At 73.2% G+C, this 86,907-nt stretch carries 81 protein-coding genes, 6 tRNA genes and 5 pseudogenes (1 of these 92 cut by a window edge); 47 read left to right on the top strand and 45 right to left on the bottom strand.

Going from position 1 to position 86,907, the window contains the following annotated elements; translation table 11 throughout:
• Together AB0C04_RS14570 and AB0C04_RS14575 are read left to right on the top strand one after the other, a co-directional pair.
• A protein-coding gene (locus AB0C04_RS14570) for a beta-glucosidase (RefSeq protein WP_357053461.1) crosses the window boundary here: on the top strand, positions 1-940 show its 3' portion. Its footprint begins 524 nt before the window's first position; only the last 940 of its 1,464 coding nucleotides appear in the window; its start codon lies beyond the left edge, outside the window; its stop codon occupies positions 938-940.
• Positions 941-1,026: 86 nt separating this feature from the next.
• Positions 1,027-2,073, top strand: a complete 1,047-nt coding sequence (locus tag AB0C04_RS14575) for a LacI family DNA-binding transcriptional regulator (protein ID WP_357053464.1) — start codon at positions 1,027-1,029, stop codon at positions 2,071-2,073.
• A 214-nt stretch (positions 2,074-2,287) separates the two neighbouring features.
• On the opposite strand, the gene AB0C04_RS14580 is transcribed toward AB0C04_RS14575, so the two are convergent.
• Complete coding sequence (locus tag AB0C04_RS14580; protein ID WP_357053467.1) at positions 2,288-3,511, bottom strand: acyl-CoA dehydrogenase family protein; 1,224 nt, start codon at positions 3,509-3,511, stop codon at positions 2,288-2,290.
• Positions 3,511-4,656 carry a phosphotransferase family protein gene (locus AB0C04_RS14585; protein WP_357053470.1) on the bottom strand — a complete coding sequence of 382 codons (1,146 nt, stop codon included), beginning with the start codon at positions 4,654-4,656 and terminating at the stop codon, positions 3,511-3,513. The genes AB0C04_RS14580 and AB0C04_RS14585 overlap by 1 nt, the downstream gene beginning before the upstream one ends.
• A gap of 149 nt (positions 4,657-4,805) precedes the next feature.
• Between AB0C04_RS14585 and AB0C04_RS14590 the strand changes: the two genes are divergently transcribed.
• Both AB0C04_RS14590 and AB0C04_RS14595 read left to right on the top strand, forming a co-directional pair.
• Positions 4,806-5,507 (top strand): amino acid-binding protein, encoded by a 702-nt coding sequence (locus tag AB0C04_RS14590; protein WP_357053472.1) that lies wholly within the window; start codon positions 4,806-4,808, stop codon positions 5,505-5,507.
• A 111-nt stretch (positions 5,508-5,618) separates the two neighbouring features.
• A complete protein-coding gene (locus AB0C04_RS14595; protein WP_357053475.1) occupies positions 5,619-6,668 on the top strand; it encodes a GNAT family N-acetyltransferase in 1,050 nt (349 codons plus the stop codon).
• 45 nt (positions 6,669-6,713) lie between these two features.
• Here AB0C04_RS14595 and AB0C04_RS14600 read toward each other — a convergent pair whose 3' ends face one another.
• The 5 genes from AB0C04_RS14600 to bioB all read right to left on the bottom strand — a co-directional run bounded on the left by AB0C04_RS14600 (position 6,714) and on the right by bioB (position 11,362).
• Complete coding sequence (locus tag AB0C04_RS14600) at positions 6,714-8,279, bottom strand: aldehyde dehydrogenase family protein (protein WP_357053478.1); 1,566 nt, start codon at positions 8,277-8,279, stop codon at positions 6,714-6,716.
• A 338-nt stretch (positions 8,280-8,617) separates the two neighbouring features.
• Positions 8,618-9,361 carry an LPXTG cell wall anchor domain-containing protein gene (locus AB0C04_RS14605; protein WP_357053481.1) on the bottom strand — a complete coding sequence of 248 codons (744 nt, stop codon included), beginning with the start codon at positions 9,359-9,361 and terminating at the stop codon, positions 8,618-8,620.
• Between the two features lie 254 nt (positions 9,362-9,615).
• Complete coding sequence (locus AB0C04_RS14610) at positions 9,616-10,128, bottom strand: GNAT family protein (protein ID WP_357053484.1); 513 nt, start codon at positions 10,126-10,128, stop codon at positions 9,616-9,618.
• 5 nt (positions 10,129-10,133) lie between these two features.
• Positions 10,134-10,355, bottom strand: coding sequence for a hypothetical protein (locus AB0C04_RS14615; RefSeq protein ID WP_357053487.1), 222 nt, complete (start codon positions 10,353-10,355; stop codon positions 10,134-10,136).
• Positions 10,356-10,366: 11 nt separating this feature from the next.
• Positions 10,367-11,362, bottom strand: a complete 996-nt coding sequence (bioB, locus tag AB0C04_RS14620; RefSeq protein WP_357053490.1) for a biotin synthase BioB — start codon at positions 11,360-11,362, stop codon at positions 10,367-10,369.
• A gap of 258 nt (positions 11,363-11,620) precedes the next feature.
• Between bioB and AB0C04_RS14625 the strand changes: the two genes are divergently transcribed.
• From AB0C04_RS14625 to AB0C04_RS14640, 4 genes are read left to right on the top strand one after another with little or no spacing between them, the layout of a single operon-like run.
• Positions 11,621-12,757, top strand: a complete 1,137-nt coding sequence (locus AB0C04_RS14625) for an 8-amino-7-oxononanoate synthase (protein WP_357053493.1) — start codon at positions 11,621-11,623, stop codon at positions 12,755-12,757.
• Positions 12,754-13,488, top strand: a complete 735-nt coding sequence (gene bioD, locus AB0C04_RS14630; RefSeq protein WP_357053496.1) for a dethiobiotin synthase — start codon at positions 12,754-12,756, stop codon at positions 13,486-13,488. Before AB0C04_RS14625 ends, bioD begins: the two co-directional genes overlap by 4 nt.
• A gap of 54 nt (positions 13,489-13,542) precedes the next feature.
• Positions 13,543-15,102, top strand: a complete 1,560-nt coding sequence (locus AB0C04_RS14635; protein WP_357053499.1) for a histidine kinase — start codon at positions 13,543-13,545, stop codon at positions 15,100-15,102.
• Positions 15,099-15,776, top strand: coding sequence for a response regulator transcription factor (locus tag AB0C04_RS14640; protein WP_357053502.1), 678 nt, complete (start codon positions 15,099-15,101; stop codon positions 15,774-15,776). Before AB0C04_RS14635 ends, AB0C04_RS14640 begins: the two co-directional genes overlap by 4 nt.
• A 10-nt stretch (positions 15,777-15,786) precedes the next feature.
• Here the strand turns inward: AB0C04_RS14640 and AB0C04_RS14645 are convergent, their stop codons facing one another.
• The 5 genes from AB0C04_RS14645 to AB0C04_RS14665 all read right to left on the bottom strand — a co-directional run bounded on the left by AB0C04_RS14645 (position 15,787) and on the right by AB0C04_RS14665 (position 20,427).
• Entirely contained in the window at positions 15,787-16,617 is an 831-nt protein-coding gene (locus AB0C04_RS14645) for a polysaccharide deacetylase family protein (RefSeq protein WP_357053505.1), read from the bottom strand.
• Positions 16,618-16,711: 94 nt separating this feature from the next.
• A complete protein-coding gene (locus AB0C04_RS14650) occupies positions 16,712-17,533 on the bottom strand; it encodes an ABC transporter permease subunit (protein ID WP_357053508.1) in 822 nt (273 codons plus the stop codon).
• Positions 17,530-18,465, bottom strand: coding sequence for an ATP-binding cassette domain-containing protein (locus AB0C04_RS14655; RefSeq protein WP_357053511.1), 936 nt, complete (start codon positions 18,463-18,465; stop codon positions 17,530-17,532). Before AB0C04_RS14655 ends, AB0C04_RS14650 begins: the two co-directional genes overlap by 4 nt.
• Positions 18,466-18,534: 69 nt before the next feature.
• Positions 18,535-19,749: a cytochrome P450 gene (locus AB0C04_RS14660; protein ID WP_357053514.1), complete on the bottom strand. Its 1,215-nt coding sequence runs from the start codon at positions 19,747-19,749 to the stop codon at positions 18,535-18,537.
• Positions 19,750-19,758: 9 nt separating this feature from the next.
• Entirely contained in the window at positions 19,759-20,427 is a 669-nt protein-coding gene (locus AB0C04_RS14665; protein WP_357053516.1) for a 50S ribosomal protein L11 methyltransferase, read from the bottom strand.
• Between the two features lie 172 nt (positions 20,428-20,599).
• Here AB0C04_RS14665 and AB0C04_RS14670 point away from each other — a divergent pair, with 172 nt between their 5' ends.
• Entirely contained in the window at positions 20,600-21,436 is an 837-nt protein-coding gene (locus AB0C04_RS14670; RefSeq protein WP_357053519.1) for a hypothetical protein, read from the top strand.
• 82 nt (positions 21,437-21,518) lie between these two features.
• Here the strand turns inward: AB0C04_RS14670 and AB0C04_RS14675 are convergent, their stop codons facing one another.
• The 3 genes from AB0C04_RS14675 to AB0C04_RS14685 all read right to left on the bottom strand — a co-directional run bounded on the left by AB0C04_RS14675 (position 21,519) and on the right by AB0C04_RS14685 (position 25,935).
• The gene (locus tag AB0C04_RS14675) at positions 21,519-24,419 is read right to left on the bottom strand and encodes a M36 family metallopeptidase (RefSeq protein ID WP_357053522.1); all 2,901 of its coding nucleotides are present in this window, start codon (positions 24,417-24,419) and stop codon (positions 21,519-21,521) included.
• Between the two features lie 192 nt (positions 24,420-24,611).
• Positions 24,612-25,193: a TIGR03086 family metal-binding protein gene (locus AB0C04_RS14680; RefSeq protein WP_357053525.1), complete on the bottom strand. Its 582-nt coding sequence runs from the start codon at positions 25,191-25,193 to the stop codon at positions 24,612-24,614.
• Between the two features lie 139 nt (positions 25,194-25,332).
• On the bottom strand, positions 25,333-25,935 hold the full coding sequence (locus AB0C04_RS14685; RefSeq protein ID WP_357053530.1) for a TetR/AcrR family transcriptional regulator: 603 nt from the start codon (positions 25,933-25,935) through the stop codon (positions 25,333-25,335).
• A gap of 301 nt (positions 25,936-26,236) precedes the next feature.
• On the opposite strand from AB0C04_RS14685, the gene AB0C04_RS14690 reads away from it, so the two are divergent.
• The 4 genes from AB0C04_RS14690 to AB0C04_RS14705 all read left to right on the top strand — a co-directional run bounded on the left by AB0C04_RS14690 (position 26,237) and on the right by AB0C04_RS14705 (position 27,699).
• A tRNA-Gly gene (locus AB0C04_RS14690) sits at positions 26,237-26,309 on the top strand.
• A 34-nt stretch (positions 26,310-26,343) separates the two neighbouring features.
• A tRNA-Cys gene (locus AB0C04_RS14695) sits at positions 26,344-26,414 on the top strand.
• A 19-nt stretch (positions 26,415-26,433) separates the two neighbouring features.
• A tRNA-Val gene (locus tag AB0C04_RS14700) sits at positions 26,434-26,508 on the top strand.
• Between the two features lie 519 nt (positions 26,509-27,027).
• A complete protein-coding gene (locus tag AB0C04_RS14705; protein ID WP_357053762.1) occupies positions 27,028-27,699 on the top strand; it encodes a YceI family protein in 672 nt (223 codons plus the stop codon).
• A 13-nt stretch (positions 27,700-27,712) separates the two neighbouring features.
• Here the strand turns inward: AB0C04_RS14705 and AB0C04_RS14710 are convergent, their stop codons facing one another.
• A complete protein-coding gene (locus AB0C04_RS14710; RefSeq protein ID WP_357053533.1) occupies positions 27,713-28,447 on the bottom strand; it encodes a GNAT family N-acetyltransferase in 735 nt (244 codons plus the stop codon).
• An 87-nt stretch (positions 28,448-28,534) separates the two neighbouring features.
• Complete coding sequence (locus AB0C04_RS14715) at positions 28,535-29,515, bottom strand: helix-turn-helix domain-containing protein (protein WP_357053536.1); 981 nt, start codon at positions 29,513-29,515, stop codon at positions 28,535-28,537.
• A gap of 70 nt (positions 29,516-29,585) precedes the next feature.
• On the opposite strand from AB0C04_RS14715, the gene AB0C04_RS14720 reads away from it, so the two are divergent.
• Positions 29,586-30,401 carry an isocitrate lyase/phosphoenolpyruvate mutase family protein gene (locus AB0C04_RS14720; RefSeq protein WP_357053539.1) on the top strand — a complete coding sequence of 272 codons (816 nt, stop codon included), beginning with the start codon at positions 29,586-29,588 and terminating at the stop codon, positions 30,399-30,401.
• A gap of 134 nt (positions 30,402-30,535) precedes the next feature.
• On the opposite strand, the gene AB0C04_RS14725 is transcribed toward AB0C04_RS14720, so the two are convergent.
• Positions 30,536-30,892 (bottom strand): DUF6458 family protein, encoded by a 357-nt coding sequence (locus AB0C04_RS14725; RefSeq protein WP_357053542.1) that lies wholly within the window; start codon positions 30,890-30,892, stop codon positions 30,536-30,538.
• 41 nt (positions 30,893-30,933) lie between these two features.
• On the opposite strand from AB0C04_RS14725, the gene AB0C04_RS14730 reads away from it, so the two are divergent.
• The 3 genes from AB0C04_RS14730 to AB0C04_RS14740 all read left to right on the top strand — a co-directional run bounded on the left by AB0C04_RS14730 (position 30,934) and on the right by AB0C04_RS14740 (position 32,314).
• Positions 30,934-31,006: transfer RNA gene (locus AB0C04_RS14730), tRNA-Gly, on the top strand.
• Positions 31,007-31,057: 51 nt separating this feature from the next.
• Positions 31,058-31,132: transfer RNA gene (locus AB0C04_RS14735), tRNA-Val, on the top strand.
• 177 nt (positions 31,133-31,309) lie between these two features.
• Positions 31,310-32,314 carry an NAD-dependent epimerase/dehydratase family protein gene (locus AB0C04_RS14740; RefSeq protein WP_357053544.1) on the top strand — a complete coding sequence of 335 codons (1,005 nt, stop codon included), beginning with the start codon at positions 31,310-31,312 and terminating at the stop codon, positions 32,312-32,314.
• Between the two features lie 23 nt (positions 32,315-32,337).
• Here AB0C04_RS14740 and AB0C04_RS14745 read toward each other — a convergent pair.
• From AB0C04_RS14745 to AB0C04_RS14765, 5 genes and pseudogenes are all read right to left on the bottom strand, one after another.
• Positions 32,338-32,631 (bottom strand): annotated as a pseudogene (locus AB0C04_RS14745) (ATPase); the annotation flags it as partial.
• A gap of 27 nt (positions 32,632-32,658) precedes the next feature.
• Positions 32,659-33,666: a nitroreductase family protein gene (locus AB0C04_RS14750; RefSeq protein ID WP_357053547.1), complete on the bottom strand. Its 1,008-nt coding sequence runs from the start codon at positions 33,664-33,666 to the stop codon at positions 32,659-32,661.
• A 137-nt stretch (positions 33,667-33,803) separates the two neighbouring features.
• Positions 33,804-34,742: a universal stress protein gene (locus tag AB0C04_RS14755; RefSeq protein ID WP_357053550.1), complete on the bottom strand. Its 939-nt coding sequence runs from the start codon at positions 34,740-34,742 to the stop codon at positions 33,804-33,806.
• On the bottom strand, positions 34,694-37,096 hold the full coding sequence (locus tag AB0C04_RS14760; protein WP_357053553.1) for a phosphoketolase family protein: 2,403 nt from the start codon (positions 37,094-37,096) through the stop codon (positions 34,694-34,696). The genes AB0C04_RS14755 and AB0C04_RS14760 overlap by 49 nt, the downstream gene beginning before the upstream one ends.
• 71 nt (positions 37,097-37,167) lie before the next feature.
• Entirely contained in the window at positions 37,168-38,028 is an 861-nt protein-coding gene (locus AB0C04_RS14765) for a universal stress protein (protein WP_357053556.1), read from the bottom strand.
• Positions 38,029-38,193: 165 nt separating this feature from the next.
• Between AB0C04_RS14765 and AB0C04_RS14770 the strand changes: the two genes are divergently transcribed.
• The 10 genes and pseudogenes from AB0C04_RS14770 to AB0C04_RS14815 all read left to right on the top strand — a co-directional run bounded on the left by AB0C04_RS14770 (position 38,194) and on the right by AB0C04_RS14815 (position 46,135).
• Positions 38,194-38,430: an HTH domain-containing protein gene (locus tag AB0C04_RS14770; RefSeq protein ID WP_357053559.1), complete on the top strand. Its 237-nt coding sequence runs from the start codon at positions 38,194-38,196 to the stop codon at positions 38,428-38,430.
• Positions 38,430-38,612: pseudogene (locus tag AB0C04_RS14775) on the top strand (Clp protease N-terminal domain-containing protein); the annotation flags it as partial. The gene AB0C04_RS14770 and the pseudogene AB0C04_RS14775, both read left to right, overlap by 1 nt.
• Positions 38,613-38,780: 168 nt before the next feature.
• A pseudogene (locus AB0C04_RS14780) lies at positions 38,781-38,984 on the top strand (Clp protease N-terminal domain-containing protein); the annotation flags it as partial.
• Between the two features lie 182 nt (positions 38,985-39,166).
• Positions 39,167-40,171, top strand: a complete 1,005-nt coding sequence (locus AB0C04_RS14785) for a diacylglycerol kinase family protein (RefSeq protein WP_357053562.1) — start codon at positions 39,167-39,169, stop codon at positions 40,169-40,171.
• Positions 40,164-41,165: a YihY/virulence factor BrkB family protein gene (locus AB0C04_RS14790; protein ID WP_357053565.1), complete on the top strand. Its 1,002-nt coding sequence runs from the start codon at positions 40,164-40,166 to the stop codon at positions 41,163-41,165. Before AB0C04_RS14785 ends, AB0C04_RS14790 begins: the two co-directional genes overlap by 8 nt.
• Before the next feature lie 81 nt (positions 41,166-41,246).
• Complete coding sequence (locus tag AB0C04_RS14795) at positions 41,247-42,737, top strand: phosphatase PAP2 family protein (RefSeq protein ID WP_357053568.1); 1,491 nt, start codon at positions 41,247-41,249, stop codon at positions 42,735-42,737.
• Between the two features lie 7 nt (positions 42,738-42,744).
• Entirely contained in the window at positions 42,745-43,548 is an 804-nt protein-coding gene (locus tag AB0C04_RS14800; RefSeq protein WP_357053571.1) for an endonuclease/exonuclease/phosphatase family protein, read from the top strand.
• 87 nt (positions 43,549-43,635) lie between these two features.
• Positions 43,636-44,160: a SigE family RNA polymerase sigma factor gene (locus AB0C04_RS14805; RefSeq protein ID WP_350875345.1), complete on the top strand. Its 525-nt coding sequence runs from the start codon at positions 43,636-43,638 to the stop codon at positions 44,158-44,160.
• Positions 44,157-45,308: a hypothetical protein gene (locus AB0C04_RS14810; RefSeq protein ID WP_357053575.1), complete on the top strand. Its 1,152-nt coding sequence runs from the start codon at positions 44,157-44,159 to the stop codon at positions 45,306-45,308. Before AB0C04_RS14805 ends, AB0C04_RS14810 begins: the two co-directional genes overlap by 4 nt.
• 68 nt (positions 45,309-45,376) lie before the next feature.
• Complete coding sequence (locus AB0C04_RS14815) at positions 45,377-46,135, top strand: hypothetical protein (protein WP_357053578.1); 759 nt, start codon at positions 45,377-45,379, stop codon at positions 46,133-46,135.
• 4 nt (positions 46,136-46,139) lie between these two features.
• On the opposite strand, the gene AB0C04_RS14820 is transcribed toward AB0C04_RS14815, so the two are convergent.
• Together AB0C04_RS14820 and AB0C04_RS14825 are read right to left on the bottom strand one after the other, a co-directional pair.
• Positions 46,140-47,252 (bottom strand): alpha/beta hydrolase, encoded by a 1,113-nt coding sequence (locus tag AB0C04_RS14820; RefSeq protein ID WP_357053581.1) that lies wholly within the window; start codon positions 47,250-47,252, stop codon positions 46,140-46,142.
• Positions 47,249-48,211 carry a TIGR03557 family F420-dependent LLM class oxidoreductase gene (locus tag AB0C04_RS14825; protein ID WP_357053765.1) on the bottom strand — a complete coding sequence of 321 codons (963 nt, stop codon included), beginning with the start codon at positions 48,209-48,211 and terminating at the stop codon, positions 47,249-47,251. Before AB0C04_RS14825 ends, AB0C04_RS14820 begins: the two co-directional genes overlap by 4 nt.
• Before the next feature lie 206 nt (positions 48,212-48,417).
• Between AB0C04_RS14825 and AB0C04_RS14830 the strand changes: the two are divergent.
• Positions 48,418-49,744: pseudogene (locus tag AB0C04_RS14830) on the top strand (cellulase family glycosylhydrolase).
• A 57-nt stretch (positions 49,745-49,801) separates the two neighbouring features.
• Here the strand turns inward: AB0C04_RS14830 and AB0C04_RS14835 are convergent.
• The 4 genes from AB0C04_RS14835 to AB0C04_RS14850 all read right to left on the bottom strand — a co-directional run bounded on the left by AB0C04_RS14835 (position 49,802) and on the right by AB0C04_RS14850 (position 54,056).
• Complete coding sequence (locus tag AB0C04_RS14835; protein WP_357053584.1) at positions 49,802-50,122, bottom strand: multidrug efflux SMR transporter; 321 nt, start codon at positions 50,120-50,122, stop codon at positions 49,802-49,804.
• A gap of 11 nt (positions 50,123-50,133) precedes the next feature.
• Positions 50,134-51,405 carry a sigma-70 family RNA polymerase sigma factor gene (locus tag AB0C04_RS14840; RefSeq protein ID WP_357053768.1) on the bottom strand — a complete coding sequence of 424 codons (1,272 nt, stop codon included), beginning with the start codon at positions 51,403-51,405 and terminating at the stop codon, positions 50,134-50,136.
• Between the two features lie 3 nt (positions 51,406-51,408).
• A complete protein-coding gene (locus tag AB0C04_RS14845; protein WP_357053770.1) occupies positions 51,409-51,801 on the bottom strand; it encodes a YciI family protein in 393 nt (130 codons plus the stop codon).
• 125 nt (positions 51,802-51,926) lie between these two features.
• Positions 51,927-54,056, bottom strand: coding sequence for an alpha-galactosidase (locus tag AB0C04_RS14850; protein WP_357053587.1), 2,130 nt, complete (start codon positions 54,054-54,056; stop codon positions 51,927-51,929).
• A 125-nt stretch (positions 54,057-54,181) separates the two neighbouring features.
• Here AB0C04_RS14850 and AB0C04_RS14855 point away from each other — a divergent pair, with 125 nt between their 5' ends.
• Positions 54,182-55,285 (top strand): RNA-guided endonuclease TnpB family protein, encoded by a 1,104-nt coding sequence (locus AB0C04_RS14855; RefSeq protein WP_357053773.1) that lies wholly within the window; start codon positions 54,182-54,184, stop codon positions 55,283-55,285.
• A 118-nt stretch (positions 55,286-55,403) separates the two neighbouring features.
• On the opposite strand, the gene AB0C04_RS14860 is transcribed toward AB0C04_RS14855, so the two are convergent.
• The 3 genes from AB0C04_RS14860 to AB0C04_RS14870 are packed head-to-tail and all read right to left on the bottom strand — an operon-like array spanning position 55,404 to position 58,609.
• Positions 55,404-56,315, bottom strand: a complete 912-nt coding sequence (locus tag AB0C04_RS14860; RefSeq protein ID WP_357053590.1) for a carbohydrate ABC transporter permease — start codon at positions 56,313-56,315, stop codon at positions 55,404-55,406.
• The gene (locus AB0C04_RS14865) at positions 56,312-57,262 is read right to left on the bottom strand and encodes a sugar ABC transporter permease (protein ID WP_357053593.1); all 951 of its coding nucleotides are present in this window, start codon (positions 57,260-57,262) and stop codon (positions 56,312-56,314) included. The genes AB0C04_RS14860 and AB0C04_RS14865 overlap by 4 nt, the downstream gene beginning before the upstream one ends.
• A gap of 21 nt (positions 57,263-57,283) precedes the next feature.
• On the bottom strand, positions 57,284-58,609 hold the full coding sequence (locus AB0C04_RS14870; RefSeq protein ID WP_357053596.1) for an ABC transporter substrate-binding protein: 1,326 nt from the start codon (positions 58,607-58,609) through the stop codon (positions 57,284-57,286).
• 276 nt (positions 58,610-58,885) lie between these two features.
• Between AB0C04_RS14870 and AB0C04_RS14875 the strand changes: the two genes are divergently transcribed.
• The 5 genes and pseudogenes from AB0C04_RS14875 to AB0C04_RS14895 form a co-directional block, all read left to right on the top strand.
• The gene (locus AB0C04_RS14875; RefSeq protein ID WP_357053599.1) at positions 58,886-60,898 is read left to right on the top strand and encodes a beta-galactosidase; all 2,013 of its coding nucleotides are present in this window, start codon (positions 58,886-58,888) and stop codon (positions 60,896-60,898) included.
• Between the two features lie 26 nt (positions 60,899-60,924).
• The gene (locus tag AB0C04_RS14880; RefSeq protein ID WP_357053602.1) at positions 60,925-61,701 is read left to right on the top strand and encodes a DeoR/GlpR family DNA-binding transcription regulator; all 777 of its coding nucleotides are present in this window, start codon (positions 60,925-60,927) and stop codon (positions 61,699-61,701) included.
• Positions 61,702-61,975: 274 nt separating this feature from the next.
• Positions 61,976-62,818 (top strand): MBL fold metallo-hydrolase, encoded by an 843-nt coding sequence (locus tag AB0C04_RS14885; protein WP_357053605.1) that lies wholly within the window; start codon positions 61,976-61,978, stop codon positions 62,816-62,818.
• Between the two features lie 64 nt (positions 62,819-62,882).
• Positions 62,883-63,797, top strand: coding sequence for an aldo/keto reductase (locus tag AB0C04_RS14890; protein WP_357053608.1), 915 nt, complete (start codon positions 62,883-62,885; stop codon positions 63,795-63,797).
• A 192-nt stretch (positions 63,798-63,989) separates the two neighbouring features.
• A pseudogene (locus tag AB0C04_RS14895) lies at positions 63,990-64,733 on the top strand (sporulation protein); the annotation flags it as partial.
• Between the two features lie 51 nt (positions 64,734-64,784).
• Here AB0C04_RS14895 and AB0C04_RS14900 read toward each other — a convergent pair.
• Both AB0C04_RS14900 and AB0C04_RS14905 read right to left on the bottom strand, forming a co-directional pair.
• Complete coding sequence (locus AB0C04_RS14900) at positions 64,785-65,165, bottom strand: hypothetical protein (RefSeq protein WP_357053611.1); 381 nt, start codon at positions 65,163-65,165, stop codon at positions 64,785-64,787.
• Between the two features lie 208 nt (positions 65,166-65,373).
• Positions 65,374-67,416 (bottom strand): glycerophosphodiester phosphodiesterase family protein, encoded by a 2,043-nt coding sequence (locus AB0C04_RS14905; protein WP_357053614.1) that lies wholly within the window; start codon positions 67,414-67,416, stop codon positions 65,374-65,376.
• A 199-nt stretch (positions 67,417-67,615) separates the two neighbouring features.
• Between AB0C04_RS14905 and AB0C04_RS14910 the strand changes: the two genes are divergently transcribed.
• Positions 67,616-68,023: a hypothetical protein gene (locus tag AB0C04_RS14910; RefSeq protein WP_357053617.1), complete on the top strand. Its 408-nt coding sequence runs from the start codon at positions 67,616-67,618 to the stop codon at positions 68,021-68,023.
• A gap of 119 nt (positions 68,024-68,142) precedes the next feature.
• Here AB0C04_RS14910 and AB0C04_RS14915 read toward each other — a convergent pair whose 3' ends face one another.
• A complete protein-coding gene (locus AB0C04_RS14915; protein WP_357053776.1) occupies positions 68,143-70,362 on the bottom strand; it encodes an ATP-binding domain-containing protein in 2,220 nt (739 codons plus the stop codon).
• 221 nt (positions 70,363-70,583) lie between these two features.
• On the opposite strand from AB0C04_RS14915, the gene AB0C04_RS14920 reads away from it, so the two are divergent.
• Complete coding sequence (locus AB0C04_RS14920) at positions 70,584-71,267, top strand: SGNH/GDSL hydrolase family protein (RefSeq protein ID WP_357053620.1); 684 nt, start codon at positions 70,584-70,586, stop codon at positions 71,265-71,267.
• 71 nt (positions 71,268-71,338) lie between these two features.
• Here the strand turns inward: AB0C04_RS14920 and AB0C04_RS14925 are convergent, their stop codons facing one another.
• Positions 71,339-72,220, bottom strand: a complete 882-nt coding sequence (locus AB0C04_RS14925; protein WP_357053623.1) for an EamA family transporter — start codon at positions 72,218-72,220, stop codon at positions 71,339-71,341.
• A gap of 84 nt (positions 72,221-72,304) precedes the next feature.
• Here AB0C04_RS14925 and AB0C04_RS14930 point away from each other — a divergent pair, with 84 nt between their 5' ends.
• Positions 72,305-73,198 (top strand): LysR substrate-binding domain-containing protein, encoded by an 894-nt coding sequence (locus AB0C04_RS14930; RefSeq protein ID WP_357053626.1) that lies wholly within the window; start codon positions 72,305-72,307, stop codon positions 73,196-73,198.
• Between the two features lie 99 nt (positions 73,199-73,297).
• Here AB0C04_RS14930 and AB0C04_RS14935 read toward each other — a convergent pair whose 3' ends face one another.
• Positions 73,298-74,404, bottom strand: coding sequence for a sigma-E factor regulatory protein RseB domain-containing protein (locus tag AB0C04_RS14935; protein WP_357053629.1), 1,107 nt, complete (start codon positions 74,402-74,404; stop codon positions 73,298-73,300).
• Between the two features lie 93 nt (positions 74,405-74,497).
• On the opposite strand from AB0C04_RS14935, the gene AB0C04_RS14940 reads away from it, so the two are divergent.
• Together AB0C04_RS14940 and AB0C04_RS14945 are read left to right on the top strand one after the other, a co-directional pair.
• On the top strand, positions 74,498-75,154 hold the full coding sequence (locus tag AB0C04_RS14940) for a response regulator transcription factor (RefSeq protein ID WP_357053632.1): 657 nt from the start codon (positions 74,498-74,500) through the stop codon (positions 75,152-75,154).
• Between the two features lie 50 nt (positions 75,155-75,204).
• Positions 75,205-76,554 carry a HAMP domain-containing sensor histidine kinase gene (locus AB0C04_RS14945; RefSeq protein WP_357053779.1) on the top strand — a complete coding sequence of 450 codons (1,350 nt, stop codon included), beginning with the start codon at positions 75,205-75,207 and terminating at the stop codon, positions 76,552-76,554.
• Between the two features lie 5 nt (positions 76,555-76,559).
• Here AB0C04_RS14945 and AB0C04_RS14950 read toward each other — a convergent pair whose 3' ends face one another.
• Positions 76,560-78,104: a tetratricopeptide repeat protein gene (locus tag AB0C04_RS14950; protein WP_357053634.1), complete on the bottom strand. Its 1,545-nt coding sequence runs from the start codon at positions 78,102-78,104 to the stop codon at positions 76,560-76,562.
• Positions 78,105-78,161: 57 nt separating this feature from the next.
• On the bottom strand, positions 78,162-78,623 hold the full coding sequence (locus AB0C04_RS14955) for a MarR family transcriptional regulator (RefSeq protein ID WP_357053637.1): 462 nt from the start codon (positions 78,621-78,623) through the stop codon (positions 78,162-78,164).
• A gap of 50 nt (positions 78,624-78,673) precedes the next feature.
• On the opposite strand from AB0C04_RS14955, the gene AB0C04_RS14960 reads away from it, so the two are divergent.
• On the top strand, positions 78,674-79,195 hold the full coding sequence (locus tag AB0C04_RS14960) for a VOC family protein (RefSeq protein WP_357053640.1): 522 nt from the start codon (positions 78,674-78,676) through the stop codon (positions 79,193-79,195).
• Between the two features lie 24 nt (positions 79,196-79,219).
• Positions 79,220-80,152: a hypothetical protein gene (locus tag AB0C04_RS14965; RefSeq protein WP_357053643.1), complete on the top strand. Its 933-nt coding sequence runs from the start codon at positions 79,220-79,222 to the stop codon at positions 80,150-80,152.
• Positions 80,153-80,208: 56 nt separating this feature from the next.
• Here the strand turns inward: AB0C04_RS14965 and AB0C04_RS14970 are convergent, their stop codons facing one another.
• The gene (locus AB0C04_RS14970; RefSeq protein WP_281575888.1) at positions 80,209-80,388 is read right to left on the bottom strand and encodes a DUF4236 domain-containing protein; all 180 of its coding nucleotides are present in this window, start codon (positions 80,386-80,388) and stop codon (positions 80,209-80,211) included.
• Between the two features lie 306 nt (positions 80,389-80,694).
• On the opposite strand from AB0C04_RS14970, the gene AB0C04_RS14975 reads away from it, so the two are divergent.
• The gene (locus AB0C04_RS14975; RefSeq protein ID WP_357053646.1) at positions 80,695-81,285 is read left to right on the top strand and encodes a flavin reductase family protein; all 591 of its coding nucleotides are present in this window, start codon (positions 80,695-80,697) and stop codon (positions 81,283-81,285) included.
• Between the two features lie 79 nt (positions 81,286-81,364).
• Here AB0C04_RS14975 and AB0C04_RS14980 read toward each other — a convergent pair whose 3' ends face one another.
• Positions 81,365-81,820, bottom strand: coding sequence for an Rrf2 family transcriptional regulator (locus tag AB0C04_RS14980; RefSeq protein ID WP_357053649.1), 456 nt, complete (start codon positions 81,818-81,820; stop codon positions 81,365-81,367).
• A gap of 45 nt (positions 81,821-81,865) precedes the next feature.
• A complete protein-coding gene (locus tag AB0C04_RS14985) occupies positions 81,866-82,771 on the bottom strand; it encodes an AraC family transcriptional regulator (RefSeq protein ID WP_357053652.1) in 906 nt (301 codons plus the stop codon).
• A 242-nt stretch (positions 82,772-83,013) separates the two neighbouring features.
• On the opposite strand from AB0C04_RS14985, the gene AB0C04_RS14990 reads away from it, so the two are divergent.
• Positions 83,014-83,790, top strand: coding sequence for a glucose 1-dehydrogenase (locus AB0C04_RS14990; protein ID WP_350875408.1), 777 nt, complete (start codon positions 83,014-83,016; stop codon positions 83,788-83,790).
• Between the two features lie 133 nt (positions 83,791-83,923).
• Here the strand turns inward: AB0C04_RS14990 and AB0C04_RS14995 are convergent, their stop codons facing one another.
• The gene (locus AB0C04_RS14995) at positions 83,924-84,355 is read right to left on the bottom strand and encodes an SsgA family sporulation/cell division regulator (RefSeq protein WP_007457244.1); all 432 of its coding nucleotides are present in this window, start codon (positions 84,353-84,355) and stop codon (positions 83,924-83,926) included.
• Between the two features lie 303 nt (positions 84,356-84,658).
• Between AB0C04_RS14995 and AB0C04_RS15000 the strand changes: the two genes are divergently transcribed.
• Both AB0C04_RS15000 and AB0C04_RS15005 read left to right on the top strand, forming a co-directional pair.
• A complete protein-coding gene (locus AB0C04_RS15000) occupies positions 84,659-85,213 on the top strand; it encodes a TIGR02611 family protein (protein ID WP_357053782.1) in 555 nt (184 codons plus the stop codon).
• A 50-nt stretch (positions 85,214-85,263) separates the two neighbouring features.
• Positions 85,264-85,335: transfer RNA gene (locus AB0C04_RS15005), tRNA-Val, on the top strand.
• 71 nt (positions 85,336-85,406) lie between these two features.
• Here AB0C04_RS15005 and AB0C04_RS15010 read toward each other — a convergent pair.
• Positions 85,407-85,946, bottom strand: a complete 540-nt coding sequence (locus tag AB0C04_RS15010) for a hypothetical protein (protein ID WP_357053656.1) — start codon at positions 85,944-85,946, stop codon at positions 85,407-85,409.
• Between the two features lie 110 nt (positions 85,947-86,056).
• Positions 86,057-86,269, bottom strand: a complete 213-nt coding sequence (locus tag AB0C04_RS15015; RefSeq protein ID WP_357053659.1) for a winged helix-turn-helix domain-containing protein — start codon at positions 86,267-86,269, stop codon at positions 86,057-86,059.
• 162 nt (positions 86,270-86,431) lie between these two features.
• Between AB0C04_RS15015 and AB0C04_RS15020 the strand changes: the two genes are divergently transcribed.
• Together AB0C04_RS15020 and AB0C04_RS15025 are read left to right on the top strand one after the other, a co-directional pair.
• Positions 86,432-86,593 carry a hypothetical protein gene (locus AB0C04_RS15020; RefSeq protein ID WP_357053662.1) on the top strand — a complete coding sequence of 54 codons (162 nt, stop codon included), beginning with the start codon at positions 86,432-86,434 and terminating at the stop codon, positions 86,591-86,593.
• Positions 86,590-86,748: a hypothetical protein gene (locus AB0C04_RS15025; RefSeq protein ID WP_357053665.1), complete on the top strand. Its 159-nt coding sequence runs from the start codon at positions 86,590-86,592 to the stop codon at positions 86,746-86,748. Before AB0C04_RS15020 ends, AB0C04_RS15025 begins: the two co-directional genes overlap by 4 nt.
• The last annotated feature ends 159 nt before the right edge of the window (positions 86,749-86,907 follow it).

Here is an 86,907-nt window from a genome sequence, read left to right on the forward strand (position 1 = left end):
CTGGACCACCCTCAACGAGCCGTGGTGCTCGGCGTTCCTCGGCTACGGCTCCGGGGTGCACGCGCCGGGCCGCACCGACGGCGCCGAGGCGGTCCGGGCCGGGCACCACCTGATGCTCGGCCACGGCTTGGCCGTGCAGGCGCTGCGCGCGGCCCGGCCACAGGCCGAGGTCGGCGTGACGGTCAACCTCTACCCGGTCACGCCGGCGAGCGACGCGCCCGCCGACCGGGACGCGGCGCGGCGGATCGACGCGCTGGCGAACCAGTTCTTCCTCGACCCGCTGCTGCGCGGGGCGTACCCGGCGGACCTGCTGGCCGACCTGCGCGAGGTGACCGACTTCGGCCACGTGCGCGACGGTGACCTGGCCACCATCGCCAGCCCGCTCGACCTGGTCGGCATCAACTACTACAGCCGGCACGTGGTGGCCGCGCCGGCTTCGCCTGCCGAGCAGGGCGGGCCGGCCGAGCAGGGCGCGGCGGCTGCGCAGGGCGTGCTCGCGGCGTCCTGCTGGCCGGGGAGCGAGGACGTCCGGTTCGTCCACCGGGGCGTGCCGGTCACCGACATGAACTGGGAGATCGACGCCCCCGGCCTGGTGGAGACCCTGCGCCGGGTGCACGAGGAGTACACCGACCTGCCGCTCTACGTGACCGAGAACGGCTCGGCCTTCGTCGACGAGGTGGTGGACGGGCGGGTCGACGACATCGACCGTCTGGCGTACTTCGACGCCCATCTGCGTGCCGCGCACGCCGCGATCGGCGCCGGCGTGCCCCTGGCCGGCTACTTCGCCTGGTCATTGATGGATAATTTCGAGTGGGCCTGGGGATACACCAAGCGGTTCGGCATGATCTACGTCGACTACGACAGCCAGACCCGCATCCCCAAGTCCAGCGCCAGGTGGTACGCCGAGGTGATCCGACGCAACGGTCTGGCCGCACAATAGGCGAGGGCCAGCCACCAACGGGCGGCCCCGACGTCCGCCCCCACGCGGGTGGACGTCGGGACGACCCGACGTCGGAGGAGCAGACGATGACAACGCAGCGCACCCGGTCGCTCGGGCGCCCGACCCTCGACGCGGTCGCTGCCCGTGCCGGTGTGGGGCGCGGAACGGTCTCCCGCGTGGTCAACGGCTCCCCGCAGGTGAGCCCGGAGGCCCGGGCCGCGGTGCAGCAGGCCATCGCCGAGCTGGGGTACGTGCCGAACCGGGCGGCCCGGGCGCTGGTCACCCAGCGGACCGACTCCGTCGCGCTGGTCGTCTCGGAGTCCGGCGAACGGATCTTCACCGAGCCGTTCTTCGCGGCGATCGTGCGCGGCATCAGCTCCGCCCTGCTGGAGACGCCGATGCAGCTCTGGCTGGCGATGGCCCAGTCGCCGGTGGAGCGGGAGCGGGTCGAGCACCACCTGACCAACCAGCACGTCGACGGCGTACTTCTGCTCTCCCTGCACGACTCCGACCCGCTGCCCACCCTGCTCGAGGAGCGGGGCCTGCCCGCGGTGCTCGGCGGCCGGCCGGCGCGGATGCTGCAACCCGAGGCGCAGCCGGCCTGGTTCGTCGACGTCGACAACGTCGGCGGCGCCCGGCACGCGGTCGAATACCTGGCCGGCCGCGGCCGGCGGCGGATCGCCACCATCGCCGGCCCGCAGGACATGGGCGCCGGCCTGGCCCGCCTGACCGGCTACACCGAGGCCGTCCGGGCCGCCGTGGGCACCGTCAACCCGGACCTCATCACGTACGGCGACTTCAGCGAGGAGAGCGGCGCGGCCTGCATGAGCCGGCTGCTGGAGATCTGTCCGGAGCTGGACGCCGTTTTCGTCGCCTCCGACCTGATGGCCTTCGGCGCGCTGCGTACCCTGCGCGAGGCCGGTCGACGGGTGCCGGAGGACGTCGCGGTGGTCGGCTTCGACGACGCGCCGATCGCCCGGCAGGCCGACCCGCCGCTGACCACGGTCTTCCAGCCGGTGGAGGAGATGGGTCGGCAGATGGCCCGGCTGCTGGTCGCCCGGATCCGCGGCGACGAACTTCCCGCCCCCCACATCCTGCTCGACACCCAACTGATCGAACGCGCCTCCGCCTAACCCCCGCCCCCGCGGTCTGCCCCCGGCCCCGGCCGTTGATCATGAGGTTGCCGGCGAGGAATCGGGCATACCGCGCCGCAAACCTCATGATCGCCGGGTGCCTGGCCCAGGATCGCGCTCGATCCTGGATGTAGTGGGGTGCTGCGCGGGTCGAGGCCATTACAACCGGGATGCAGCACGATCTTCCGGGACGGGGCGGTGTGGACGTTCGGGGTCAGGCGGGGGTGGGGGACCAGCGGCGGAGTTCGCGGCGGGCCAGGGAGGCGCGGTGGACCTCGTCGGGACCGTCGGCCAGGCGGAGGGTGCGGGTCTGCGCCCAGAGGGCGGCGAGCGGAGTGTCCTGACTGACCCCGGCGCCGCCGTACCCCTGGATGGCCTTGTCGATCACCCACTCGGCCATCGCCGGCGTGGCGATCTTGATGGCCTGGATCTCGGTGTGCGCGCCCTTGTTGCCGACGGTGTCCATCAACCAGGCGGTCTTGAGCACCAGCAGCCGGGCCTGCTCGATGCGCACCCGGGACTCGGCGATCCACTCGCGGACCACACCCTGCTCGGCGAGGGGCCGACCGAACGCGATGCGCTCGGTGGCTCGCCGGCAGAGCAGCTCCAGCGCCCGCTCGGCCATCCCGATCAGGCGCATGCAGTGGTGGATCCGGCCCGGGCCGAGCCGGGCCTGGGCGATGGCGAAGCCGCCACCCTCGGCGCCGACCAGGTTCTCCACCGGCACCCGTACGTCGGTGAAGTCGATCTCGGCGTGCCCGCCGTGCGACGCGTCGGAGTAGCCGAAGACCGTCATGCCCCGCCGCACCGTGACGCCCGGGGTGTCCCGGGGGACCAGCACCATGCTCTGCTGGCGGTGCCGCTCGGCGTCCGGGTCGGTCTTGCCCATCACGATGAAGATCTCGCAGCGCGGGTCCATCGCCCCGGACGACCACCACTTCCGCCCGTTGATCACGTAGTGGTCACCGTCGCGGGTGATCCGGGTGGCGATGTTGGTGGCGTCCGAGGAGGCGACGTCCGGCTCGGTCATGCAGAACGCCGAGCGGATCTCCCCCTCCAGCAGGGGCAGCAGCCAGCGCTCCCGCTGCTGCGCGGAGCCGAACTCGGCGAGCAGCTCCATGTTGCCGGTGTCTGGCGCCGCGCAGTTGAGCGCCTCGGGCGCCAGGTGCGGGCTGCGCCCGGTCAGCTCGGCGAGCGGGGCGTACTGGAGGTTGGTCAGCCCGGCACCGAAGCGCCGGTCGGGGAGGAAGAGGTTCCACAGCCCGCGCTTGCGCGCCTCGACCTTCAGCTCGGCGAGCACCGGCGACCGTGCCCACGGGTCACCGGCCGCGGCGACCTGCTCGGCATGCACCGGCTCGGCCGGGTAGACGTGCTCGGTGAGGAAGGCGGCCAGCTCGGCCCGCAGCTCCTCGGTGCGGCTGTCGTACGCGAAGTCCATCAGCGCTCCCCGGCGGCGGTCAGCCCGTACGCGACCAGCGGTGCCACCATCTCGCCGATCCGGTCGAATCCCTCGCCGAGCGTCTGCCCGAGCGTGTGTCGATAGTGGATCCCCTCGCAGATCACCGCGAGCTTGAAGCAACCGAGCGCGATGTGCCAGTGCAGCGGGCCGACGTCGACGTCGCTGCGCCCGGCGTAGCGCTCGATCAGCTCGGCGCCGGTGGGGAAGCCGGCTCGCGGGCCGAGCCCGTCGGCGACCGGGTTGCCGGCGGCCGACTCGCTGCCGCCGAGCACGTCCCAGTAGGTCAGCAGCAGGCCCAGGTCGGCCAACGGGTCGCCGAGAGTGGCCATCTCCCAGTCGAGCACCGCGCGGACCGCCACCGGGTCGACGGTGGCGAGGAGGTTGTCGAGCCGGTAGTCGCCGTGCACGATCCGGCCCGCGTTGGCGCCCTCGGGCACGGTCGCCGCCAGCCGGTCACGCAGCTCGTCTATGCCGGGCAGCGGCCGACTGCGGGAGCGGTCCAGCTGCCCCGCCCACCGGCGCACCTGGCGCGCCAGGTAGCCCTCCGGGCGGCCGAAGTCGCCGAGCCCGACCGACGCCGGCTCCACCCGGTGTAGCGCGGCGAGGGTGTCCATCATCGACATCGCCAGCTCCCGACGCCGCTCGTCGCCGAGCGGGTCGGTCTGTGCCCGGGTGCGCAGGACCTCGCCGGCCACCCGCTCCATCAGGTAGAACGGCGCGCCGATCACCTCCGGGTCGGCGCAGAGCAGCAGCGCCCCGGGCACCGGCACCTCGGTCGGCGCCAGCGCGGAGATCACCCGGAACTCCCGGCCCATGTCGTGGGCGGTGGCCAGCACGTGCCCGAGCGGCGGGCGGCGCAGCACCACCTCCCGCTCGCCGACGCGCAGCAGGTAGGTGAGATTGGACTTGCCGCCGGCGATCAACTGGGCCCGCAGCGGCCCGCCGGCCAGGTCGGGCCGGTGGGCGGCGAGGTAGCGGGCGAGCCGGTCGAGATCCAGCCCGGCCGGCGTCGCGGCCTCGCTGCTGTCGCCCGGATCGGCGGCGGCCGATCGGGAGGGGTCGGCACCGGTGGGGGTGGCGGGGGTGGCCCCCGGCCGGAGCGCGTCGACGGCCGGATCGCTCATCCGAATAGTTGATGGCAGCTCCGCCATGTTGTCAAGGTCGGATTTTGCTCCCGGGACATGCCGCGGCAACAGGGACGAAATGGGCAACGGCCAGGCTGGTGCCCAGCCTGCCGGCCACCACCGCCGGCCCGCCGAGCGGAGGGACAACCATGCTGCTGCGTCTTCGGGTCACCCTGCCGGACCGTCCCGGCACGCTCGGTCAGGTGGCCCGCACCCTGGGCGTCTCCGGTGCGGACATCGTCCAGGTGGTGGTGCTGGAACGGCTCGGCGGGCGGGCGGTCGACGATTTCACCGTGGTCTGGCCCGGCGCCGCCCGGGTGGAGCGGATGCTGGCCGGTCTCGCGGCGATACCCGGCGTCCGGGTGGACGGGGTGTGGCGGGCGATCGGCGCGCCCACCACCACCGGCCAGGACGCCGAGCTGCTGGCCCAGGTCGCGGCGAACCCGGCCGACGGGCTGGCCACCCTGGTCGACGCGGTACCCGGGCTGCTCGCCGCCGACTGGGCGGTCGCCGCGGTGGTCCCGGTGGACTGGGCGTCCCGGGCCGGTGGCGGAGAGGCGACCGTCGGGCACGCCAGCTGGCGGGCCCCCGTACCGCCGCCGCTGCCGGAGGTGACGCCGCTGCGCGCCCGGTCGATGACCGCGCCCGACGGCACCCACTACGCGGTCGCGCCGTTCGGGCGGGCCGGCCTGGTCCTGGTGGTGGCCCGCGAGCACACCGACCCGCTCACCGCCGCCGCGTTCCACTCCACCGAGGTCGACCGGCTGGCCCAGCTGGTGCGGGCCAGCGCCGTCATCCTCGGCGACCGGCTCGACCTGGTCGGTGCGCCGTCGGTGGCCGCCGGCTCCTGAGCCGGCCCGCGCCCGTGGCGTGAGCTGTGCCACGGGTCGCCAGCCGTCACCCCGGAGCAATCGGCCGGCAACAGCCGGCGGCCATGGTGGTACCGGGGAAGGGAGCCAACCATGACGTTGTGGCGGATCCGAGCGACCGTGGACGACCGACCGGGCTATCTGTCGGTGCTCACGGCGAGCCTGGCCCTGCGCGGGGTCAACATCCTCGCCGTGCAGGTGCACACCACCGAGCGGGGCGCGGTGGACGACTTCCTCGTCGACGCGCCGGACGCGCTCGGCGAGGCCGAGCTGGTGGCCGCGGTCGAGCGTGGCCGGGGGCGGGACTGCTGGGTGGCGCGCAGCGAGGCGCGCGGGCTGGCCGACCAGCCCACCCGGGTGCTCGGCCTGGCCAACCGGCTGGTCCGCGACCCGGACGCGACCGGCGAGGTGCTGCGCGCGCTGCTCGGCGCGGACACGGTCACCTGGCGGCCGGACGAGGCGGCCCCCACAGCCGGGATCACCGACACCACGATGCGGCTGCCCGACCCGGGCGGCGGCACGTTCACCCTCCGCCGGGCGGCACCGGAGTTCACCCCCGCCGAGTACGCCCGCGCCCAGGCGCTGGTCGAGCTGGCGGCGAGCGTGGTGCGCCGGGCCGCCGAGCAGGTCACCGTGGTCCTGCCCGACGGCGCCGAACTGGCCGTACGGCCGGCGGTAGCCGACGACCTGCCGGGCGTGCTCGACCTGCACGACGGCTGCTCGGCGCGCAGCCGGCAGCGCCGTTACCTGGGCGGCGCCACGGTGCCCGCGCCGGCCCGGCTGCGCCGGCTGCTGGAGCCGGCCCGCGGGCTGACCCTGCTCGCCACGACCACCGGCTCCGACCGGGCGGCGGAGTCGGTGGTCGCCATGGGCAACCTGCTCGGCGAGGGGGACGAGGCCGAGGCGGCGCTGCTGGTGCGCGACGACTGGCAGCGCCGCGGGCTCGGCTCGGCGCTGCTGCGCCGGCTGGTCCGGCACGCCGACCAGTCCGGGTACGCCGCGCTGGTGCTGCACGCGCAGGCGGAGAACGGGCCGATGCTGCGGACCGTACGCCGGCTGGACCGGCCGACCGCGACCGACCGGGACGGCTCGGTGGTCACCCTCACCGTTGCGCTGGCCGCGCCGGCCCCCGCCCGCCGTTGACCCCGCTCGGCCCGGGGCGCGCGCCCCGGGCCGCCTCGTGGGGTGTCAGGTGGTGGGGTAGCTGCTGTAGTCGGGGAAGTTGCCGTAGAGGCGTCCGGCCCCGCCCTGGGTGACCGCGTGCACCAGCAGGTCGCCGCCGACGAACGCGCCCTTCCAGGAGGCGCCCCGGCCGCCGAAGGGCTCGTCCCGGTCACCCCGGGAGCGGGGCTTGTTGATCCCCACCTTGAACGCCTGGAGGTCCACCGCCAGCTTCGCCGCCTCGTCGGTGTCGTCGCAGGCGAGGCTGGCCACCAGCGCGCCGTTGGAGGCGTTCATCGCCGCCAGCAGCTCGTCGGTGGTGTCCACCACGACGATCGTGTCGACCGGGCCGAACGGCTCGGCGTGCATCAGCCGGGACCGCCCGGGCGGGGCGAGCAGCACCGACGGCGCCACGTACGCCGAGGTGTCCTGCCCGTCCAGGAACGGTGCGCCGGCGAGCTTGCCCCGGTGCAGCGGCACCGCGCCACCGCGGACCGCCTCGTCCACCTTGCGGCGCAGCTCGTCGCCCTTGGCGGCGCTGATCAGCGGCCCGAAGTCCAGCTCGGGCAGCGGGTCGCCGGCCGACCAGTCGTCGCCGACCGCGAGGGGATGTCCGAACCGCACCGAGCGCACGACCGGCAGGTACATGTCGAGGAACTCGTCGACCAGATCGCGCTGGACCACGAACCGGGGGTACGCGGTGCAGCGCTGCTTGCCGTACTCGAAGCCCTTCTTCAGGTGCCCGGCGAGCAGGTCCCACTGGGAGAAGTTCCAGATCCCCCAGGCGTTGAGCCCTTCCTGCTCGATGAAGTGCCGCTTGTCGGAGTCGAGCAGCGCGGCGGCCACCTTGCCGCCGTTGGACCGGCCGCCGACGAAGGCCACCGCGCCGATCTCCGGTGCCCGGACCAGCACCTCGGAGAGCTCCTCGCCGCCGCCGGAGACCAGCGTCGCGGGCAGCCCGGCCCGGCGCATCAGCGCGTGCGCGACGGTCAGGCAGACGGCGCCGCCCTGCGACGGGGTCTTGGCGATGACCGCGTTGCCGGCCAGCAGCTGCACCAGCTCCGCGTGCACCAGGACGCTCATCGGGTAGTTCCACGAGGCGATGTTGCTGACCGGGCCGGGCAGCGGCTCCCGTCCGTCGGCGAGCATCCGGTCGATCTCGCCGACATACCAGCGGACGCCGTCCAGCGCCCGGTCCACGTCCGCGCAGGCGAGCCGCCACGGCTTGCCGATCTCCCAGACCAGCAGCAGGGCGAGCAGGTCACGGTGGGCGGTGAGCGCGTCCAGGGCGTCGGTGACGCGGGCCTTGCGCTCGGCGAGTGGGGTTTCGGCCCAGTCGCGGTGCGCGGCGGCCGCGTGCGCGACCGCGGCGCGGGCGGTGTCCGCGTCGAGCCGGGCCAGGTTGATCAGGACGGTGTTGTCCACCGGGGTACGGGCCGGCGTCGGTACGCCGACCGCCCGCCACTCGCCCTCGATGAGATTGTGCAGGGTGCTGACGCCGTCGACGGGGGCGCCGAACGCCTCCGGGGTGGCGGCCACCGCGCGGGCGAGGGTGTCGGACCAGGCGGTGCCTTCGGCGAGTCGTAGGGCCATCGCGTTCTCCTCAGGGTTGACCGGGGAGCGGCGGCGTCGATGGCACCGCTGGTGTCGGGTACTGTCCCGCGTTGCGTGACGGCCCAGCAACCGTACGTTCGTACGGCGGGACGCCTCGCGCTGCCGCCTGTGCGGCTCCCGGCCCAGCTCGGTCCGTGCTGACCTGGGCGGAACGCGGTGAACCTATTTATACCCGTCGATTATGTGAGCTTCCCCCGGGCATCGTCGGCTAGTTACCCGTCAGTACGGATCCCCGGTCGCGGCGGATCAACCCGGTCCGGAAACGGCAACCGGCCGCCGGACTGATGTCCGACGGCCGGGGCCAGGTTGGCGTCCGCTCAACTGGTGAAGGTGATCCGGTCGCGCCGACGGCGCAGCCAGGTCAGCGCGAAGCCGCCGCCGATCAGGGCGAGACCGCTCAGCGCGATGCTGGTCGCCGCCACTCCGGTGATCGGCAGGCTGCCGCCGCCACCCCCGCCGTTGCCGTCACCACCGTCGCCGCCACCGCCGCCTCCGGGCGTGGTGGGCGGCGGCGTTCCGGGCGTGGTCGGGGGTGGGGTGTCCGGCGTCTCGCACGGCTGGAGCCAGAACACCTTGTGCTTCGCGTCGGACGACCTGCCGTCCACCAGGTCCACGTCGAGCTTGAGGTGGTAACCCTGCTTGGGGTGGGCGGTGAGGCCGCCGAGCGCCAGGTCGGTGGCGGAGAGACGGATCACCTCGTCGTGGTCGTTCTCCGCGCCGCCGGCGGCGTCCGTGCTGATGACACGGTTGCGGACCGACCAGACCACGATGTCCTTCCCGGACGGCGGCTGGGCGGTCAGCGTGATGTCGGCAGCCTGGTTGGCGTCGAAGTTGAAGAACTCCAGTTCGAAGTCACACGTCACGTGCGGCTGGTTGTCGACCTTGTCGCTGAACGGAGCGCCGTCGATCTTCACCGTGCCGTTGTCGCCCGGGGGATTGTGGCCGCCCGGCGCCTGGGACAGGGCCGCGGCGTTGGCCCACCCCGGAGCGGCGACGGCGAGGCAGGCAGTAGCGGCGGCCGCGGTGAGGGCAGCGCGCGCCACATGCCGACGTTGAGGCATGAGGAATCCTCCGAGATCGGTAGAGGGGACGGCACATGATCCCATGAGCGGGATCGACAGGCGACATCGGACGATCGGTCTGAGCTGGGACAACGCGCAGCCTCGACGGCAAAATAAGGCCGAACTTTCCGCCGATCCTGGGTGTGTCGGTGTAACGCGTACGAGCCGTCAGACGCTGCCGTTTCCGGCCGACGAGTCGAGATCTTGGACAGTTGCCGTTCGCCGCGAACGGCAACTGTCCAAGATTCAGGGATTCAGTCGACGAGTTCGTCGGCGAGCAGGTCCATCAGCAGGCCGTCCTGCCAACGTCCGTCCGCACCGCGCTCATAGCGGCGCAGCACCCCGACCGGGCGGAAGCCGACCTTGGCGTAGCTGCGGATCGCCGGGGTGTTCGCCGCCGCCGGGTCGATGGTGAACCGGTGGTGGCCGTACGCCTCGATCAAATGCCGGACCAGGGTGCGGATCGCGTCCGGGCCGAGGCCGCGGCCCTGCGCCGCCGGGTCGAGGAAGACGTCCAGGCTGGCATGCCGGTAGTCCGGGTCCTCCTCGGCGTACCACTGGATGGCGCCGACCACCTGGCCGTCGTACCCGATGGTGTAGACCGTCAGCGACTCGTCGGTGAGGTCGGCGCGCACCGCGGCGGCCAGGTCGTCGTCGCCGCGCCACCAGCGGCGGACCGTCGGGGCGGCCCGGATCGCCGCGAGGGCCGGCACGTCGGCCGCGGTGGCCGGCCGCAGTGTCACCGCGCGGCCCCGCAGCTCCGGCATCCGGCTCAGCCCCGGATCTCGCCGTGCTCGACGCAGACCGCCGACCAGCCGACCGGCAGCACCTGCACCTTCATCCGGCGACGGCAGTGCGCGCAGAACCGCGGCGGCTCCAGCGCCCGGGCCCGTGCGCACGCGCCGTGCGCGCCGACCCCGGCGGTTTCACCGCAGCGGTCGCACCAGGTCGGCGCCGTGCCGTTCGTCACCGCCAACCCCGCAGCGTCCGTCACCGTCGAACTCCTCACAGCGTCGCGGAGAGCGCCTTGACCGGCATCTTCAACTCGTCCAGCATGGCCAGGTCCTCGGTGGCCGGCCGGCCGAGCGTGGTGAGGTAGTTGCCGACGATCACCGCGTTGATGCCGCCGAGCAGGCCGTCGCGGGTGCCCAGGTCGCCGAGGGTGATCTCCCGGCCGCCGGCGTACCGGAGGATGGTGCGCGGCATGGCCAGCCGGAACGCGGCGATGGCCCGCAGCGCGTCCTTGCCCTCCACCACCGGCTGGTCACCGAGCGGGGTGCCGGGGCGCGGGTTGAGGAAGTTCAGCGGCACCTCGTGCGGGTCCAGCTCGGCGAGCTGCGCGGCGAACTCGGCCCGCTGCTCGACGGTCTCGCCCAGGCCCAGGATGCCGCCGCAGCAGACCTCCATGCCGGAGTCGCGGACCATGCGCAGCGTCTCCCACCGCTCCTCCCAGCTGTGCGTGGTGACCACGTTCGGGAAGAAGGAGCGGCAGGTCTCCAGGTTGTGGTTGTAGCGGTGCACGCCCATGTCGACCAGCTCGTCGACCTGCTCCTTGCTGAGCATGCCGAGCGAGGCGGCGACCTGGATGTCGACCTCGGCCTTGATCGCGGCCACGCCCTCGCGCATCTGCTTCATCAGCCGGGCGTCCGGGCCGCGCACGGCGGCGACGATGCAGAACTCGGTCGCCCCGGTCGCCGCGGTCTGCTTCGCCGCCTCGACCAGCGAGGGGATGTCCAGCCAGACCGAGCGCACCGGCGAGGTGAAGAGCCCGGACTGCGAGCAGAAGTGGCAGTCCTCCGGGCAGCCGCCGGTCTTCAGCGACACGATTCCCTCGACCTCGACCTCCGGGCCGCACCAGCGCATCCGCACCTCGTGGGCGAGCTGGAGGGCGGCGGGCAGGTGCTCGTCGGGCAGGTTCAGCACGGCGAGGACGCCGGCCTCATCGAGGCCGACGCCGTCACCCAGGACCTGGGTGCGGGCCTGGTCGAGGATCTCTGGCATGGCTCGTACCCTACAAGGCCGGCTGGGCGGCGGACACGAGCGCGCCCGCCGGTGGCCCGGCCGTCGAGGCAGCGAGCCGGTCCGCGCCCGCTGGGGTCGGTCGGGTCGGCGGCGCCGTAACCGGGCGGTGGGCAGGCTGAAGTTTGGTTGAGGTCAACCACACGTACCGAGTGGATGCGCCGGCCCGCTGGTGGCGGGTGGTAATTTCGCCCGGCGGGACGGTCGGCTCGACCGGCGCGGGCGTTGGGGAGGGTGACGGTGGCGGACTGGCTGGCGGCGCTCGACCGCCGCGCCGAGCTGCGGGCGAAGGCCGGGCTGACCCGGCGGCTGCACCCGCGTCCGGCCGGGGAGGCGGTCACCGATCTCGCCGGCAACGACTACCTCGGTCTGGCCACCCATCCAGAGGTCGTCGCCGCGGCCGCGCGGGCGCTCTCGGCGTACGGGCTGGGTGCGACCGGTTCACGGCTGGTGCGCGGATCCACCGACGCCCACCACGCGCTGGAGGACGCGCTCGCCGACTGGCTCGGCGCCGACCGGGCGCTGGTCTTCTCCTCCGGCTACCTGGCCAACCTCGGCGCGCTGCGCGCCCTGGTGCAGCCTCGTACGCTGCTCGTCTCCGACGCGCACAACCACGCCTCGCTGATCGACGGCTGCCGGATCTCCGGCGCCGAGACGGTGGTCACCCCGCACGCCGACGTGACCGCGGTGGCCGCCGCCCTCGCGGTGGCACCGGGCCGGCCGGCCGTGGTGGTCACCGAGTCGGTCTTCTCCGTCGACGGCGATCTCGCCCCGCTGGCCCGGCTGCACGCGGTCGCCCGCCGCTACGGTGCCCTGCTGCTCGTCGACGACGCCCACGCGCTCGGTGTCACCGGCCCGGCCGGCGCGGGCGCGGTGGCCGCGGCCGGGCTCGCCGGCCAGCCGGACGTGGTGGTGACCGCCACCCTGTCCAAGGCGCTCGGCGGCGCGGGCGGCGTGGTCGCCGGTCCGGCCGAGTACGTCCGGCACCTGGTCGAGACCGGGCGGACGTTCATCTTCGACACCGCGCTGCCGCCCGCGGTCGCCGCCGGCGTGCACGCCGCGGTCGCCCTGGCCCGCGCGGGCGACCCGCTCCGCGCCGAACTGGCCGAGCGGGCCGCGCTCGCGGTACGGCGGCTGCGCGACGGTGGTCTGACCGTCTCCACGCCCGACGCCGGGGTGGTCTCGGTGACCGCTCCCGGCCCGGAGGCGGCGACGGCGTGGGCCGCACACTGCCGGGACCGGGGCGTGGCGGTCGGTTGCTTCCGGCCGCCATCCACCCCGGACACCCGCTCGCGCCTGCGGCTGACCATCAACGCCGGGGTGCCCCGGGCCGACTTCGACCGGGCCCTGGACGTGATTCTGGAGTGTGCGCCATGAGCGCGGGTGTGCCGTGGCGGGGGACGGTCGTGGTGACCGGCACCGACACCGAGGTGGGCAAGACGGTGGTGACCGCGGCGATCACCGCGGCCGCGCAGGCCGCCGGGCTGCGGGTGGCCGTGGTAAAACCCGGCCAGACCGGTACGGCGACGGGTGAGCCCGGCGATGTGGACTCGGTGCAGCGGCTGGCCGCCCCGCTCACCGGCCGCACCCTGGCCAGCTACCCGGATCCGCTCGCCCCGCTCACCGCGGCCCGGGTGGCCGAGCTGGAGCCGCTGGAGCTGTACACCGCGGTCGACGCCGTCCGTGAGGAGGCGGAGAAGCACGATCTGGTGCTGGTGGAGGGGGCCGGCGGTCTGCTCGTACCGATGGGTCTGCGTCCCTCCGGCGAGCCGTGGACGGTGGCCGACCTGGCCGTCTCGCTCGGTGCGCCGGCGGTGGTGGTGGCCCGGGCCGGGCTGGGCACGCTCAACCACACCGCGCTGACCATGGAGGCGCTGGACCGCCGCGCGGTGCCCGCCGGGGTGGTCATCGGCGCCTGGCCGAACGCGCCGGAGCTGGTGCACTGGACCAACCTCAGCGACCTGCTGCCGAACCTGCTCGGCGCCCTGCCGGCCGGCGCCGGCGCGATGGATCCGGGGGTGTTCCGGCGCTCCGCCCCGGGTTGGCTCACCCCGGCGCTGCACGGCGTGCTGGACGACTGGCGCGCCTGGGCCGAGGAGATCGGCTGAACACCTGACTTTCGTCGGTGTCCGCCCCGCCCGGCCGTGGGTAGCCTGGCCGCCGTGAACTGCTGGCGGTGGGTGCGCGAGGCCCGACGCGCGACGGCCGACCGGCCGCGCGTGGCGCGGGACGTGCTGCTCTGGGCGGTGCTCGCCGCCCCCGTCGGATACGCCCGGATCACCCCGCCCCACTCGTGGCGAGCGCTGTGGCTGCTGGTCGGCGGGCTGCTGTTGCTCACCGTGGCGGTGGCGGTGAGCCGGAGGCGTCCGCTGGCCGCCCTCGTGCTGGTGGTGCTCGGCTCACTGGTGGACGGCAACTTCGTGTTCGCCATCCCGGTCTTCAGCTACCTGACCGGGCGGCGCAGCGCCGGCGCCGGCCCGGCCGCGGTGGTCTTCGCCCTGATCGCGGCCGGCGGCACGGCGCTCAACCTCGGCCTGCTCGGCTCCGGCCCGGCGACCTGGTTCCTGCTCGCCTCGGTGCTGCTCTTCGCCGGGGTGTTCCCGTGGCTGGTCGGCCGCTACCGGCGGCAGCAGCACGAGCTGGCCGAGGCGGGTCGCCGGCACGCCGACGCGCTGGTCCGCGAGCAGCGCGGCACCGCCGAGCGGATCCGGCTGCGGGAGCGGGCCCGGATCGCGCAGGAGATGCACGACTCGCTGGGCCACGAACTGAGCCTGATCGCGCTGCGGGCCGCCGCCCTGGAGGTCGCCGCCGACCTCGACCCGCGGCACCGGGGCGCGGCGGGGGAGTTGCGGGCCAGCGTCGCCACCGCCACCGAGCGGCTGCACGAGATCATCGGTCTGCTCCGCGAGGAGGGCGGCGCCAGCTCCACCCGGCCGTACGACGAGACGGTCGCCGACCTGGTCGACGGCGCCCGCGAGGCGGGCATGGTGGTACGCCTCGACGACGCCCTCGACGCGCCGCAGCTGCCGGCGCTGACCGGGCACGCCGCGCACCGGGTGGTACGTGAGGCGCTGACCAACGCGGCCCGGTACGCCCCGGGCGCGCCGGTCGGGGTGCGCCTCTTCCGCGCCGGTGACCGGGTCGAGGTCGCGGTCGTCAACGCCCCGCCGCCGGCCGGGCCGCCGCCCGTCGGGCCGTCGCACGGCAGCGGACTGCTGGCGCTCGGCGAGCGGGTACGCCTCGCCGGCGGGACGGTGGCGGCCGGTCCGTGTCCCGACGGTGGCTTCGCCGTGCGGGCCTGGCTGCCGGTCACCGGCCCGACGCTGCGGCCCGCGACCGGTCCGGCGGACGAGCGGGTGGACTCACCGGTGGTCCCCGATTCGCCGGGGCCGGAGCTGCGCGAGGCCCGCCGGCGGGTCCGGCGCAGTCTGCTGGTGGCGTTCGGCGCGCCGGCGGGGCTCGCGCTCGCCCTGTCGCTGATCTACTACCCGATGGCGACCGCCGGCACGGTGCTCGACCGGGCGACCTTCGACGGGATGCCGCTCGGCGCGCCCCGGGCCGACCTGCCCGGGCTGCCCCGCCGACAGCTCGACCGGCCCACCGGAGCCGACCAGGCCGGCTGCGAGTTCTACACCGACGGGAACTTCCCCCTGGCGCAGCCGACCTGGCGGCTCTGCTTCGCCGACGGCCGGCTGATCAGCAAGGAGCGGATCGACCAGTGAGCACCGACAGCGCCGAGGACGTCCCGGTCCGGGTCGTCCTGGCCGACGACGAGGCGATGATCCGGGCCGGTGTCCGGGCGATCCTGGCCGCGGACCCGGGGATCGAGGTCGTCGCCGAGGCGGGCGACGGCCGCGCGGCGGTGGAGCTGGTCCGGGCGCACCGACCCCAGGTCGCCCTGTTGGACATCCGGATGCCGAGGTTGGACGGGTTGAGCGCGGCCGCGGAGATCCGCCGCCTGGTGCCGCAGACCGCCACGATCATGCTCACCACCTTCGGCGAGGACGACTTCGTCGCCCGGGCGCTCGGGCACGGGGCGAGCGGCTTCCTGCTCAAGTCCGGCGACCCGCGCGAGCTGATCGCCGGGGTGCACGCGGTCGCCGACGGCGGGGCGTACCTGTCGCCGCGGGTGGCCCGCCGGGTGATCGAGCTGGGCGGCGGACGGTTGGCTCGGCGACCGGCGGCCCGGGAGCGGACAGCCGGCCTGACCGACCGGGAGCGGGAGGTGCTGGCGCTGGTCGGAGCCGGGCTCTCCAACGCCGAGATCGCGCGCCGGCTGTACCTGGTCGAGGGGACCGTGAAGGCCTACCTGACCAGCATCTTCACCCGGCTGGAGGTGCGTAACCGGGTGCAGGCGGCGATCGTCGCGTACGAGGCGGGGCTGGTCGAGGAGTGACCGCGCCCGGTCAGTTCACGTAGTCCTCGAGCAGCGCCGGGGTGAGCCCGGAGCGGTAGATCGCCTTCAGCGCCCCGAGGAGGTCGTCCATCAGCGCCGGCCGGAAGTGCATCAGCAGCACGTCGCCGGGCTGCACCAGCTTCGTCGGGGTCTGATAGCGCACCTTGCCCTTGTCGACGGTCTCGCTCCAGTGGAAGACGGCCTTCATGCCGCAGTCGTGCGCGGCCCGCAGCGTGCTCGCGTCGCGGTTGCCGAACGGTGGGCGGAACAACGTCGGCCGCTTGCCGAACAGCTCCGCCAACTTCTCCGCCGCCCCGCAGATCTCGTGCTTCTGGAAGGCGTACGACCGGCCCGACAGCGACGTGTGGGTGATCGTGTGGTTCTCCACCACCCCGCCCGCGGCCTCGATCTGCTTGAAGTAGTCGGTGTGCGCCGCGGCGGCCGGGGAGTTCAGGAACATGGTGACCGGGATGCGCGCCTCCCGGATGAAGTCGATCGCGGCGGGCGGCCGGGCCAACCCACCGTCGTCGATGGTGATGAAGGCGACCTTCTGCTCGGTCGGTACCCGGTGCCAGAACGGGGCCGCGCCGCTCGCGGGCAGCGGCACCCGCTGCGGGGGCGGGGCCTCGGGGAAGTCGGGCACCTGGGCCAGGTACCAGGCCAGGCTCTTGTACGCGGGCGGCACGCTGGCCGACGGCGACGTCGACGGCGGCCCCGTCCGCCCCGCCGAGGGCTGGGGCGAGGCGGACGGGCCGCGCTGATCCGCGGTGAAATGCCGAGCGGTGTACGTGGGGCGGGCCGCGCAGCCGGTCACGGCGAGCAGAGCCAGGAGCGCGAGCACGGCAGGGAGGCGACGTGCGGGGGCGGATGACACGCCGGCAACCTATCGGGCGAAGATGAGGATCTGTCAGCCGGACGCCCCGGGCCCGGCCGGTTCAGGCGTCCCGGCGGCGCAGCGCGGCCCGGCCGAGCACGAGCGCGGCGAGCGCCCAGCCGGCGAGCAGCAGCAGCCCCACGGCCGCCGGATACGGGTCGGCGTCGCCGGCCAGGAAGTGTCCGCCGGCCACCCCGGGGAAGCCGTCCGCGACCCGGTTGAGCACGGTGATGTCCGGCTCCTGGAGCGAGAGCGGCACGATCATCAGGACGGCGACCAGCACGGTCAGTGTGAGCACCGCGCTGCGCAGGGCGGCGCCCAGGCCGAGCGCCAGCACCCCGATCAGCGCCAGGTAGCCGGCGACCGCGAGCACGTCCCGTGCCGTGCCGGCCGCCGGGGCGGTGCCCCACTCGCCGAGCACCGGCCGGGCGACCAGCGCGCCGACGCCGCCGACCAGCAGCCCGACCAGGAACGTCACGGTCCCGGTCACCACGGCCTTGGCGAGCAGTACGCGCCCACGCGACGGCGTGCAGCGCAGCGTCGTACGGATGGTGCCGCTGGTGAACTCGCTGGTGATGGCGAGCAGCCCGAGCGCCAGCACGGCGTACTGGGTCAGCTCCATCGAGCCGATGACGATGTGCCCGACGGTGACGATCCCGGCGTCGTCGGCCGGGTCGTCGTTCGTGTTCGCGTTGGCCGCGTAGATCGCCAGTTGTCCGGCGGCGGCCGTGGTCAGCACCAGCGCCGCCAGCAGCGTCCACCAGGTGCTGCGCACCGACCAGAGCTTGGTCCACTCGGCGGCGACCGTGCCGCCGAAGCCGGCGAACCCGGCTGGCCCGGTGGGACGGGTGATGGGTCGGGTGCGGGTGATGGTGCTGCTCATCGGGCGGCCTCGCTTCCGGTCGGTACGCCGGCGTACTCGACGCTGTCGGCGGTGAGTTCCATGAAGGCCTCCTCCAGCGAGGCGCCCTGCGGGCTGAGTTCGTGCAGCCGCAGCCCCAGCTCGTAGGCCAGGTCACCGACCCGGTCGACGCCGGCGCCGGTGACGGTCAGTTCGTCCGGGCCGGTCGCGTCGACGCCGGCCCCGCTGGCGGTGAGCTTTCCGGCGAGCGCGGCCAGCCCGTCGGGGTGCGGGCTGCGGACCCGGACGGCGACCGGACTGCCCGCGACCACCTCGTCGACGGGCGCGTCGGCGAGCAGCCGCCCCCGGCCGATGACGACCAGTTGGTCGGCGGTGAGCTGCACCTCGCTCATCAGGTGGCTGGAGACGAAGACGGTGCGCCCCTGCCCGGCGAGGGACCGCATCAGTTGCCGGACCCAGCGCACCCCGTCCGGGTCGAGCCCGTTCACCGGCTCGTCGAACATCAACACCGCCGGGTCGCCGAGCAGCGCGCCGGCGATGCCGAGCCGCTGGCCCATGCCGAGCGAGAGGGTACGCCCCGGCTTGGCCGCGGCCCGGTCGTCCAACCCGACGGCGGCGAGTACCTCCTCGACGCGGCGGGCCGGGATGCCGTTGCTGCGTGCCATCGCCAGCAGGTGCGCCCGGCCGGAGCGGGCCGGGTGGATCGCCGTCGCGTCGAGCAGCGCCCCCACCTCGTACAGCGGGTGCCGCAGCTCCCGGTACGACCGGCCGCCGACCAACGCCTGCCCGGCGGTGGGCCGGTCCAGGCCGAGGACCATCCGCATGGTGGTGGACTTGCCGGCCCCGTTCGGGCCGAGGAAGCCGGTGACCCGGCCGGGCGCGATGTCGACGGTCAGGTCGTCGACCGCGGTCGTCCCACCGAACCGTTTCGTCAACCCACGTAGTGTGATCATGCGCCGACGCTAGGCGCGCGGGCCGTTGCTCCACCGTGCCCGAACGGCACCACGGCACCCTGACTTTCGTCAGGCCCGGGCCACGTCCAGGCGCGGTGCGGTCGGGAACCCCGGCGGGTCGGTGGCACGGCGGACGACGAAGGCGTCGGGCATCCGGAAGGTGAGGTTGTCCGGGCACCACGGCGGGCGGACGACTGTCACCCCGTCCAGCAGCGGCGCGGCCTCGGCCACCACCACGGCCGCCTCCATCCGGGCCAGCACGTCGCCGACGCAGCGGTGCGCGCCGGCCCCGAACGCCAGGTGCCGGCGTGAACCGCGCTGGCCGGGGCGGAACTCGTCGGGCGCGTCCACGGTCGCCGGATCGCGGCCGGCTCGGGCCAGCCAGAGCACGACGCTGCTGCCGGCCGGCACCGCCGTACCACCCAGCGTGGTGTCCACCGCCGCGACGCGGCGCCAGGTGACGATCGGCGGTTCGAGCCGCAGCCCCTCCTCGACCACGTCGGCCACCGCGACCTCGCCCGCGCGCAGCCCGGCCCGCACCGCGGGCTCACCGGCCAGCCGGTGCAGCAGCAGGGTGAGGAACTGCGAGGTGGTCTCCTGCCCGGCCACCAGCAGGAAGAAGAGCGCGCCGACGACCACGTCCGGCGAATGCCCGGCCGCGCGCAGCCGGGCGGCCAGCCCGCCGCCGGTCGCCGCGAAGTCGCGGAGCACCCCGTGGAACCGCCCGACCTCGGTGGCGAGCGCCAGTTGCCGGTCGGCGTCCAGCGGCGCCCAGAACAGCTCCAGGGCCGCCCGGGCGAACTCCTTGACCGCACCGACCGGCGCGTCCGGCAGCTCGACCAGCCGCGCCAGCACCAGCAGCGGCAGGTCGGCGGCGAGTTCCGCGTAGAGGTCGACCGGCTCGCCGGCGTCGAGCGTCGCGCTCAGCCGGGTGACCCGCTCCCGCACCAGCGCGGTGAGCCAGGGACGCTGCTCGGCGACCCGGGCGGGGTGCAGCGCGTCGGCGACGATCGCCCGGATCTCCGGATGGCTGGCACCCGAGTTGTTCGCCAGCGTCGGCGGCAGCCGGAACCGGTGCCCGGCCAGCACCCGCAGCGCCGTCACCGGCATCGGGGTCACCGCGTCGAGCGCGTTGTCCGGCCGGAAGGTGACCGGGTCGGTGAGCACCTGGCGGACCAGCGCGTGCCGGGTGACCACGAGATGCTCCACGCCGACGTGGTCCGCCACCCGGGCCACGTCCGGCCACCTGGTGTCGGCGACCTGCGCCCAGCTGCGGAACAGCACGCCGACACGCTAGTCGGCGGCCTTCGGCAGGCCTGGCCGCAGCTGCCAGACCGTGGTGCGCTTCACCCGTACGGTCTCCAACGCCGGCGGGACCGGCACGTCGTAGACGGCCAGCTCGTCGAAGCGGTCCCGGGGCAGGAACGCCCGGCCGGGGTCGCCGACCAGCACCAGCGCCCCGGCGCGGGCGGCGCGCAGCAGGAACCGCAGTACCCGGTTGGCCATCGCCTGGCTGTAGAAGACGTCCCCGGCGAGCAGCACCTGCGCGTCGCCGGCGTCGCCGTCGAGGATGTCGGCGAACTCGGCGTCGACGCGTACCGCGTTGGCCTCGGCATTGAGCGCCACGGCGGCCACCGCCAGCTCGTCCACCTCGACGGCGCGGACGGTGGCCGCGCCGGCCCGGGCGGCGGCGATGGCGACCAGGCCGGAGCCGGACGCGAGGTCGAGCACCCGGCGCCCGGCGACCAGCTCCGGGTGGTCGGTCACGTAGCGGGCGAGCGCCTGGCCGCCGGCCCAGGCGAAGGCCCAGAACGGCGGCGGCCGGTCGCTGCTGAACTCACCCTCGGTCAACTCCCAGAGCCCGATGGGCTCGTCCGCCTGGTGCAGCCGCACCTCGGGGACGAACGCGACCGGGGTGAGCCGGGCGTGCAGCCGGACGAAGGCGCTGGAGAGTTCGGGCATCCGGCGATTCTCTCCCACGGCGTTTCACTCACGTGGAGAGAGTGCCGCGTGACCGGTTCACCACGCTCGGTGAAATCGGCCCTTCTCCTTGGCGACCGGTGCGAAGACACCCGTCTGGCCCGCCCACCCCCGTGCTCCTAGCGTTCCCGGAAGGGACGAGGAGAGTGAGGCGGTGGTGATCGTGTGGCGGTACGCGCTGCGGCTCGGGGTGGTGCTGGCCTGCGTCACCGGGGCGGCGCTCGCCCAGGCCGGGCCGGCGCAGGCCGCCTTCAGCACCCGGCTGAGCGGTCTGCCGGAGCGGTTCACCGCCGGCGGCGAGGTCCGCACCGTCTCCGCCGTGGTGTCGCGCACCGACGGCGGCTGCGTGAAGGTGCGCTGGTCGCTCGTGCTCACCGTGCGGGACATCCGGCTGGACCAGGTGAAGGTGGACCGGGTGGAGGAGGACGGGTCGTTCCCGCTCCAGATCCGCACCGACGGCGACGTGGCCCGGCTGACCGACCGTCAACTCGACCCGGGCACGCTCTGTCCGGGTCGGACGGTCACCGCCCGCTACCGGGTGGCCTTCGCCGGGGACATCGACCGCGGCCGGGTCACCCTCGCCGCGGAGGCGTACGACGCGCGGCTGCGGCTGCTCTCCCGGCAGGCCGCCACCCGGACCGTGGTCGGCGCCGAGGCGACGCCGAGCGAGTCGGCACCGGCACCGACCGAGAGCGTGGCCGAGCCGACCGAGCCGGCGACCGCGGGGGGCGACGAGGAGACCGCGGCGACCGAGGAGCCGCTGGCCGCGGAACCGGCGGCCGGAGCGGGCCGGCCGGTGTCCGGGTCCGGGGGCTTCGGGGCGGTGCAGGCCGCCTTCCTGCTCGGCGGGCTGCTGCTCTCCCTCGGGCTGGGTCTGCTGCTGCGGCTACGACACCTGACCCGCACGTCCGGCGGTGAGGACGAGTCGGTACCGGGCGGCCGATGGCCCAGCCCTGGCGGCTACCGCCGGCGGGAACCCGTCCGCTGGTGAACGGCCGCCGGCCCGGGCGGAATCCGCCCGGGCCGGCGCGAGGTGCGTCACCGGGGCCGGCCGTGGCCGACCCCGGCGGGCGTCACTTCGAGAACGCCTGGAACTCGGCGATGCGGACCTGGTCGCGCGCCGGGCTGGCGGTCGCGCAGTCGGTCGTGGTCGCCGGGTCGTTGTCCTGCTCACCGGCGTACGCGGGACCGCCCGTGCACTGGCTGTCCAGCACTTCCAGCCGCAGGTGGGTGGCGAGGGTGGTGGGCACCGGGAACGAGCGCAGGTTGATGTCCCGGGTGTACGCCCGGTACGCCCCGCCTGGGAAGGCGTCCGCCGCGCTGGTGTGGATCCGCCGGAAGTTCGCCGGGTTCGCGCAGTCGGTCGTCTTCGCGTTGCAGGCCAGCACCGCGAACGACCGCAGCGCGCTGAGCGCGTTCTGACTGCCGGCGTCGGCGTCCCCGGTGATCGCCGGGCGCAGCATGGCGCTGACGTTCACCCGCTTCACCACCTGCGGCGCGTCCCCCGGCAGCGCCACGGTGACCTGCTTGCCGGACACCCCGTCCAGCGCTGCCCAGTTCGTCGCCTCGGTGTCGTCGCCGAGCCGATCCAGGTTGACCCCGTCGCCGCTGATCGTGGCGCCGGAGGCCGTCGAGGCGAGGTTGCGGTTCATCCGCAGGTCGATGTAGCCGTCACGATCGGCCTTGGCGACCACGCTGAGCCGCTGGTGCCCGAACCCGGGCGCCACCGCGAGCAGGTCGTACGTGCCGGCCACCAGCTCCACGGTGTCCGGCAGCGGGGTAGCCGGGTCGGTGTCCGCGATCGGCGTCGCCCGGGCCTCGTACACCCCGACGTAGAGCCGGATCGGCGCCTCGGCGCTGTCCCCCCGGGGGCGGAGGGTGAACGTCGCGTTGCCGCCCTGCGGCGCGGCGAAGCTCGGCGTCGGGTCGGTGTCCGCGGCGCCGTTGGTGACGGCGTCCCGGCCCATCCCGGAGCGGGCGAACTCGGCCCAGATCAGGTCCTGGTTCGCGCCGCCGAAGCGGAGCTGGTCGGCGGTCAGCATGTTGTCACGCATGTCGAGCATGCTGACCTGGCTCGCGGCCTGCAGCAGGAACGAGTCGAAGACCAGCTGCGACCAGCGCCGGTTGCCCGGGCACTTGTCCGCGGCCACCTTGCCCTGCGCGCACTCCAGCTGCCGCTGGGGCGTGCCGAGGCCGTACCGCTTCACCAGGGCGGAGCGGACGCGGTAGTTGGTGGCGCCCCAGATCTCCCCGTCGGCGTGCACGGCCGGGCCGCCGGTGTTGTAGCCGACGTCGGAGTAGTTCAGCGGGCTGCGGCTGAGGTCGTAATTCCGGATGCCGCTGACCAGGTTGCCGGTGACGTAGCCGCCGATGATGAACGGCGTCTCGCCGGGGGCGCGCAGGTTGTGCTGGAACAGGTACTCGGCGGCGAGCAGGTCGCTCCACGACTCACCCATCGACCCGCCCTGGTGGCCGCCGATCCCGCTGTCCGGGCCGGCGATCATCCGGTTGCTGATCGCGTGGGTGTACTCGTGGCCGATCACCGTCATGTCGTAGTCGCCGTCGACGCAGGGCGGGTAGGGACCGCCGGCCTGCGGCTGCCACAGGTACATGTTCGTGGTGGGCGGCAGGCCGTCGCGCGGCGTGCCCTGGTTGGCGTTGTTCCGGTTGCCGCTGAGCGCGCCCTGCTGGGCCCGACCCTGCTCGGCGTCGTTGCCCAGGCCGTCCGGGGTCAGGTTGACCGCCTGCAGGTTCCAGGCCGATTCGGTGAAGCCCAACTGGTACGCCCAGTCGTGCATCCGGTTGTGCATGGCGAAGAGGTTGCTGATCGCGGCGTCCGCGTCGTTGCGCTGGGCGGAGGTGAAGACCTCCGGGTTGCACTTCGACTGGTGCCACTGGTCGGTGAACGGGTACTCGTAGCGCCGCTCCGGGCTGGTCGTGGCCGGCACGGCCGGGGTGCCGGCGCCCCAGGAGACCACGTTGTTGGCGGAGTTGCCACGCGAGGTGAAGGTCGGCGTGCCGGTGGCCAGGTCGACGTCCCACGGCTGGCCGCTGGCCGGGTCGCGGAACGCGGCCTGGCAGCCCGGCGCGGGGTCGCCGCACCAGCGGACCCGCGGGTCCTGACCCGGGCCGAGGTCACGCGGCGGGGTGGCCGGGAAGACCGCCCAGCTCGGATTGTCCGAGTCGAAGTCGACCAGGTCCTCGCGGACCAGCACCCGCCCGGTGATCCCGTCGACGTACGTGGTGAACGCCGCCGGGTGGTCGGTGTCCGATCCGATAAGGGTGACCTCGTAGGCGCTGCGCGCACCCTCCAACGGGGTGGGTACGGCGACCGCGCGGACACTGTGACTGGCCACGCCGGCGGCGTCCAGCCCGGCGTCGGCGAGCGCGGCCGCGTACGCCTGCTCCTCGGTGAGGGTGGCCGGCGCGGGGGCTGCGGAGTTCCGGGCGAGCGAGGAGCTCACCGAGATGACCTTCCCGCCGGTCAGCGCGACGGTGACCAGGCCGTCATGCCCGGCGGGCAGGTCGCCGAAGCGCTGCCGGAGGGTGACCACCGCGCCGCTGCCGATCGGGCGGACCAGCACCCGCTCCATCTCGGCCACCGCTGCGGCGTCCAGCCCGAAGAGGTCGCGCTTGTCGGCGAGGTAGGCGCGGGCGGCGGCCTCCGGGTCGGCGGGCAGCCCGGTGGCGAGCGGGGCGCTGCCCGGGCCGAGCGCGTGCGGGGTGCCCAGCCGGTTCCACCGGACGTCCGGGTCGGCCTGGCGGGCGAGCCCGCGCTGGCGGGCGTCCGGGGCCGCCGTGCCGGCCCGGTTGTCGACGTCGGCGTGCTGGTGTCCCTCCGCGAACGGACCGGAGCGACGTTCGGCGGACGCGGCACCGGCCGGCGCCGCGGCGCCGACTCCGGTGGGCAGCAGGGCGGCGACCACCGCGCTCGCCGCCAGGACGGGAATGAGCCGGCGTCTAGGCCGGCTCATCCAGGTTGACCACTCCGGGTGCGGCACAGGACCTCCTCGTGGGAGCGGGATGGCCGGCACACCGCCGGCCCCACGCTGCGCGATGACGCATGCGCATCTGTGGATACCAGCCCACTCGGTCGCGGGACAAGGCCCAGGCCACTCCGGGATGAGATGCGGCCGCCCCGCAGCCTCCTGCGAAGGGGGTCCGGTTCAGTCGGCGGGGGCCCAGTTCGGGTCACGGCCGAAGGCGGCGAGGAGCCGATCCTGCTCGTCGGCGCCCGAGGGCAGCTCCACCTCGGAGTGGACCAGCTGGTCACGCCGGTAGTCGCCGATCCGCCCGGTGAACCAGCGCGCGCATTCGCGGACCGCGTCGGGGTCGAGCCGGGGCTCGGCGCCGATGGCCACGGCGAGGTCCCAGCCGTGGATGAGGTGCTCGGCGAGAAGTTGGTGCAGGTACTCGGCGGCCGGCGTCTCCCCGGCGGAGAGGTGCACGGTGCGCTCGATCGCCCCGGGGTGGGTGGCGGCGATCTCGGCCTGCGCCGCGGCGTCGCGGGCGGCGGCGATCGGGTCGTCGCCGAGCTGGTCGCCGTCGAACCGGTCGCCCACCTCCGCGATGGTGCGGCCGGCGAGCAGTGGGACGCTCCACCGGTCCTCGCCGACCACGTGGTTGACCAGCGTCCGGACGTCCCAGTCGGGGCAGGGGGTCGGCTCCGACCACTGCTCGGGGCCCACCTGGTCCACCCGGTCGGTGAACTCGGCCAGGCTACGGCGGTACGTCTCCAGCAGGTCCATGCCGCCGATTGTTCCGGCCACTGAGGCGGGATGAGCCGTTTTGCCCGCTTCATGCCGGGTCGACCAACCGCGGTCCACCGGGTCGGTCAGCCGACCCGCCCGCGCGTCGGGTCGACCCCTCCGCCCGTGGTGACGGGTGTCAGTCCAGCTCGGTCGGGTCCAGCCCCAGCTCGCGGGCGGTGACCAGGCGTACCCACTCGGTGAACTGTCGCCGCGAGATGACCCGGTCGTGCACCGCCAGCTGCACGGCCAGCCCGTCCATCACCGCACTGATCCGCCAGGCGGCGCCCGCCGGGTCGGCGCAGTCGAAGGTGCCCTCCCGTACGCCGTCGGCGATGACCTCGGCGAGGTCCTCCCGCCAACGCAGGTCGAGCCGCCGGGAGACCCGCTCCAGCTCGGGCGTACGCAGCGACTCCGACCAGCCGTCGATCCACATCGACCAGGACGTCGGGCGCCCGGCCGGGGTGTAGAGCTTGATGATCCGGCGGAGCTTGGTCAGCGGAGGGGCGGCGGAGCGGACCACCGCGTCCAGCCGGGCCAGGTCCTGCTCGACCGCGTACGCGAAGGCCTGGGCGAGCAGCCGTTCCTTGGTCGCGAAGTGGTAGAAGACCAGGGCCTGGCTCACCCCGGCGGCCTGCGCGACGTCGGCCGTCCGGGTGTTGGCCAGACCGCGTTCCGCGATCACGTCACAGGCCGTGCGCAGCAGGGCATCCAGGCGGATCTCGGCCGCACGTCTCGTCACGACGGTTACCGTAACCCATCGGGATAAACACGGGCAGTTACCGTGATGGCCTGAATCGCTGCGAGAACAGTCGGAAGCCGGACACTTCTCACCGGCTCTGGCCAGGGTATCCCACTCCCGTCGCCGGCTCGTCGGACTCCAGGCCAGTCTCCTAGGAAGCCATAGGGAGAGTCGCCTCACCGCACGTGCTGCGGGGGGTCGGCCGGAACGGGACGGGACGCGCCGAGAGCCACCCCGAGTTGGCAACCGTTCCGCGGCTCGGCTAGAGTTCTCATCCGTCACCGGGAAACGCCGATGACACGCGGACGTAGCGCAGCTGGTAGCGCATCACCTTGCCAAGGTGAGGGTCGCGGGTTCGAATCCCGTCGTCCGCTCGGAGCTGCCGCCACGCATGACGGGGGCAACCTCGGTGGGGTGGCCGAGAGGCGAGGCAACGGCCTGCAAAGCCGTGTACGCGGGTTCAAATCCCGTCCCCACCTCGGCAAGACGAACAGACGCGGGCGATTGGCGCAGTGGGAGCGCGCTTCCTTGACACGGAAGAGGTCACTGGTTCAAACCCAGTATCGCCCACCAGGTAGGCACCGCTGGACGGCTCGTTACCGGTAACCCGGTAGCGGGCCGTTTCTGTTTCGCCGTGCTTCTGCGGCACGTCGGGCAGAATTCGATATCGATTGGTGTCGTACGGCGCTGTAACGGTGACACGACCACGGGTGTCCGCCGAAAACTGCCGGTAGCGCTTTCGGGTCGTCCAATCAATTTGCTTATTGACGACTCGACCTGTTCGGGTGAGATTCTTCACGCCGGCGTCCGCGTCACAGTTGCCAACCGGCATTCCGGCATCGACGCCGAGCGACGCGCGCCCTGACCGGCGGATGTCGCAATCCCTTTGTGGGCCTAGGGATCGGCGCGATCCGGCGCGATCCAACATCCTCTCCGGAAAGCGCGACGTCCGTGGACGTCGACTCGTCGCCGTTCAAGAGACGCGATCTCGTCACGCCTATCCTGAGGACGGGGGGAGTGTCCACGGCCATCGCGGCAGGTGGCGGCGTGGGCAGCCAGACGGACCCCGAGGTTCAGGGAAAGGCAAAGAAAATGACGGGTCCCGCCACGCGGAACTGGGATGGCCTGACGGTCCCGGCCTCCGGCACCTATCTGCTCGACCAGGCGCACAAGCGGATCGGTTTTGTCGGCCGGCACATGATGGTGAGTCCGGTGCGTGGCGAGTTCACCGAGGCGGAGGCCCAGATCGTGGTGGACGACGACCCGTTGCGCTCTTCGGTGACCGCCACCATGCGTTCGGCGAGCATCGTCACCGGGCACGACGATCGGGACGTGCACCTGAGGAGCGCCGATTTCCTCGATGTGGAGCGCTATCCCACGCTCGAATATCGCAGCACCGGGGTCAAACTGCAGGACCAGACCGACTCGATTTTCTACTGGGCCCGGCTGCGCAGCAGCAACCGGCTGGTGGGTCGCCGCGGCGGAGTCGACCTCGCGTCACAGCCGGCCCGTACCTCGGGGCGGTTCGTGCTCACCGGAGAGTTGACCATCAAGGACATCACCCGGCCCGTCGATCTTCAGGTGGAGTACGGCGGGGCCCGGCGCGACCCCTATGGGCAGGACATCTTCGGGTTCACCGCGCGAGCCGAGATCGAGCGCGAGGACTACGGGCTGCTCTGGAACGTCGCGCTGGAGGGCGGCGGCGTGCTGGTCGGCAAGAACGTGCGTATCGAGATCGCCGGCGAGGCGATCCGCCAGTCGTGACCTCCGCCGCGGGTCAGAACGACAGCAGCCGGAACCTGCCCACGGTGCCGAAGCCGAGGCGCCCGTAGAGCGACTCACCGGCGGCGGTCGAGGTGAGAGCGGCGGTGCGTACGCCGCGCTCGCGGGCCAGGTCGAGCGCGGCCGCCGTCATCGCCGCGCCGACGCCCCGGCGGCGGTGCTCGGGCTGGGTGCCGACGAAGTAGAGCGTGACCAGGCCGTGACTGAGCCAGGCGACCGCCGTCCCGGCGATCCGTCCGTCCTCGAAGCGCCCGGCCAGCCTGATCACCGTGCCGTCTCCGGTGAACGCCTTCTCCCGGTCGATCGCGGCCGGCACGCCCTCCGGCGGGATTCCGGAGACCCGGGCATAGGCGGGGACGAACTCGTGCGGGTCGGTGCTCTCGCTGATCCGCAGCCCGGCCGGCGTGGGAGCGACGGTCGCCCGGCCGGTCGTCGTGGTCATGATCGGCAGGCGGGCGACCTCGACGGCACCGAGGGAGAGCAGGCCCTCGGCCGTGCCAGGGTCGCTGTCCGGGCCGGCCCACCAGATCCGGGGCACGCCGTGCAGGCGGTGGCAGGCCTCGACGAGCGCGTCGCGCGGCGCACATCCGGTCACGCGCAGCACGCCGTTCAGGGGCGCGTGCGGCACCTCGCTGCGGTAGGTCAGCAGGTCGGGGCCCCCGGAGGCGCCGACGTTCCAGCCGAGGAGGTAGGCCCGGTGCGCGGCGAGCACCGTGTCGAGGGACTCCACGAGTTGGATCTTAACGCGGGGTCGAACCCGGCTGACCAGCGACAATGCCGCAGCGCCGGTCGGCGTGGCTGCGGTCGGTACGCGACCTCAGCCGGCGGCGGAGAGCAGCGCCTCGGCGAGGTCGGTGCGGGAGCTGAGAAGTGCCCGGCCCCGCCGGTGGGTCACCACCAGACCGGCCGCACGTAACGAGGTGAGGTGCTGGGAGACCCCGCCGGCGGACATCCCGGTGCGCCGGGCCAGCTCGGTGGTGCTCACCGGCGAGGCCAACTCAGTCAGCAGCCGGGCCCGCCCACGGCCGATCACCGCGGCCAGCGCGTCCGGGACGCCGCTCGGGCGCTCCCAGAGCGCGCCGAGTCCGCGGGCCGGATAGGCGAGCTGCGGCACGTCCCCGGCGGAGACGCTCAACACCGACGGCCAGACGAAGACCGAGGGGACCAGCACCAGACCCGGCCCGCTCGGAACGTCCGGGGCCAGGCAGTGCCGTTGCGCGATGAGCAACGTGTCGTCCTCCCAGCGGACCTGCTGGTGCAGGTCGTTGAGGAGCCCGGCCGCGCCGTCCTCGGCCAGCCGGCGGGCGCGGGCGGCGATCTCGGTGTCGAGCAGCAGCCGCAGCCGGGGCCACTGCGGGGCGAGGGCGATCCGCCAGTACGCCTCGATCTCCTCGGCCAGCCGGCGCAGCCCGGTCGGCGGGTCGGCGTACAGGGCGGCGACGACCGGGGGGCGGTCACCCGGACAGAGGTCCAGGTGGGCCCGGACGGTGTCCGCCGGGGTGGCGCGCAGGGCGTCGAGTTCGGCGGCCAGGTCCGCGTTGAGCCCGGCGGGCGGCGGGGTGAGGAAGTCGGCCAGGTAGCCGGGCGGCGCCGGCACGAGCTGCCAGAGCAGCCCGCCGTCGGGGCCGACCAGTCCGGCCCCGGTCAGCCGCGGACGGACCCGGCGTACCCACGGCAGGTGGACCGCGTGGTCCCCGGGGTCGCGCAGCACCCGGACGCTCGCGACGACCTCCCACAGGCAGGAGACCGCGAACCGGATACGGGCGACGGCGCCCGCCGACAGACCGATCGCGACCACGGCACCCCCGGTGGATTCAGCTGGGACTGAAACATTACTGCGGTGCCGGGGGCTGGCCGAGACTTGCCGGGTGAGCGAACACCACACCCGAGCTGAACTGTTCCGATCCCTGCACACCCCCGGGTCGCCGCTGGTCCTCGTCAACGCCTGGGACGCCGCGAGCGCCCGGATCGTGGCGGCCGCAGGGGCCCGCGCGGTGGCCACCACCAGCGCCGGCGTCGCCTGGAGCCTGGGCGCCGCCGACGGCGACGTCCTCGGCCGCGACGCGGCCGTCGACCTCGTACGCCGGTTGGCCGCCGCGGTGCCGCTGCCGGTCACCGCGGACATCGAGTCCGGGTTCGGCGCGACGCCGGACGAGGTCGCCGCCACGGTACGGGCGGTGATCGCCGCCGGTGCGGTCGGCGTGAACGTCGAGGACGCCCGGCGCGACGCCGGAACGCCGTTGCGCGACCTGCCCGACCAGTGCGCCCGGCTCGCCGCCGTGCGGGCCGCGGCCGACGCGGCCGACCTGCCGCTCTACCTCAACGCCCGGGTCGACACCTTCCTCAGCGGCACCGGGGGCGTCGACGAGACCGTGGCCCGGGCCACCGCCTACCTCGCGGCCGGCGCGGACGGCATCTTCGTGCCCGGGGTGGTCGACCCGGAGACCGTCGGCGCGCTGGTGCGGGCGATCCCGGCCCCGCTGAACGTGCTCGCCGGCCCGGGTGCCCCGCCGATCGCGGAGTTCGCCCGGCTGGGCGTGGCCCGGGTGAGCCTCGGCTCGGCGGTCGCCGAGGCCGCGTACACGGTCGTCCGCAAGGCGGCGGACGAGGCGTTCGACGCGGGCACGTACGGCGCGCTGGCGGATGCCCTCGACTACGGCACGCTCAACGCGCTGATGCGCTGAGCGGCGGCCGGTCCCCGATTGCCACTACCACCGCCGGGACGGGCGATCAGGCGCGGCGGGCCGGCCACCTCGGTCGAGGTGGCCGGCCCAGGCGGGTCAGCGTTCGGTGCCACCGGCGAGGGCCGGCGGTGGGGTCACAGCGGCGGGGCGACGTCCCGCCGCTCCTCGACCCGCCGATACTCGACCGGCTCGGTGGTGGTGACCACCTCGCGGCGGCGACCCCACACGAGCGTGGTCATGATGAGGCCGAGCACGCCGGCCGCCATCAGGATCCAGCCGACGACGTCGAGGTTGATGCCGCCGAGGCTCGCGTCGAGCGCGAAGGTGAGGATCGCGCCGACCGCGATCAGGAAGATGCTGGTGCCGATACCCACGACAGCCTCCTTCTCCTGGGGATGGGGATGTGGTGCGCTGTCGAAGGGCTTCATTACCCCGCCGTTGAGCAGCGCAACCATGGCCGGCCGGGTCGCCGCGCCGGGCGATCTTGGCATCGGGTAGAGTTCCACCCGTCGCCGGCTGACGCCGGCGGCACGCGGACGTAGCGCAGCTGGTAGCGCATCACCTTGCCAAGGTGAGGGTCGCGGGTTCGAATCCCGTCGTCCGCTCGCGACCCGCCCCGACATGTGCCCGGCTTCCCGGGCGTGGGCGGTGACCACGGGCGATTGGCGCAGTGGGAGCGCGCTTCCTTGACACGGAAGAGGTCACTGGTTCAAACCCAGTATCGCCCACCACCCTGTGAGCAGTCCCGTCGGCTCGTTACCGGATCTCCGGTGACGAGCCGTTCTGCTGATGCCCCTGGATGCGACGCCAGTAGCGGCCGGCGGCATCGCACGGTGTTCTGCCGACGGCAGATCCGCTCACCGTGAACATCGCGCCGATCCGCGCCCGTCGGCGGGCACAGTGGCCGGATGAGACTTCTGGTGCTGGGTGGTACGGGCTTCGTGGGCGGCGCGACGGTGGCGGAGGGGCTGCGCCGGGGCTGGTCGGTGACGGTCTTCAACCGGGGGATGCACGGAACGGTGCCGGCGGGCGTACACCGGCTGCGGGGTGACCGGACCGCGCCCGACGGCCTGGCCGCGCTGACCGGCGGGGAGTGGGACCTGGTGGTGGACACCTGGGACGGCGCGCCGCGCCTCGCCGGCGACGCGGCCCGCGCGCTGGCCGGGTCGGTCGGGCACTACGTGTACGTGTCCAGCGGTTCGGTCTACGCAGAGCCGGTCGAGCCGGGCTCGGACGAGGACGCCCCGCTGGTCGAGGCGGCCGCGGACGCCGACGACGGTGACTATCCGCGGAACAAGTCCGGCGCCGAGCGGGCGCTGCGCGAGGTCCTCGGTGAGCGGGTCCTGCTCGCCCGGGCCGGGTTGATCCTCGGCCCGGGGGAGGACATCGGTCGGCTGCCGTGGTGGCTTGGACGGATCGCCCGGGGTGGCGACGTGCTGGCGCCCGGCCCGGTCGACCTGCCGCTGCAGTACATCGACGTGCGCGACCTGGCGGCCTGGCTGCTGGACGCGGGCGCGTGGGGGCGCGGCGGCGCGTTCAACGTGGTGAGCCGGACCGGGCACGCCACGATGGCCGAGCTTCTCGACGCCTGCGTCGCGGTGACCGGCTCGGACGCCCGGCTGCGCTGGACGGCGCCGGAGCCGATCCTGGCCGCCGGTGTGGTCCCCTGGAACGATCTGCCGATCTGGGTGCCGCTGGGCCACGAGTACCGCTGGTTGCAGGAGCGCGACGTCGAGCGCGCGCACACCGCGGGGCTGACCTGCCGCCCGCTGGCCGAGACGGTCACCGACACCTGGCGGTGGCTGGGCGAGGTGGGCACCGTGCCGCCGCGCGCCGGCCGCCCGGCCCGGTCCCCGGTCGGCCTGGACCCGACCCGCGAGGCGGCGCTGCTCGCGGCCACGCCTGCGGCCTGACCGGTCCGGGGCTGACCGGTCGGGAGCAGCCGGTCCGGGCCGACCACGCCGAGCGCGCCGTAGCGGGCGCCGACCAGCTCGCAGGCGATCTGCACGATCCGCCCCAGGGTGCTGCGCAGGTCGAGGTCGGTGCCGATGCCGACCACGGCGTCGAGCAGGGCGCGTAGCCGTTCCCGGCTGGCGACCACCTCGCCGACCCGGCCCAGCATCTCCTGGAGCAGCTCGTCGAGGTGCACCCGGGACAGCGGGCTCAACCCGAGTGACGGCGTCGGTCGAGGCTCGGGCCGGGGGTGCGGGGTGCCACCGGGCGATGCTATCGCCAGCCGGGATCCCGGTGACCCGCCTCAGCCGTGCTCGCCGCGTACCGCGGAGGTGTCCACCACCTGGTCGGCGGCGAGCCGCGGGGTGTGCGGCGGGCCGGCGTGCGCCGGGTCCGCGATCCCCAGCCGCAGCACGAGGTACGGGAAGCCGATCCCCGCGAGCAGTTGGCGCAGAATCTGCCGGGTGCTGTCGACCTCCACCACCCCGCTGAGCGGCACCATCGAGACGCCGAGCCGGGTGGCGGTCAGCCAGCCGCCGGAGAGCCCTTCGCCGGCGCGCAGCCAGCTCTCCGGCTCGTCCTCGTCGCCGAAGAGCAGGGTGTACGCGGCCGCGCGGTCGTGCCCGGGGCCGACCGGCAGGCTGCCGGAGCGGCCGAAGTCGCGGGCCGGGACGGTGGTCTGCGGCGCCTGCTCGGGCAGCACCTCCGGCGGCAGCCCGGTGCCGGTGCCCGCCCGGCTGGTCCAGTACGCCAGCTCCTCGCGGGTCTCCGGGTCCTCCGCCTCGACGATGTCGGCGTGCGAGGCGGCGGCGGCCAGCTCCATGACCTGGTCGGAGTCGAGGATCTGCAACCTGCTGCCCTCGGCGGTGACCGCGTGGGTGATCTCCTCGATCGCGCTGTTCGGCACCGGCTCCTCGCTCACCGGGCGGCGGTCGGTGCGCCGGATCCGCATGCACTGCACCAGCCGCATCGCGTCCGGGTCGAGGTCGGTGCGGGAGAAGCCGCTCAGCCGGGCCAGCAGCTCCGGCTCGGCCGGGTCTGGCAGCCGCTCCACCATCGCGGTCCAGCCCTCGGCGGCGAGCGCCATCCGGGCGTGGTGCAGGGCGATGCCGCAGCTGAGCACGAGCAGCCGCGCCTCCGGGTCGGCGGCGGTGAGCTGCCGACTGCGGGCCATCCGCAGCTCCAGCGCATCGGGGAGCACCCGCCACTGCCAGGGCTGGGTGTTGTGCACCGAGGGAGCGTGGCCGGCGGTCGTGGCCGCCTCCGCCAGCGCGGTGGTCAGCGGTCGGTCCGTCGGGCTCTGCTGGCTCATCGTCCACCCTCTCGTCTTCGCCCGTTCCCGTCGTCCCGCGTGCGGCGGGCCCCTGGTCCATTCATCCTGTGCCCTCGCGCCGGCCGCCGCAGGGCCCGCAGGTGCCGTCCGGACGGGCCGTTGGACCCTGCGAGGCGTCAGCGTTCACGGACGACCGCGACCGGGCAGAGCGCGTGCTGGATGAGCTGCTGACTGACCGAGCCGAGCAGCATTCCACGCAGCCCGCCACGCCCCCGGCTGCCGACCGCGACGAGTTGCGCGCCCCGGCTCGCCTCGACCAGCAGCGACGCCGGACCGCCGGCGGCCACCTCGACGCTGATCGCCAGCTCCGGGAAGCTCTGCCGCCACGGGGCGAGCGAACCGTTCACGGCGTCCCGTTCGGCCGCGGTGGCCTCGTCCGCGTCGGTCGCCGCCCCGCCGCCGGGACCGCGCCAGGGCGGTTCCGGCGGCGACCAGGCCCGGATCACCCGTAGCGGTACCCGCCGCTGCGCCGCCCGCTCGACCGCGAAACCCAGCGCCGCCAGTGACACGTCGGAGCCGTCCACCCCGACCACCACCGGCCCGTCGCTGGGCGCCGCCGGGGCGGTCTCGGACGGAGTGCGGAGCACCACCACCGGGCAGTGCGCGTGCGCGGTGACCGCGACCGCGGTCGAGCCGGCGAGCAGCCCGCCGAACCCGCCGTGGCCGCGGCTGCCGAGCACCAGCAGAGCGGCCTGCGCCGAGTGTTCCTGAAGCACCAGCGCGGGCGGTCCGTCGAACACCTCGCCGGTGACGTCCAGGTCCGGGTGCGCGGCAGCGGCCTCGGCCGCCGCCCGGCGGACCAGCTCCTCGACCTCGCGCCGGGCGGTCTCGTCAGGCCAGGCGCCGGGGGCGACGCCGGGGCCGAGCCAGCCGACCACGGTGAGCCACTCGAAGACGTACGCCAGCCGGACCGGGCGACCGCTGCGGCTCGCCTCGTCCAACGCCCATTTCAGGGCGAAGGCGGCGTCCGGGGAGCCGTCGTAGCCGACCAGGATCTGCTCGCCGGTCACTGCCCGCTCCGCAGGCCCGGCTCGGTCTCGCGGATCCACCGCCACTCCGACACCCGGGGGTCGTCCTCGCCGTACCGGCGGGTGTAGTCCCGGCAGGACTGCCGTTCGTCGACCATCTGCTGGCGCAGGTGCGCGGCGCGGGCGGCCAGCCCCGGCACCCGGTCGATGACGTCGATGACCAGGTGGAAGCGGTCCAGGTCGTTGAGCATCACCATGTCGAACGGCGTGGTGGTGGTGCCCTCCTCCTTGTAGCCGCGCACGTGCAGGTTGTCGTGGTTGGTGCGGCGGTAGGTGAGCCGGTGGATCAGCCACGGATATCCGTGGTAGGCGAAGATGATCGGCCGGTCGGCGGTGAAAATGGTGTCGAACTCGTTGTCCGGCAGGCCGTGCGGGTGCTCGGTGGGCGGCTGGAGGCGCATCAGGTCGACCACGTTGACCAGCCGCACCTTCAGGTCCGGCAGGTGCCGGCGGAGCAGGTCCGCCGCCGCGAGCGCCTCCAGGGTCGGCACGTCGCCGCAGCAGGCGAGCACCACGTCCGGCTCGCTGCCCTCGTCGGTGCTGGCCCACTCCCAGATGCCCAGGCCCCGCCGGGTGTGCTGGATGGCCTCCGACATGGTCAGCCAGTTCGGGGCGGGCTGCTTGCCGGCCACCACCACGTTGATGTAGTGCCGGCTGCGCAGGCAGTGGTCCATGGTGGAGAGCAGCGTGTTGGCGTCCGGAGGCAGGTAGACCCGGACGACCTCGGCCTTCTTGTTCACCACGTGGTCGATGAAGCCCGGGTCCTGGTGGGAGAAGCCGTTGTGGTCCTGTCGCCAGACGTGGCTGGAGAGCAGGTAGTTCAGCGAGGCGAGGGGCTGCCGCCAGGGGATGCCCCGGGTCACCTTCAACCACTTGGCGTGCTGGTTGACCATCGAGTCGACGATGTGGATGAACGCCTCGTAACTGGTGAACACGCCGTGCCGGCCGGTCAGCAGGTAGCCCTCGAGCCAGCCCTGGCACAGGTGCTCGGAGAGCACCTCCATCACCCGCCCGTCGGGGAGGAGATGGTCGTCGCTGGGAACCGTGGCGGCCACCCAGGCCCGGCCGGTGACCTCGAAGGCGGCGCCGAGCCGGTTGGAGGCCACCTCGTCCGGGCCGAACAGCCGGAACGACTCGGGGTTCGCGGCGATCACGTCCCGGATCCAGCCGCCGAGCACCCCGGTGGCGCCGGCCATCGGTTCGCCCGGCCGGGGGACCTCGATGGCGTAGTCGCGGAAGTCGGGCAGGTTCAGGTCCCGCAGCACGACCCCGCCGTTGGTCACCGGGTTGGCGCTCATCCGCCGGTCGCCGCAGGGCGGCAACGCGAGCAGTTCGGCGACGGGCGCGCCGGTGGCGTCGAAGAGCTCCTCGGGCCGGTAGCTGCGCAGCCAGGTCTCCAGCTCGGCCAGGTGCGTCGGGTTGGTGCGTACCTCGGAGAGCGGCACCTGGTGCGCGCGGTAGGTGCCCTCGACCTGCTTGCCGTCGACGTCCCGCGGGCCGGTCCAGCCCTTCGGCGTACGCATGACGACCATCGGCCAGCGGGGACGTTCGACGGCGCCGCCGGAGCGGGCCCGGCGCTGGATCGCGGCGATCTCGTCGAGCGCCCGGTCCAGCGTGGCGGCGAGCGTCTGGTGTACCTGCGCCGGGTCGTCTCCGGCGACCACGTACGGCTGGTAGCCGAACCCGTGCATCAGCTCCAGCAGATCCGGCTCGGGGATCCGGGAGAAGACGGTGGGGCTGGCGATCTTGTAGCCGTTGAGGTGCAGGATCGGCAGGACCGCGCCGTCGCGGGCCGGGTTGAGGAAGACGTTGGAGAGCCAACTGCCGGCCAGCGGCCCGGTCTCCGCCTCACCGTCGCCGATCACGCAGGCGACCAGGAGGTCCGGGTGGTCGAACGCGGCGCCGTAGGCGTGGCTGAGCGCGTACCCCAGCTCGCCGCCCTCGTGGATGGAGCCCGGCACCTCCGCCGCGACGTGGCTGGGGATGCCACCGGGGAAGGAGAACTGGCGGAACAGCCGGGCCATGCCGGCCTCGTCGCGGTCGATGCCGTGGTAACGCTCGCTCCAGGTGCCCTCCAGCCAGGTGTTCGCCACGATGGCCGGGCCGCCGTGGCCGGGGCCGGTGATGAACATGGCGTTCAGGTCACGGCCGACGATGACCCGGTTGAGGTGGGCGTAGAGCAGGTTCAGCCCGGGGCTGGTGCCCCAGTGCCCGAGCAGCCGGGGCTTGATGTCGTCGGGGGTCAGCGGGTTGCGCAGCAGTGGGTTGTCCAGCAGGTAGATCTGCCCGACGGTGAGGTAGTTCGCCGCCCGCCAGTAGGCGTCCAGTCGGCGCAGCTCGTCGTCGGTGAGCGGAGGGTTCGCGTCGAGAGCGGTGTCCATGATGCTGAGCCTCTCGCGGGTAGGGGAGTGGGGCATCCGACGTCCAGCCTCGCCAGGGCCGGCGGCCCGGGTCAGGGCCGTTGGTCCCGGTCCGGGCGGGCGTCGGACCCGGTCAGCGGCGCCTCGGCCAACCCCCGGACGACGATCACCGGGGCCGGGGAGTGGTAGAGCAACGACTGGGCGACCGCGCCCAGCATTCCGCGGCCCGGCTCGTCACCACGGGCGGCGACCAGCGCCACCTGCGCCGAGCGGGAAGTGTCCACCAGCACCTGGCCGGGATCCCCCTCGACGACGCGGCACTCGGCCGGCACGTCGGTGCGACGGGCGGCGTAGCGGTCCATCACCTCGGTGACCGCGTCGGTGACGGCCTGGGTGTCCTCGTCGGGCTCCACCACCCGCAGCGCCAGCAGCTCGGTGCAGCGCAGGGCGGCGCACTCGAGGGCCCACTCCAGGGCGAGGTTCGAGCTGGGTGAGCCGTCCACCCCGACCAGCACCGGGCCCTGCGGTGGTGGCTCGCCGCGTACCACCATCAGCGGGCAGCCGGCCCGCGCGGCGAGCTGGACGGCCGGTGCGTCGGACGGGACGCACTCAGCGCTGCCGGCCATCCCGCCGTCCCCGACGGCGAGCAGGAAGGCCGCTTCGGACCGGCGGATCAGGGTGGGCAGCATGGCGCCCTCGACGATCTCGCTGCGGACGGTCAGCCCCACCTCGACCTGGTGGGCCAGCTGAGCGGCCCGGGTGATCAGATCTTCGGCCTGGCCGCGGGGCGCGGCGACGCTGTCCGCGGCGAAGGCCGCCTGCCAGTCGAAGGTGTGCAACAGGTGCAGCGGTCGACGGTGCGCGGCGGCCTCCTGCGCGGCCAGCCGGACGACGCGGAGGTCGCGGTCCGCGCCGAGGCCGACCAGCACCGCTGCATCGGCGGATGCGGCCATCCGACATCACCTCCCGGGCGTCGCGCCCGGCACGACCAGCTCCCTCGACCGAGGGTAGTCGTGCGGCCGTGGCGGCGGGCCGGATCGGGCAGCGCCGCCGACGGTGTCGGACCCGGCTCGTCAACATAGGTTGACAGAGTGGTGCTGTCAACGTATGTTGACGATATGAGTCACGCGACGGAACTCGCGGCGGCAGCCGGCAGCACCGACCCCCGGGTCGGGCTTCGCGCCGTCCGCGCGCTACGCCGGCTGCTCGAGCGGCTCGAGGTCGTCCAGGTGGACAACGCCCGTCGACAGGGCTGGTCCTGGCAGGAGATCGCCGACGCGCTCGAGGTCAGCCGGCAGGCGGTCCACAAGAAGCACGCCGGGCGACCGGCGGTCAACCAATCCTGGGAGGCGTGATGTTCGAACGGTTCACCGACCGGGCGCGCGGCGTGGTCCGGCGGGCGGTGCAGGAGGCCCGGGTCGAGGGCCAACGGCCGGTCGGCACCGAGCACCTGCTGCTCGCGCTGCTCGCCGACGAGGCCGGGCTGGCCAGCCGGGTGCTGGCCGACGCCGGAGTGCGCGCCGACGACCTGCGCGAGCGCATCCGCCGACACACCGCCGACGGCGGGGCCGGCCTGGGCGACGCGGACGCGGCCGCGCTGCGCGAGATCGGCATCGACCTGGCCGCGATCGTGGCCCGGATCGAGCAGTCCTTCGGCCCGGACGCGCTACGCGAGGCCGTGCCGGCGCCGCGGCGGTGGTGGCGGCGCGGGCGGCGATACCTGGGCGGGCCCTTCTCGCCCCGGTCGAAGAAGGCCCTCGAGCTGTCGCTGCGCGAGGCGCTGCGGCTGCGCCACCGCCACATCGGCACCGAGCACATCCTGCTCGGGCTGCTCCGGGAGGGGCAGGGGCTCGGCGCCCTGGTGCTCAGCGAGGCCGGGGTCGACCTCGACGATCTACGCCGAAGGGTCGAGAGCGCTCTGCGCACGGCGGCCTGACCCTCCGATGATCAGCGGGTCCGGGGCGGTGCGCCTCGGCTGGATCGGGCGAGCGGGCCAACCAGCCACGGCCGCGTTGAAACCTGTCTGTGGCACTTCCGACCCGGGCCGCTCGCGGGCTCGCTGAAGCGGCTCCGGTCCTGCACACTGACGCCGTGAATGCTGGACAGGACAGCGCGCCGTCGGGCCACCACGGCGGGCTGCGCTCCGCCGTGGTGGTCAACCCGGTGAAGGTCGCCGATCTCGACGAGCTGCGCCGCACCGTGGACGATGCGCTGGCCGCCGCCGGTTGGCCCGAGCCGCAGTGGTTCGAGACCACGGTCGACGACCCGGGCCGCGGCCAGACCGAACAGGCCGTCAAGGCCGGCGTCGACGTGGTCTTCGCCTGCGGCGGCGACGGCACCGTGATGTCCTGCGTCAGCGCGCTCGTCGGCACCGACGTGGCGCTGGCCGTGCTGCCGCAGGGCACCGGCAACCTGCTCGCGGCCAACCTGGGCCTCTCCACCGATCTGGCCGCCGGGCTGCAGGTGGCCGTCGACCGGGGCCGGCGGCGGCTCGACGTCGGCGAGGTCGACGGGCGGTACTTCACGGTGATGGCCGGCATGGGCTTCGACGCCCAGATGCTCGCCGCCACCTCCGAGACGACCAAGGCGCGCATCGGCTGGCCCGCGTACGTGGTGGGAGCCGCGCGACACCTGCGCGACCGCCCCATACGGGTGTCGATCCGGATCGACGACCGCCCGCCGGTGCGCCGCCGCGCCCGCTCGGTGCTGATCGCCAACGTCGGCCGGTTGCAGGGCGGGGTCCGGCTGCTCACCGAGGCCGAACCGGACGACGGTTGGCTGGACGTGGCCGTGCTCACCCCCAACAACCTGCGGCACTGGGCGGCGCTCGGCTGGGCGGTGATCCGCCGACGTGGCCGGGTGCCCCGGATGGAGGTCTTCCGTGGCCGGCGGGTGGTGATCACCAGCACCCGGACCCAGCCCCGGGAACTCGACGGCGACCTGATCGAACCGGGCCGCCGGCTGCGCGCGGTGATCCGGCCCGAGGCGCTCTGGCTCTGTGTGCCGCAGCCCGAGCGGGCACCTGATCTCGCCGTCGACGCGAAGGACGCCGCCGAGCGGGGTGAGCAGCTGATCGAGGAGGCGCGCCGTGAGTAGCACCCGGATCGTGCCCGAGACCCGGCTGATGTCGAACGAGGAGCTCTCCGCCGACGACGCCTGGCACACCCTGCGCCGCGAGGGCGGCTGGCACCTGCTGCGCGACGCGTTCATCCGGTTCCGCTACGGCGACGGGTTCAGCCACTCCCGCGCCTTCGCGCTCCAGCTCTGCCTCGCCGTGGTGCCGTTCCTGATCGCCCTCACCGGCCTGATCACGGAACTCGGCGTCGAGGAGGGCGGCCAGGTGGTCGCCGACACCGTGCTGGCGCTCACCCCCGGGCAGAGCGAGCAGGTGGTGGCCGAGCTGCTCGGCGAGGGCGAACGCGTCGAGGACGCCGGCGAGCTGGCGCTCACCCTCGGTCTGCTCACCGGCCTGGTCGCGCTGACCACGACGATGGCCCAGATCGAGCGGGGCGCCAACCGGATCTACGGCGTGGAGCGGGACCGTCCGGCGCTCTGGAAGTACCTGCGAGCCGCGGTGCTCGCGGTCACCGCCGGCGTGCCCGCGCTGGCCGGCTTCCTGATCCTGGTCGGCGGCGGGGCGATGGGCGACTCGGTGCGGGAGCACTACGAGTGGGGTGAGGCCGCCAACGGCGTCTGGGACGTCATCCGCTTTCCGCTGAGCCTCGGGCTGACCGTGCTCGCCGTGGCGGTGCTGTTCCGGCACGCGCCGCGCCGCCGGCAGCCCGGCCTCTCCTGGCTGTTCTTCGGCGCCGGCATCGCCACCGCGCTCTGGTGGCTGGCCAGCCTGCTGCTCGCCGCGTACGTGCGGTTCAGTGACGGCTTCGGGCAGACCTACGGCGCGCTCACCGGCATGATGGCGCTGCTGCTCTGGGCCAACCTCACCGGCATGGCGCTCTTCGGCGGGCTGGCCTTCGCCGCCCAGCTGGAGGCGTTGCGGATCGGGGTGCAGGAGCCGGCCCAGCCGGACCTGTGGGAGCCCGAGGCCGAACGCGCGGAGGTGCCCGACACCGGAGAGATGACCGCGCTCTGACCTGGCCCCGGCCCGCTCCCGGTGTACGGCCCCCGCCGATCGGGTAAAGCGCCACGCCATGGGCGACAATGGAGGTGCGGGGTGACCGTGGTCAAAGAGGTGCTGCGGCGACCGCTCGGGCATTTCACGGAGCGGAGCGTCGCCGGGCTGATCGCCGTCACCGGTGCCGGCGTCGCCTTCGGCCTGCTGCTGATGCTGGTCCGGTTCCGGTGGAGCCCGTTGCAGGACGCCGACCACGCCGTCGCCGAGTGGTTCAACCAGCTCGTGTCGCGGCACGGCCCGCTGGTCACCGTCCTGCAGGCGGTCACCGACCTCGGCGGACGACCGATCCTGATCTGGCTGGTCACCATCGCCGTGATCGGCCTGCTGATCCGCCGACAGCCCCGGCTGGCCGTCTATCTGATCATCACGGGCGTCGGCGGGCTGATCCTCGACCCGTCGCTCAAGACGTTGGTCGGCCGGCTTCGTCCGGTGGTCGACGTGCCGGTGGCCAGCGCGCCGGGCAACAGCTTCCCCAGCGGGCACGCGCTGGGCTCGTTCGTCGCGTACGGGGCGCTGCTGCTGGTCTTCCTGCCGGCGCTGGCGCCCCGGTGGCGCAAGCCCGCCATCGCCCTGGTCGCCACGCTGGTGGCGCTGATCGGGCTGACCCGGATCGCGCTGGGCGTGCACTTCGTCTCCGACGTGCTCGCCGGCTGGCTGCTCGGCGCGGCCTGGCTCGGCGTCACCGCCTACGCCTTCCGCCTCTGGCGGCGTGAGCGTGGCCGGCCGGTCCCGCCGCTGACCGAGGGGCTGGAGCCGGAGGCGGGACGCGACATCGCCGCGGCCCCGGCCGAGGAGCACGTGCTGGAGCATCCGCGCTCCGCGGTGGCGGAGCTGCTGGTCGGTTGGGTGCTGGTCTTCGGCGCGCTCTACGGCTTCGGCATGTTCGTCAGCTACCACGCCGGCGGGACGTTTCTGGCCACCCTCGACACCGAGGTGCCGCGCTGGTTCGCCGAGCGGCACACCGAGGTGCTGACCGACGTGAGCTGGTGGTGGAGCAAGTTCGGCGACACCCACGCGATCCTGCTGATCTCACTGGTGTTCTGCCCGCTGGTGCTGGCGGTGTGGCGACGCTGGCGGCCGGTGCTCTTCGTGGCGCTGGCCATGGTCGGCGAGCTGACCCTCTTCCTCGCCTCGGCCCGGGCGGTCGACCGGCCGCGCCCGCCGGTGGAGAACCTGGACGGGCCGATGCCCACCTCGTCGTTTCCCTCCGGGCACATCGCGGCGACGATCTGCATCTGGCTGGCGATCGCCGTCATCGTGCTGCCGCGCACCGACCGCTGGTGGCGCTGGATCTTCGTGGCCCTGGCGGTGATCATGCCGGTCGGGGTGGCCGTCTCCCGGATGTACCGGGGCATGCACCACCCCACCGACTTCATGGGCGCGATCCTGCTCAGCGCGCTCTGGATCGGGCTGCTCTACTGGGTGATCCGCCCCAACGCCGACCTGCGGGAGGGCAACCGGCCGAGCATCGAGTCGGAGGACGTCGACACCCTCGACGACGAGCTGGCCAAGGCCGGTCGGGTGGAGTGAGCGCGTCGTGCTGCGGGTGATGACCTGGAACATCCGTACCGGCGGGCGGGACGGCGACGGCCACGACCGGCGGGACGCGATCGTCGAGGTGATCAACGCCCAGCGGCCGGACGTGCTGGCCCTGCAGGAGCTGCGCGGCTTCGACGCGGACCTGCTCGCCGGGTTCGCGGACCGGCTGGGCCTGCGGCCACACCTGGCCCGCAGCTGCCTCGGGCAGCCGGTCGCGGTGCTGGTCCGGCCGCCGCTGCGTACCCTCGCGGCCGGGTCGCTGCGCCGGCCGTTCCACCACGCCGCCGCGCGGGTGGTGCTGGCCACCGACGCCGGGCCGCTCACCGTGCTCGGCACCCATCTCAACCCGTACTCGGGTGGCTGGCGCCGCATCGAGGTCGACTGGCTGGCCCGGGCGGTCCGGCGGGCGCCGGGCGAGTTGGCGCTGCTCGGCGGGGACCTGAACGCCCTCGACCCGGCGACCGACCACGCCGGGCGGCTCGACCGGCTGCCGCCCGCGTACCGCCGCCGGCACCTGCGTCGCGACGGCCGCACGGTGGACACCCGCGCGGTGGCGGTGCTGCTCGGGGCCGGCCTGGTCGACCTGTACCGGGCGGCCGGCGGACCGGACGAGGGCGAGGGGCTGACCGTCCCGACCCGGCACGGCGGGGCCGAGTTCGCCGGGATGCGGCTGGACTACCTGCTCGGCACCCCGGCGCTGGCCGCGCGGACGCGGGACTGCCGGGTGGTCCGGGGCGGGGCCGCCGATCACGCCTCCGACCACTATCCGGTGCTCGCCGAGGTGGCGCTGGATCCGGCCTGACGGCGGCGCCCGGCACCGGTGCAACCGGACCGGGCCCCGGACGCATCCGTACGGTGACAGCACCGGCAGCCGGAACGGGAGTGGTCGATGCAGGCCGTGCAGCGGCAGGAGTACGTGGATTTCGTCACGGGGGCGACGGGGAAGCTGCGGCGCACCGCGTACCTGCTGACCGGGGACGCGCACCGGGCCGACGACGTGGTGCAGCAGACCCTGACCCAGCTCTTCGTGAAGTGGAGCCGGGTGCGGCGGGCCGACGACATCGGCGCGTACGTGCACCGGATGCTGGTCAACGCCTTCCGGCAGGAGCGGCGATCCCGCTGGTGGGGCGTGCAACTGCTCGACCGGACACCCGAACCGGTGCCCCGGGGCGACCCGGGCGGCACGGGGGAGGCCGCCGCGGACGCGGTGGCGGTGCGGACCGCGCTCGCCGCGGTGCCGCCCGGCCAGCGGGTGGTCCTGGTGCTGCGGTTCTACGCCGATCTCAGCGTCGAGCAGACCGCCGAGGTGCTGGGCTGCTCCACCGGGAATGTGAAGAGCCAGACCGCGCGCGGGCTGGCCGCGCTGCGCCGGCAGCTGCCGTTGGACGCCGAGGCGAAGGGGGAGGTCCGATGATCGATCGGGAGGAGACGCTCGTCCGGCGGCTGCTGGCCGACGCCGCCGAGGATCTGCCGGCCGGGGGAATGCCGACGGACGCCCTGCTGGCCGAGGGGGAGCGGGCGGTCCGGCGCCGCCAGCGCCGACTGGTCGGCGCGGCGGCGGCGGCCACCGTGGTCGCGCTGCTCGGCGCGGCCGTCCTGTTGCAGGGGGTACGCCCACAGGCGCAGCGGTCGCCGGCGGAGCAACCCTCCCCGTCTGCCACCGCCACCGGCGGGCCGCCCACGGTCGCGCCGGACCAATTCGATCCGGCCCAGCGGCTCTTCCGACTCGACTGGCTGCCGGAGGGAATGTCGATCCGGCATGAGTCATATGAGCGTTACGGCCAGTGGGTGACTGTGATGAAACCCCAACAGACGCAGAAGGGTGCGCCCTCTATTGGGTTGGAAGACATCGTCACAGTCATGATCAACGCAGCTGGCGCGGACCCGTTCGCGAACTGGGCCGAGTCCGACGCGCTGACCGGTGGCGGGCGCGTCGCGGCGACACCCCTACCCGGCGTCCCTGTCGCTCCCGTCTGGGGCGAGCCGGCCTATCTGCACACCAGCCCGGATGGTCGGGAGACCCGACTCTCCTGGCAATACGCGCCCGACGCCTGGGCGGCGGTGAGCGTGAGGGAAATGGAACGGCCAGAGGAGATCGCTCGGCGGATCGCCGACGGTCTTATCTGGGACCGACAGCCCGTCACGCTGCCCTTCCTGCCCGTGGCACCACCGGAGGGTGCCACCCTCCATCGTGCGGTTGTCACGGTTCGTGACGGCCGATGGGAGAATGCTCAGCTTGGATACCTGGCCCCTTCCCGGCCCGAGGTCCGGAGCGCGGTCGAGGATTTCACGGTCGGGATGACGCGGGAGTTTCGTGGCAAGGTCGCGGGCAGCACCACGGTCCACGGACGACAAGGCTGGGTCGACGCCATGCCGAGCGGGATCGGGGTCTACCGGGTCGGGGAGTTGCCGGGTGTCTGCCAGACATGTATGGGCGAGGTCTCCGCACTTTCCAGCGCCGGACTTCAGGCGCTCGGCGGGCGCGACGGCGCTCTGGCACTCTCCGCGACGATACGGACGGTCGACGATCCCGCCGACATGACTACATGGCGGCCCCTGTAGTCGCTGTCCGCCGACAATCGGGGCCGAACAAGACAGGTTGGCTTGCCGTCGCTGGCTACGGTGACCGCGTGATCGACACCCCGTCGCCGCCCCGCCCGCAGGCCCGGCCGGAGACGGCACCACCGCCGCTGATCGCCGCCGTGGCGCGGGGGATCGCGCTGGTCGTGGTGGTGCCGGTCCGGCTGGTCTGGGAACTCGTCGCCGCGGCCGGCCGGTTGCTGCAACGCTGGCTGCTCGCGCCGGTCGGCCGGTTCCTGGCCCGCTGGCTGCTCCGTCCACTCGGCTGGCTCCTGCACCGCGTGCTCTGGCTGCCGCTGACCTGGCTCGGGCGCGGCCTGGCGTGGCTGCTCCGGGTGCTGGTCTGGGCGCCCCTGCGCGCACTGGCCCGGGCGCTGGGCTGGCTCGGCCGTACGCTGCTGTGGCGGCCACTGGTCTGGCTGGCGTACCACCTGCTCTGGCTGCCCGCGGCCTGGCTGGCCGCGCTGCTCGCGCCGGTCGGGCTGCTGGTCGCGGCCGGGCTCGCGGTGCTGGGCCGGTGGCTGTGGCGCGGCGTCGTGGCCGTCGCCGGGGTGCTGTTCGACGCGCTCGGCTGGGCGTGGCGGGTGGCGGGCCGGCTGCTGTGGTGGTGCTACCTCGTGACGCTGCGGCCGGTGCTGCTCGCCGTGGGCTGGCTGTGGCGCCGCGCGACCGCGCCGGTCGGGCGGGCGGTGGCCGCCGCCTGGCGGGCGACGGTCACGCCGGCGGCCCGGTGGCTGCGCGACGCCGTGGTGCGGCCGACCCGGCAGGCCACCCGCGAGGTGTTCATCGCGCTCGGCTTGCGCCGCTGAGCCGTCAGCCCCGGCCCCGCCGGTCCGGCCCCCGCCGCTGAGCGGGCGGTGTCGGCGTCAGAACACCAGGTTGAGCAGGACGGTCAGCACCACCGAAGCGAGAATCGAGAAGAGGATCATCAGCAGGCAGCCGAGGCCGCCGCCGAGTGGGCGAATCTCCACGTTGCCGAAGCGCATCGGTCTCACCTTCGTCAGTCTCGGGCCGCAGGGCGGGAGTCGGATCGAGCAGTCCGCGGACGGCCGCGGCGACCTGTGTCGGGGCGGTGGTGACCACGTTGTGCGCCGCGCCCGGCACGATGAGCGTCCGGGCGTGCGGCACCAGCCGGGCGATCTGGTCCCGCCATTCCGCCGGCGCGATCGGGTCCCGCGCGCCGGCCACCACCAGCGTCGGCGCGGTGATCCGCACGAGGTCCGCCTCGACGGCGTTGCGTACCGAGTGCGACAGGGTCGCGGCGACCCGCCGGGGCCGGGCGTCCCACAGGTCACGCAGGAGGATCGGCGCTTGCGCCTTCGCCTCGTGCCGGGTGTCCACCAGCCAGCGGCCGATCTGGGCATGCCGCGAGCGGGCCGCCGGATCGCTGGTCGGTCCGGCCAGGACCAGCGCGCGGACCGCGTCCGGGTGCCGGGCAGCGAGCGCGGCCGCGACCTCGGCGCCGAACGAGTGCCCGAGCACGCAGGCCGGCGGCAGTCGACAGGTGGCGAGCCAGGCGGCCAGGTGCGCGGCGTGCCGCGCCACGTCGTACGCCCGCCTCGGGCGTTCGCTGAGCCCGAAGCCGGGCAGGTCCGGCACGTACACCGGATGGGTGGCGGCCAGCGCGACGGCCAGCGGGGTCAGGTAGCGGTGTGACACGGCCAGGCCGTGCACCAGCACCACCGGCGGGGCGCCGGTGCCCGGGTCGGCCCCGCGTCGGGTGTGGGTGCGTACGCCGTCGACCAGCCGCCACTCGCTGCTCAGCCCGGCGGCGGGCCGGGGCGCGGCGAGCGCCAGCCGCAGCTGCGCGACGGGGAACCGGCCGGCCGGTGTGGGGCGGGTCGGCTCCAAACCGGTTCGGGGGCGCGGTGACCACGCCCTGGCCCGTCCCGACTCGTCGAGCCGCGCCTCCCGCAGCCGGTTCACAGTTCGCGTAGCCGAGGTAGCAACTGCTCCTGCGCCCAGTCCAGGAACATCGGCTGGCTCTCGCCGCCCACCTGCAGGATCGCCACATGGGTGAAGCCGGCGTCGACGAACTTGCGGAACGCCTCGACGTGCTGCTCGACGTCCGGGCCGCAGGGGATGCCCTCGGCGACGTCCTCCTCCCGCACGAACTGGGTGGCGGCGGTGAACGCCTCCGTCCCGGGCAGGTCGGCGTTGACCTTCCAGCCCAGGCCGAACCAGCGGAACTGGTCGTGCACGATCTTGCGGCACTCCGCCTCGTCCGGGCCGTAGCAGATGGGCACCTGCCCGTAGCGGGGCTTGCCGGCGCCGCCCGCGTCGTCGTAGAGCTGGATGATCCGCCGGTCGGGCTCGCTGGAGATCATGCCGTTGCCGTACTCGGCGGCGAGGGTGGCCGACTGCGGGCCGGAGGCGGCGACCGCCATCGGCACCGGGGTCTCCGGCCGATCCCAGACGTAGGCGTCGGGCACGTCGAAGTGGTTGCCGGAGAAGGTCAACGTCTCGCCGTTCAGCAGCGGACGGATGATCTGCAACGCCTCCTCGAACATCTCGTGCCGCTGCTGCACGTGCGGCCAGCCGCCGACCACGTGCTCGTTGAGGTTCTCCCCGGCGCCCAGCCCGAGGGTGAACCGGCCGTCCGAGAGCACCCCGATCGTGCTGGCCTTCTGCGCGACCACGGCCGGGTGGTAGCGGCGGATCGGGCAGGTCACGAAGGACATCAGCTCCGCGCGGGAGGTGGCGTGCGCGACCGCGCCGAGCACCGACCAGGCGTACGGGGAGTGGCCCTGGGAGTCCAGCCACGGGTAGTAGTGGTCGGACGTGACCAACTGGTCGAAGCCGGCCGCCTCGGCGCGCACCGCGTGGTCGACCAGCTGCTTCGGGCCGGCCTGCTCGCACATCAGGGTGTAGCCGACGTTGACCATCGTGGTGTCTCCCTCCACCGGCGGATCGTCCCCGAATACCCCGGACGGCCCGGGTCAACCCTCCGCGTCCGGTTGCCGCCGTCGATGCATCGACCTACGCTGATCGCTGCGCCGTGGGATCCGGGCGGCGGCTGTCGGGCTGCAGCCGCCTTCCCCTGTCACGTCCCACCTCGGCCGGGCACCGGGGGTGCTCCCTGAGGAAGGCCATGAAGACAAGACTCTCCGCCGCCGGCGCGGCCCTGCTCACGTGCCTGCTCGCCGTGTTGGCGTTCGGGCAGCCCGCGCACGCCGCAGCCGGCTTCTCCGTCGCGGACGGCAGGCTCTACGACGCCAACGGCACCGAGTTCGTGATGCGCGGGGTCAACCACGCGCACACCTGGTACCCGCAGCGGACCAGCTCGTTCGCCGACGTCAAGGCGCTCGGCGCGAACACCGTGCGGGTGGTGCTCGCCAGCGGCGACCGGTGGCCCCGCAACAGCAACGCCGACGTCGCCGACGTCATCGCGCTCTGCAAGGCCAACCGGCTGATCTGCGTACTGGAGGTGCGACACCACCGGCTACGGGGAGCAGAGCGGGGCGATCAGCCTCGGCCGGGCGGTCGACTACTGGCTCGGCATCGCCGACGTCCTCGCCGGTGAGGAGGAGTACGTCATCGTCAACATCGGCAACGAGCCGTACGGCAACCAGAACTACGCCTCCTGGGCCACCGACACCGCGAACGCGGTCAACCGGCTGCGCGCCGCCGGCCTGACCCACACGATCATGGTGGACGCGCCGAACTGGGGTCAGGACTGGTCCTTCACCATGCGGGACGACGCCGCCGCCGTCTTCGCCGCCGACCCGGCCCGCAACACGGTCTTCTCCATCCATATGTACGGGGTGTTCGACACCGCCGCGGAGATCACCGACTATCTCGGCCGGTTCCGCGCGGCGGGGCTGCCCATCGTGGTCGGGGAGTTCGGCTTCAACCACTCCGACGGCGACCCCGACGAGGACACCATCCTGGCCTACAGCCAGGCCAACGGGATCGGCTGGCTTGGCTGGTCGTGGAGCGGCAACGGCGGCGGGGTCGAGTACCTCGACATGGCCACCGGCTTCAACCCGGCGGCCCTGACCAGCTGGGGTCAACGGATCTTCAACGGCGCCAACGGCATCCGGCAGACCGCCCGGGAGGCCAGCGTCTTCGGCGACGCCCCGCCGACCACGCCGCCTCCCACCACGCCACCTCCGGCGGGCGGCTGCACCGCGACGTACACGATCGTGAACCAGTGGCAGGGCGGCTTCCAGGGCGAGGTCCGGGTCACCGCCGGCGCGGCTGCTGTCACCGGCTGGACCACCCGGTGGACCTTCGCCGACGGGCAGAGCATCACTCAGTCCTGGAACACCGCGCTGACCAGCAGCGGGTCGAGCGTCACCGCGCGCAACGTGGCGTGGAACGGCCGGCTGGCCGCCGGGGCGAGCACCAGCTTCGGCTTCCTGGGCAGCGCGACCGGCGGCAACACCCGCCCCACGGTGAGCTGCGCCGCGAGCTGACCGACACCACCGGTGGCCGACCCGCCCGGGGCCGGCCACCGGTGCGGCGTACGAACGTCAGTGCGCGCCGGTCAGGTTCACGATGACCACGCCTGCGATGATCAGCGCGATGCCGGCGAGCTTCACCGCGCCGACCGGCTCGCCGAGGAAGACCGCGCCGATCGCCACGATCGTCGCCGTGCCCAGCCCCGACCAGAGGGCGTACGCCACGCCTACCGGTATCTCCTTCACCGCCTGTGAGAGCAGCACGAAGGCCACCAGGTAGCCGCCCACGCAGCCGAGGGTCGGCCAGAGCCGGGTGAACCCGGCGGTGCTCTTGAGCAGGCTGGTGGCCAGCACCTCCGCCGCGATCGCGATGCCCAGCAGGACGTACGCCACGTGCCACCTCGTCAGTCGTCGGTCGGTGCGGCCTGGCCGGCGGCCAGGCGCGCGGCGCGCATGGTCAGGTAGCGCTGCTCCGGCAGGCTGCTCGTCCGGGCGGCCGCGGCCCGGTAGTCGGCCACCGCGGCAGCCCGGTCGCCGGCCATCTCGTGCAGGTGCGCGCGGGCGGCGTGCAGCCGGTGGTGTCCGGCCAGCCGCGGGTCGGCGGCCAGCTCGGTGAGCGCGGCCAGGCCGGCCGCCGGGCCCTGCACCATGGCGGTGGCCACCGCCCGGTTCAGCGCGACCACCGGGCTGCCCGACAACCCCGCCAGGACCTCGTAGAGGGCGAGGATCTGCGGCCAGTCGGTCTGCTCGGCCGTCGGCGCCTCGTCGTGCAGCGCGGCGATGGCGGCCTGCACCTGGTACGGGCCGACCGGCCCGCGCGGCAGCGCGTGGGTGACCAGGGCGACCCCCTCGGCGATCGCCGACGCGTCCCACCGGCCGCGGTCCTGGTCGGCCAGGGAGATCAGCTCGCCCGCCGGGCCGGTCCGCGCCGGGCTGCGCGCCTCGGTGAGCAGCATCAGCGCCAGCAGCCCGGTCGTCTCGCTGTCGTCGGGCAGCAGCGCGTGCAGCGCGCGGGTCAGCCGGATCGCCTCCGCCGACAGGTCGACCCGGTGCAGCTGGGGGCCGGCGCTGCTGGTGTGCCCCTCGGTGAAGATCAGGTAGAGCACCTGCCGGACGGCGGTCAGCCGGCTCGCCCGGTCCGGCTGGTCGGGCATCCGGAACGGCTCCCCGGAGGTGCGGATCCGCTGCTTGGCCCGGCTGATCCGCTGGGCCATGGTGGCCTCCGGCACCAGGAACGCGTGGGCGATCTCGGCCGTGCTCAGACCGCCGACCGCGCGCAGGGTCAGCGCGACGGCCGACGCGGAGGAGAGCGCCGGGTGGCAGCAGAGGAAGAGCAGCACCAACGTGTCGTCCCGCTCCGCGGTCAGCTGCTCGTCCGCCGCGGGGGCGGCCTGCCGGTGCTCCGGCTCGCGCCGCGCCGCGAGGTCCTCCCGCCGCCGGCGCGCGGACTCGGCGCGGACCAGTTCGATCATCCGGCGGTATCCGACCTGGATCAGCCAGCCGCGCGGGTTCGCCGGCACACCCTCCGCCGGCCACTGCGTGACGGCGGCCAGCAGCGCCTCCTGGACGGCGTCCTCGGCGGTGGCGAAGTCACCGAAGCGTCGGGCGAGCACGCCGAGGACCTGCGGCGCCAGCTCGCGCAGCAGGTCCTCGGTGCGTCGGTCGGTGGTGTCCAGGCGTCACAGCTCCTGCGGCGGTGCGGACATCACCGGGTGCACCTCGATCGGCATGTTCAGCGGCTGGCCGCCCGGACCGGGCGCGGTGGAGATGTGCGCGGCGATCTCCACGGCCCGCTCCGGGGTCTCGCAGTCCACAATCCACCAGCCGGCGAGGAACTCCTTGGTCTCGGCGAACGGCCCCTCGGTCACCACCGGGGCGCCGCCCTCGCCGGCCCGGACGATCCTGGCCTGCTGCGGCCCGCCCAGGCCCTCGCCCTGGACCCACTCCCCGTCGGCGGTGAGCTTCGCGTTGACCTCACCCATGAACCCGATGTGCGCCCGGATCTCCTCCGGGGTCCACGTCTCGATCGACGGGAAGTCGGTCCCGGCGGCGCTGAACTGCATCAGCAACATGTACTTCACGGTTGGCTCCTCACGCCTGCGCACCCCATTCTCGGTGCTCTCACCCTGAGGTAGAAGCAGGCCCCGCCGTCCTCGACATCCCGGGCGGAAAAACTTCGAGAAACTTCGGCGGGCCCTCAGTCCACCGCGGTGACCTCGAACAACACCGCCTGCTCGGGGTGCAGCGCCGGCACCTGCAGGCCCACCGTGGCCAGTGCCGCCCCGGTCAGCGTCGCGCCGGCCGGCAGCCAGGCCGGCTCCGCCCGCTGCAGGGTCGCCGGCGCCGGCACACCCTCGACCGGGCGGACCGCGTACCGGCGATGCCGGTCCAGGCCCGGCAGCCGGACCGCCCCCGGGACCTGGGCCACCGAGGTGGCCAGCCGGCTGACCGCGTACACCGCCGCGGAGCCGTCGTGGGCGACCACGCCGTGCGCCCAGACGGCCGGGTCGGGGTGGTCCACCCGCACCGTCCGGCCGGTGTGCAGCAGCGGCCGGAGCCGCTTGTGCAGCGCCACCCAGGCGGTCAGCTCGGCCCGCTCGGCCGGGCTGACCGAGGCGATGTCCCACTCGATGCCGTAGTGGCCGAAGAGGGCGGTGGTGGCCCGGAAGCCGAGATCGTGCACCCGGTGGGTGGTGTGCGAGCGCTCCGGGCCGATATGGCTGCCGACCAGCTCGGGCGGGAGCAGCAACCCGGTCCAGCGCTGGATGGCCAGCCGCTCCAGGGCGTCGTTGCAGTCGCTGGCCCAGACGCGGTCGGTGCGGGCCAGGATGGCCAGGTCGACCCGGGCGCCGCCGGAGGCGCAGCTCTCGATCTCCACGCCCGGGTGCCGGCGACGCAGCTCGTCCAGGAGCCGGTAGATCGCCTCGGTCTGCGCGTGCACCCCGGGCCGGCCGTGGTGGCCGGCCTCGGTCAGGTCCCGGTTGTGGTCCCACTTCAGGTAGCCGATCCCGGGGTGCTCGGTGAGCAGCGCGTCCAGCCGGCCGAGCAGGTGCTCGTACGCCTCGGGGCGGGCCAGGTCGAGCACCTGCTGGTTGCGCCAGGGTGGCGGCAGCCGCCCCGGGGTGGCGAGCACCCAGTGCGGGTGGGCGCGGAACAGGTCCGAGTCCGGGTTGACCATCTCCGGCTCGACCCAGAGCCCGAACTGCAGGCCGCGGCCGGTGACGTGGTCGATGAGCGGGTGCAGGCCGTCCGGCCAGACCTCGTCGTCGACGTACCAGTCGCCGAGCCCCGCGGTGTCCGCCCGCCGGCCCCGGAACCAGCCGTCGTCCAGCACGAACCGCTCGACCCCCACCTCGACCGCGTGGTCGGCGAGCGCCCGCAGCCGCTCCAGGTCGTGGTCGAAGTAGACCGCCTCCCAGACGTTGAGGGTGACCGGCCGGGGAGAGCGCGGATGCTGCGGGCGGGCCCGCAGCTGGGTGTGCAGGGCGTCGCTGAGCCCGTCCAGCCCGGCGTCGGACCACACCGCGTAGAGCAGGGGGGTGGCGTACGACTCGCCGGGGGAGAGCACCACCTCACCGGGGGTGAGCAGTTCGCCGCCGCCGAGGGTGGCCTCGCCGGTGGGGCGCCGCTCGGCGAAGGTGACGTGGTCGCCGCTCCAGGCGGTGTGCACCGCCCAGACCTCGCCGTGCCCGAAGCCGAACCCGGCGGTGCCGGCGACCAGCAGCAGGGTCGCGTCGTGCCCGGTACGCCCGTGCCGGCCCTCGCGGACCCAGGCGCCCATCGGCCAGGGGTGCCGCTGCGGGGTGCGTTCCCGGCACCACCGGCCGGTGAGGTCGAGCAGCTCGGTGGCGACCGCCGGCACCGGCAGCACCGCGGTGAGTTCGCCCAGCTCGTACGGGGTGTCCCCGTCGTTGCGCAGCCGGTGCCGCAGCAGCAGCACGCCGGCCGGGTCGAGGGCGAGTTCGACGGTGATCGACAGTCCGGCACCCGAATCGCTGGCCCGGACGGTGACCCGGACGTCGTGACCGGGGGTGTCGTCGACCTCGACGGCGTCGAGCTGAAACGCGGTGGACCAGTCGGCTCGGGCGCGGTGCCCGGTGAGCGCCGGCCGGCCGCTCCAGCCGGCGCTCGCCTCGGGCAGCAGGGAGAGCACCGTCGGCGCGTCGAAGCTGCTCGGCACCACCGGCGGGACGGTCGCGTCGGCGAGCTGACGCAGCGCGTCGTCGTCGAGGTCGCCGACGTCGCCACCCCAGTGCGCGACCCGGGGCAGCCCCGGGCCGCGCGCGTCGAGCACCAGGCTGGTCCGCGCGCGGCGCAGGTGGACCATGCTTCGGCTAGCGCCACGTTCGGTTCCTCTGGGCGCTGCGTCGATCGGCGATGGTAGTGACCTGATGGCCGTTCACCTCTCTATGGATTGTCGTACCTGCTTGGTAGAACGGAGCCGTGGTTGAGGTGGTCAAGCGTGCCTACAAGTTCCGCTTTTATCCCAGTCGCGAGCAAGCACGAGAGCTCGACCGGACATTCGGTTGCGTCCGCCTGGTTTACAACCGCGCTCTGGAGGCTCGTCGGCGGGCCTGGGTGACGCATCGTCAGAGGACCACATACGGGCAAACATCCCAGTGGTTGACGGAGTGGAAGCGGACGGAAGACCTGTCGTTCCTGAACGAGGTGTCCGCAGTGCCTCTCCAGCAGACCTTGCGCCACCTTCAACGTGCCTTCGCCGCGTACTGGGAAAGGCGATGCGGGCATCCCCGATTCAAACGCAAGCGAAGCGCAAGGGCGTCCGCGGAGTACACGCGATCGGCCTTTCGCTGGCGTGACGGGAAGTTGACTCTCGCCAAGATGAGCGAACCACTCAATCTCGTGTGGTCTCGCCCCCTCCCGGACGGCGCGGAACCCTCTACCGTAACCGTCTCCCGAGATGCGGCCGGCCGATGGTTTGTATCCATGCTGGTTGCTGATCCTACTGTGCGCCCGTTGGAGTCCTCCGCGACCGCCGTCGGGGTTGACGTCGGAATCAACAACCTTGCGACCCTGTCGACCGGTGAGAAGGTGATCAACCCGCGGCACGAAGCCGCCGACCGCAGGAAGTTGGCACGAGCCCAACGATCGCTTGCGCGGAAGATGAAGGGCTCCGCGAATAGAGCGAAGGCGCGGCTGAGAGTAGCTGTCATCCATGCGCGAATCGCAGATCGCCGCCGCGATCACCTTCACAAGCTGAGCACCCGACTCGTCCGCGAGAACCAAGCGGTCGTGATTGAGGACCTCAGTGTTGCGTCGATGATGCGTAATCGCCACCTCGCCCGATCGATCCATGACGCGGCGTGGTCGAGTCTCAGGCAGATGCTTGAATACAAAACCAGTTGGTACGGTAGGTCGTTGATCACGGTCGGCCGATGGTACCCGTCGACGAAGATGTGTTCGGCCTGCGGTCAGGTGAACAGGGCCATGAGGCTGGATATCCGGTCGTGGACGTGCCCCGCTTGCGGAGCGGTCCACGACCGGGACATCAATGCTGCAAGAAATATTCTCGCCGCCGGGCTGGCGGAGAGTTGAAACGCCTGTGGAGCTGAAGTAAGTCCTGACGGGAATCTTCCTCTCAGGCTTTTGGCTATGAAGCAGGAAACCTAGCGGGCGACCGGTAGAGTCTCGGCTCTTGACAGCCGGGAAGATGTCAACCCTTGCTAGCTCCTAACGTCAGGCCCCGAACGAAGTGCCGCTGGAGCAGAAAGAAGATCACCAAAGTCGGGATCGCGACCAGCACGCTGCCGGCCGAGACCAGGTTGTTGTCGGTGAAGAACTCGCCGCGCAGGTTGTTCAGCGAGCTGGTGACGGGGAACTTGTCCCCGGTGCGCATGAGCACGGTGGCCCAGAAGAACTCGTTGTAGATCCAGGTGACCTCGAGCGTGGCCAGCGCGGCCAGGGCCGGCCGGCACAGCGGCATGGTCACCTGCCAGTACTGCCGCCAGATGCTCGCCCCGTCGACCATGGCCGCCTCGTACAGGTCGCGCGGCAGCGCCTTCATGTAGTTGCTGAGCACGAAGACGCAGAAGCCGCACTGGAACGCGACGTTAACCAGGATGAGTCCCCAGTAGCTGTCGTAGAGCAGCTCCGAGTCGCTCATGAACTCCGGCAGCGGCACCTGGGTGAAGAGCCGGAACAGCGGGATGAGCAGGGCCTGCTGGGGCAGCAGGTTGGCCGCGGTGAAGAGGCCGAGCAGCACCAGGTTGAGCTTCCAGCTGAACCGGGCGATGACGAACGCCACGCAGGAGGCCAGGAAGAGGGTCAGCAGCACCGCCGGGACGGTGATGTAGACCGAGTTGAGGAAGTGCTTGCCGAACTCGGCGGTCCGCCAGGCGGTCACGTAGTTGTCGAGGGTCCAGCCGCCGAGCGAGGCGTAGCCGTTGGTGGCGGTGTACTCGTAGGAGCGCAGCGAGGTGAGCACCGCCCAGAGGATCGGGAAGAGCCAACCGACCGCCACCGCGGCGAGGAAGACGTGCAGCAGCACCCGCTGCGGGGTGAGGCGGCGCCGGGGCGGCGGCGCCTCGTCGGCGACCGGCGGCCGGGTCAGGGTCGCGGTGCTCATCGGTCCTCCCGCATCACGGTGGCCAGGTAGATGGTGATGAAGACCAGCGACACGACGAGCATGATGGTCGCCAGCGCCGAGCCGAAACCGATCCGGCTCGCCTCGCCCACCACGTTCTGGGTGACCAGCGCGGAGAGCAGTTCCAGGCCGTTGCGCCCCTTGTTCACCACCCAGACCAGGTCGAACGCGCGCAGCGACTCGATCACCGTCACCACCAGCACGATGATGTTGATCGGACGCATCACCGGGAAGACCACCCGGAAGAAGCTCTTCGCCTCCGAGGCGCCGTCGACGGCGGCGGCCTCGCGCAGCGACGGGTCGACGCCCTTCAGCCCGGCCAGGTAGAGCAGCATGATGTAGCCGACGTGCCGCCAGCCCGAGGCGACCATGACCGCCCAGATGTTGACGCCCGGGTCGCCGTACCAGTCGACGTTGGTGCCGAGCACCGCGTTGACCAGGCCCTGGTCGCGCGAGTAGAGCAGTTGCCAGACGAAGCCGATCAGCGCCAGCGAGAGCACCACCGGCAGGTAGAGCGCGGTCTGGTAGAACCGGCTGCCGCGCAGCTCCTTGTCAAGCAGCACGGCCAGGAACATGCCGAACGGGGTGGCCAGCAGGAAGAGCACCGCGAGCCAGAGCAGGTTGTGCTGCACCGCGGGCACGAACGGCGGGTAGATGTTCACCACGTCGCTGTAGTTGCGGCCGCCGACGAAGTCGATGTCGGACAGTGGCCCGATGCCGTCCCAGTCGGTGGTGGAGAGCACCACGGTGGCCAACGCCGGCAGCCACACCAGTGCGGTGACGAGCAACAGCGGTACGAGCACCATCAGCGTGATCACCACGCGGTCGGTGCGGGACAGGAGCCGTAGCCGACGGCGGCGACCACCCGTGGTGGTCGCGGCCGGCGGCGGTACGGCGCGATCCGCTTGGATCAGGGGCAGGTCGGACACGGTGTCCTCCCCCTCTCGCCGTCAGCTGGTGAAGATCGACTTTTTCTGGTTCTCGATGCTGTTGGTGAGACCGTCGATGTCCTTCGGGTCCTTGATGAACTGCTGCAACGCCGGGATGATCACCGTCGAGGCGAAGTCCGGGCGGGTGTCCCGGTCGAGGAACTGGGCGATCTCGGTGGCCGAGCCGACCAGTTCGGCGGCCTTCTTCTGCAGCGCCGTGTAGCCGGCGGTGTCGCCCTGGGTGTTGGCCACCAGGGTGCTCGGGTCGTTCTGCACGGTGATGTCCGCGGCGGCCTTGGAGCCGAGGTACTCCAGCAGCCTGTGCGCGTTCTCCTCGGACTTCGGCTTACGCGCGATCATGTAGCCGTCGATCGGCGCGTCCAGGGCCTTGGCGCCGATCGCCGGGTCGATCTCCGGGAAGGTGAAGAAGTCCAGGTCGTCCTGCTCGTCGGCGTTGAACTGCTGAGCCACGAAGAGGCCGAGCAGGTACATGCCGCTCTTCTTCTGCTGCAGCGACTGGGCGGCCTCCTGCCAGGTCCGGCCGAGGCTGTCCGGCTGGTGCACGGGGAGCAGGCCGGCCCAGGTGTCGAAGACCTTCTTGACCTTGTCCGACGTCCAGGCCTCCTTGCCGGCCATCAGGTCGACGTGGAACTGGTAGCCGTTGATCCGCAGGTTGAGGATGTCGAAGGTGCCCATCGCCGGCCAACCGTCCTTGTCGGCGAAGGCGATCGGGGTGAGGCCGTCCTTCTTCATCTGCGCGGTGAGCGTGTTCAGCTCGGTCAGGGTCTTCGGTACCTGGTAGCCGTACTGCTGCCAGACCGACTTGCGGTAGAACATCGCCCACGGGTAATACGACGCCGGCACGAAGTACTGCTTGCCGTCGTCCCCGGTGGACGCCTTCTTGAAGGCGTCGGAATAGCCGGAGAGCTTGCCCCAGACGTCGCTGAGGTCGCCGGCCAGGCCGCGGGCGGCGAAGAAGCGCATCCGGTAGCCGGCGAACCAGGTGAAGACGTCGTCCGGCTTGCCCTGCAGGTAGTTGTTGATGTTCTCCTGGAAGGTGTTGTGGTCGACCGTGTTGATGGCGACCTGCAGACCGGAGGAGGTCTGGAAACCGGCCATCACCTTGGCGATGACGTCCTTGGGCTTCGGGTCCGACTGGTTCGACCCGAGTGACACCGTCTTGCTGCCGGCACCGGAGTCGTCGTCACCGCAGGCGGTGAGCAGTCCGGTGCCGAGCAGGGCGCCCGTGCCGGCCGCGGCGGTGAGCAGCGTGCGTCGGTTGACGCCGGCGACGGAGGGCGGTACGAGCCTGGCCAGGTACTCGGCTTGGGTTCGGGGACGGGACATGTTTCCTCCTGCGGATGAAGAGGTGCGTGCGCCCAAGGGCCATGGGGGTGGCGGTCCGGCTCCCGTGATCGCACATCGGGATCCACCGTGAATCCACATTGACAAACACGAACTGCCAGTGGCGCCTCAAGCTACTCGTCCGCACGGCGCTGTCAAGAGGGTGAATGAGCGCCGATAACCCAGTCGTGACGGGGCTGCTATGAGGTAAACGTTGTAAAGCAGATCGATGTTGGAAACTGTTGACTTGACCGATGGATCGGGGCACGCTCTGCTGCCATGCGGCGATGGCAGGGCGACCGGATCTTCTTCGGCGGTGACTACAACCCCGAGCAGTGGCCGGAACAGACCTGGGTCGAGGACGTCGAACTGATGCGCCGAGCCGGGGTCAACCTGGTGTCGGTCGGGATCTTCTCCTGGGCCCTGCTCGAACCCACTCCCGGCAAGTACGAGTTCGACTGGCTGGACCGGGTGCTGGACCTGCTGCACGACGGGGGCATCTCGGTCGATCTCGCCACCGCGACCGCCAGCCCGCCGCCGTGGTTGGCCCGGGCGCACCCGGAGACGCTGCCCCGCCGGGCCGACGGCACGGTGCTCTGGCCGGGCGGCCGGCAGGCGTACTGCCCCAGCTCGCCGGTCTTCCGGGAGCGGTCACTCGCGCTGGTCGAGGCGATCGCCGGCCGGTACGCCGAACACCCGGCGGTGGTGATGTGGCACGTCTCGAACGAGCTCGGATGCCACAACGTGCACTGCTACTGCGACGTCAGCGCCGAGGCGTTCCGGGGCTGGCTGCGCGAGCGCTACGGCGACCTGGACGGGTTGAACGACGCCTGGGGCACCGCCTTCTGGAGCCAGCGGTACGGCGACTGGGCCGAGATCAACCCGCCCCGCGCCGCGCCGACCTTCGCCAACCCCACCCAGCAACTCGACTTCCTGCGCTTCTCCTCCGACGAGCAGCGCGCCCAGCTGCGCGCCGAACGCGACGTGCTGCGCGGGCTGGTCCGCCAGCCGGTCACCACGAACTTCATGATCGGCACGGGCATCAAGTACCTGGACTACCACTCCTGGGCCGCCGATGTGGACCTGGTCGCCAACGACCACTACCTGACCGCGGCCGACCCCCGGGCGCACGTCGGGCTGGCGCTCTCGGCCGACCACACCCGCGGGGTCGCCGGGGGTGAGCCCTGGCTGCTGATGGAGCACTCCACCAGCGCGGTCAACTGGCAGCCGCGCAACGTCGCCAAGACCCCCGGGCAGCTGCGCCGCAACAGCCTGGCGCACGTCGCCCGGGGCGCCGACGGGGTGCTCTTCTTCCAGTGGCGGGCCTCCCGGGCGGGAGCGGAGAAGTTCCACTCGGCGCTGGTGCCGCACGCCGGGCCGGAGACGAAGGTGTTCCGCGAGGTGTGCCAGCTCGGCGCCGACCTGGCCGCGCTGGCCGAGGTCCGGGGCAGCCGGGTGGACGCCGAGGTGGCCATCCTCTTCGACTACGAGGCGTGGTGGGGCGTCGAGCTGGACTCGCACCCCAGCACCGACGTCACCTACACCGACCGGCTGCGGGCGCTCTACGACTCGCTGTGGCGGGCCGGCATCACCGCCGACGTCGTGCACCCCTCGACCGACCTCACCGGTTACCGGCTCGTCCTGGTGCCCACCCTCTACCTGGTCCGCGACGCCGACGCCGCCGCGCTGACCCGGTTCGTCGAGGGCGGCGGCACCGCGCTGGTCAGCTACTTCAGCGGCATCGTCGACGAGCACGACCACATCCGGCTCGGCGGCTACCCCGGGGCGTTCCGCGAGCTGCTCGGCCTGCGCACCGAGGAGTTCTTCCCGCTGCGGGAAGGCGAGCAGGTCCGGCTCGACGACGGCGCCAGCGCCGACGTGTGGACCGAGTGGCTGCACCCGGAGGGCGCCGAGGTGCTCGCCGCGTACGCCGACGGGCCGCTGCCGGGGGTGGCCGCGGTGACCCGGCATCCGGTCGGCGCCGGCGCCGCCTGGTATCTCGGCACCCGGCTGGACCAGCCGGCGACCGACCGCCTGGTGGCTCGGCTGGTGGCCGAGGCCGGGGTCGAACCGGCCGCGGTGGCGCCACCCGGCGTCGAGGTGGTCCGTCGCCGGGCCGGCGAGCGCGGCTGGCTGTTCGTCATCAACCACACCGGCGACGAGGTGCGGCTGCCCGCCGCCGGCACGGAGCTGCTGACCGGCGCGCGGTGCGACGGTGAGCTGGTGGTGCCGGCCGGCGAGGTGGCGGTGGTCCACGAGGACATGCCGCCGCGTCGCCCCGGGCGCCGATGACCCGCCGGGTCTAAGGAGGTCGACAGATGCTCGCCCAGCAGCGGCAGAGCGCCATCCTCGATCTGATCCGGCAGCGCGGTGGCGTGCGGGTGAGCCACCTGGTGAGCCGGTTCGGCGTGTCGGACATGACCATCCGGCGTGACCTGGAGGTGCTGGCCGAGCGCGGCCTGGTGGACAAGGTCCACGGTGGCGCGACGCTGGCCGGCCCCGGTTCGGCCGAGGAGCCCGGGTTCGCCGCGAAGTCGATCCGCCAGCAGGCGGAGAAGCGGTGCATCGCCGAGCGGGCGGCGACCATGGTCGAGCCGGGGATGGCCATCGCGCTCTCCGCCGGAACCACCACCGCCGCGCTGGCCACCCTGCTCTCCGACGTACGGGGGCTGACCGTGGTGACCAACTCGATCCCGGTGGCCGACGCGCTCTACCAGAACCCGCGCGCCGACCAGACCGTAGTGCTCACCGGCGGCATCCGGACCCCGTCGGACGCGCTCACCGGGCCGGTGGCCGAGGCGGCGATCAGCTCGCTCAACGTCGACCTGCTCTTCCTCGGCGTACACGGGCTCAGCCCGCGGACCGGCTTCACCACGCCCAACCTGTTGGAGGCCGGGGTCAACCGGTGTCTGATCGGCGCCGCCCGCCGGCTGGTGGTGCTGGCCGACCACACCAAGTGGGAGACCATCGGCATCGCCACCATCGCCCCGCTGGCGGCGGCCGACGTGCTGATCACCGACGTCGGGCTGCCGGCGGAGGCGCGGACGGCGATCGGCGAGCAGGTCGGCGAGCTGGTGGTCGTCGAGGCCGGCTGAGGTCATCACCCACGGCGGCGCCGGCGCCATCCTCGGCACGCTGGCCCGCGGCATCCCACTGGTGGTCGTGCCGCAGGGCGCCGACCAGTTCATCCAGGCGGACCGGGTGGCCGCCTCCGGGCGGGCCTCGCGCTGGCACCGGAACAGGCCGAGCCGGCGGCGATCGCGGCTGCCTGGCGTCGCCGGCGAGGCTTCTGGCGCGATTACCCGCCTGGTCGGTTGGCCGTCTGATCCACTGGGGTGGAGCGGGCATCGTCGGGACGGGGGCGCAGCCATGGGGACTCTGGCCTGGTCAACCTACGTCGCCGGGCCAAAACCGGTCGTTTCCGAGACGGCGCCGCCGGGTGAGCAGGGCGAGGTCTGGTCGCCGACCAGCGCCACCCTGATCTTCGGGGAACGCGACGCGGTTCTGGTCGACGCGCTGTTGACGATGGACGAGGGTCGGGAACTGGCCGACTGGGTCGCGGCGGCCGGGCGAAACCTGACGACGATCTACGTCACCCACGGTCACGGCGATCACTTCTTCGGCGCGGCAGCCGTGCTGGAGCACTTTCCGCAGGCGCGCGTGGTGGCGACTCCCGGAGTGGCGGAGCACATGCGTGAGCAGCTGAGCGACCAGTGGCTCGACGGTTTCTGGCGCAAGGGCTTCCCCGACCAGATCGCCCAGCGGCCCCCGATGGCCGAGCCGCTCGCCGGCCACGTGATCGATCTTGAGGGCGAGCAGCTGGTGGCGGTCGAACTCGGCCACACCGACACCGACGGCACGACCGCGCTGCACGTACCGTCGCTCGGTCTGGTCGCCGCCGGTGACGCGGTCTACAACAACGTCCACCCCTTTCTCGCCGAGGCGGGCGATGGCGGCATCCAGCGGTGGTGCGACGCCCTGGACACCATCGATGCGTTGCGACCGTCCGTGGTGATCGCCGGGCACAAGCCCGATGGCGCCGACGACAGTCCGGGCAACGTCGAGGAGACCCGCCGCTACCTCCAGGAGTTCGACGCCGCCGCGCAGCGTACGGGGAACGCGCAGGACCTGTACCAGGCGATGATCGAGCGCTACCCGGACCGGATCAACCGCTCCGTGGCATGGAACAACGCCCACGCCGTCAAGAGCTGACCCGGCCAATGGAACACGCTTCAGCGGGCGGCGAGCCCTTTCTCGCTCCGAGCCCCGAATCGAGATGACCATGACACGCGAGTCCACGCCCTCCCTGCCCACGATCACCATCGGCGGTGATCTTCAAGTCGGTCGGGTCGGCTTCGGCGCGATGCAGCTCACCGGCGAGCAGGTGTGGGGTCCGTACCCGGACCACGACGGCGGAGTCGCGCTGCTGCGCGCCCTACTCGACGAGGGGGTGAACTTCATCGACACCGCCGACGTCTACGGGCCCCACACGAACGAACTCCTCATCCGCGAGGCGCTGCATCCGTACCCACAGGGGCTGGCCATCGCGAGCAAGGGCGGCTTCGTCCGCGGCGGATACGACTACTCCACCCTCGGCTGGGTGGGCAACCCGAAGTACCTGCGGCAGTCGGCCATGCTGAGCCTGCGGCGCCTCGGCCTGGAGCGGTTCGACCTCTACTACCTGCACAGCGGCTACGCCACCGACGCGCCCTTCGAGGACCAGGTCGGCGAGTTGAAGAAGATGCAGGATGAGGGGTACGTCCGCCACATCGGCCTCTCCAACGTGACCGCCGCTCAGTACGAGGTCGCCCGGTCGATCGCCGACATCGCCGTGGTGACCGCGCTGTACAACATCGGCAACCGCACCGGCGCGGACCTGCTCGCCGCCGCCGGACAGTCCGGAGCGGTCTTCTCCCCCTGGCACCCGGTCAGCCTCCGTGACGGCGGCGAGAACGCCGGCGAGATCGCCCGTACCCTGGCGCCGCTCGCGGCCCGTTACGAGGCCACGCCCCAGCAGATCGCGCTGGCCTGGCTGCTGCACCGGTCCCCGGCGATGCTGCCGATCCCGGGCACGACGAGCCTCGCCCACCTGCGGGAGAACGTCGCCGCCGCGCGCATCCGGCTGACCGACGCCGAGGTCACCGAGCTGACCGCCCTGGCCCCTGAGCCCGCCGCCCGCACCGCCGACTGACGTGGTGCGGTGTGCGGGGACGCCCTGACATCCGCGAAACGGAGCGGATGACGCCCGACGGGCCCGGCAGACGCGCCGGGGTCGCTTCACAGCGACCTCACAGGGCCAGCCGATAGTGTGCGGTCGAGTCAACCTCCGGCTCCATGGTGGAGCCCTCGGCGGTCGCACGGGAGTTCCGATGGTCTTCAAGAGGAGTTCCACCGGATGGTGGCCAGCGGCCCGTTGCAGCTGGCGCCGAAGCAGCAGCTCGCCATCCCGTTCCAGCTGCCGGTGCCGTGGGAGACCCCGATCACCGACGTCTACGGTCAGCGGCTGCGCGGCATGACGATGGGCCTGCGTACCGAGCTGGCGATCGCGCGGGCGGTGGACAAGAGCGACCTGGACCAGGTCGCCGTGCACCCGTTGCCGGTGCACGAGCGGATCCTGGACGCGTTCCAGCGGCTCGGTTTCCGGTTCAAGCACGCAGACCTGGAGCGCGGCCGGATCCACGGCGTGCAGCAGACGCTGCCGTTCTACCAGGAGATCGAGTTCTTCGCCGCGCCGCAGTACGCGCAGACCGTCCGTGAGGTCGAGCTGACCTTCGTGACCAGCCAGCGCGGGGTGGACGTGGTGCTGGAGTGCGACAAGCGCGGCGGCTTCCTCAGCTCCGGGCACGACGCCTTCGGCCGCTACCAGGTGTCGCACGCCGACGCCGACCGGGTCGACTGGATGCAGGTGGTCGACGGCTGGCTGCGTGAGACGACCTCCCACTACGGTGGCCTGCGCGCCGCGGGCTTCGGCCAGGGTCACGGTCATGGGCGCGGTCGCGGCGCCGGCATGGGCGGCATGGTCGCCGGTGCGGCGCTCGGCGTGGCCGGCGGCATGATCGCCGGGGAAATGATCGAGGATGCCTTCGAGGGCGACTTCGGCGGGGACTTCGGCGGCTTCGAGGAGTGACGCGGCGGTGGCCTCCGGGGCGAGTCCCGGAGGCCACCGACCGTGGGCGCTTTAGCGCCGACCCTGGCGCCGCTCGCTCAGCGAACGCTTCGGCGACCCGGCCTTCGACAGTCCTCGGCTGACCAGGTAACCGGCGGTCAGAGCGGCGATGATCCACCACGACTGGACGGGGTTGTTGATGTTCAGCCCGTTGCCGGCCGGACCGCGCCAGAAGGCGGCGATCACCACGGCTGCGACCGCGACGGCGTAGACCCAGAACTCGGTCGTCAGGAACGCCTGCTTGGTCTCCGTACCGGTCTGCGGCATCGGTTCCCGGTGCCCGTCCTGCATCACCGGCATCTGACGGGTCGGGGTCTCCTGCATCGCCGCGCGGTTCTGCATGTCGGCGGCGGGCCGGTTCATCGGCCTGGTGGATGCAGCCTGCGTGCTCATCTGGTCCTCCTCAGGATGCGATGAGTCGTACCTGCATTCCCTCGCCCCGCTACCGCGTTTCGGCCACGGCACGGTTCGCGTTCACGGCGGGGACGCCCACCGACTACCCGAGGCCGATGAGGAGGTAACACCGGCCGGCGGCCGGAAATCCGCCCCGCGCGGCCCGCCGGTGACGCCCCGTGCGGGGGCGCCACCGGCGGGGTACGCGTCAGCGCAGGCCGTTGCGGACCGCGACGCCGATCAGCAGCTCCGGGTCGTCGGTGATCATGCCGTCCACCCCGAGGTCGATCACCCGCTGCATCACCGCGGCGTCGTCGACGGTGTACGGGATAACCTTCAGCCCGTCGCGGCCCTGCAGGGTCCGCACGTCCGGTCCGTGGAAGTACGCCGGGTTCTCCCGCAGGTACCAGTCGGCGGAGGCGACCGCGCCCTGCGCCGGGTCGTGCACCTGCCAGTTCGCCGACACCGTGCCGGCGCCCGCAGCCCGGGTCAGCTTGCCCAGGTCCCGGTACTTCCACCAGTCCAGCCCACCGGTCCACGGGCTCTTGACCGACCGGTCGCCGTAGACCGCCTGGAGCGAGCACTCGTCGGCGAGGCTGGCGCACTCGGCCGGGCCGTACTGCCAGACCAGCGCGACCGTGCCGATCCGCTTGTTGAGCTGGTGGGCGTAGGTGATGGTCCGCCAGTCGAAGGACTGGATTGTGGCCCGGTTGGTGAAGCCGGCCTGCTCGATCGCCGTGACCAGCTTGCGGGTGAAGCTGCGGTACGGCTCGGTGTCGTTCACCAGCGGGCTGAGCTTCGTCTCGATGTTCATCCGGACGTCGTCCCGGCCGCTGCCGCGCACCAGGGCGAAGACCTCGTCCAGGGTGGGGATCCGGGCACCCGGGGCGGGCACCTGCGCCGGCAGCTCGGGCAGCGTCTTCGTCCCGCAGTCGATGGTCTTGATCTGCTTGAGGGTCAGCTCGTGCACCAGCTTGCCCACGTACGGGAACTCAGGGTCACCGGGGCGGGCCGGCGCGGTGTCGATGCAGTGCGATCCGTTGATGGCCCGGTCGTGCAGCACGACCAGCTTGCCGTCCTCGGTGACGCCGGTGTCCAGCTCCAGAGTGGAGATCGCCGGGTTCGCCAGCGCGTTCGCGAAGGCGGGCAGGGTGTTCTCCGGCCGGGTCGCCCGACCGCCGCGGTGCGCCTGGATGTCGAACGGCGAGGCGTACCCCGTGGGCAGCCGGTAGCCGCGCTGCTTGAGCAGGCCGCGCAGCCGGTCCGGGTAGTCGGTGATCATCCCGTCCACGCCGTCGTCGATCAGCTTGGCCATGGTCGGCACGTCGTCCACCGTCCACGGGATCACCTTGATGCCGTAGCGGTGCGCGTGCGCCACCATTTCCCGCGTCACGTACGGCTTGTAGCCCGGGTCGGTGACGGCGCCGTTCTGCGGGTTGCCGTGCACCGGGGAGAAGGCGGTGGCGCCGAAGGTCCGGATGGCCCGGATCGGGTCACCACCGAAGTCGTCGATGTCCAGCCCGCCCAGCCACGGCGACGCGCCGGCCTGACCGGTCTGCAGGAAGTCGTAGTTGGTCAGGGCGACCAGCGGCAGCCGGGGCTCGACCTGGCGCATCCGCATCAGCGCGCCCCAGTCGAAGCTCTGGATGCTGACCTGCTTCAGCATGCCGGCGGCCCGGATCTCGGCCGCGGTCACCTGCACGAACTGCTCCCGGGGCGCGGTCTCGGTCGGCGCGCCGGCCTCCACCTTGGTCTCCACGTTGAGCTTCACGTCGTCCGCCCGGTAGCGCTTGACCAGCGCGAAGACCTCGCGCAGCAGCGGCATCCGGGCGCCCGGCACGGCGAGCTGGCCGGGCTTGTCCGACAGCGTCTTCGATCCGCAGTCGAGGCTGCGCACCTGGGCCAGGGTGAGCGTGTTGATGTACTTGCCGACGTACGGGAACTCCGGGTCGCCGGCGGTCACCGGGGCGGTGTCGACGCACTTCGAGCCGCTGATCTTCCGGTCGTGGGTCACCACGGCCTGCCCGTCCTCGGTGATCTGCACGTCCAGTTCGAGGGTGCTCACCCCGAGCTGGAGGGCGTTGCCGAACGAGGCGAGAGTGTTCTCCACCCGCAGCCCGAGACCACCGCGGTGGGCCTGAAGGTCGAATGTCCGGTCCGGTCGTGGCTTCGCCTGGGCGGGCGCGGCGAGCCCGGTCGTCACGGTCGCGACGGCCAGGGCCGCGATCGCGATACGGCGTACTGTGCGCACGCTGTCACTCCTCCTCCGGCGGGCCTCTCCCGCCAGTCCGCCGCACAGCATGGGCAGCGGGAACGGCGCGAAGGCGGCCAACGGGAGACGTACGGGTGAACCGGCGCGGACGGTGTCTGCCCGGCCGCTGGCCGGCGGGTGTTTGGCCGGTCCGGTGACGGGCACGCAGTCAGACCGACGTATCTGCGAGGTGGTTGACGTGCGTGAGGACGACATGCGACAGGACGCCGCCCGGCGGGCCGAGGACCGGATCGCCGGCGGCATCTACGGCAAGGGCGCGCTGGACGAGGTGACGTTGCCTCCCACCGACGTTGAGCGGGTGCTCCAGGACGAGGACCCGGACGATCCGGCGCACGTGCGGGTCGACCCGAACGTGCTCCGCGACGGCGGCCCCACCGGCGGCCAGGGTGCGGTCACCACCACCGGCGGCACCGCCGGGCCGGCCAGCGTGCGCCGGGTGGCCCGGCAGCCGGAGCGGCATCCGGGCAAGGTCGCCCCGACCACCACCGGGGACGCCACCACCGGCGGCATGAGCACCCCGGCCGGCGGCTCCACCAGCGACCAGTCCACCACCGCCACCGGCCCCGCCAAGTCCATCAGCGACTAACCCCGGCACCCGGGGAACCCGCCCCCCGGCCCGCGCGGTGATCATGAGGTTGGCGGCGCTCGCGGAGATCGAAGTCGCCGTCAACCTCATGATCAACCCGGCGAGGCAGGGGGTGGGGTTCAGGGGGTGGGGCGGAGGATGCCCAGGCGTTGGGTGGCGCGAGTGAGGGCGACGTAGAGGTCGCTGCGCCCGCGCGGTGACTCGGCCACGATCCGGTCCGGGTCGATCACCAGCACCGAGTCGAACTCCAGCCCCTTGGCCTGCGCCACGGTGAGCACCACCACCCGGCTCTCCAGCTCGGGGTGCTCACCGACTGCCGCCTCGGGCAGCGCCGCGGTGAGCGCCGCGCCGAGGTCGTCCACCAGTCCGGCCGGGACGATCACCCCGAGGCGGCCGTCGTCGAGCCCGGCCGCCTCCCGGCTCGCGACGTCGACCAGCTCCGCCGCCAGCCGGCCCGCGTCGACCGCGCGGTCCCACGGCGGTACGCCGCTCTCCCGCACCGCACGCGGCGGGCGCAGCGTCGGGTCGATCTCGGTGAGCAGGTCGGCGGCGACCGCCATGATCTCGGCGGGCGTGCGGTAGCTGACCGTCAGCTCGGTCAGCCGCCACCGGTCCGCCACGTACGGCGCCAGCGCCTCCCGCCAGGACGGCGTGCCGGCCAGCGCGCCGGTCTGCGCCACGTCTCCGACGATGGTCATCGACCGGCTCGGGCAGCGGCGCATCAGCAGCCGCCAGGCCATCGGCGAGAGCTCCTGCGCCTCGTCCACGATGACGTGCCCGAAGGCCCACGTCCGGTCGGCCGCCGCCCGCTGGGCGGTGGTCAGCCGGTCTGCCTCCTCCTGCCGTTCCAGCAGCCGGTCGGCGTCGATCAGGTCGGTCACGCCGAGGATCTCACCGCCGTCGGCCTCGTCCTCCACGTCGATCGACCGGGAGCCCCGGGCGATCTCCAGCACGCCCTCGGCGTACTCGCGTTGCAGTGACCGGATCCGTTCCCGGCGGGCCGCGGCGGCGCGCTCGTCCTCGCCGAGCAGCTCGGCGGCCTCGTCCAGCAGCGGCACGTCGGCGGGCGTCCAGCCGCCCGGCTCGCGGTGCAGCAGGGCGCGCTCGTGCGCGGTCAGCGTGGCCGCGGCGGCGGCGATCCGGTCGGGGTCGGCGTAGAGGTCGGCGAGCAGGCGCTGCGGGGTGAGCACCGGCCAGAGCTGATCCAGGGCCGCGCGTACCGCCGGCTCCTCGCGCAGCTCGCGGCGGATCTCGGCGCGGTCGGCCTCGTCGAGCAGGTTCTCCCCGCCGAGCGGGTCTGCGCCGATCCGGTCGGCCACCTGCTCGGCCAGCGCGTGCACCACCTCGACGTCGAAGAGCGCCCGGGCCAGGTTGTGCGGTCGGTCGGTGCGCCGGGCCTGGTCCCGGGCCACCCGGACGGTCTCGGGGTCGAGGGTGAGCACCTCGCGCTCCACCTCGATCTCCAGCGGCTCGTCCGGCACCCGCTGCCGGTCCCGGACCGCGGCGGCCAGCACGTCGACCATCGCCGTGCGGCCCTTGAGCGCGGCGGCCTCGGCGGACTCGACCCGGCGGGCCTGCACCCCGGGGAAGAGGTCGGCCTGGGTACGCAGCAGCACGCCGGTCTCGGCCAGCGCGGGGAGCACCTGGCCGATGTAGCGCAGGAACGTCGCGTTCGGCCCGACCAGCAGCACGCCGCGGCTGCCCAGCTCACGCCGGTGGGTGTAGAGCAGGTACGCGGCCCGGTGCAGGGCGACCGCCGTCTTACCGGTGCCCGGGCCACCCTGGACGACCAGCGTGCCGGGCAGGTCGGCGCGGATGATCTGGTCCTGTTCGGCCTGGATGGTCTCGACGATGTCGCGCATCCGGCCGGTACGCCCGGCGTTGAGCGCGGCGAGCAGCGACGCTTCGCCGGTCAACTCCTCGTGCGCGGTGGGCGACGCGGTCGCCAGGTCGAGCACCTCGTCGTTGAGACCGGTCACCTTGCGCTGCCGGGTCCGCAGGTGCCGGCGGCGCCGTACGCCCTGCGGGTTGGCGGCGGTGGCGAGGTAGAAGGCGCGGGCCGCCGGCGCGCGCCAGTCCATCAGCAGCGGGTCGTAGTCACCGCTGGTGTCGAAGATGCCGATCCGGCCGATGTAGTGTCGCGCACCGTCCTCGTCGTCCAGCCGACCGAAGCAGAGCCCGTTCTCCACCGCGGAGAACTGCTCGACCTGCTCGGCGTACATCCGGACGGAACTGTCACGCTGGGAGCGGGCCTGCAGGGTGCCGCCGGTCGTCCGCAGCTCGTTGGTGAGACGCTGGGCGGCCTGCTCACGCAGCCCGTCGAGGCGCTCATAGAGCATCGAGACGTACTCCTGCTCGCGGCCGATCTCGTCGTCGTGCGGCAATTCGCCGGTACCGCCGGAGTGCCTTGACAACCCGTCTCCCTAAAGATTAGAATCTGTTGCAGGAACGGCTTTTAGAGCCGTTCTTTTTTGTGCCTGAACAGTGAAAGATAGCGCGTCGACGCGGGCCCGACCAAGCCTGACGGCGATTCGCACGGGCTGCGGCGAGGTGCCACGCAATGATCCTCCGTACCGGCCAGCGGATCGTGTTCATCGGCGACAGCATCACCGACTGCGGCCGGCGGGTCGCCGCCACGCCCTACGGCGACGGCTACATGAGCCTGGTCCGCGCCTTCGTCAGCGCCCGCCACCCCGAGCTGGACCTGCACTGGGTCAACCGGGGCGTGAGCGGCGACACCGTCCGCGACCTGGCCGACCGCTGGGAACGCGATGCCGTGGGGGAGCGCCCCGACTGGCTCTCCGTGATGATCGGTATCAACGACATCTGGCGCCGCTACCGGGGGCGCGCTGCCGACGCGGTGCCGATCGACGAGTACGAGCGGACCCTGCGCGCGCTGCTCGGCCGGGCGGTCGAGGCGACCGGCTGTCGGCTGGTTCTCGCCGACCCGTACCTCATCGAGCCGGATCGGGCCGACCCGCAGCGCGCCGACACCGACCGCTACGCGGCGGTGGTCGCCGCGCTCGCCGCGGAGTTCGGCGCGGTGCACGTGCCGACCCAGGCGGCCTTCGACGGGGCGCTCGCGGTCAGCCGGCCGGAGCGGTGGGCCGACGACCGGGTGCACCCGAACCAGCCGGGGCACGCCCTGCTCGCCGACGTCTTCCTCGCGGCCCTCGGCGCCGGCCCGGCGGTGCCGGTGCCCGGCAGCAGGGCCGGCGAGCGAGGTCTCACCGCGCCCCGCTGAGCCGCGTCGCCACGCCGGCGCTGCGGCGTCGCCCGCGGCAGGCCGGTGCTCCTCGCGGGGCCGGCTGATCCTCAGGTCGTTCCGGCCGGTGCCGGCTCCGCCCGCGCCGGGTCGATCGGTTCCTCCCGTCCGCCGGTTCGCTCCGCCCCGATGCCGGCGGCCACCACGAACGCGACGCCCAGCAAGGGGGCGACGCCCGGCAGTTGGCCCAGTGCGACCAGGCCCACGAGGAGGGCGATCGCCGGTTCCAGGCTCATCAGCGTGCCGAAGGCGGCGGTGGTGAGCCGGCGCAGGGCGAGTAGTTCCAGGACGAACGGGACCACCGGCAGCAGCACCGCCAGGCCCAGACCGGCGAGCAGGATGCCCCAGGTCAGGTCGGCGAAGACCGACGGCCCGACGGTCACGGTGGCGACCAGGGCGGCCACCGGCATCGAGATGGCCAGCCCGCGCAGGCCGGAGACCTCGTCGCCGACCCGCTGGGTGAGCAGGATGTACGCCGCCCAGCAGGCGCCGGCGGCCAGCGCGTACCCGACGCCCACGAGGTCGGCCCCGCCCCGCCAGGGCTCGGTGAGCAGGAGCACCCCGACGCCGGCGAGCAGCGGCCACAGCTTCGTGCCGCCCCGGCCGCGCGCCACCGCGACCCCCAGCGGGCCGAGGAACTCCAGCGCGCTGGCCGTACCCAGCGGCAGTCGGGCCACCGCGGCCATGAACAGGATGGTGACCCCGGCCGTCACCACGCCCAGTGCCACGCAGGTGCGCAGCGCGGAGCGGGTGAGCGTGGACGGGCGTGGGCGGACCAGCACCGCCAGCAGGACCCCGGCCCAGGCCAGGCGGAGCCAGGCGGCGCCCTCCGGGCCGATGCGGTCGAAGAGGCCGACCGAGGCGGCCAGCCCGAGCTGCACGAGCATCATCGAGGCGAGGGCCATCGCCGAACCGGCGCGGGTGGGCGTCATGCCTCCAGTAGATCGGCCTCCCACTGTTCGTGTCCACGTGTCATTGCTGGACAGATCGTTCGCTGATACTGAACAATCGTCGGCGTGGACCTGCGACGGCTGCGGTTGCTGCGCGAGCTGGCCCGGCTCGGCTCGATGCGGGAGGTCGCCGGCGAGCTCGGGGTGACGACCTCGACGGTCTCCCAACAGCTCGCCGTGCTGGCCCGCGAGGTCGGTGTCGACCTGATCGAGCCCGCCGGGCGGCGGGTCCGGCTCACCCCCGCAGGCCGGCGGTTGGCCGGGCACGCGGTGACGATCCTCGCCGCCGTCGAGGCGGCCCGGCTGGACCTCGACCCGCAGGGCCAGCCGGCCGGCACCGTCCGCGTCGCCGGCTTCGCCACCGCCGTACGCCGCTCACTGCTGCCGGTCGCCGCCGACCTCGCGGTCCGCCACCCGGCGGTCCGGCTCCGCATCCACGAGCACGAGCCGACCGAGGCGTACGCGCTGCTGGCGGCCGACGGGGTCGACCTGGCGCTGACCTACGACTACCACCTCGCCCCGGCGCCCGTCGATCACACCGTCGAGGCCACCGCACTCTGGTCCACGACCTGGAGCCTCGGTGTGCCGGCCGACGCCCCGCCGGCCCCCGGCGGGGCGCCCGAGGTCTTCCGCGAGTTCGCGGCCCACGACTGGATCGTCAACTCCCGCAACACCGCCGACGAGGTGGTGGTGCGCGCCCTCGCGTCGATGGCGGACTTCGAGCCCCGGATCGAGCACCGCGCGGACAGCCTGGAACTCGTCCAGGACATGATCGTCGCCGGGCTGGGCGTCGGACTGCTGCCGGCCGACCAGCCGACCCTGCCGGGGGTACGCCTGCTCCCGCTCGTCGGCCCCGAGGTGCGGATGCGCTCGTACGCGGTCACCCGCCGGGGCCGGACCGGCTGGCCGCCGCTGGCCCTCGTCCTGGGCCTGCTCACCGCCGACGCCGCCACCGGCTAGGACCGCCCCGGCCGCCGGCGCGGGTCCAACGGCGAGCGGCGCCGCCGGCGAGGTACGCCGGCAGCGCCGCATGCTCCCGTCCGGTCGGGACGCCCCTGGTCAGCCGCGGGCGACCTGGTAGAGCCGCTCCGGGGTCACCGCGCCGGCGAGCACCCGGCCGTCGTCGGTGAGCAGCACGCTGAAGAGCTTCCCGGTCAGCAACCGGCCGCTGCCCCAGTCGCCGTTGACCGCCGGCAGCGAGTTCAGCACCCCGCCGAGCTCAGCACCGGCCGGGCCGGCCGTCTTGCCGGCGCCCGCCTTGCCTGCGGCGTCGATCCGGGCCTCCAGGACCGTGGTCCAGCCGGTGCCCACCGCGCGGACCTGCGGCTGCTCGGCCGCCGCCGGCTTGCGGTCAGCCCGGTCCGGCCGGTCGGTCGACTCCTCGCTGACCCGCACCCCCGGCGGCGGGTTGAAGACGAACTGGTCGGCGTCCGGGCGCTGGTAGTCGACCTGGGTGAAGGCCATCTCGAAGGCCGGCTGGTCGCTGCCCGTGGCGAAGACCTCGAACCGGAGCGGCACGTGCTCGCGGGCGTCGATGGCGATCCGGAACTGGTGCACCAGGGAGGCGTCGTCGCGCGGCTCCAGCACCAGCTCGTACGCGTCCCGCCCGGCCACCGTGGCCGACCGGCCCACGCTGACCGCGGTGCTCGGGTCGATGGCGGCGAGCGCCTGGTCGGCGGCCTCCTGAGGCGTCCCGGGCAGTTCCGGCGCGTGGTCGTCGACGGCGGGCTCGCCGGGAACGCCGGCGCCCAGGGTGCGGTGGGTGGCCGCGTTGGCGCGGCTGTCCCAGGTCCACACGTCGCGGCCGTTGCGGATCACATCGCGCTCGCCGAGGGTGTCGAGCAGCGCCACCCGCTGCTTGTCCGGGCCGGAGTACCAGACCCGCAGGGTGTGCGTCCCGGTCAGCAGGGTGGTCAGCTCGTTGCCGCCGACCAGGCCGGCGATCGGCGGGAGCCCCAGGTCGGCGCGCTGCACGACGGTGCCGGAGAGCCCTTCGAGCCGGGAGGTCTGCAGGTCGACCAGGAGCTGGGCGGCGGTGCGGGGCGGCAGGCTCGGCTCCGCCTCGGCGGCGAACGTGCCGATCGCGGCACCACCGCCGATCACGGTGGCGACGGCGGCCACCGGGACCAACCAGCGCAGGACGGGACGGCTCTTCAACACGGACATGACGGCACCTCCTGGGAACATCCTGCCCTGTGGCTGCTGTGAGGGCGCTGAGGATCCAGATGTCCGGATGAACCCGGGTGGCACCCTTGACCCGTGCGGCTGCTGGTGGTGGAGGACGAGGCGCGGTTGGCCGCCGCGCTGCAACGGGGTCTGCAGGCCGAGGGTTTCGTGGTGGACGTGGCGTCGACCGGCCCGGCCGGGCTGGACGCCGCGCGGCACGGTGGCTACGACGCGATGATCCTGGACGTGATGCTGCCCGGCCTCTCCGGCTATGAGCTGGTGCGCCGGCTGCGCGCCGAGGAGCACTGGCTCCCGGTGCTGATGCTCTCCGCCAAGGACGGCGAGTACGACCAGGCCGACGGGCTGGACTGCGGCGCCGACGACTACCTCACCAAGCCCTTCTCGTACGTGGTGCTGCTGGCCCGGCTGCGCGCGCTGCTGCGCCGGGGCGCGCCGGAGCGACCGGCGGTGCTGGCGGTGGGTGACCTGCGGCTCGACCCGGCGCGGCGGCGGGTGACCCGGGCCGAGATCGAGGTCCCGCTGACCGCCCGCGAGTTCGCGCTGCTGAACTACCTGATGCGCCGCCCGGGCGAGGTGGTCTCCAAGACCGAGCTGCTGGACCACGTCTGGGAAGCCAGCGTGGAGACCGCGCCGAACGCCGTCGAGGTGTACGTCGGCTACCTGCGTCGCAAGATCGGTCGGGAGCGCCTGGAGACGGTTCGCGGCGCCGGCTACCGGCTCGCCACGTGAGAGCGCTGCCACTACCGCGTCCGCCCACGCTCGGGCTGCGGGGCCGGCTGATGGCGATCGGCGTGCTCGGCCTCTCGGTCGGGCTGGCCCTCGGCGGGCTGATGCTGCTCGGCGTCCTCGGCTATGTGTTGCAGCGCAGCGTCGACAGCGAAGCGTTCCGCACCGCGGACGCGGTCGCCCTGCTCGCCGCCGAGGACGCCCTGCCCGACCCGCTGCCGGTGGCCGGCGGCCAGCTCCGGGTCCAGGTGGTCGACGCCCAGGGCCGGGTGCGGGCCGCCTCGATCGACGCCGACCGGCTGGTGCCGATGGTCCGTCCCGAGGGCCTCGACCCGGACCTGCGCCAGCGGCTGCTCGTGTCGGGGGAGCGGGTCGGGCTGGCCGGTCCGGTCCGGGTGGTGACGGTGCCCGCCGGCAGCGCCGCCGACCCGCTCACCGTGCTAGTCGGCAAGTCGATGACGGACGTCCAGCACAGCACGCACGTGGTCCGGACCATCCTGTTGATCAGCTTCCCGTTGCTGGTGGCGGGGCTCGCGGGCGTCGCCTGGCGGGTGGTCGGCGCGACCCTGCGGCCGGTGGAGGCGCTGCGCCGCGGCGCCGAGGAGATCACCGGGCGGGCCGGCCCGGGCCGACTCCCGGTGCCCGCGTCCGGGGACGAGGTGCACCGGCTGGCGGTCACCCTCAACGGGATGCTGGACCGGCTGGAGTCTGCCCGGGACCGGCAGCGGGCCTTCGTCGCCGACGCCGCGCACGAGCTGCGCAGCCCGGTCACCAACATCCGTACCGAGCTGGAGGTGGCCCGGCGGCTCGGCGACCGGACCGACTGGACGGCGGTGACCTCGAACCTGCTCGCCGACACCGAGCGGCTGAGCCGGCTCGTGGACGACCTGCTGCTGCTGGCCCGGCTGGAAGAGTCCGAGGCCGGCTCCGGCGGTGGTCCGGGCCGGGGCGGGATCGGCCCGGTCGAGCTGGGCGAACTGCTCACCGCCGTCGCCGCCCGCTACCCGGCACCGCCGGTGCGGGTCGCCCTGCCCGACGAGCCGCTGTGGACCGTCGCGCAGCCGGACGAGCTGCGCCGGATCCTGACCAACCTGGTCGACAACGCCGTCCGGCACGCCCGCGACGAGGTGGTGCTCGCCGCCGCGTCCGAGGGCGCGTACCACCTGGTGACGGTCACCGACGACGGGCCGGGCATCCCGGCCGCGGACCGGGACCGGGTCTTCGACCGGTTCACCCGGCTGGACGACGCCCGGGCCCGCGACGCCGGCGGCGCCGGCCTGGGCCTGGCGATCGTGCGGGAACTGGTCCGCCGCACCGGCGGCACCATCACCCTCGCCGACGCCGACGGTGGAGGGCTCCGGGTGTCGCTGCGCCTGCCGGTGCTGCCCACGAGCGAGGGCTGACGGCGTCAGCCGCGGCGGGTGCAGACCTCGTCGGCGGTGGCGACGGTGTCGGTGGACCAGACCACCGCCACCGTGAAGCAGTAGTCGATGCTGCGGTTGAGCCCGTAGATGACGAAGCTGGTGGTGCCGGCGGGCAGGTCGGTGAGGGCGCTCTTGCCCTGGCCGGCCCGGCCGCCGGAGATGACCACCGGCCCCTCCCCGCCGGTCGGATACGTCCACCGCAGCGTGACGTTGTCCCGGTTGTCGCGCAGGCTGACCGCGCCGGGCGGGGTACCGGGCGTGGCGGCGGCCGCCGGGCTGGTGGTGGCGGCGGGGCTCGTCGGGGCGGCGGGGCCGCTGCTCGCCGCGTTGCTGGCCGGCGGCGCGGGCGGGTCGTCGTCGCCGTCGACCCGGGCCACGCCGGCGATCACCGCCGCCGCGCCGAGCAGCACCACGACCACCCCGCCGACCACCAGCGGAACCAGCCGGCTGCGCGCCGGCGGCGGCGCCCGGTGCACCGGCACCGGCAGCAGGCGGGACGGCTGGTAGGGCTCATCCGGCTCGATGCCGCGGTGGACCCGGCGCACCCCGTCGGCATCCTCGCCGGGGCCGGCCAGCGCGACCACCGCCGGCGGCACCGCGCCGCCAGGCGGTGGTGGCGCGCCGCCGGGCGACGGTTCGGCGGTACGGTCCGGCGGCCACCACGCCTGCCCGGCCTCGGTCGGGTCGTCGGCAGGTTGACGCGGGTTGGGCACCGCCTGCCCGTCCGGCTCCGGCTCGGGGGGCTGGTACGGCTGGTAGGTCGGCCCGTCGTCGTGCGGCGGGGTACGGGCGGCCGGCACCACGGGGGCGTCCCGGGCGGCCGGTGGGTTCTCCGCGCAGACGTGGGCCGGGTTCGCGGCGGCCCGGGCCAGCGCCGCCACCTGGGCGGCCAGCGGGTCGTCGGCGGCCAGGTGCTGCCGGCACAGTTCCCTGGCCAGGGCCAGGTTGTCGTGCGCCTCGGCGAACTGCCCGCAGTCGCGCTGCATCGCGCCGAGCCGGGCTAGCATCTTGATGCCGCTGGGGTGCCCGTCGCCGTAGACCTCGCGGTGCAGCTCCCAGGCGTCCTGCAGGCGGTCCCGGGCGACCTGGCACTGCCCGCGGGCGTACTCGACGGTGGCCAGGTCGGCGTGGGCGGCGAGCACCCGTAGCGACTCCGGCCCGTCCTGCGCGGTCAGCTCGATGATCACGTCCTGGTAGAGCCGGGCGGCCCGGGAGTGGCTGCCCACCCGGTGCAGCACCGCGGCCAGCGTGGCTGCGGCGGCGACGGTGCGCGGATCCGAGCGGCCGTGCAGCCGGGTGCTGGCCGCGTACGCGAACGCGGCCCAGCCCCGCGCGGAGTGCGGCTCGCCGAGCGCGACCAGCACCCGCGCCTGCAGGCTCGCCGCCTCGGCCAACTCGGCGGTGGCGTTGGCCGGGCGCGGGTCGGCGTCGGTCAGCGCGTCGGAGAGCAGGCGTTGCGCGCCGGCGAGGTCGCCGGTGGACACCAGGTGGTGCGCCTGATCAGTCAGTTCGCCGAAGCCGGAAGGCACGCCCCATCGTGCTCATTCGACGACGGTAAGTACAAGACCCGCGCCGGTGCGGATCGGTCAAGAACCGGTCAGGTGCTCGACCAGGCTCTCGCTGATCCGGCGCAACTGGTCGACCTGGGCCGGTGTCAGCGCGTCGAACAGGTGCCGGCGTACCCCCTCGACGTGGCCGGGCGCCGCGGCGGCGAGCGTCGCGAACCCGGCGTCGGTGAGGTGGGCGACCTGGCCGCGCCGGTCGGTCGGGCACTCCTCGCGGCGGACCCAGCCGGCGGACTCCAGCCGGGCCACCGCGTGCGAGAGCCGGCTGCGGGAGGAGCCGGTCGCGTCGGCCAGCTCGCTCATCCGCAGCGCCCGCTCGGGCGACTCGGAGAGCCGGACCAGGATCTCGTAGTAGGCGTGCGGCATGCCCGCGTCGCGTTGCAGCTCCCGGTCGAGGGCGTCCATCAGCCCCCGGGAGGCGGCCAGGAAGGCCCGCCAGGTGCGCTGCTCGTCCTGGTCCAGCCACCGTGTCATGACAGCCATCATAGTCGAGTTGGTTGAGAGTTCAACTAAAACGGGCTACCGTTGGCCGCATGGGAATCCACCGGCTCAACCACGCGGTCCTCTACGTCAGTGACCTCGCCCGCAGCGTCGCCTTCTACCGCGACGTGCTGGGCTTCCGTCCGGTCGAGATGACCCCGGACGGCTTCCGCGGCGCGACCTTCCTGCAGGCGCCCGACTCCACCAACGACCACGACCTCGGCCTGTTCGAGATCGGTGCCGCCGCCGGGCGGTCGACCGCCGGCCGGGCCACCGTCGGGCTCTACCACCTGGCCTGGGAGGTGGACACCCTCGACGAGTTGGCCGCCACCGCCGAGCGGCTGGCAGCGGCCGGCGCGCTGGTCGGCAGCTCCGACCACGGCACCACCAAGAGCCTCTACGGCCAGGACCCGGACGGCCTGGAGTTCGAGGTGGTCTGGCTGATCCCCGCCGACCTGCTCGACGACGCGGCGTTGGCGGCCCGCAAGCAGATCGGCCGGCTCGACCTCGACCGCGAGCGGCAGCGCTACGGCGGGCAGACCCGCGGCGGGGTGGGCATCTCCGTACCGGCCTGACCGGTCGTGCGGTAGAACCACAGGATGCCGAGCCACCCGACCGACGCCGTCACCCGCGAACTGCTCGTCCGCCAACTGGAGACCTGGCTGCCGGGGGCGCTGAACCGCTCCCGGCGGGCCACCGTCGCCCTGGCGTACGCCGGGGGCGACGCCGACTCCGCCGACGAGGCGCTGCGGGTGGTCGCCGAGTATGCCGACCGGCTGCGCGGTCGCCGGCTCACCGTGCTGGTGCTCGCCACGGCCGCGGACCTGCCGGCCCGGCTCGGCCCGATCGAGGCCGACCTTCCGGCCGAGGTCGCCGTGCACGTGGTGCCGGGGGAGGCGGACCGGCTGCCGGTGGGGGTCAAGGCGGCCGGCGCGGCCGGCGCCCCGGTCTTCTCCTTCGTGGACGCCGCCGGGGCCGATCCGGCACTTCCCGCCGCGGGCGTCGACCCGGCGGTGCTGGCCGCCGCGGCGGTCGGCCGCCCGGCCGAGGTGCTGCTGCGCCTGGGCGCCGGCGGCAGCGCGCGGGCCGCGCTGGGGGAGGCGGGCTTTCCGCTGGTGACCGAGGTGGAGCTGGTGCCGGTCGACGGTGGTCCGGCCACCACGGTCGCCTTCGGCACCGGTTCGGACCGCAGCCTGGAGGCGTTCAAGGAGGCGCTCTGGGCGGTCGACGAGTTCGCCGGCGCACGCTACCGCGACCCCGCCGACCCGGCCGGTAGGCCGCTGGACATCGCGCTCGACCCGGAGCCCGGTCCGCTGCGCCGGGAACTGCTGGCCGAGCTGACCCGCTCCGGCCCGCGTACGGTCACCGAGCTGCGCCGATACGCGCTCACCTCGACCGTCTACCGCTCGTCGGACGCGGTCCGGGCGCTGACCGGGCTGTTGGACGCGGGATCGGTCACCCGTGAGCCGGCGGACGGCCGGCTCGGCGGCGACGTCGTGGTCACCGCCGCGAGCCCTGGACCACCCGCCTGACCAACACGAAAGCGGGGCGCCGGTCGTCGTCACCGGCACCCCGCTACGTCGAGAGGTCAGCTCCGGGACTTGTCCTGCTTCCAGGACAGCGGGCCCGGGAGGTCGACCCGGTGCGCCCGGGCCCGGGAGTTCCACGACCATCGGCCGATCTTGATGCTCCACGACGAGAAGCCGTTCTCGGTGAAGTTGAGGATCAGCGGGCCAATCTTCTTGCGCTTGCGGAACATCAGGCCCATCGCGGGGCTCCCTTCATCACCATTCCCTGCCGTGTCGAGTTCGAACATTCCCGAATCGTCGATTCGCGAAACGCCGTCCTGTTCCAGCGTGGACGGCGCGGTCCGTCGCCGACCGAGGCCCGGCGGCAGTGGTCCGAAACGCCTATCAAACAGGTAGGTGTTGCGGCGAGGTAAACCCTAGTAAGCGACAGTGCGTCAGATGGCCGGGTGGGTGAATCTCATCTTCTGGAAGGCCGTTGACCGTCCCTGCCGCCCTCGGCAGCATGGGGGCATGTCGCAGCGGGACGAGCCAGCGCCGGGGTCGCGATGACCACCGTGGAGGGTTTCCCGGCGGCGGTCGGTGAGCCCGACCCGACAACCGGGGAGCTGCGCCCGGTCGACCGCGACCTGTTCCGTGCCCTGCTGCGCCGGCAGGCGACCACGGTCACCGTGGTCACCACCGCCGCCCGGGGCACCGACCCCGCCTGCCTCGGCGGCATCGGCGCGCCGATCCGGGCCGGCTTCACCGCCACCTCGTTCACCTCGGTCTCGCTGGACCCGCCGCTGGTCTCGTTCTGCGTCGACGTCGCCTCGTCCAGCTGGCCGGTGCTCGACCGGGCCGAACATGTCGCGGTGCACCTGCTCGGCGCAGGCCAACGGCAAGCCGCGCGGATCTTCGCCACCCGCGGCATCGACCGGTTCGCCAGCTACCCGCACTGGGTCACCGGTCCGTTCGGAGTTCCGCTGCTGGAGGGCGTGCTGGCCCGGCTCTTCTGTCGGGTGGTACACCGGGTGCCGGCCGGCGACCACACCGTGGTGATCGCCGAGCCGCTGGCGCTCGGCGACGGCGGCGAGGGCGACCCGCTCGTCTACCACCAGGGCGGCTACACCACCACCGAGCCGGTCGCCCCCCGCTGACGGCGCCGGCGACACCGAGCGTGCCGACCCTGGACCGGGCGGCGCAGAGCCAGCCGAGGTGATCGGTCGCGTGTGCGGCTCAGCGCGGCTCCCAGGCGTCGGGCAGCGCGGTGAGCTTGCGGACGTGGGCGGGGAGGCGACCACTGACGAGCTCGGCGAGGCTCACCTCGTCCACCACCCGGCGGAGCGCGGCCCGCACGGCCACCCAGAGCCCGGGCAGGTTCTCCGCCGCCCCCTCGTACCGGGTCTCCTCGGGCCGCAGACCACGGACCCCGGCCAGCGGACCGTCCACCGCGCGCAGCACCGCGCCGACGCTCACCTCGCGAGGCGGCCGGGCCAGCGTGTAACCGCCCTCGGCGCCGCGCTGTGCCCGGACGATCCCGGCGCGGCGCAGGTCGGCCAGGACCGCCTCGAGGAACTTGCGGGGCATGTCCTGCTCGGCGGCGATGGCCTGGGTGGAGAGCAGCGAGGGGTACACGTTGGCGAGACTCAGTGCCGCCCGGACCGCGTAGTCGCCGCGCGCGGAGATCTGCACCCTGCCATCATGCCCGGCCGGGGCGGACGGCCGGTGCCGTGGGCGTCAGGCCGGCGAGTGGTGGGCGGTGCGGGTCGGCTGCGCCGGTGGGCGGGGGCGGACCACCCGGCCGGGCAGCGGCTCCTCGCGGCTGGCACGGAACGCCCCCGGACTCATCCCCACCTCGCGGGTGAAGAACCGGCCGAAGTTGGTCGGCTCCGAGAAGCCGAGCCGCCGCCCGATCCGGGCGATCGGGTCGTCGGTGGCGGCGAGCAACCGGCTGGCCTGCAACGCCACCCGCTCGTCGATCACCTGTTTGGCGCTGCGACCGGTGACGGCCAGGCAGGCCCGGGTCAGCGTCCGTACCGAGCAGCCGAGCCGGGCGGCGTAGTCCTCGACGCGGCGGGTGCGCTGGTAGCCCCGCTCGACCTCGCGGCAGAGCCGGTGGAAGGTCGCCTCCTCGGGCCGGTTGGCCGGGTGGGCCTCGTCGGCGAGGGTCAGCCGGAGCAGCAGCACGGCGAGTTGGTGGCGGAGCAGGGCGTCCGCGGCCGGCACCCCGCGGTGCCGGACACAGTCCACCGTCAGCTGGGTCACCTCGTTGATGACCGCGTCCTCGTCCTCACCGGCGAGCTGCCGCCAGGTCGGCACGGCCTCGGGGTCGACGTCCAGGCCGCGCAGAGCGCCGGCCTCCCAGCGCACCACCGTCGCGTCCAGCTGCGGGCAGGGGCAGCGCAGCACCTGCCCGGCCCGCACCCGCAGCAGCGTGCCGGGACGGCAGGGGAGCGGTTGGAAGTCCACTTCGGCGTCGCCGTGCCCGCCGGTGGTCAGCACCAGCAGATCCCGCTCCGCGAGCACCGGGCGACGCCAGCCCGGGTCGCCGGCCAGGTCGGCCAGCGGGAGCGTGTCTATCTCGACGGGGAAGGGCGGCGCCGTGTTGACCGTTGCCGGGGGGAGCTGACCGGAAGAGACCATCGCACCTGACGGTAGCCCGCGCCGCAGGTCACCGCATCCCGACCGGTCCCGCCCACCCGTTCCCCGCCGTCGCCGCCCGCGTTCACGTCCGCGTCGTCCCGACCACGGCCCGGTCTTGTCCCGGTCCCGGCCGCCGGGCTACGTTACCCGGCGGTAGGGCCGTCCTGTCCGGCACGACCGGCGCTGCGTCGCCCGGGTCGACCGGCGGCGGCCGGTCACCGTCGACGCGCGATGGGATGGGCATGACGGATCTGTTCTCGGTCGAAGGCAAGACTGTCCTGGTCACCGGCGGTTCCCGGGGGATCGGCCTGATGATCGCCCAGGGCTTCGTCCGGGCCGGCGCACACGTGATCATTTCGTCCCGCAAGGCGGAGGTCTGCGCGGCGGTGGCCGAGAAGCTGTCGGCCGAGGGGCACTGCGAGGCGATCCCGGCGGACCTGGGCGACGACGCCGGCGCCGAGGGGCTCGCCGCCGCGGTCCGGGAGCGCTTCGACCGGCTGGACGTGCTGGTCAACAACGCGGGCGCGACGTGGGGAGCGCCGCTGGAGGCGTACCCGGAAAGCGCGTTCGACAAGCTCTGGGCGGTCAACGTGAAGGCGGTGTTCCGGCTCACCACCGCGCTGCTGCCGGCGCTGCGCGCCGCCGCCAGCGCCGACGACCCGGCCCGCGTGATCAACATCGGCTCGATCGACGGCATCCGGGTGCCGTGGATGGAGGTCTACGCCTACTCGGCGACCAAGGCCGCCGTGCACATGCTCACCCGCAGCCTGGCCCACCAGCTGGCCGGCGAGCGGATCACCGTCAACGCGATCGCCCCCGGGCCGTTCGAGAGCAAGATGATGGCGTTCGCGTTGGACGACCCGGAGTCCCGGTCGGCCATCGAGGGTCAGGTGCCGCTGGGTCGGATCGGCCGGCCGGAGGACATGGCCGGCACCGCGATCTACCTCTCCTCGCGAGCCGGGGCGTACCTCACCGGAGCGGTCATTCCGGTCGACGGCGGCATCACCACGCACGGCTGAGCGCCCCACCGCCCCAGGCGGCCGGACGCACACGTACGCCTAGGTGTGCGGGAGCCGCGCGGACTCGGCAGATCCGCGCGGCCCCGTGTGGCCGGATGGCCCGTGTTACCCGGTCTGACGGTTGTGACGGTGTTCAGCGGCCGGCGAGCAGCCGGTTCACCGCGGTGTCGACGTCCAGGTGCTCGGCCTCGCGACCGCGCGGGACGACGACGTAGGTCCGCCGCAGGAAGCGCACGAGCACGCTCCGCGGCACCTCGAAGAGAGCGTTGCCGTCGGGTGACGACAGCGCGAGCGCGACGAAGTCGCCGCGCGGAGTGGCCCAGGGCCACACCCGGACGTCGCCGATGCCGGCCGGTTCGTCGAGGCCGGTGACCAGCAGTTCGCGGGCGAAGGACCAGCTCACTGCCTCGCCCCCGGCCGATTCGGCATGGAACAGGACATGGACCGCATACGGGTCAGCAGGGTCGTAACGCAGGCTGGCACGCACCGGCAAGGCGGTGGCGTCAGGCGCGACGAGCCTTAGCGACGTCTCGACCTCTACGGTCGTCGGTCGGATGACACTCATGGACGTTCTCCCCCCGGCACCGCTGCGGAACGCGCGTGTCCCGCTTTTCCCATACTCAGGTGCTACTCCTGGCTACGCTCCGCCATACGCTGACTTCACCCAGTGGTGGGAAGGGGGGCGGAAAAGCCACATGAACGTGAAACTTCATCTAGAATTTCCGGTTCTGCCCAGTGCGTTGTCCCGCCCGGCATCGGGTGGCTCAGTCGTCGACTTACTCCGGTAACGTCCAGTCGTCGGAAGGGGTGACGGTCCCGAGCGACACTGGGGGGTGAAATGGTCACGAAACGATCCTCAGTGGATCCGATGGTGGCGCCCGGAACGCCGAACGTAGCGGCCCGGGCAACCGAAAAGCGGGGGTACGCAGTGTCGATGGATCACCACGAGCGGCCGGGCCGGCCGGCGGCCGACGGCGGGCCCGAAAGTGGCGCCGGCGGCGTCGCCGTGGCCGACCGGCAGCAGCGGCGACGGTGGCGTCAACGCGTCTCCGGCACCCTCGAGCTGATCCGGGCCAACCCCACCGGCCGGATCACCCTCAAGATCTTCATAGCCATCGCCGGTGCGATCGTCGTCACTGTCGGCATCGCTCTGATCCCACTGCCCGGCCCAGGCTGGCTGCTGGTCATCGCCGGCCTGGGCATCTGGGCGGTCGAGTTCCACTGGGCCCGCCGGCTGCTCGGTTTCACCCGCCGGCACGTGCACAACTGGACCGAGTGGGCGAAGAGTCGATCACTCCCGGTGCGCCTCGTCCTCGGCTCGGTCGGCCTGGTCTTCGTCGCCGTGGTGGTCTGGCTCTCCCTCAAGTACAGCCTCGGCATCGACCTGGTCGCCCGGTTCCTGCACCACATGGCGACGCACTGACCCCGGATTCGCGGTCGGGGGAGCGGATCAGGTACAGTCATGCGCGCTGAGGGCGATTAGCTCAGCGGGAGAGCGCTTCGTTCACACCGAAGAGGTCACTGGTTCGATCCCAGTATCGCCCACCGAAGAAACAGCAGGTCAGAGGCCGGCCGGACATGATCCGACCGGCCTCTCTGCTACCCCTCGACGGAGATCATGAGTCGCCTGTGAGTCGCCGCTTCTGGCGGCGCTGGAGCGGGATCACGCCCATGTCGGCCAGCTGTACCTTCACACCCAGATCGAAGCCCTGCTCGATGCCGTCCTCCCGCGCCCGCTCCAGCGCCGGATCGGTGGCGCCGTCCACGGTGGCCGGACGGATCCCGACCGTGCTCTGCCCGACAGCGTGCGACATGTACATGTGTCCCACCGCCGACGGCTGTCGGCGCGCCAGATGCCGGCGCAACTCGCGGACCTGGCTGGTCAGCTCCGCCAGCTGGGCCGCCGACTCGCGGCGTACCCGACGCTCGGCCGACCGGATCAGGTAGCCGCCCCCGCCGGCGATGAACACCGCCCCGGCGCCGATGTATGCGCCGTGATGGATGTTCGCCAGTGTGGTCTGGTCGACGAGGTACGCGACCGTGAACCCGGCGGCTGAGGCTGCGGCTACCGCGAGCCAGCCGTGCTCGGCTTCAAGGATCCGCGGTTGTCGGTCGGGCGGTTGCCTCTGCTGCTGCGTCCCCAGGTGGCTACTCATAGCGATGGAGTGTGCAGCCCTGAGTACATGATCAGCCAAGGCCGATTGCGTGTTGTTACGGATGGCGAACTGTTAGTAGAACAGGTGTTGCATTCCGCCGCGCCATGCGGTTAGACGTCCGGACCCTCGACGAATACGCCCGCACCGGGCACTCCGTACGTCAAGCCGCGCTCCCGCAACACCCGCTGCACCTGGGCGATGGTTCCCGTCGATACCGAGTACAGGTCGGACAGTTCCCGATTCGACGGCAATTTCGTGTGCGGCCGATACTCCCCGGATTCGATCCGAGCCGCCAAATCGTTGGCGATCTGCTCGTACGTCATCCGGCGTGCGGGTGTCATGTGTGCTTTTCTCCTGGGTCTTGATCGCCAGGATTGCACCATGTGGACACTCGGGCGGCAATGACCTACGTGCAGGGGCTGCATAGGTTGCATAGGTTGTATAGGCTGCACAGGGTGACCCATTGATCCGGGAGAGTGATCATCGTGGTGCCCGACTACCGGCACGCCAGCCCGCCGCCCATCGCCGACGGCCAGACCGTCACCCGGCCGCCCCGCCCGCTCCCGCTGGCCACCCGCACCGTGTGGGTCTGCGCCGGCCTCGTCCTGGTCCTCATGGCCGCCGGCATCGCCGGACTGTTCCGATGACCGTCACCGCAGCCGCCGTAGGCTGGCGGCGCACCATCCTCGCCCACCGCCCCGTCGACGGGGTCTGCCCGATCTGCCGGCGCCGGAAGTGCTGGCCGAGGGCTGCGGCGTTCGCCAACCTGATTGCGACCGATCAGTACCTGGCCCGGCCGTGACGGAGCCGGTGGCGTCGCGGTGCATGGGTTGCGCGCCCGGGGTCCTGATTCTCACCCACGACTGCGGCGGCAGCCGGATCCAGCGCGACGAGGTGGGCTGGTTCTGCGTGTGCCCGCAGCTGGAGTGCCAGCGGCGGCAGGCGGGCGACTGGTCCGGGG

The organism is Micromonospora sp. NPDC048909 (assembly GCF_040649635.1).
GTDB lineage: Bacteria > Actinomycetota > Actinomycetes > Mycobacteriales > Micromonosporaceae > Micromonospora.

What these genes read in the sequence shown, in the direction of transcription:
- AB0C04_RS14850 (WP_357053587.1), bottom strand. Translation starts at nt 54,056, where the DNA reads ATGGTCCACCTGCGCCGCGCGCGGACCAGCCTGGTGCTCGACGCGCGC.
- AB0C04_RS14875 (WP_357053599.1), top strand. Translation starts at nt 58,886, where the DNA reads ATGCGGCGATGGCAGGGCGACCGGATCTTCTTCGGCGGTGACTACAAC.
- AB0C04_RS14760 (WP_357053553.1), bottom strand. Translation starts at nt 37,096, where the DNA reads ATGGACACCGCTCTCGACGCGAACCCTCCGCTCACCGACGACGAGCTG.
- AB0C04_RS15010 (WP_357053656.1), bottom strand. Translation starts at nt 85,946, where the DNA reads ATGAGTAGCCACCTGGGGACGCAGCAGCAGAGGCAACCGCCCGACCGA.
- AB0C04_RS14860 (WP_357053590.1), bottom strand. Translation starts at nt 56,315, where the DNA reads ATGAGCACCGCGACCCTGACCCGGCCGCCGGTCGCCGACGAGGCGCCG.
- AB0C04_RS14675 (WP_357053522.1), bottom strand. Translation starts at nt 24,419, where the DNA reads ATGAGCCGGCCTAGACGCCGGCTCATTCCCGTCCTGGCGGCGAGCGCG.
- AB0C04_RS14975 (WP_357053646.1), top strand. Translation starts at nt 80,695, where the DNA reads ATGACCACCGTGGAGGGTTTCCCGGCGGCGGTCGGTGAGCCCGACCCG.
- AB0C04_RS14580 (WP_357053467.1), bottom strand. Translation starts at nt 3,511, where the DNA reads ATGGACTTCGCGTACGACAGCCGCACCGAGGAGCTGCGGGCCGAGCTG.
- AB0C04_RS14990 (WP_350875408.1), top strand. Translation starts at nt 83,014, where the DNA reads ATGACGGATCTGTTCTCGGTCGAAGGCAAGACTGTCCTGGTCACCGGC.
- AB0C04_RS14655 (WP_357053511.1), bottom strand. Translation starts at nt 18,465, where the DNA reads ATGATCACACTACGTGGGTTGACGAAACGGTTCGGTGGGACGACCGCG.
- AB0C04_RS14870 (WP_357053596.1), bottom strand. Translation starts at nt 58,609, where the DNA reads ATGTCCCGTCCCCGAACCCAAGCCGAGTACCTGGCCAGGCTCGTACCG.
- AB0C04_RS14750 (WP_357053547.1), bottom strand. Translation starts at nt 33,666, where the DNA reads ATGAGCCAGCAGAGCCCGACGGACCGACCGCTGACCACCGCGCTGGCG.
- AB0C04_RS15000 (WP_357053782.1), top strand. Translation starts at nt 84,659, where the DNA reads ATGGTGGCGCCCGGAACGCCGAACGTAGCGGCCCGGGCAACCGAAAAG.
- AB0C04_RS14955 (WP_357053637.1), bottom strand. Translation starts at nt 78,623, where the DNA reads ATGGCTGTCATGACACGGTGGCTGGACCAGGACGAGCAGCGCACCTGG.
- AB0C04_RS14945 (WP_357053779.1), top strand. Translation starts at nt 75,205, where the DNA reads ATGGCGATCGGCGTGCTCGGCCTCTCGGTCGGGCTGGCCCTCGGCGGG.
- AB0C04_RS14925 (WP_357053623.1), bottom strand. Translation starts at nt 72,220, where the DNA reads ATGACGCCCACCCGCGCCGGTTCGGCGATGGCCCTCGCCTCGATGATG.
- AB0C04_RS14995 (WP_007457244.1), bottom strand. Translation starts at nt 84,355, where the DNA reads ATGAGTGTCATCCGACCGACGACCGTAGAGGTCGAGACGTCGCTAAGG.
- AB0C04_RS14920 (WP_357053620.1), top strand. Translation starts at nt 70,584, where the DNA reads ATGATCCTCCGTACCGGCCAGCGGATCGTGTTCATCGGCGACAGCATC.
- AB0C04_RS14665 (WP_357053516.1), bottom strand. Translation starts at nt 20,427, where the DNA reads ATGCCCGAACTCTCCAGCGCCTTCGTCCGGCTGCACGCCCGGCTCACC.
- AB0C04_RS14970 (WP_281575888.1), bottom strand. Translation starts at nt 80,388, where the DNA reads ATGGGCCTGATGTTCCGCAAGCGCAAGAAGATTGGCCCGCTGATCCTC.
- AB0C04_RS14890 (WP_357053608.1), top strand. Translation starts at nt 62,883, where the DNA reads ATGACCATGACACGCGAGTCCACGCCCTCCCTGCCCACGATCACCATC.
- AB0C04_RS14705 (WP_357053762.1), top strand. Translation starts at nt 27,028, where the DNA reads ATGACGGGTCCCGCCACGCGGAACTGGGATGGCCTGACGGTCCCGGCC.
- AB0C04_RS14765 (WP_357053556.1), bottom strand. Translation starts at nt 38,028, where the DNA reads ATGGCCGCATCCGCCGATGCAGCGGTGCTGGTCGGCCTCGGCGCGGAC.
- AB0C04_RS14805 (WP_350875345.1), top strand. Translation starts at nt 43,636, where the DNA reads ATGCAGGCCGTGCAGCGGCAGGAGTACGTGGATTTCGTCACGGGGGCG.
- AB0C04_RS15025 (WP_357053665.1), top strand. Translation starts at nt 86,590, where the DNA reads ATGACCGTCACCGCAGCCGCCGTAGGCTGGCGGCGCACCATCCTCGCC.
- AB0C04_RS14680 (WP_357053525.1), bottom strand. Translation starts at nt 25,193, where the DNA reads ATGGACCTGCTGGAGACGTACCGCCGTAGCCTGGCCGAGTTCACCGAC.
- AB0C04_RS14900 (WP_357053611.1), bottom strand. Translation starts at nt 65,165, where the DNA reads ATGAGCACGCAGGCTGCATCCACCAGGCCGATGAACCGGCCCGCCGCC.
- AB0C04_RS14770 (WP_357053559.1), top strand. Translation starts at nt 38,194, where the DNA reads ATGAGTCACGCGACGGAACTCGCGGCGGCAGCCGGCAGCACCGACCCC.
- AB0C04_RS14605 (WP_357053481.1), bottom strand. Translation starts at nt 9,361, where the DNA reads ATGCCTCAACGTCGGCATGTGGCGCGCGCTGCCCTCACCGCGGCCGCC.
- AB0C04_RS14960 (WP_357053640.1), top strand. Translation starts at nt 78,674, where the DNA reads ATGGGAATCCACCGGCTCAACCACGCGGTCCTCTACGTCAGTGACCTC.
- AB0C04_RS14585 (WP_357053470.1), bottom strand. Translation starts at nt 4,656, where the DNA reads ATGAGCGATCCGGCCGTCGACGCGCTCCGGCCGGGGGCCACCCCCGCC.
- AB0C04_RS14935 (WP_357053629.1), bottom strand. Translation starts at nt 74,404, where the DNA reads ATGTCCGTGTTGAAGAGCCGTCCCGTCCTGCGCTGGTTGGTCCCGGTG.
- AB0C04_RS14825 (WP_357053765.1), bottom strand. Translation starts at nt 48,211, where the DNA reads ATGGTCAACGTCGGCTACACCCTGATGTGCGAGCAGGCCGGCCCGAAG.
- AB0C04_RS14725 (WP_357053542.1), bottom strand. Translation starts at nt 30,892, where the DNA reads ATGCCAAGATCGCCCGGCGCGGCGACCCGGCCGGCCATGGTTGCGCTG.
- AB0C04_RS15015 (WP_357053659.1), bottom strand. Translation starts at nt 86,269, where the DNA reads ATGACGTACGAGCAGATCGCCAACGATTTGGCGGCTCGGATCGAATCC.
- AB0C04_RS14965 (WP_357053643.1), top strand. Translation starts at nt 79,220, where the DNA reads ATGCCGAGCCACCCGACCGACGCCGTCACCCGCGAACTGCTCGTCCGC.
- AB0C04_RS14590 (WP_357053472.1), top strand. Translation starts at nt 4,806, where the DNA reads ATGCTGCTGCGTCTTCGGGTCACCCTGCCGGACCGTCCCGGCACGCTC.
- AB0C04_RS14810 (WP_357053575.1), top strand. Translation starts at nt 44,157, where the DNA reads ATGATCGATCGGGAGGAGACGCTCGTCCGGCGGCTGCTGGCCGACGCC.
- AB0C04_RS14575 (WP_357053464.1), top strand. Translation starts at nt 1,027, where the DNA reads ATGACAACGCAGCGCACCCGGTCGCTCGGGCGCCCGACCCTCGACGCG.
- AB0C04_RS14740 (WP_357053544.1), top strand. Translation starts at nt 31,310, where the DNA reads ATGAGACTTCTGGTGCTGGGTGGTACGGGCTTCGTGGGCGGCGCGACG.
- AB0C04_RS14600 (WP_357053478.1), bottom strand. Translation starts at nt 8,279, where the DNA reads ATGGCCCTACGACTCGCCGAAGGCACCGCCTGGTCCGACACCCTCGCC.
- AB0C04_RS14880 (WP_357053602.1), top strand. Translation starts at nt 60,925, where the DNA reads ATGCTCGCCCAGCAGCGGCAGAGCGCCATCCTCGATCTGATCCGGCAG.
- bioD (WP_357053496.1), top strand. Translation starts at nt 12,754, where the DNA reads ATGAGCGCGGGTGTGCCGTGGCGGGGGACGGTCGTGGTGACCGGCACC.
- AB0C04_RS14885 (WP_357053605.1), top strand. Translation starts at nt 61,976, where the DNA reads ATGGGGACTCTGGCCTGGTCAACCTACGTCGCCGGGCCAAAACCGGTC.
- AB0C04_RS14845 (WP_357053770.1), bottom strand. Translation starts at nt 51,801, where the DNA reads ATGTTGCTGATGCAGTTCAGCGCCGCCGGGACCGACTTCCCGTCGATC.
- AB0C04_RS14650 (WP_357053508.1), bottom strand. Translation starts at nt 17,533, where the DNA reads ATGAGCAGCACCATCACCCGCACCCGACCCATCACCCGTCCCACCGGG.
- bioB (WP_357053490.1), bottom strand. Translation starts at nt 11,362, where the DNA reads ATGCCAGAGATCCTCGACCAGGCCCGCACCCAGGTCCTGGGTGACGGC.
- AB0C04_RS14915 (WP_357053776.1), bottom strand. Translation starts at nt 70,362, where the DNA reads ATGCTCTATGAGCGCCTCGACGGGCTGCGTGAGCAGGCCGCCCAGCGT.
- AB0C04_RS14985 (WP_357053652.1), bottom strand. Translation starts at nt 82,771, where the DNA reads ATGGTCTCTTCCGGTCAGCTCCCCCCGGCAACGGTCAACACGGCGCCG.
- AB0C04_RS14595 (WP_357053475.1), top strand. Translation starts at nt 5,619, where the DNA reads ATGACGTTGTGGCGGATCCGAGCGACCGTGGACGACCGACCGGGCTAT.
- AB0C04_RS14610 (WP_357053484.1), bottom strand. Translation starts at nt 10,128, where the DNA reads ATGCCGGAGCTGCGGGGCCGCGCGGTGACACTGCGGCCGGCCACCGCG.